The 94,024-nt window shown below is 74.7% G+C and carries 83 protein-coding genes (1 of these 83 running past the window's edge); 46 read left to right on the top strand and 37 right to left on the bottom strand.

The window, feature by feature from the left end:
* Window positions 1-588, bottom strand: the 5' portion of a protein-coding gene (locus AB0H75_RS20490) for a sulfotransferase family protein (protein WP_367798301.1). It extends 117 nt beyond the left edge of the window; 588 of the gene's 705 nt are visible here — the first part of the coding sequence; the start codon lies at window positions 586-588; the stop codon falls past the left edge of the window.
* 235 nt (window positions 589-823) lie between these two features.
* On the opposite strand from AB0H75_RS20490, the gene AB0H75_RS20495 reads away from it, so the two are divergent.
* The gene (locus AB0H75_RS20495; protein WP_367798303.1) at window positions 824-1,339 is read left to right on the top strand and encodes a sensor histidine kinase; all 516 of its coding nucleotides are present in this window, start codon (window positions 824-826) and stop codon (window positions 1,337-1,339) included.
* Here AB0H75_RS20495 and AB0H75_RS20500 read toward each other — a convergent pair.
* Window positions 1,251-2,534, bottom strand: a complete 1,284-nt coding sequence (locus AB0H75_RS20500) for an MFS transporter (RefSeq protein WP_367798304.1) — start codon at window positions 2,532-2,534, stop codon at window positions 1,251-1,253. The two genes, AB0H75_RS20495 and AB0H75_RS20500, sit on opposite strands and share 89 nt — an antisense overlap.
* A 63-nt stretch (window positions 2,535-2,597) precedes the next feature.
* Between AB0H75_RS20500 and AB0H75_RS20505 the strand changes: the two genes are divergently transcribed.
* Both AB0H75_RS20505 and AB0H75_RS20510 read left to right on the top strand, forming a co-directional pair.
* Window positions 2,598-3,605 carry a LysR family transcriptional regulator gene (locus AB0H75_RS20505; protein ID WP_367798305.1) on the top strand — a complete coding sequence of 336 codons (1,008 nt, stop codon included), beginning with the start codon at window positions 2,598-2,600 and terminating at the stop codon, window positions 3,603-3,605.
* Window positions 3,606-3,717: 112 nt separating this feature from the next.
* Window positions 3,718-4,131 carry a hypothetical protein gene (locus AB0H75_RS20510; protein ID WP_367798307.1) on the top strand — a complete coding sequence of 138 codons (414 nt, stop codon included), beginning with the start codon at window positions 3,718-3,720 and terminating at the stop codon, window positions 4,129-4,131.
* Here the strand turns inward: AB0H75_RS20510 and AB0H75_RS20515 are convergent.
* Both AB0H75_RS20515 and AB0H75_RS20520 read right to left on the bottom strand, forming a co-directional pair.
* Window positions 4,103-5,620, bottom strand: coding sequence for an acyl-CoA synthetase (locus tag AB0H75_RS20515; protein WP_367798309.1), 1,518 nt, complete (start codon window positions 5,618-5,620; stop codon window positions 4,103-4,105). The two genes, AB0H75_RS20510 and AB0H75_RS20515, sit on opposite strands and share 29 nt — an antisense overlap.
* Window positions 5,621-5,704: 84 nt before the next feature.
* Complete coding sequence (locus AB0H75_RS20520; RefSeq protein ID WP_367798311.1) at window positions 5,705-6,664, bottom strand: adenylate/guanylate cyclase domain-containing protein; 960 nt, start codon at window positions 6,662-6,664, stop codon at window positions 5,705-5,707.
* 186 nt (window positions 6,665-6,850) lie between these two features.
* Here AB0H75_RS20520 and AB0H75_RS20525 point away from each other — a divergent pair, with 186 nt between their 5' ends.
* The 6 genes from AB0H75_RS20525 to AB0H75_RS20550 are packed head-to-tail and all read left to right on the top strand — an operon-like array spanning window position 6,851 to window position 12,983.
* Window positions 6,851-8,359: an ABC transporter substrate-binding protein gene (locus tag AB0H75_RS20525; protein ID WP_367798313.1), complete on the top strand. Its 1,509-nt coding sequence runs from the start codon at window positions 6,851-6,853 to the stop codon at window positions 8,357-8,359.
* A gap of 7 nt (window positions 8,360-8,366) precedes the next feature.
* The gene (locus AB0H75_RS20530; RefSeq protein ID WP_367798315.1) at window positions 8,367-9,314 is read left to right on the top strand and encodes an ABC transporter permease; all 948 of its coding nucleotides are present in this window, start codon (window positions 8,367-8,369) and stop codon (window positions 9,312-9,314) included.
* Complete coding sequence (locus AB0H75_RS20535; protein ID WP_367798317.1) at window positions 9,311-10,144, top strand: ABC transporter permease; 834 nt, start codon at window positions 9,311-9,313, stop codon at window positions 10,142-10,144. Before AB0H75_RS20530 ends, AB0H75_RS20535 begins: the two co-directional genes overlap by 4 nt.
* Complete coding sequence (locus AB0H75_RS20540; protein WP_367798319.1) at window positions 10,131-11,045, top strand: ABC transporter ATP-binding protein; 915 nt, start codon at window positions 10,131-10,133, stop codon at window positions 11,043-11,045. Before AB0H75_RS20535 ends, AB0H75_RS20540 begins: the two co-directional genes overlap by 14 nt.
* Window positions 11,014-11,814: an ATP-binding cassette domain-containing protein gene (locus AB0H75_RS20545; RefSeq protein WP_367798321.1), complete on the top strand. Its 801-nt coding sequence runs from the start codon at window positions 11,014-11,016 to the stop codon at window positions 11,812-11,814. The genes AB0H75_RS20540 and AB0H75_RS20545 overlap by 32 nt, the downstream gene beginning before the upstream one ends.
* Window positions 11,811-12,983: a M20 family metallopeptidase gene (locus AB0H75_RS20550; protein WP_367798323.1), complete on the top strand. Its 1,173-nt coding sequence runs from the start codon at window positions 11,811-11,813 to the stop codon at window positions 12,981-12,983. Before AB0H75_RS20545 ends, AB0H75_RS20550 begins: the two co-directional genes overlap by 4 nt.
* Window positions 12,984-13,073: 90 nt before the next feature.
* Here AB0H75_RS20550 and AB0H75_RS20555 read toward each other — a convergent pair whose 3' ends face one another.
* Complete coding sequence (locus AB0H75_RS20555; protein ID WP_367798325.1) at window positions 13,074-13,835, bottom strand: SDR family NAD(P)-dependent oxidoreductase; 762 nt, start codon at window positions 13,833-13,835, stop codon at window positions 13,074-13,076.
* Between the two features lie 81 nt (window positions 13,836-13,916).
* Between AB0H75_RS20555 and AB0H75_RS20560 the strand changes: the two genes are divergently transcribed.
* Window positions 13,917-14,639, top strand: coding sequence for a class I SAM-dependent methyltransferase (locus AB0H75_RS20560; RefSeq protein WP_367798327.1), 723 nt, complete (start codon window positions 13,917-13,919; stop codon window positions 14,637-14,639).
* A gap of 105 nt (window positions 14,640-14,744) precedes the next feature.
* On the opposite strand, the gene AB0H75_RS20565 is transcribed toward AB0H75_RS20560, so the two are convergent.
* Window positions 14,745-15,464, bottom strand: a complete 720-nt coding sequence (locus tag AB0H75_RS20565) for a GNAT family N-acetyltransferase (RefSeq protein WP_367798329.1) — start codon at window positions 15,462-15,464, stop codon at window positions 14,745-14,747.
* Between the two features lie 155 nt (window positions 15,465-15,619).
* Here AB0H75_RS20565 and AB0H75_RS20570 point away from each other — a divergent pair, with 155 nt between their 5' ends.
* On the top strand, window positions 15,620-15,814 hold the full coding sequence (locus tag AB0H75_RS20570) for a DUF1918 domain-containing protein (protein WP_367798331.1): 195 nt from the start codon (window positions 15,620-15,622) through the stop codon (window positions 15,812-15,814).
* A 55-nt stretch (window positions 15,815-15,869) separates the two neighbouring features.
* On the opposite strand, the gene AB0H75_RS20575 is transcribed toward AB0H75_RS20570, so the two are convergent.
* Complete coding sequence (locus AB0H75_RS20575; protein ID WP_367798333.1) at window positions 15,870-16,409, bottom strand: type II toxin-antitoxin system prevent-host-death family antitoxin; 540 nt, start codon at window positions 16,407-16,409, stop codon at window positions 15,870-15,872.
* Between the two features lie 117 nt (window positions 16,410-16,526).
* Between AB0H75_RS20575 and AB0H75_RS20580 the strand changes: the two genes are divergently transcribed.
* Window positions 16,527-17,036, top strand: coding sequence for an isoprenylcysteine carboxylmethyltransferase family protein (locus AB0H75_RS20580; RefSeq protein ID WP_367798335.1), 510 nt, complete (start codon window positions 16,527-16,529; stop codon window positions 17,034-17,036).
* 47 nt (window positions 17,037-17,083) lie between these two features.
* On the opposite strand, the gene AB0H75_RS20585 is transcribed toward AB0H75_RS20580, so the two are convergent.
* Window positions 17,084-17,371 carry a hypothetical protein gene (locus AB0H75_RS20585; protein WP_367798337.1) on the bottom strand — a complete coding sequence of 96 codons (288 nt, stop codon included), beginning with the start codon at window positions 17,369-17,371 and terminating at the stop codon, window positions 17,084-17,086.
* Window positions 17,372-17,500: 129 nt separating this feature from the next.
* On the opposite strand from AB0H75_RS20585, the gene AB0H75_RS20590 reads away from it, so the two are divergent.
* Window positions 17,501-18,481, top strand: a complete 981-nt coding sequence (locus AB0H75_RS20590; protein ID WP_367798339.1) for an acetylxylan esterase — start codon at window positions 17,501-17,503, stop codon at window positions 18,479-18,481.
* Window positions 18,482-18,533: 52 nt separating this feature from the next.
* On the opposite strand, the gene AB0H75_RS20595 is transcribed toward AB0H75_RS20590, so the two are convergent.
* Window positions 18,534-18,821: a Fe-S cluster assembly protein HesB gene (locus AB0H75_RS20595; protein ID WP_367798341.1), complete on the bottom strand. Its 288-nt coding sequence runs from the start codon at window positions 18,819-18,821 to the stop codon at window positions 18,534-18,536.
* A 107-nt stretch (window positions 18,822-18,928) separates the two neighbouring features.
* On the opposite strand from AB0H75_RS20595, the gene AB0H75_RS20600 reads away from it, so the two are divergent.
* The 3 genes from AB0H75_RS20600 to AB0H75_RS20610 all read left to right on the top strand — a co-directional run bounded on the left by AB0H75_RS20600 (window position 18,929) and on the right by AB0H75_RS20610 (window position 21,387).
* Window positions 18,929-20,275: a methyltransferase domain-containing protein gene (locus AB0H75_RS20600; protein WP_367798343.1), complete on the top strand. Its 1,347-nt coding sequence runs from the start codon at window positions 18,929-18,931 to the stop codon at window positions 20,273-20,275.
* Window positions 20,276-20,401: 126 nt separating this feature from the next.
* The gene (locus tag AB0H75_RS20605) at window positions 20,402-20,932 is read left to right on the top strand and encodes a DUF4142 domain-containing protein (RefSeq protein WP_367798345.1); all 531 of its coding nucleotides are present in this window, start codon (window positions 20,402-20,404) and stop codon (window positions 20,930-20,932) included.
* A gap of 89 nt (window positions 20,933-21,021) precedes the next feature.
* Window positions 21,022-21,387 (top strand): PRC-barrel domain-containing protein, encoded by a 366-nt coding sequence (locus AB0H75_RS20610; RefSeq protein ID WP_367798347.1) that lies wholly within the window; start codon window positions 21,022-21,024, stop codon window positions 21,385-21,387.
* Between the two features lie 81 nt (window positions 21,388-21,468).
* Here AB0H75_RS20610 and AB0H75_RS20615 read toward each other — a convergent pair whose 3' ends face one another.
* Window positions 21,469-23,172 (bottom strand): exo-alpha-sialidase, encoded by a 1,704-nt coding sequence (locus tag AB0H75_RS20615; protein ID WP_367798349.1) that lies wholly within the window; start codon window positions 23,170-23,172, stop codon window positions 21,469-21,471.
* 255 nt (window positions 23,173-23,427) lie between these two features.
* Between AB0H75_RS20615 and AB0H75_RS20620 the strand changes: the two genes are divergently transcribed.
* The 5 genes from AB0H75_RS20620 to AB0H75_RS20640 all read left to right on the top strand — a co-directional run bounded on the left by AB0H75_RS20620 (window position 23,428) and on the right by AB0H75_RS20640 (window position 28,953).
* The gene (locus tag AB0H75_RS20620; protein WP_367798351.1) at window positions 23,428-24,369 is read left to right on the top strand and encodes a hypothetical protein; all 942 of its coding nucleotides are present in this window, start codon (window positions 23,428-23,430) and stop codon (window positions 24,367-24,369) included.
* A gap of 72 nt (window positions 24,370-24,441) precedes the next feature.
* Window positions 24,442-24,660, top strand: a complete 219-nt coding sequence (locus AB0H75_RS20625; RefSeq protein ID WP_367798353.1) for a hypothetical protein — start codon at window positions 24,442-24,444, stop codon at window positions 24,658-24,660.
* 18 nt (window positions 24,661-24,678) lie between these two features.
* A complete protein-coding gene (locus tag AB0H75_RS20630) occupies window positions 24,679-26,079 on the top strand; it encodes an FAD-binding oxidoreductase (RefSeq protein WP_367798355.1) in 1,401 nt (466 codons plus the stop codon).
* 82 nt (window positions 26,080-26,161) lie between these two features.
* Window positions 26,162-27,760, top strand: a complete 1,599-nt coding sequence (locus tag AB0H75_RS20635) for an MFS transporter (RefSeq protein WP_367798357.1) — start codon at window positions 26,162-26,164, stop codon at window positions 27,758-27,760.
* A gap of 29 nt (window positions 27,761-27,789) precedes the next feature.
* Window positions 27,790-28,953 (top strand): FAD-dependent oxidoreductase, encoded by a 1,164-nt coding sequence (locus AB0H75_RS20640; protein ID WP_367798359.1) that lies wholly within the window; start codon window positions 27,790-27,792, stop codon window positions 28,951-28,953.
* Between the two features lie 183 nt (window positions 28,954-29,136).
* On the opposite strand, the gene AB0H75_RS20645 is transcribed toward AB0H75_RS20640, so the two are convergent.
* The 3 genes from AB0H75_RS20645 to AB0H75_RS20655 all read right to left on the bottom strand — a co-directional run bounded on the left by AB0H75_RS20645 (window position 29,137) and on the right by AB0H75_RS20655 (window position 31,190).
* On the bottom strand, window positions 29,137-29,433 hold the full coding sequence (locus AB0H75_RS20645) for a hypothetical protein (protein ID WP_367798361.1): 297 nt from the start codon (window positions 29,431-29,433) through the stop codon (window positions 29,137-29,139).
* A 156-nt stretch (window positions 29,434-29,589) separates the two neighbouring features.
* Complete coding sequence (locus AB0H75_RS20650; protein ID WP_367799033.1) at window positions 29,590-30,576, bottom strand: aldo/keto reductase; 987 nt, start codon at window positions 30,574-30,576, stop codon at window positions 29,590-29,592.
* Between the two features lie 20 nt (window positions 30,577-30,596).
* A complete protein-coding gene (locus AB0H75_RS20655) occupies window positions 30,597-31,190 on the bottom strand; it encodes an NADPH-dependent FMN reductase (RefSeq protein ID WP_367798363.1) in 594 nt (197 codons plus the stop codon).
* 103 nt (window positions 31,191-31,293) lie between these two features.
* Between AB0H75_RS20655 and AB0H75_RS20660 the strand changes: the two genes are divergently transcribed.
* Complete coding sequence (locus AB0H75_RS20660) at window positions 31,294-32,154, top strand: helix-turn-helix domain-containing protein (protein ID WP_367798365.1); 861 nt, start codon at window positions 31,294-31,296, stop codon at window positions 32,152-32,154.
* 128 nt (window positions 32,155-32,282) lie between these two features.
* On the opposite strand, the gene AB0H75_RS20665 is transcribed toward AB0H75_RS20660, so the two are convergent.
* From AB0H75_RS20665 to AB0H75_RS20675, 3 genes are read right to left on the bottom strand one after another with little or no spacing between them, the layout of a single operon-like run.
* A complete protein-coding gene (locus AB0H75_RS20665) occupies window positions 32,283-32,891 on the bottom strand; it encodes a pentapeptide repeat-containing protein (RefSeq protein ID WP_367798367.1) in 609 nt (202 codons plus the stop codon).
* Window positions 32,892-32,908: 17 nt separating this feature from the next.
* Window positions 32,909-34,069, bottom strand: coding sequence for a cation:proton antiporter (locus tag AB0H75_RS20670; protein ID WP_367798369.1), 1,161 nt, complete (start codon window positions 34,067-34,069; stop codon window positions 32,909-32,911).
* Window positions 34,070-34,079: 10 nt separating this feature from the next.
* Entirely contained in the window at window positions 34,080-34,562 is a 483-nt protein-coding gene (locus AB0H75_RS20675; protein WP_367798371.1) for a cation:proton antiporter regulatory subunit, read from the bottom strand.
* 256 nt (window positions 34,563-34,818) lie between these two features.
* Here AB0H75_RS20675 and AB0H75_RS20680 point away from each other — a divergent pair, with 256 nt between their 5' ends.
* The 3 genes from AB0H75_RS20680 (at window position 34,819) to AB0H75_RS20690 (ending at window position 37,108) form a co-directional block, all read left to right on the top strand.
* Complete coding sequence (locus tag AB0H75_RS20680) at window positions 34,819-35,463, top strand: response regulator (protein WP_367798373.1); 645 nt, start codon at window positions 34,819-34,821, stop codon at window positions 35,461-35,463.
* A 93-nt stretch (window positions 35,464-35,556) separates the two neighbouring features.
* On the top strand, window positions 35,557-36,000 hold the full coding sequence (locus tag AB0H75_RS20685) for an ATP-binding protein (RefSeq protein ID WP_367798374.1): 444 nt from the start codon (window positions 35,557-35,559) through the stop codon (window positions 35,998-36,000).
* Between the two features lie 64 nt (window positions 36,001-36,064).
* Window positions 36,065-37,108 (top strand): PAS domain S-box protein, encoded by a 1,044-nt coding sequence (locus tag AB0H75_RS20690; RefSeq protein WP_367798376.1) that lies wholly within the window; start codon window positions 36,065-36,067, stop codon window positions 37,106-37,108.
* 84 nt (window positions 37,109-37,192) lie between these two features.
* Here the strand turns inward: AB0H75_RS20690 and AB0H75_RS20695 are convergent, their stop codons facing one another.
* Window positions 37,193-38,377 carry an acetate/propionate family kinase gene (locus tag AB0H75_RS20695; RefSeq protein ID WP_367798378.1) on the bottom strand — a complete coding sequence of 395 codons (1,185 nt, stop codon included), beginning with the start codon at window positions 38,375-38,377 and terminating at the stop codon, window positions 37,193-37,195.
* The gene (locus tag AB0H75_RS20700; protein ID WP_367798380.1) at window positions 38,353-40,656 is read right to left on the bottom strand and encodes a phosphoketolase; all 2,304 of its coding nucleotides are present in this window, start codon (window positions 40,654-40,656) and stop codon (window positions 38,353-38,355) included. Before AB0H75_RS20700 ends, AB0H75_RS20695 begins: the two co-directional genes overlap by 25 nt.
* A gap of 207 nt (window positions 40,657-40,863) precedes the next feature.
* On the opposite strand from AB0H75_RS20700, the gene pgi reads away from it, so the two are divergent.
* The 3 genes from pgi (at window position 40,864) to AB0H75_RS20715 (ending at window position 43,643) form a co-directional block, all read left to right on the top strand.
* Window positions 40,864-42,495 carry a glucose-6-phosphate isomerase gene (gene pgi, locus AB0H75_RS20705; RefSeq protein WP_367798382.1) on the top strand — a complete coding sequence of 544 codons (1,632 nt, stop codon included), beginning with the start codon at window positions 40,864-40,866 and terminating at the stop codon, window positions 42,493-42,495.
* 114 nt (window positions 42,496-42,609) lie between these two features.
* The gene (locus AB0H75_RS20710) at window positions 42,610-42,963 is read left to right on the top strand and encodes a spore germination protein GerW family protein (RefSeq protein ID WP_367798384.1); all 354 of its coding nucleotides are present in this window, start codon (window positions 42,610-42,612) and stop codon (window positions 42,961-42,963) included.
* 44 nt (window positions 42,964-43,007) lie between these two features.
* Window positions 43,008-43,643 carry a LysE family translocator gene (locus AB0H75_RS20715; protein WP_367798386.1) on the top strand — a complete coding sequence of 212 codons (636 nt, stop codon included), beginning with the start codon at window positions 43,008-43,010 and terminating at the stop codon, window positions 43,641-43,643.
* 515 nt (window positions 43,644-44,158) lie between these two features.
* On the opposite strand, the gene AB0H75_RS20720 is transcribed toward AB0H75_RS20715, so the two are convergent.
* From AB0H75_RS20720 to pulA, 3 genes are all read right to left on the bottom strand, one after another.
* A complete protein-coding gene (locus tag AB0H75_RS20720) occupies window positions 44,159-44,884 on the bottom strand; it encodes a VIT1/CCC1 transporter family protein (RefSeq protein ID WP_367798388.1) in 726 nt (241 codons plus the stop codon).
* A gap of 184 nt (window positions 44,885-45,068) precedes the next feature.
* Window positions 45,069-45,668, bottom strand: a complete 600-nt coding sequence (locus AB0H75_RS20725) for a hypothetical protein (protein ID WP_367798390.1) — start codon at window positions 45,666-45,668, stop codon at window positions 45,069-45,071.
* Between the two features lie 208 nt (window positions 45,669-45,876).
* Window positions 45,877-49,812 (bottom strand): pullulanase-type alpha-1,6-glucosidase, encoded by a 3,936-nt coding sequence (pulA, locus tag AB0H75_RS20730; RefSeq protein WP_367798391.1) that lies wholly within the window; start codon window positions 49,810-49,812, stop codon window positions 45,877-45,879.
* A 198-nt stretch (window positions 49,813-50,010) separates the two neighbouring features.
* On the opposite strand from pulA, the gene AB0H75_RS20735 reads away from it, so the two are divergent.
* The 6 genes from AB0H75_RS20735 to AB0H75_RS20760 all read left to right on the top strand — a co-directional run bounded on the left by AB0H75_RS20735 (window position 50,011) and on the right by AB0H75_RS20760 (window position 60,857).
* Complete coding sequence (locus AB0H75_RS20735; protein ID WP_367798393.1) at window positions 50,011-51,318, top strand: extracellular solute-binding protein; 1,308 nt, start codon at window positions 50,011-50,013, stop codon at window positions 51,316-51,318.
* A gap of 3 nt (window positions 51,319-51,321) precedes the next feature.
* Complete coding sequence (locus AB0H75_RS20740) at window positions 51,322-52,326, top strand: carbohydrate ABC transporter permease (RefSeq protein ID WP_367798395.1); 1,005 nt, start codon at window positions 51,322-51,324, stop codon at window positions 52,324-52,326.
* Entirely contained in the window at window positions 52,323-53,171 is an 849-nt protein-coding gene (locus AB0H75_RS20745; protein WP_367798397.1) for a sugar ABC transporter permease, read from the top strand. The genes AB0H75_RS20740 and AB0H75_RS20745 overlap by 4 nt, the downstream gene beginning before the upstream one ends.
* Window positions 53,172-53,265: 94 nt before the next feature.
* Window positions 53,266-55,005, top strand: a complete 1,740-nt coding sequence (locus tag AB0H75_RS20750) for an ABC transporter ATP-binding protein (protein WP_367798399.1) — start codon at window positions 53,266-53,268, stop codon at window positions 55,003-55,005.
* A gap of 98 nt (window positions 55,006-55,103) precedes the next feature.
* On the top strand, window positions 55,104-57,356 hold the full coding sequence (locus AB0H75_RS20755) for a hypothetical protein (protein ID WP_367798401.1): 2,253 nt from the start codon (window positions 55,104-55,106) through the stop codon (window positions 57,354-57,356).
* 90 nt (window positions 57,357-57,446) lie between these two features.
* Window positions 57,447-60,857 carry a phosphodiester glycosidase family protein gene (locus tag AB0H75_RS20760; protein ID WP_367798403.1) on the top strand — a complete coding sequence of 1,137 codons (3,411 nt, stop codon included), beginning with the start codon at window positions 57,447-57,449 and terminating at the stop codon, window positions 60,855-60,857.
* A 63-nt stretch (window positions 60,858-60,920) separates the two neighbouring features.
* On the opposite strand, the gene AB0H75_RS20765 is transcribed toward AB0H75_RS20760, so the two are convergent.
* Window positions 60,921-63,680 (bottom strand): CHAT domain-containing protein, encoded by a 2,760-nt coding sequence (locus tag AB0H75_RS20765; protein ID WP_367798405.1) that lies wholly within the window; start codon window positions 63,678-63,680, stop codon window positions 60,921-60,923.
* A gap of 85 nt (window positions 63,681-63,765) precedes the next feature.
* Here AB0H75_RS20765 and AB0H75_RS20770 point away from each other — a divergent pair, with 85 nt between their 5' ends.
* The gene (locus tag AB0H75_RS20770; protein ID WP_367798407.1) at window positions 63,766-64,989 is read left to right on the top strand and encodes a S8 family serine peptidase; all 1,224 of its coding nucleotides are present in this window, start codon (window positions 63,766-63,768) and stop codon (window positions 64,987-64,989) included.
* Window positions 64,990-65,193: 204 nt separating this feature from the next.
* Complete coding sequence (locus AB0H75_RS20775) at window positions 65,194-65,706, top strand: hypothetical protein (RefSeq protein ID WP_367798409.1); 513 nt, start codon at window positions 65,194-65,196, stop codon at window positions 65,704-65,706.
* Between the two features lie 17 nt (window positions 65,707-65,723).
* Here the strand turns inward: AB0H75_RS20775 and AB0H75_RS20780 are convergent, their stop codons facing one another.
* Window positions 65,724-66,290 (bottom strand): RNA polymerase sigma factor, encoded by a 567-nt coding sequence (locus AB0H75_RS20780; protein WP_367798411.1) that lies wholly within the window; start codon window positions 66,288-66,290, stop codon window positions 65,724-65,726.
* 132 nt (window positions 66,291-66,422) lie between these two features.
* Between AB0H75_RS20780 and AB0H75_RS20785 the strand changes: the two genes are divergently transcribed.
* Together AB0H75_RS20785 and AB0H75_RS20790 are read left to right on the top strand one after the other, a co-directional pair.
* On the top strand, window positions 66,423-67,607 hold the full coding sequence (locus AB0H75_RS20785; protein WP_367798414.1) for an amidohydrolase family protein: 1,185 nt from the start codon (window positions 66,423-66,425) through the stop codon (window positions 67,605-67,607).
* A gap of 116 nt (window positions 67,608-67,723) precedes the next feature.
* Window positions 67,724-70,738 (top strand): glycoside hydrolase family 2 TIM barrel-domain containing protein, encoded by a 3,015-nt coding sequence (locus tag AB0H75_RS20790; RefSeq protein ID WP_367798416.1) that lies wholly within the window; start codon window positions 67,724-67,726, stop codon window positions 70,736-70,738.
* Window positions 70,739-70,839: 101 nt separating this feature from the next.
* On the opposite strand, the gene tuf is transcribed toward AB0H75_RS20790, so the two are convergent.
* Window positions 70,840-72,000 carry an elongation factor Tu gene (gene tuf, locus AB0H75_RS20795; protein ID WP_367798418.1) on the bottom strand — a complete coding sequence of 387 codons (1,161 nt, stop codon included), beginning with the start codon at window positions 71,998-72,000 and terminating at the stop codon, window positions 70,840-70,842.
* Window positions 72,001-72,244: 244 nt separating this feature from the next.
* Between tuf and AB0H75_RS20800 the strand changes: the two genes are divergently transcribed.
* A complete protein-coding gene (locus tag AB0H75_RS20800) occupies window positions 72,245-73,561 on the top strand; it encodes a serine hydrolase domain-containing protein (RefSeq protein ID WP_367798420.1) in 1,317 nt (438 codons plus the stop codon).
* Between the two features lie 18 nt (window positions 73,562-73,579).
* On the opposite strand, the gene menC is transcribed toward AB0H75_RS20800, so the two are convergent.
* From menC to AB0H75_RS20850, 10 genes are all read right to left on the bottom strand, one after another.
* Window positions 73,580-74,680 carry an o-succinylbenzoate synthase gene (gene menC, locus AB0H75_RS20805; protein ID WP_367798422.1) on the bottom strand — a complete coding sequence of 367 codons (1,101 nt, stop codon included), beginning with the start codon at window positions 74,678-74,680 and terminating at the stop codon, window positions 73,580-73,582.
* Entirely contained in the window at window positions 74,677-75,432 is a 756-nt protein-coding gene (locus AB0H75_RS20810; RefSeq protein WP_367798424.1) for a GNAT family N-acetyltransferase, read from the bottom strand. The genes menC and AB0H75_RS20810 overlap by 4 nt, the downstream gene beginning before the upstream one ends.
* 106 nt (window positions 75,433-75,538) lie before the next feature.
* The gene (locus AB0H75_RS20815; RefSeq protein ID WP_367798426.1) at window positions 75,539-76,093 is read right to left on the bottom strand and encodes an acyclic terpene utilization AtuA family protein; all 555 of its coding nucleotides are present in this window, start codon (window positions 76,091-76,093) and stop codon (window positions 75,539-75,541) included.
* A gap of 46 nt (window positions 76,094-76,139) precedes the next feature.
* On the bottom strand, window positions 76,140-77,726 hold the full coding sequence (locus AB0H75_RS20820; protein ID WP_367798428.1) for a Na+/H+ antiporter: 1,587 nt from the start codon (window positions 77,724-77,726) through the stop codon (window positions 76,140-76,142).
* Window positions 77,727-77,888: 162 nt separating this feature from the next.
* Window positions 77,889-78,881: a M24 family metallopeptidase gene (locus AB0H75_RS20825; protein ID WP_367798430.1), complete on the bottom strand. Its 993-nt coding sequence runs from the start codon at window positions 78,879-78,881 to the stop codon at window positions 77,889-77,891.
* Window positions 78,878-79,819, bottom strand: a complete 942-nt coding sequence (locus AB0H75_RS20830; protein WP_367798432.1) for an ABC transporter ATP-binding protein — start codon at window positions 79,817-79,819, stop codon at window positions 78,878-78,880. The genes AB0H75_RS20825 and AB0H75_RS20830 overlap by 4 nt, the downstream gene beginning before the upstream one ends.
* Window positions 79,816-80,592, bottom strand: coding sequence for an ABC transporter ATP-binding protein (locus AB0H75_RS20835; protein ID WP_367798434.1), 777 nt, complete (start codon window positions 80,590-80,592; stop codon window positions 79,816-79,818). The genes AB0H75_RS20830 and AB0H75_RS20835 overlap by 4 nt, the downstream gene beginning before the upstream one ends.
* Window positions 80,589-81,446, bottom strand: a complete 858-nt coding sequence (locus tag AB0H75_RS20840) for an ABC transporter permease (protein WP_367798436.1) — start codon at window positions 81,444-81,446, stop codon at window positions 80,589-80,591. Before AB0H75_RS20840 ends, AB0H75_RS20835 begins: the two co-directional genes overlap by 4 nt.
* The gene (locus AB0H75_RS20845) at window positions 81,443-82,504 is read right to left on the bottom strand and encodes an ABC transporter permease (protein WP_367798438.1); all 1,062 of its coding nucleotides are present in this window, start codon (window positions 82,502-82,504) and stop codon (window positions 81,443-81,445) included. Before AB0H75_RS20845 ends, AB0H75_RS20840 begins: the two co-directional genes overlap by 4 nt.
* Entirely contained in the window at window positions 82,505-84,091 is a 1,587-nt protein-coding gene (locus AB0H75_RS20850) for an ABC transporter substrate-binding protein (RefSeq protein ID WP_367798440.1), read from the bottom strand.
* Window positions 84,092-84,199: 108 nt separating this feature from the next.
* Here AB0H75_RS20850 and AB0H75_RS20855 point away from each other — a divergent pair, with 108 nt between their 5' ends.
* The gene (locus AB0H75_RS20855; RefSeq protein WP_367798441.1) at window positions 84,200-84,841 is read left to right on the top strand and encodes an Lrp/AsnC family transcriptional regulator; all 642 of its coding nucleotides are present in this window, start codon (window positions 84,200-84,202) and stop codon (window positions 84,839-84,841) included.
* Between the two features lie 8 nt (window positions 84,842-84,849).
* Here the strand turns inward: AB0H75_RS20855 and AB0H75_RS20860 are convergent, their stop codons facing one another.
* Window positions 84,850-85,197, bottom strand: a complete 348-nt coding sequence (locus AB0H75_RS20860; RefSeq protein ID WP_367798443.1) for a hypothetical protein — start codon at window positions 85,195-85,197, stop codon at window positions 84,850-84,852.
* Between the two features lie 103 nt (window positions 85,198-85,300).
* Window positions 85,301-88,018: an AAA family ATPase gene (locus AB0H75_RS20865; RefSeq protein ID WP_367798445.1), complete on the bottom strand. Its 2,718-nt coding sequence runs from the start codon at window positions 88,016-88,018 to the stop codon at window positions 85,301-85,303.
* Window positions 88,019-88,192: 174 nt separating this feature from the next.
* On the opposite strand from AB0H75_RS20865, the gene AB0H75_RS20870 reads away from it, so the two are divergent.
* Window positions 88,193-88,351: a hypothetical protein gene (locus AB0H75_RS20870; protein WP_367798447.1), complete on the top strand. Its 159-nt coding sequence runs from the start codon at window positions 88,193-88,195 to the stop codon at window positions 88,349-88,351.
* Window positions 88,352-88,754: 403 nt separating this feature from the next.
* Window positions 88,755-89,522, top strand: coding sequence for a hypothetical protein (locus AB0H75_RS20875; RefSeq protein ID WP_367798449.1), 768 nt, complete (start codon window positions 88,755-88,757; stop codon window positions 89,520-89,522).
* 1,099 nt (window positions 89,523-90,621) lie between these two features.
* On the opposite strand, the gene AB0H75_RS20880 is transcribed toward AB0H75_RS20875, so the two are convergent.
* Window positions 90,622-90,837 (bottom strand): hypothetical protein, encoded by a 216-nt coding sequence (locus AB0H75_RS20880; protein ID WP_367798451.1) that lies wholly within the window; start codon window positions 90,835-90,837, stop codon window positions 90,622-90,624.
* Between the two features lie 68 nt (window positions 90,838-90,905).
* Here AB0H75_RS20880 and AB0H75_RS20885 point away from each other — a divergent pair, with 68 nt between their 5' ends.
* The 4 genes from AB0H75_RS20885 to AB0H75_RS20900 form a co-directional block, all read left to right on the top strand.
* Window positions 90,906-91,238 carry a PadR family transcriptional regulator gene (locus AB0H75_RS20885; RefSeq protein WP_367798453.1) on the top strand — a complete coding sequence of 111 codons (333 nt, stop codon included), beginning with the start codon at window positions 90,906-90,908 and terminating at the stop codon, window positions 91,236-91,238.
* A 131-nt stretch (window positions 91,239-91,369) separates the two neighbouring features.
* Entirely contained in the window at window positions 91,370-91,654 is a 285-nt protein-coding gene (locus AB0H75_RS20890; RefSeq protein ID WP_367798455.1) for a hypothetical protein, read from the top strand.
* Between the two features lie 112 nt (window positions 91,655-91,766).
* Window positions 91,767-92,576 carry a phosphotransferase enzyme family protein gene (locus tag AB0H75_RS20895; protein WP_367798457.1) on the top strand — a complete coding sequence of 270 codons (810 nt, stop codon included), beginning with the start codon at window positions 91,767-91,769 and terminating at the stop codon, window positions 92,574-92,576.
* A 162-nt stretch (window positions 92,577-92,738) separates the two neighbouring features.
* The coding region (locus AB0H75_RS20900; RefSeq protein WP_367798458.1) for a protein kinase at window positions 92,739-94,024 on the top strand (1,286 nt) is incomplete at its 3' end.

Genomic DNA, 94,024 nt, shown 5'->3' on the forward strand with positions numbered 1-94,024 from the left:
CACCTCCAGGAACCGGCACAGCGGCTCCCACCCCTCCCGGACGTCGAACACCAGCAGCCGCTCCGGCGGCAGGCCCTCGCGCACCTGCGCCACGTGCCGCTCGAACGCCGCCACGGCCGCCTCCTCGTCCGGCAGCCCCTCACGGAAGACCCGGGCGCTGCCGAACACGGCCGCGGTGATGTGGTCGAGCACCGGCCGCAGCCGCAGCATCCCGTGCAGCATGACGGCCTCCTCCGGCGGCTCCTCCGCCGACATCCGGGCCGGGCCGCCGGCGATGAGCGTCTGCATGCTGATGTACCAGTCGCGCGGGTCCCGCACGGTGAGGACGACCTTCGCCTCCGGGTACGCCCGCGCCTGCTCCCGCCACCAGAAGGAGGCGGGCCAGTCCTGGGTGGAGCGGAAACCCTCGAACACGTGCTCCCAGTCCGCGTCGCCGCCGCCCGCCAGGGGCAGCCAGCGGTCCACGCGGGCCGGGTTCGTCATGATGTCCACCATGTGGTGGCAGGGCCCGAAGCCGAGCCGCTCCAGGGCCGCCTTCATCGAGCTGGTGCCGGTGCGCGGAAACCCCGCGCCTATCACCGTCAGCACGTCACGCCTCCAGGGGGCGAAGATGTCGAGTCCGGCTGGTCGCCGTCCGTCTTTCCTGTGACGAGAGCTGTTCCTTCCGATCTTCGCCGAGACCGGCCGCTTCGCCAAGCCTCTCCGCTCTGCTCGGGTGGACGGCGGCTCAACGGGTCCTCAACATCCTCCTCCGCACACTGGTCCCTGTCCCGCCCGAGCGGGGAGGGGCGTCGAGGGGGTCACGATGGTCGAGGGGGTCACGATGAACGACACCGTGGGGATCGGACCGGCGGAGGCCGGGGCGGCCGCGGCCGGGCTCGCGGAGGAGCTGCGGGCATGCCTGGACCGGTGGTCGGCGCGCACCGGCATCCGCGCCGAGACGTGGGCCCTGCCGGCGGGCGAGGTGCCGCCGCGGGTCGCGCGGGCGGTGCTGACCGCGCTGCGCGAGGCGCTGGAGAACGTCGAGCGGCACAGCGGCGCCGCCACCGTGTCGGTCGCCGTGACCGCCGGCGACGGCGGCCTGCGCATGACCGTCAGCGACGACGGGCGCGGCCTGCCGTCCGGCTCCCGGTCCGGGTCCGGGTCCGATGGCTTCGCGGGCGGGCGGGGGACGGCCGCCATGCGGGCGGCGTTCGCCGAGACCGGCGGCACGCTCACGGTGCACGGGGTGCCCGACCAGGGCACGACCGTCACCGGCGTGGTGCGCTGGAGCGGCCCGCGCCGCCGGTCCGGCCGCCGGTCCGGCCGTCGGTTCGGCCGTCGGTCCGGCCGCTCGTGAGGACGGCGAGCGCGGCCAGCAGGAGCCAGGCCGTGGTCAGGGCGATCAGCCAGGGCCAGCCCGCGTGGCCGTACACGACGGCGCCCGCCGTGCCGCCCGCGCCGCTGCCCAGGTAGTAGCAGAGGGTGTAGAGGCCCGCGGCCCGGCCCCGGGTGCGGGGGGTGGCCTGCGCGGTGACCCAGGCGTTGGCGACGGCGTGCGCGGCGAAGAACCCGGCGGTCAGCACGGCGAACCCCGCCGCGACCACCGGCAGCGCCGGGTGCAGGGTCAGCGCGGAGCCGGCGACGGTGACCAGCAGCGCCGCCACCACGGCCGCCGTCCGCCCGAACCGCTCCGCCAGCCGCCCGGCCGCCGCCGACGACGCCGTCCCGGTGGCGTAGGACAGGAAGACGAGGGACGCGGCCGCCGGGGCCAGCGACAGCGGCGGCGCCGCCAGGCGGAACCCGGCCGCGTTGTACAGGGCCACGAACGCCCCCATGGCCAGCGCCCCCACGGCACACGGCACCCACACCCCGCCGCCGAGCCGCCCCCGGCCCGGGACCGCGGCCGGTCCAGCCGCGGCCCCGCCGCCGTGCCCGTCCTCGGGCGCGTCCTGGGTTCCGTCCTTCGGCAGCGTGCGGGCCGCGAACAGGGCGCACGCCAGCGCGACGGCGGCCACCACGGCCAGGGAGCCGTGCCAGCCCAGCGGTCCGGCGGCGAAGCCGGTGCCGAGGCGGCCGAGCATGCCGCCCACCGAGTTCCCGGCGATCATCGCGCCCACGGCCGCGGCCAGCCGCTTCGTCCCCAGCTCGTCCGCCAGGTACGCCGCCGCCACCCCCGCGAACCCGGCGATCGCCACCCCCTGCACGGCCCGCATGGCGAGCAGCACCGGGAAGGCCGGCGCGAGCGGCAGCAGCAGCCCGATGACCGCCGACACCAGCACCGACCACACGATCACCCGCCGCCGCCCGACCCGCTCGGCCAGCGCCGCGACCGGCAGCACGCCCACCGCGAGCGCCCCGGTGGCCACGCCGACGGCCAGCGACGCGCTACCGGGGTCCAGCCGGTACGCCTCGGCGAGCTGCGGGAGCACGGGCTGCGGCGCGTACAACAACGCGAAGGACGACAGCCCGCCCGCCGCGACGGCCGCGCTGACCCGCCGCGCACCGCCGCGCGCCACGACGCCGGGAGGAGCCTGCTGAGCTTGGAGAACCACGCCCTCAACGCTAAGCAAAGCTAATAAATGCGTCCAATACCGCTGTCTGCCATGATTCATACGGTGACGTATGAATCGCCCGAGCTGGACGACGACCGGCTGGCCGCCCGCCTCGCGCCCGCCCTCGCCCTGCTGGCCGCCGTCGGCGAGACCGGCCACGTGACGCGCGCCGCCGAGCTGCTGGGCGTCCCGCAGCCCACCGCCAGCCGCCGCCTGGCCGCGCTGTCGGAGCTGGTGGGCGCGCCGCTGGCGGTGCCGTCCGGCCGGGGCATCCGGCTGACCAGGGCGGGCCGCACGCTGGCCGCCGCCTCGGGACGCGCGCTGGCGGCCGTCGCCGCGGCCGCCCGCGAGGTGCGCGAGGAGATCGACCCGGCCAGCGGCCGCGTCGTCCTCGGCTTCCTGCACCTGCTCGGCCGCACGCTCGTCCCGTCGCTGATCCGCTCCTTCCGCGAGCGCAACCCGGGCGTGCGCTTCAGCCTGGCGCAGGGCTCGCGCCAGGACATGCTGCGCTCCCTGCGGGAGGGCGGGATCGACCTGGTCTTCGTCGCCCCCATGCCGCTCGGCGACCCGGACCTCGACAGCAGGCCGCTCGCCGACCAGGAGCTGGTGCTGTCCGTGCCGCCCGGCCACCGGCTGGCCGGGCGGGCGCGGGTGCGGGCGGCGGAGCTGGAGGGGGAGGAGCTGGTGACGCTGGAGCACGGGTACGGGCTGCGGCAGATCACCGACGACCTGTGCGCGGCGGCCGGGTTCGAGCCGCGCATCGCCTTCGAGGGGCAGGAGTCGGAGACCGTACGCGGGCTGGTGGCGGCGGGCCTGGGCGTGGCCATCCTGCCCCGCACCGACCCCGGCCCGGCCCCGTCCGGTGCCGGTGTCGTGGACATCCCCCTGTCGCCGCCGCTGTTCCGGACGATCGGGATGAGCTGGCCGGCCGGCGGGCGGCTGACCCCGGCCGCCCGCGCCTTCCGCGACCACGCCTGCACGGCCGCCGTGAGCCTCGGCCCCGGCTTCCGCCCGCCCGCCGGCGGTCCCGGCCACCTGGCGAGCACGTCAGACTGGGCCCATGACGCATGACGCCTCCACGACGCGCGCCCCCCTGACACCCGGCCCGGTGAAGCCCGCCCCCTCGACGTCCGCCCCCATGACACCTGACCCTGCGGCGGCCGTCCCTGTGGCGTCTGTCCCTGTGGCGTCCGTCCCTGCGGCGGCCACCCCCGTGGCGGCCGGTCCGGTGGTGGCCGATGGGGACGCGGGGATGCCGGGGTCGCTGGCGCGGGTGCTCGCCGAGGTGGCCGCCGAGCGGGTCGCGCAGGACGTGCGGTTCGGCGTCCAGGAGCTGCCCGACGGCACCGGCGGCGAGGACGCGGCGGCCCGGGCCGGCGCCGCGCGGGACGAGACCGACGCGGCGGACCGCGCCGGCGCGCTGACCTGGCGGCACATCCTGGCCGAGGAGGTGCTGGAGGCGTTCGCCGAGACCGGCGGCGAGCACCTGCGCACCGAGCTGGTCCAGGTCGCGGCGGTGGCCGTGAAGTGGATCCAGGCCCTCGACCGCCGCCCGGGGGCCGAGCCGGTCAGGACGACCCGCGCAGCTCCCGCTTGAGCACCTTGCCCGAGGCGTTCTTGGGCAGCGCGGCCACGAACGTCACCCGCTTGGGCGTCTTGAACGGCGCCAGCCGCGCCCGCAGGAACCCGATCAGCTCCTCCTCGGTCAGCGCGGCCCCCTCGCGCAGCACCACGGCGGCCGTCACCGCCTCGATCCACCGCTCGTCCGGCACCCCGAACACGGCCGCCTCGGCCACCGCCGGATGCTGGTAGATCGCCTCCTCCACCTCCCGGCTGGCCACGTTCTCGCCACCGGTCTTGATCATGTCCTTCTTGCGGTCCACCACCGACAGGTAGCCGTCGGCGTCCATGACGCCCAGGTCGCCGCTGTGGAACCAGCCGCCGCGGAACGCCTCGGCGGTCTTGTCCGGGTCGTTCCAGTAGCCGAGCATGGCGTGCGGGCTGCGGTGCACGATCTCGCCGACCACGCCGGGCGGCACCGGCCGGTCCTGGTCGTCGACGATGCGGGTCTCGACGTTGAGCGCGGGCCGGCCGGCCGAGCCGAGCCGGGTGAGCTGCTCGTCCGGTCCGAGGATCGTGGCGACCGGCGCCATCTCGGTCTGGCCGTAGAAGTTGAACAGCCGCACCTCGGGCAGCCGCGCCGCGATCTCCTTCAGCACCTCCACCGGCATGATCGAGGCGCCGTAGTAGCCCTTGCGCAGCGACGACAGGTCGCGCCGGTCGAAGTCGGGGTGGCGCAGCAGGCCGATCCAGACCGTCGGCGGGCAGAACAGCTTGGTGGCCCGCTCGGCCTCGACGGCGGCCAGGATCGCGCCCGGGTCGGCGCCGGGCAGCACGATGTTGGTGGCGCCCAGGTAGACGCCGGGCGTCAGGAAGCAGTGGAGCTGGGCGCAGTGGTAGAGCGGCAGCGCGTGCACCTCGACGTCGTCGTGGGTCATCTGGCCGTCGATCACGCACGTCACGTACTGGGCGATGAGGCTGCGGCTGGACAGCGTCGCGCCCTTGGGCCGCGACTCGGTGCCGCTGGTGTACATGAGCTGGATCGGGTCGTCGTCGGCGATCTCGGCGCGCGGCTCGGCGTCGTCGCCGTGCGCGGCCCACTCCACGAAGGGCTCCCATCCCTCGTACGCGCCGATCACCCCGCGCACCCGTACCCGGCCGGTCGCAGCCGCCGCGGCCACCGGCGCCAGCGCCTCCTCCACCAGCAGGCCGGTCGCGCCGGAGTGCTCCAGGATGTAGCCGACCTCGCCGGCCCCCAGCATGAAGTTGATCGGTACGGAGATCGCCCCCAGCCGGGCCAGGGCGAAGAACGCCACCACGAACGCGTCGTTGTTGTGGCTGAGGACGGCGAAGCGGTCGCCCTTGCCCACGCCGCGCGCCGCCAGGGCGTTGGCCACCCGGTTCACCGTACGGTCGAGGTCGGCGTAGCTCAGCCGCAGGTCGCCGTGGACGAGCGCGGTCTTGGCGGGGTAACGGGCGGCCGAGCGCCGCAGCAGGTCACCGATCGCATGCTGACGAGTGGTCAAGGGGCACCCCTCACTGCACAGAATGACGTTCGGTGATCCTAACCCGCCAGACCCGCCCTCCGCTGCCCTCGCGCGGCCTGCCGCTCAGCTCGTGCCGCGCAGCACCGTGAACGGTGCCAGCTCGCCCAGCCCCCGCACCGACAGCCGGTTGACCTCCCGCAGCAGGAAGGCCCGGTCGTCCTCCAGCTCCCCGGCCAGCTCGGGATCGGCGAGGATCGTTCCAGGCAGCGACAGCGCGGTCAGCCGGCTGGCCAGGTTGACCGTCGTGCCGAACACGTCGCCCATCCGCCAGATCACCGGCCCCGAGGCCAGCCCCACCCGCAGCTCGGGCATCCCCTTCGCCCGCGGCGTCTCCACCAGCCGCAACGCGATCTCGGCCGCCACGTGCGCCTTGTCGGCCACGAACAGCACCGAGTCGCCCAGCGTCTTGATCACCCGCCCGCCGGTGGAGGTGACGATGTCGGCCGAGCGGCCCTCGAACCTGTCGATCAGCCGGGCCAGCTCGCTGCCGGTGATCTGCCGGCTCAGCCGGGTGAACGCCACCAGGTCGGCGAAGCCCACCGACAGCCGCACCGCGCTCATGTCCTGCTCGGCGATGCGCCCGGCGGCCGCGGCGAGCTGTCGCCGCCAGGCGTAGACCAGCAGCCGCGCCAGGTCCGGCACCACCTTCTCGGCCCGCCGCCGCCAGGCCCGCGGCCGGTCGGCGAGCGGCACCCCGGCCTGGTCCAGCGCCTCCACGCCCAGCTCGGCCTGCGACTCGGCCAGCCGCGAGGTGGCCTGGCCCAGGGCGCGGGCCATCAGCAGCACGTGCTCCTCGTCGTAGACGCCGGAGCTGACCATGCCGATCATCGTCCGCAGCGCCTCGACGTCGGAGTCGGTGAACTCGACGGCGTCGTCGGCCACGTTCGCGAAGCCGAGGGCACGCCAGAAGCGCCGCGCGCGATAGACCGGGACCCCCGCCATCTCGGCGACCTGGTGGCTGGTGTATCGGCGCGGCTCGCGCAGAAACGCTTCCGTCAGCCCGTCCCCATCCACGCGCGTCACGGGGGAAACATAACACTATGTGGGGCAAATCACTCCAGAAGTTTCCGGAGGAGACCCGTCCACCGGCATGTCCACCGGCATGTCCACCGGCATGTCCCGCACGGGGTGGAGCGCCCGCTCCCGGCGATCGGCGGTGTGCGTAGGCTTGCTGCTCCGATCAGTACACTAGCCAGGAGGCTGGAGGACATGAGGCGCATCGGGATCTGGGTCGCCGCGGGCGCTCTCCTGCTGGGCGCGGCCGCCTGCGGCGGCGGCCCGGAAGGCGGGCCGGGCGGCACGGGGAGCACGGGAGGCGCGGCCAGGGCCGGGGCGTTGTCGGTCGGCGCCGTCGCCGAGCCGGCCAACCTCGACTTCACCTCCACCGAGGGCGCCGCCATTCCGCAGGCGCTGCTCGTCAACGTCTACGAGGGCCTGGTCAAGCTCGACCAGGACGGCCAGATCGTCCCGCTGCTGGCGGAGAAGTGGGACGTATCCGCCGACCGCAGGACCTACACCTTCACCCTGCGCAAGGGCGTGACGTTCAGCAGCGGCGCCCCGTTCACGGCCGACGACGTGGTCTTCTCCCTCGACCGGGTCAGGACCGACTGGAAGCTCAAGATCAAGAGCCAGCTCGACGTCGTGGACAAGGTCGAGAAGAAGGACGACGCCACCGCCGTCGTCACGCTCAAGCGCCCCAGCAACGGCTTCCTGTACGCGATGGCCACCAGGCTCGGCGCGATGTTCAGCCGCACCGGCGTCGCCGACCTGCCCAACAAGCCCGTCGGCACCGGCCCGTACGTGCTCGGCGCGTGGCGGCGCGGCGACTCGCTCCGGCTCGACGCCAACCCCTCCTACTGGGGGACGAAACCGGCGCTGTCCTCGATCACGCTCAAGTACTTCAAGGACGCCACGGCGATGAACAACGCGCTGCTGACCGGCGGCATCGACGTCATCTCCAGCGTCCAGGCGCCCGAGTCGCTGCGGCAGTTCGCCGACCCCGGCCGCTTCCAGGTCATCGAGGGCACCACCAACGGCGAGGTCGTGCTGTCGATGAACAACGCCCGCCCGCCCTTCGACGACAAGAGGGTCCGCCAGGCCGTCCGGCACGCCATCGACCACAAGGCGCTGCTGGAGACCGCCTGGGCCGGGCGCGGCCAGCTCATCGGCTCGATGGTGCCGCCCACCGACCCCTGGTACGAGGACCGCACCGGCGACTACCCCTACGACCCGGCCAAGGCCAAGGAGCTGCTCGGCGGCAGGACCTACACCGTCAAGATGCGCATCCCCAACCTGCCGTACGCGGTGGCGAGCGCCCAGGTCGTCAAGTCGCAGCTCGCGCAGGTGGGCATCACGGCCGACATCGAGCCGCTGGAGTTCCCCGCCCGCTGGCTGGACCAGGTGTTCACCAAGGGCGACTACGACCTGTCCATCATCAACCACGTCGAGCCCCGCGACATGGGCATCTTCGCCGACAAGTCGTACTACTTCCATTACGACAACCCGGAGTTCGGCAAGCTCCTCGCCGCCGCCGACGAGGGCACCGAGCAGCAGCAGACCGACGCCCTCAAACGGGCCGCCAAGCTGCTGTCCGACGACGCCGCCGCCGACTGGCTGTTCCTGTTCCCCAACCTGATCGTGGCGAAGAAGGGCGTCACCGGCCTGCCGAAGAACGGCATCGCGGAGTCCTTCGACTTCACCGCGCTCGCCAAGCAGTGACCCCGGCATGACGCTCTACCTGGTCAAGCGCCTGGCGGTGCTGGTGGCGAGCACCGCCGTGGCCGGGGTCGTGGTCTTCGCGTTCATGGCGCTGCTGCCCGGCGACCCGGCCGAGATCGCCCTCGGCGTCAACGCCACCCCGGAGGCCGTCGCCCGGCTGCGCGAGCAGTTCGGCACCGACCGGCCGCCGCTCGCGCAGTTCCTCGACTGGTTCGGCGGGCTGGCCCGCGGCGACTTCGGCACCTCCTACGTCACCAGCGCCCCCATCGGGCCGCAGATCTCCGACCGGCTCGGCGTCACCGCCGTGCTCGTGCTCGGCGGCATGGTCGTGGCGCTGCTCGTCGCGGTGCCGCTGGGCACGTTCGCCGCCGTCCACCACCGCGACCCGCTCGGTGCCGCCGTCAGCGCCGTCAGCCAGGCCGGCATCGCCGTCCCGGCGTTCCTGGCCGGCATCCTGCTGGTGTTCGTCTTCGCGGTGCGGGCCCAGGTGCTGCCCTCCGGCGGGTACGTGCCGCTCGCCGACGACCCGGGGGAGTGGCTGCGGAGCCTGCTGCTGCCCTGGCTGTCGCTCGGACTGGTCCAGGGCGCGGTGCTGACCCGCTACGTGCGCAGCGCCGTCCTCGACGTCATGCGCGAGGACTACCTGCGCACCGCCCGCGCCAAGGGCCGCGGCAGCACCGGCGCGCTGTGGCGGCACGGCCTGCGCAACGCCGCCGTCCCGGTCGTCACCGTGCTCGGGCTCCAGCTCGCCACGCTGCTGGTCGGGGCGGTCGTGGTCGAGCGGGTGTTCGTCATCCCCGGCCTCGGCGACCTGCTGCTCAACGGGGTGGCCGGACGGGACCTGCTGCTCGTGCAGGGCGTGGTGATGGTGCTGGTGACGGCCGTCCTGCTGATCAACTTCCTGGTGGACGTCGCCTACCACCTGCTCGACCCCCGCCTGCGGGGGCCGCGATGAGGGGGCGGCTCAACGCCGGGCTGGTCGCCGGCGGGGTGCTCGTCGGGCTGGTGGTGCTGGCCGCGCTGGTGTCGTTCGTGTGGACGCCGCACGACCCCACGCTCGTGGACGCCGCCCGCAAGCTGCGCGAGCCCGGCGGCGGCTACCTCCTCGGCGCCGACAAGTTCGGCCGCGACACGCTCAGCCAGCTCATGGTCGGCGCCCGCACCACCCTCTACGTCGGCATCGTGGCGGTCGGCATCGCCGCCCTGCTCGGCACCCCGCTCGGCGTGCTGGCCGGGATGACCCGGCAGGGCTGGCTGGCGGAGCTGGTCATGCGGGTCAACGACCTCGTCTTCGCCTTCCCCGCGCTGCTGCTGGCCGTCATGCTCGGCGCGGTCTACGGGGCCGGCACGCTCACCGCGATGATCGCGATCGGGGTGGCCACCGTGCCCGCCTTCGCCCGGGTGGCGCGCGCCGCCACGCTCCAGGTCATGGTCACCGACTACGTCCTGGCCGCCCGCGCGGCCGGCCGCCGGGGCGGTGCCATCGCGCTGCGGCACGTGTTGCCCAACATCGGCTCGGTGCTCATCGTCCAGGCGTCGGTGTCGTTCGCCATCGCCATCCTGGCCGAGGCGGCCCTGTCGTTCCTCGGCTTCGGCACCCGCCCGCCGACCCCCTCGTGGGGGCGGATGTTGCAGGAGTCGCAGGAGCTGCTGTTCTCCACCCCGCGCCTGGCGTTGTGGCCCGGCCTGGCCATCGCGCTGGCCGTGCTCGGCTTCAACCTGCTCGGCGACGGGCTGCGCGACTTCCTCGACCCCAAGCTCAGGAGGATCGGTGCTGAAGGTTGACGGGCTCAGCGTGCGGGCGGGCTCCGTCGAGCTGGTGCGCGAGGTGTCCTTCGCCGTCGGGCCCGGCGAGCGGGTCGGGCTCATCGGCGAGTCCGGCTCCGGCAAGTCGCTGACCGCGCTGTCGCTCATGGGCCTGCTGCCCGAGGGCGTCACCGCCGCCGGGCGCGCCACGCTCGGCGACCGCGACCTGGTGGGCGTGCCGGAAGGGCGGCTCAAGCGGCTGCGCGGCCGGGAGCTGTCGATGGTCTTCCAGGAGCCCATGACCGCGCTCAACCCGCTCATGCGGGTCGGCACCCAGGTCGCCGAGGCCATGACCCTGCACGGCCGGGGCCGCCGCGAGGCCCGCGCCCGCGCCGTCGAGCTGCTGGAACGGGTCCGGCTGCCCGAGCCCAGGCAGCTCGCCCGCGCCTTCCCCCACCAGCTCTCCGGCGGGCAGCGCCAGCGCGTCATGCTCGCCATCGCGCTGGCCAACGAGCCCGGCCTGCTCATCTGCGACGAGCCCACCACCGCGCTCGACGTCACCGTGCAGAAGCAGATGCTCGGCCTGATCGCCGAGGTCGCGCCCGCGCTGCTGTTCATCACCCATGACCTCGCCGTGGTCGCCTCCGTCTGCGAGCGGGTCCTGGTCATGTACGGCGGCCGGATCGTCGAGTCCGGCGCCGTCCGCGAGGTGTTCACCCGCCCCCGCCACCGCTACACCGAGGGCCTGCTGGCCGCCTCCCGCCTCACCCCGCGCGGCACCCGCCTGCCCACCATCCGGGGCGGCGTCCCGGCCGCCGGGCACTTCCCGGACGGCTGCGTGTTCCGCAACCGCTGCCCGCACGCCGACGACCGGTGCGAGAGCGCCCCGGAGCTGACAGGAGACGGCCATGCCCACGCGTGCTGGCACCCCGCTGATTGAGGTCCGCGACCTCGGCCGCGTCTACCGCCGTCCCCGCACCTCCCTGCTGCGGCCGGGCGCGGCCGTCCACGCGCTGCGCGGGGTCTCGCTCACCGTCCACCAGGGCGAGCGGTACGGCATCGTCGGCGAGTCCGGCTCCGGCAAGTCCACGCTGCTGCGCCTGCTGTGCGCCCTCGACCGGCCCACGACCGGCACCGTCACCTTCGACGGGCGGCCCGTCACCGGCCGCCCCGAGCGGGAGCTGCGCTTCCTGCGCGAGAACCTGCAGGTCGTCTTCCAGGACCCGATGAGCTCCCTCGACCCGCGCATGCGGGTGCGCGACCTGGTCGCCGAGCCGCTCGTCGCCCTCGGCCTGCCGGTCGGCGGGCGGGTCGCCGAGCTGCTGGACGCGGTCGGCCTGCCCGCCGGCGCCGCCGGCCGCTACTCGCACCAGTTCTCCGGCGGGCAGCGCCAGCGCATCGCCATCGCCCGCGCCCTCGCCCCCCGCCCGAAGGTGCTGGTCGCCGACGAGCCCGTCAGCGCCCTGGACGTCTCCGTGCGCGGGCAGATACTCAACCTGCTGGCCGATCTCGCCGACGAGCTCGGGCTGACGCTGGTGTTCGTCTCGCACGACCTGTCCGTCGTCCGGCACGTGTGCGAGACGGTCGCGGTCATGCACCAGGGCGAGATCGTCGAGACCGGGCCGGTGGACGACGTGTGGGCCGCGCCCGCGCACCCCTACACGCGGGCGCTGCTGGAGGCCGTACCGACGCTGGAGGGACTGCTGTGATCGACGTGGACGCCGACGGAGTGGTGGAGTTCACCCGGGAGCTGGTGCGCGTCCCCAGCACCAACGACCCCGGGCGGCGCGAGCGGGCCGCCGCCGAGCTGGTGGCGGCCAGGATGCGCGCGTGGGGCTGGGAGCCCGCCTGGTACGAGGTCGAGCCCGACCGGCCGAACGTGGTCGCCGTCGTGGAGGGCGGGGGCGGGGACGGGCCGACCCTGATGTTCGAGGGCCACACGGACGTCGTCACCGAGGGCGACCTGTCGGAGTGGAGCGTGGACCCGTTCGGCGGCGAGATCCGCGACGGCAGGTTATGGGGGCGGGGCAGCGCCGACATGAAGTCCGGCCTGGCCGCCACCCTGTACGCCACCCGCGCCCTCCAGCTCGCCGGGCCGTTCCCCGGCCGGATCAAGGTGTGCGCGCTGGCCGACGAGGAAGGGCTGATGATCGGCGCCCACCACTTCGTCGCCGAGGGGCTGGCCGCCGACGTGGACGGCGCCATCGTGGCCGAGCCCGAGGCCGGCGAGATCTGCGCCGTCGCCAAGGGCGCGCTGCGGCTGCGCGTGGACCTGACCGGCAGGATGGCCCACGGCGCGATGCCCGGGCACGGCCGCAACCCCGTCGCGGCCGTCGGCCCGCTGCTCGTCGGGCTCCGGGAACTCCAGGACGAGCTGCAACGGCGCCACCCCGCCCACGAGCACCTGGGCGAGGTGTACGTCACGCCGACCGTGCTGCGGGCCGGCGCGCCCGAGCAGGTCAACGTCATCCCGGCCACCGCCTCCGTCTTCGTGGACGTGCGCACGCTGCCCGGCGTCGAGCACAAGGACCTCACCGGCCGGGTGGCCGCGCTCGCCGCCCGCGACGGGATCACCGCCGAGGTGTCGGTACTGGTGGACCGGCCGCCCGTGGACGTGCCGCCGTCCGAGCCGGTGGTGGCCGCGCTGGCCGCCGCCCACCGGGCGGTCACCGGGGAGGAGCCGGTGTACGGCGGGGTGCCGGGCTCGACCGACGGCACCGTGCTCACGCACTGGGGCGGGGTCCCGTCGGTGGTGTACGGGCCGGGCGGCAAGTGGATCGCGCACCAGGCGGACGAGTACGTCGAGATCGAGGAGATCGTGCGCTGCACCCGCGTCTTCGCCGAGGCGGCGCGGCGCTTCCTGACGGGCGACTACTGACGCCGCGGCGCGCGCGGGCGGCAGGCTCAGGCCGGCGGGCTCGGGCTGCCGGGCTCGGGCTGCCGGGCTCGGGCTGCCGGGCTGCCGGGCTCAGGCCGGCGGGTCGAAGCGTCCGTCCACGGCGGTCCAGCCGCCGTCCACGTACAGCACCGAGCCCGTGACGAAGCTCGCCGCCTCGCCCGCCAGGTAGACCACCGCGCCCGCTGTCTCCCGCGCCGCCGCCCACCGGCCGAGCGCGCTCTTGGCGGCGTAGGCGGCGTACCAGCCGGGATGCTCCTTGATCTGCCGGGTCAGCGGGGTCTCGACGACGCCGGGGGCGACGGCGTTGACGCGCACGCCGTACGGGCCGAACTCGGCGGCGGCCGTGCGCAGGAGCTGCACCAGCCCGGCCTTCGTCGCCGCGTACGCGCTCTGCCCCGGCTCGGTCACCGACGCCCGGATCGACGCGAACCCGATGATCGACCCGCGCCGCCGCTCCACCATGCCCGCGCCGAACGCCCGCACCACGTCGAACGCCGCCCGCAGGTTGAGCCCCACCACCTGGTCGAACTCCTCGCCGGTGTAGTCGAGCAGCCGCTTGCGCACGTTCGTGGCGGGCGTGAACACCAGCACGTCGGCCGGCTCCCGCTCGGCGGCGGCGCGCACCGCCCCGGCGTCGAGCACGTCCAGCAGCCGCGCGGTGCCCCCGCACGCGGCGGCGGTCTCCTCGGCGGCGGGCAGGTTCCGGTCCGCGCACGCGACGGACGCGCCGTGCGCGGCCAGGGCCAGCGCCGCCTCCCTGCCGATGCCGCTCCCGGCCCCGATCACCACGGCGTGCCGGCCGTCCAGGCGGAACAGCGCGTCATATCCCATGACCGCACCCTACGATCGCCCCGACCAGGGCACCAGGCGGTGATCCGCGGAACTGTCGGTGGCCGCTGACAGGATGCCGCCATGCAGAACAGCGCCACGCCTGACAGCGCCACGCCTGACAGCGCCACGCCTGACAGCGCCGCCCCTGAGAACGACACTCCTGACAGCGTCACGCGCGCCGTCGCCGCCTATTGGGACGCCGCCGCCGACACCTTCGACGAGGAGGCCGACCACGGGTTGCGCGACCCGCGGGTGCGCGCCGCCTGGGCCGGTCGCCTGGCCGCCTGGCTGCCGTCCGGCGAGGGGCGGCTGGAGGTGCTGGACCTGGGGTGCGGCACAGGATCGCTGGCGTTGCTGCTGGCCGGTGACGGGCACGACGTGACGGGGGTGGACCTGGCGCCGCGGATGGTGGCGCGGGCCCGCGAGAAGCTGGCGGGCACGGACGCCCGCTTCCTGGTGGACGATGCCTCCAGGCCGCCGGTGGGGGATCGGCGCTTCGACGTGGTCCTGGCCCGCCACCTCCTGTGGGCCCTCCCCGAGCCGGAGGCGGCGCTGGCCCGCTGGTGCGCGCTGCTGCGGCCGGGCGGCCGGCTCGTCCTCGTCGAGGGCCGCTGGAGCGGCACGCCTGCGCGCGAGGGCCTGCCGTGGGACGGCGGAGTGCGCGCGGACGACCTGGTCGCGGCGTTGCGGGGGCTCGCCGTCGCGTTCGCGGAGCTGCGCGTGGACCCCCTCCCCGACCCGGCGCTGTGGGGCAGGGAGATCGACGACGAGCGCTACGCCGTGGTGGCGGCCCTGCCACGCTGACGGCACGGGACGACGCAGGACGGCACGGGACGGCGCAGGACGGCACGGGGTGACACGGGGTGACACCGTGAGGAACGGCGTGGAACGCCCGTCCCTGTGGAAGGTTCAGCAGGCAGAACGGGGCTCACCGTGCAATCTCCGCTCGTACCGGCCGTCCGTCCCGGCATCCGCGCCCGCTCGAAAGCGCTGGTCGTGGCCGCCCTGGCGGCGCTCCCCCTCCTTGCCCCGGCCGCCCGCGCCTCCCGGACGATCACCGTCCAGGACGTCCGCTGACCCCGGCGGCGGGGCGGAGCGCGGGTGCCAGTCGGCGCGGTTCAGCTCGTACTCCACCTCGCCCTGCTCCCACCCCTCCAGCGGCTCCGGCCAGTACGGGAAGAACGTCCGGGCGTACCGGAGCCCGCACTTCTCCATGACCCGCCGCGACCCCAGGTTGACCGCCATCGTCTGGGCGAACACCCGCCGCGCCCCCAGCTCGCCGAAGGCCAGGTCGATCAGCGCCAGCGAGCCCTCGGTCGCGTACCCGCGCCCCCAGGCCGCCCGGTGCAGCCGGTAGCCCAGCTCGGGCTCGTCCGCCGGGCCGCCCTGGGGCGGCCGCAGGTGGAACCAGCCGATGAAGTCCCCGGAGGACTTCTCGATCGCGGCGTAGAAGCCGGACCGGATGAACCACGGCAGGGTCTCCTCGACGATCGTGGCGAGGGGGACCGGCTTGCCGCCGTTGAGGTAGCGCATGACCTCGGGGTCGTTGTGCAGGGCGAACAGGTGGCCGGCGTCGGACTCGGCGAAGCGGCGCAGGATCAGCCGACGGGTTTCGAGCAGGATATCCATCCGGCACACGGTAACCACCGGCCTGCCCGCCTCTCGATGGATTTTCGCCGGGCGGCCCGCGCCGCGAACGTGGCTTCCCCGGGCGGCCCCGCTGGTGCAGTGTGGGAGGAGAGAGACACCCGCACTCGTCCGAGCCCATCCGGGAGGAGCCGCTCATGCAGGCGAACGTCGGTGACATCTTGCTCGTGCACGGCAACGTCGTCGGCCAGGCCGACCGCAAGGCCGTGATCGTGGAGGTCCGGGGAGCGGACGGAGCGCCGCCCTACGTCGTCCGCTTCGACGACGGGCACACGCAGTTCGTCTACCCGGGCCCTGACGCGGTGGTCCTGCCCGGCGAGCCGTCAGCTTGATCCGGCCCGCTTGATCCGGCCCGTTCGATCCGGTCCGGCGGTAGCCGGCGAGTGGTTACTGGACGGGCTGCTGGGCGAGGGAGCGCAGCGCCTGCGCGGCGCTGTGCCCCGATCCGGCCGCGACCTGGCCGCCGTCCGCGTCGCGGGCGATCGCGACGACCAGCCCGCCCACCGGGTCGCGGGCCAGCGTGATCGTGTGGCCTCCGGCCAGCAGCGCGTCGGCGTCCGGCAGGCGCGGCGAGGCGGGCGGCTCCAGCAGCAGGCGGGCCGCGATCAGCGCGGCGACCGGGGTGCGGTGGCGGGCGAGCAGCACGGGCTCGTCGTCGTACGGGCCGGCCACCTGGCGGACGAGGTCGCCGAGCTTGGCGCGGGCGGTGGACAGCGGCACCATCGGCAGGCCGGTCAGCACCCCGGCCACCCGGGACAGCGGCACCAGCGCCGCCCACTCCCAGCGCTCCCGGGTGATCAGGCTGACGTGGCCGTTCCTGGCGGCGTCCACGAGGGAGCCCCAGCGGGCGCGCGCGTCCTCGACGGCGACCGGCGTGCCGAGCCGTGCCACGAGTTCCTCGTACGAGGGCCGCTCCAGGTTGATCATCCACAAATCGTAAGGCCCCTTACGGAACTCCGGCAACCGGTCGGGCCGCCTGTTGACGATGACCGGTCGCGCTCCTTAAACTCATCATTCAGTGAATTAATGGTGAGGAGCGTCCCCATGCGCAGGACTCCCGCGGCACTCGTCAGCTCGCTCTTCTTCGCTGCCGCGCCCGGCACCGTAGCCGTCCTCGTCCCGTACTGGATCACCGGATGGCGGCTGCGCGACCCCTTCCCGCCGGCCGCCATGCTGCCGCTGCGGGTGGCCGGGGTGGTCCTGGTGGCCGCGGGGCTGGCGGTGCTGGTCAGCGCGTTCGTCAGGTTCGTGGTCGAGGGGCTGGGGACGCCGATGCCCACCGCGCCGCCCGAGCGGCTGGTCGTCGGCGGGCTCTACCGGTACGTCCGCAACCCCATGTACGTGGCCATCTTCGCGGCGGTGGCCGGGCAGGCCATGATCTTCGGGAGCCCCTGGCTGCTGCTCTACCTCGCGGTGATCGCCGTGCCCGTGTTCGGGTTCGTGCACTGGTACGAGGAGCCGCGGCTGCGCAGGCAGTTCGGGGCGGCGTACGAGGACTACCTGGCGCACGTGCCCGGCTGGTGGCCGCGGCCGCGCCCGTACCGGGTCTCGTGAGCCGGGGCGGCGGCCGGAGGGCGGGCGGGGCCGGGCGGGCGGGCGGGTCAGGCGATCGGCGGGCCGAGGCGGAGGCGGAGGCGGTCGCCGTGGCGGGCGGCCTCGCTGACGGTCCACAGCCGCTCCTTCACGACCGTCCCCTCGGCCGTCATGTAGCCGCCGACGCGCAGCACCGGCCGCCCGGCCTCGTCGCGCAGGAGCTGGGCCCGGGACTCGGTGTCGTCGCCGAAGGCGATGAGGAAGTCGTCGGTGCCGGCGGGGGCGTCCAGGATCAGGTCGGGCTCCAGGCGGGAGTGCTGAACCTGGATGATGTACTCGCTGACGTGTTCGCTCACGCGATCACTCCTACCCAGCCCGACCAGGACAAGGCGTGGCGGGTGCGGGGAAGTCGCGCTGGTGGGATAGCGCTTTCCGGCGCTATGAGGTGAAATATCATCATCGTTCCACCAGCTATGGGAGCATTCGTGCCACTGTTCGACCTGCCGCTCGAGGCCCTGCGCGCCTACCTCCCCGACCGCGACGAGCCGGCCGACTTCGACGACTTCTGGTCCCGCACCCTGGCCGAGGCCCGGCAGCACGACCTGGCCGCCACGTACACGCCGTACGACCTGCCGCTGACCACCGTCGAGGTGTACGAGGCGTCGTTCGCGGGCTGGGGCGGCCACCGCGTCAACGGCTGGTTCATCCTGCCGCGCGGCGCCGAGGGGCCGGTGCCCTGCGTCATGCACTACATCGGCTACAGCGGCGGGCGCGGCTTCCCCAAGGACCACCTGCTGTGGCCCTCGGCCGGGTACGCGGTGTTCGTCATGGAGACCCGCGGCCACGGCGGCGCCAACGTCGGCAGCCCCGGCACCACCCCCGACCCGCACGGCAGCGCCAACCCGCAGGCGCCCGGCATGATGACCCGCGGCATCCTCGACCCCGAGGACTACTACTACCGGCGCGTCTTCACCGACGCCGTGCGCGCCGTGGACGCCGCGCTGGAGCACCCGGCGGTGGACGGCGGCCGGATCGTGGTCTCCGGCGGCAGCCAGGGCGGCGCCATCGCGCAGGCCACGGCCGTGCTGCACCCGGCGGTCAGGGCCGCGCTGGTGGACGTGCCGTTCCTGACCCACTTCCGGCGGGCGGTGGAGATCACCGGGCGGGACCCGTACCAGGAGCTGGTCCGCTTCATGGCCACCCGCAGGGACAGCGCCGAGCAGGTCTTCCGCACCCTGGCCTACTTCGACGGCATGAACTTCGCCGCCCGGGGCCGGGTGCCCGCCCTGTACTCGGTGGCGCTGATGGACGACGTCTGCCCGCCGTCCACGGTGTTCGCCGCCTACAACCACTGGCAGGGGCCGAAGGAGATCACCGTCTGGCCCTGGAACAACCACGAGGGCGGCGGCGGGTACCAGAGCGAGGAGCAGGTGCGCTACCTGCACAAGCTGCTCGCCGAGGGCTGAGGCCCGGGAAGGGAGAGGGCCCCGCCGGGTCCGGCCCGGCGGGGCGGGTGCGTCAGGTCGGCTGCTCGGTGACCACGAACGACACGCCGCCCTGGTCGTCGGCGCCGGCGTCGAGGGACTTGTCGTCCAGCACGGTCGCGGCCACCGGGTCCAGGTAGACCCGCGCGCCCTCCGACTCCACGATCGCGTCCGCCGGTTCCGGCGCGATGGCCAGGGACAGGGTGAGCGCGTTCGGGCTCTCGCCCTCCGACGAGATGCGGATCCCGCTCTGGGCGGGCTCCGGCGCGGTCGAGGTCAGGTCGCGGATGGCCTGTGCCGCGTTGGCTGTCAGGGTGAGCACTACGGCTCCTCCTCACGGTCGACGTTCAGGAGTTGGCCACCCTTCCCCCTCAGATCGCGCTCAACCCTTCCGCCCCCGGATTCCCGTGGAGGGCGGACAATGAGGGCATGGATCTCACGGCGCGCAGGAAGGCCCTGGTGGCGCGGTTGCGGGAGCGCCAGGAGGTGAGCGAGCCGGTCGCCGCCGCGCTGCTGGCCGTGCCGCGCCACCTGTTCGTGCCGGGCGTCGATCCCCAGGACGCCTACCGCGACGAGCCCATCGTCACCAAGCTCGACGACGGCGGCCTGCCGATCAGCTCCTCGTCCCAGCCCGCCATCATGGCGACCATGCTCGACCAGCTCGACGTCCGGCCCGGGCACCGGGTGCTGGAGATCGGCGCGGGCACCGGCTACAACGCCGCCCTGCTGGCCCGCCTGGCCGGGCCCGCCGGGCGCGTGGTGAGCATGGACATCGACGAGGACCTGGTCGCCCACGCCCGCGAGCACCTGGCGGCCGCCGGCGTGACGGGGGTGGAGGTGGTGCGCGGCGACGGGAGCGAGGGGCACCCGCCGGGGGCGCCGTACGACCGGCTCGTGGCCACCGTCGGCGTGTGGGACCTCGCGCCCGCCTGGCTGCGGCAGCTCCGGCCGGACGGGCGGCTGGTCGTCCCGCTCGACCTGCGCGGCGTGCAGGTGGCGGTGGCGATGGAGCGCGAGGGCGAGTGCTGGGTGAGCCGGTCGGTGGCGCCGTGCGGGTTCATGCGGATGCGCGGGCCGGCCGCCGGGCCCGAGGTCGTCACCGTGCTGCGCGAGGACCCCGCCACGCTGCTGGGGCTGCCGGGGCCGCGCCCGCTCGGGGACGTCGCCGCCGCGCTCGCCGCCACGCCCGTCGAGGTCGCCACCGGGGTCACCCTCGGGCTCGCCCCCGGAGCATCCGGAGCCGCCGGAACCCCCGGAGCCCCCGGAGCCGCCGTGACCGGCCCGGCGACGCCGGTGCTCGGCACGGGCATCGGGCTGTGGCTGGCGCTGCACGAGCCGCGCTGGTGCGTCCTGAGCGGGGGGAGCGCCGGCTGGACCGCCGGCACCGCCGGCATCGTGGACGGCGACGCCATCGCGATACTCGCCGCGAGCGGCGCCCTGGACGACGGCGGGTACGGCGCGGGCGGCGTCTCGGGTGGCGGTGAGCGTGGCGCGGATGGCGTCTCGGGTGGCGGTGAGCGTGGCGCGGGCGGCGTCTCGGGTGGCGGTGAGCGTGGCGCGGGCGGTGGGCTGGTCGCTCGCGGGTACGGCGCGGGTGGCGGCCGGCTCGCCGCCGAGCTGGCCGGGCACGTCGCCGCCTGGGACGCGGCGGGCCGCCCCCACGCCGGCCGCCTGCGGATCACGGCCCACCCCGGCTCCGGCGCGCCCGCCGGGGCGCCCGCCGGGGGAGCGGTCATCCGCAAGCGCCACACCACCCTGACGCTCACCTTCGACTAGCTCGCGCGCGCGCCCGGCCCCCGGCAGGCGGGAGGGACGCGCCGAGCTGCCGGAATGCGGGGAAGCGCCCCCGGCGACGGTTACGCTGCGTAGTGGATCACTGCCGTCCTGGTAAGAGGAATGCCCATGCGTACTCGCCTGACCCTCCTGCTGGCCGCCGCCGCGCTGGCGGGCTGCGGAACCGCACCGACCAACACCGCGGCCGTGACGCCGCCGTCCGGAGCCCAGCCCTCCGAGCAGGACAGGACGTGGATGCGTACCATCCACGAGGGCAACCTGGCCGAGATCCAGTCCGGCCGCCTCGCCCAGGGCAAGGGCTCCGCCAAGGCGGTGAAGTCGGTCGGCAAGATGATGCTCGACGACCACACCGCGCTCGACCGCAAGGTCACCCAGGCCGCCACGCAGCTCGGCATCGACCTGCCCGGCTCGCCCAACGCCGAGCAGCGGGAGCTGGGCCAGAAGCTGCGCGAGGTCACCGGCGCCGACTTCGACCAGGACTTCCTGGCCGGCATGACGAAGTCGCACAACGCCGCGCTGGAGGCGACCCGGCAGGAGATCGCCAAGGGCACCTCCCCGCAGGTGGTGGCGCTGGCCAAGGAGGCCGAGCCGAAGCTCAAGGAGCACCTGGCCGCGCTGAGGAAGGCGCACGGCGGCTGATCCGGGCCCGCCCGCGGCGAGCGGGTGCCTTGACGGCGAAATGGGGTATTTGTCCATTTTGATGCCAGGCAGCCGCACCGGAGGAAGCCGTGACCACGCACACCGAGATCCGCACCCTGCTCGAATGCCACGTCGTCGGCTCCGACGGCGAGCCGCTCGGCAGGGTCGGACAGGTCTATCTCAACGACCGCACCGGCCGGCCGGAGTGGGTGACCGTCCGCTCGGGGCTCCTCGGCCTGCGCCAGACCTTCGTGCCGCTCGCCGGCAGCCGCCGCACCGCGGACGAGATCGCCGTGCCCTTCGACGCCGAGCAGGTCCGGACGGCCCCGGACGTCGCCGTGGACGGCCTGCTGACCGCGCCGGACGAGGTCGCGCTCTGCCGCCACTACGGCCTGGGCCCGGCCGTCCCCGCGCCGCGCCGCGGCGACCACGACCGGCTCGGCGCGGGGGACTGACGGCCGCCCGCCCGCCGGCTGTCCGCCCGCCCCGGCCTCGGAGGATCGCCGGCGCCCCCGGGTCAGCGGCGGCAGCGGGGGTCAGCGGCTGTAGAGCTCGACCTCGTTCAGCATCGCGCACGTGCGGCCGATCTCCGGGTCGCACCCGTCGGTGGGCTCGACGACGATCTTGACGTGCCGGCCGGTCACCGCGACGGGCTCGTAACGCAGCGCGTAGTCCGTCCGGTCGGCGACGGTGAGCACCGGCTCGCCCCATGAGCGCCCGTCGCGCGAGACGTACACGCGGGCTCCGGCCGGATGCCCCGGGCGCAGGCTGAGCCCCACGAGCGTGAGCGGGTAGTTCCGGTCCAGGTGCAGCACGTACCGGCCGCGGCGGTCGGCGGCGACCGCGCTCGACCAGTAGCCGGTGCTGCCGTCCAGGGCGGCCGCCGGGCGGGTGCGCGGCCGGTGGCCGCCGGTCCAGCGCATGGTGGTGGAGACGGTGAGGGCGCCGCGCCGGCGCAGCGCGGCCAGGTCCAGGCGGCCGGGGGCGGGCGGGGCGAGGTCGAACAGGCGGCGCTTGACGGCGTACCAGCCGCCGTGCTCGAAGCGGCCGTGCGCCGGGCAGGCCGTCTCGTCGAGCAGCCCGTCCTGCCGCACCCCGGGCAGCTTGCAGTTGTCGAAGACCTGGATCAGCCGGTGCGGGCCGACCGCCGCCACGCCGGTGTAGCCGGACGAGCCGTGCGTGTCCCAGACCCCGTCCCGGTTGTGGTAGGTCACCTGCGGTTGCAGCCACTCGTACCCGAGGCCGCGGGGCGAGAAGGCCAGCCAGTCGTCCGGCCGCCCGGCGCTCAGCACGAGCGTGCCGTCCGGCATGAGCAGCAGCCGCGGCGCCACGCCGCGCACCACGCAGTCCATGCCGGTGAAGCGCAGCTCGCTCACCGGGGTCCAGGTCCGGCCGCCGTCGGCCGAGCGGGCCTGGCGCAGCGTGGAGAACCGGCCGCCGTCGCGCCGCACCACCGCCAGCAGGGTGCCGTCCATGACCTGCGCCAGCGCCGCCTCGTTGTAGGCGAACCCGGGCTCGGGGCGCGCGATCACGCCGCGCCTGGCGAAGGTGCGGCCGCCGTCCTCGCTGGCGTACACCTCGGCCTGGTCCGCCCGGGTGTCCTGGTAGCGGACGTAGACCGTGATGAGGATGGTGCCGTCGGCGAGCTGCACGGGCAGGCCGTGCGTGGCCCCGCCGGGCATCAGCTCGCCCGGCGTGGTCAGGGTCGCCTCCGCGCGCACCCAGTCCTCGGAGCGCGCGGTGTCGGAGGTGAGCACGCCCAGCCGCGCCGTGTGCGGCCCGGTCCTCCGCAGGTAGTACTCGGTGGCGAAGTAGCGGCCGTCGAGCAGCTCGACCGGCGACTCGCGCAGCGGGGTGGCCCCGGACGGGCCGAAGGTGGCGCCGCCGTCCAGCGACACGGCGGCCTCGTTGGTGAGGGTGACGATCTTGTCGACGTTCGTGGTGAACGTCGTGACCACCCGGCGGGCCGGGCGCCCGCGCCGGTCGGTGACGTCAAGGACGGACACGTTGGGGAAGCCCGCGAAGTCCAGCCGCTCGGAGCGCGTCGGCTCGCGCTCGACCGGCGGGGGATTGGGATGGATCCAGGCCAGTGAGGAAGCACTGGCGATCAGGTTAGGCGGGGACGGCCGGGCGTGATCCGGTAGCACGCAGTAGCCGCTCTCCTCCGGCACCGGAGCGGCCGCCGTGAGGGCCGGAGAGGCGGCGAGAACGGCCGCGACCACGGCTCTGGTCACCGTCACGGGCCCCCTCCTCCCTCTGCGGTCCACGCGTGCGCGGTCGTATGGACTCTAGATCAATCACGGCCCGTAATCCGGCATTCACCGGCGAAAAGTCGTCGGGACATCGTGCGTACCGGTTTCTCGGCGGGGCAAACATACGCGATCCGTAAAGTGACAGTTGACAGAAACAGTCCACATGCCCACGATCAGAGCGTCACTATTAAGTGTGAATTTACAGAGATCTGATTCGGCCCGCGGGTCAGGAGGTGGCCTCACATGAGCGTCGAGCCAAGGGCGGAAGTGGCCCCCCAACGCACGCCACCGCCCCTCTGGGACGGCACGGCGTCCATGGCACCCGAGACGGCGGCGCAGCGGCGCGTCGTCCACCGCATCTGCACCAGGGTCGCGCCCGAGGGCACGGAGATCGGCGTCGGCGAGCTGCCGCCCGGCGGCCTGCAGGTGTGGATCGACAGCCCCGCCCCGCCCGCCGAGCGGGAGGCGTGGGTGCTGCACCACCGCATGGCCCGCGAGGTGTCGCTGGCCGGCTGGCACTGCGAGGCCGACCGGGACCGGCTGCTGGTGCTCGGCTGGAGCGCCGCCTGCCTGCACAACCGGGTACGCCTGCTGCAGAGCGGCCTGCGCCGCCTGTCCGGCTTCGAGCAGACCGCCCAGCGCGCCGTCCAGCTCGAAGGGCAGGACCCCGGCAGCGGCCCCGCCGCCGGGATCGTCGCCGCGACCTGCGCCTCGATCGAGCGCCGGCTGCGCTGGCCGGAACGGCTGGCCGAGCTCGCCGGCTACGAGCGCAGCTCCGCCCTGCCCCACCTGCAACTCCTGCTGGCCCAGGTCATCGGCCTGGAGACCAAGGTCGCCGCCGCCTGCGCGGAGCATCTCGTCATGGCGCGCGTGCTCGCCCGCGCGGTGTGCGAGCACCACGCCCGCCACGGCGACCTGCGCCGCGCCCAGCGCGAGGTGCTGGCCGAGACCCGCCGGTGGGTGCACGCCAGCTCCATGATCCGCGGCTCGGCCGCCCGGCCCGGCCCCGCCGGCACCCGTCCCCACATGGGGCTGACCGAGCGCCGCATCGCCGCCAGCGTCATCAACCACGGCACCTCCAGCAATCACGGCGTCTCCGACCACGGCGCCGCGCGGGCGATCCCCGCGCCCGCCGCCGCCGCTCCCCGGGCCGGGCACGCCGGCCACGAGGAGGGCGCGCACTGACCCAGACGCCGCTCAACGGCGAGCGGCCGCCCCGGAAGAACCCGCCCCGCATCCGGTAGGAAAGGCCCCGTCATGCGAACCCCCCCGCACCTGCCCGGCCGCGCCCGGCACGAGTCCCGTGACAACGACGCCCCCCGCCCCCGGCGTCACCCCTACGCCCTGCGCGAGTTCCCCGCGCAGGCCCCGCCCCCCGCGCCCGACGGGTTCACCGAGCAGCGCCTGCTCGGCATCAGGGAGATGTCCCACCAGGCCATCGGCTCCATCGACGACCTGCTCCAGCACACCGCCTGAAAGGAACAGAGGACGACCATGCAGGAGCTAACGCGAGTGGAGCTGATGCCGCGTGACGTCGGAGGTCACCAGCCACGCTCCATAGCAGGAACCGAGTCCCCGCGCACCCTCGACCAGGTCCGGGCCCTCGTCCGCGCGGCCGCCGCCGACAGGTGCCGCCTGTACCCGATCAGCACCGGCCGGAACTGGGGCATGGGCTCGGCCATGCCGGTCACCGACGACAACGTCGTCGTGGACCTCAGCGGCATGGACCGCATCCGCGGCATCGACCTGGAGGCCGGCTTCGCGGTCATCGAGCCCGGCGTGACCCAGCGCCGGCTCGCCGAGGCGCTGCGCGGCAGCCCGTGGATGCTCAACGTCACCAACTCCTGTGCCGACACCTCCGTCGTCGGCAACGCCCTCGACCGGGGCGACGGCACCTTCCGCTCCCGCGTCCACGACGTGGCCGGGCTGGAGGCCGTGCTGGCCGACGGCAGCGTGGTCACCACCGGCGGGCTCGACCCGGCCGGGCGCTACCACGGCCGGGTCGCCGGGCCCGACCTGACGCCCGCGTTCGTCCAGCACAACCTGGGCATCGTCACCGCCATGGCGATCGCCCTGGTGCCCCGCCCGGAGGCCATCGGCATGGTCTACGGGCGCATGCCGCGCCACCAGGCCGCCGTCGCGCTCGACGCGGTGGCCTCCTTCGTGCGCCGCGGCAACCCCGCCGACGGCATGCTGCGGGTGCGCGAGCTGGCGCTCACCCCGTCCCACGGCGACTGGACGCTGCCCGCCGGCGTCGACCTGGACAGCTTCGCCGTCATGGGGCCGCTGCTCGGCAGCGCCGCCGCCGTCGAGCTGGCCGAGGAGCTGCTGCGCAAGGCGCTGTCGGAGGTCGAGGGCTCCGAGGAGCTGCGCGTGATGGACCCCGCCGAGGTCAAGCCCGGCGACCCGCTCCACCCGCGGGCCCTCATGTCCCAGGGCATCCCCACCTGCCTGGGCGTGCGCAGGGCGCTCGGCGTCACCTCCTGCGACCGGATCGACGACGGCGGGCTCGGCTTCCTGGCCCTGATGCCGCTGATGCCGACCGACGCCCGCAGGACCGCCCGCATCCTGGACGCCCTGCAGACCGCCGTGGACGCCCACACCACCGCCCTCATGGCCGAGTGGAACGTGGTCGGCCGGCACCAGGCCAACGGCGTCGTCCAGATCTTCTTCGACCGCCGCTCGGCGGACGGCCCCCACCGGGCCCACCAGCTCCGCAACGACGGCAACTGCCTGCTGCGCGGCCACGGCTGCGCCATCTACCGCTCCGACATCGACCACGCCGCGGCCGACGTCTGGTCCGAGACCAGCACCGCCAGCCTCGGCATGCTGCACCGGCTCAAGACGGCGCTCGACCCGGAGGGCCTGCTCTCGCCCGGCCGCTACGGCGCCTGACCACCGCAAGTGCCTGCTCCGCCACCGCACCGCCGGAGGGTGCGGCCGGTGAAGCCACTCATCGTTAACTGGAGGTGACCACGTGCGTTCGTCACCGGTACGAGGGACGGGCACAGCCGTCCTGGACCGCCGCCAGGGCGTCATGCTGCGGCTGGTCGGCGCGGGTGTCATGCTGACCGTGATGGCCGACACCACGGCCACCACCCTGGCCGTCGGGGTGCTGCGCTACACCCCGGCGGGCGCCGCCATGCCTCTCGGCGACCTCATCTGGTTGACCAGCGCGGCGTTCATCCCGATCGCGGCGCTGCTGGCCACCGCCGGCCGCTGGGCCGACCTGTTCGGCCGCCGCCGGGTGCTGGCCGTCGGGCTCGTGGTGTTCGTGCTGGGCGGGATCGCCACGGTGGCCGTGGACTCCTGGCCGATGGTCCTGGGGGCGCGGGCCGTGCAGGGCGCGGGCGCCGCGGCGATGATCCCGGCCAGCCTCGGGCTGCTGCTCGGCGAGCTGCCGGAGGGCGAGCGGCGCGGCGCCATCGCGCTGTGGAGCTCCGCCTCCGGGCTGGGCTGCCTGCTCATGCAGGCGGGCGGCGGCTGGCTGGCCGCCGCCGTCGGCTGGCGGGCGCTGTTCATCCCCGACGTCGTCATCGGCGTCGCGCTGCTGGTCGCCTGCGCCGCGCTGCCGCCGGGCCGGCGGGCCGCCGCCAGGGGCCTGCCGGACGTGTTCGGCGCGTGGCTGCTGGCCGCCGGCATCGCGGTCGTCGTCCTGGCCATCTCCAAGGCCATGGCCTGGGGCACGGACGTGGTCTGGCTGGGGCTGGCCGCCCTGCTGCTGATCGGCGGCGCGCTCGCCCAGGCCCGCCACCACCGGCTGCCCGCCATCGACCTCGCGCTGTGGCGCCGGCCCAGGTTCGTCTGGGGCTGGCTGGCCACCTGGGGGTTCGGTGCGCTGTCGTACGGGCTGCTGACCGTGCAGCCGCTCTACCTGCTCCACCTCGGCTACCCCATGCTGGAGGTGGCCATGTGGCTGACGCCCACGTCCGTGGCGGTCGTCGTGACGAGCTTCCTGGCCGGAAAGCTCGTCCAGCGCATCGGCGCCTACGGGCTGATCTACGCCGGGTCGCTGCTGTGCGGCGGCGCGTGCGTGCTGGTGCTGACGCAGGCGGGACCCACCGTGTGGGGCCTGGTCGCCAGCGTGGTCGTGGGCATGGGCGTGGGCGCGCTGGCGCCGGGCACCTCGGTGGCCACCACCCTGGCCGCCCGCCCCCACCAGTACGCCTCCGCCGTCGGCGCGGCCACCATGGCGCGGATGGTCGGCGGGGCCGTCGGGGTCGCCGTCGTGTCGGTCGTCATCGACCACCCGGCGCTGATCGGCGGGTTCGGCGGCCTGGCCGGCGCCATCGCGATGTGCGTGGCCATCTCGGTGCTCATCGGCGCCCTGGCCCTCACCAAGATCACCAGGCTGCGGCCCGACCCCGGCGACGTCATGGTCAAGGTGCCGCGCCGGGTCCTGCTGGAGCTGCGCATGACCCTCGCCACCGTGGCGGCGGAGGCCGACGCGCTGCTGCCCGCCGAGACCCGCACGCCCCCCGCGAGCGACCGGGTGTCCGCCCCCATGAACGTCGTCCCGCGGCCGCGGGCGGCAGAATCCGGCCCGCTCGCCGGTACCCGCGGGAATCCGAACTAGGACCAGAACCACCGAAAGGGCTCCACGTCATGGCAACCACATCGTGCGACGTAGCCATAGTCGGCGCCGGTCTCGGCGGCTGCTTCCTCGCCCTGCTGCTCGCCCGCCGCGGGCGCAGCGTCGTCGTCATCGAGCAGGGACCGTCGATCCCCGCCGCGGGCGCGGACTTCCTCAAGCCTCCGGGACTGCGGGTGCTGGCCCGGCACGGGCTGGCCGGCCTCGTCGCTCGCCATGGCCTCCGGCGCGACCTCATCCGTTACTACCACGACGGCGACCCGATCCAGGACTGCCGCTTCCCCGAGGGCGGCTTCCTCATCCGTCCCTACCGCGAGCTGGTCGAGCTCATCCACGCCCGCTGCGTGGCGGAGGGCGTGGAGTTCCGGTTCGGCACCGCGATCGGCGACATCGCCGTGAGCGGGGACGGGGGCGGGATCGAGGAGCTGGCGCTCGCCGACGGCACCCGGCTGCGGGCCGGCGCCGTGGTCGGCGCCGACGGCACCCGGTCCGCCGTGCGCGAGGCGCTCGGCATCGGGCAGCTCACCCTGCCGTACGAGCGGCTGGTCATGCGCGTGACGACCGTGCCGCTGGCCGCCAGCGTCGCCCGGCTCAACCGGCTCTACTTCAGCTCCGACGGCTGGCTCGCCTACTTCTACCCGCTCGGCCCCGAGCAGGCCCGGGTCTTCGTCGGCCTGCCCCCCGAGTGCGACGAGGAGGTCTTCCAGGACGGCATCCCCACCCTCGCCGACGAGCTGAAGAAGTTCGTCACCGAGAGCTCCGACGCCTTCGACAGCCTGCAGCCCGCCACCTGGCAGCGGATCAAGATCTCGGCGATGCGGGTGCCGGCGTACCACCGCGGCAATGCCGCGCTGCTGGGCTCGGCCGCGTTCGCCTGCCACCCCATGACCGGGATGGGCATGAGCTACACCCTGCGCGACGCGGAGATCCTGGCCGACGTCATCGGCGCGGCCGACGGCGACCGCGAGCTGCTGGACCGGCTCATGCACCTCCGCTACGAGCCGCGCAGGCACGCCCACCGCAGGCTCATCGACTACGGCGACGCGCTGGCCGCGACCTTCCACGACCGCGACGCCTACCTGGCCGCCTTCCGCGAGGACCTGCACACCCAGGGGGAGAGCACCGAGCCGGTGGTGGCGGCCCGCGTGCCCGCCCCGCCACCCCTGCAACCCGTCTGATCACCTTGTACGCCCGGCCCGAGCTCCGTCCGAGCCCGGTCCTGGCCCGCCGAGCCACGCCCCCGCCGTCCGCCATTCCCACCACCGGCGAGCTCGTCCAGCGCCACGCTGAGGGTGCCGGGCAGCCCGATCACCCAGGCGGCGGGGGCGTCGGCGGGCGGGCACGGCCGCGCGGGGCCCTGGTCAGGCCGTGATGACCAGCTCCATCCCATTGCGGTCCTCCCGTACCTGATGACCGGCGCGGACCAGGACCGCGCGCAGCGCGAGCCGGACCGCCGAGCGCACCGTGGCGTACTTCACCAGGTTGTCGGCCGAGGTGCCCCATGTGACGATCACTCCGCGTGTGGGGTCGTGCCAGACGCCGAGCCCGCCGTCGGCCGACAGCAGGGACGGCTCGACGGTGAACCCCGCCTCCGTCAGCTCCCGGCGGACCAGCCGTTCCAGGTCCCGGCCCGCGTTCGAGGCGTAGTCCATGCTCATCCGCTGCCCTCGTGGCCCGGGGGCGAACGCGGGGAAAGGCAGGTCTGGCGGGCGCGGATGGCGATTGTGGCCCCCGCGCCACGCATACGGCCCCGTTCACGGTCGCGCCTCCTCTCAGCGGCTGTCTCTCAGCGCCTGTCTCTCAGCGCCTGTCTCTCAGCGGCCGTCGAGCCGGAGGGCCGCCTCGCCGTAGACGTCCGGGCTGCGGTCCGCCTGCTCCACGAACTCCCGGGGGAAGCCGAGCCGGAACTCCACCGCCGACTCCAGCCGCCGCACCGCCTCCTCCGGCAGCGCCAGCCCGCACGCCCCCAGGTTCTCCGCGAGCTGGGCCACGCCGCTCACCCCGGCGATCGGATGCGTGCCCCGCGCCATCGCCCAGGCCAGCGCCACCTGGGACGCGGTGGCGCCCAGCTCGGCGGCCACCTCGCCCACCGCGCGCGACGCGGCCCGCTCGCGCTCGGTCAGGGCGGCGGGCGAGACCCGCGAGGCGGGCGCGGCCGGGTCGTCGTAGCGGCCGGACAGGATGCCGCGCTCCAGCGTCCCCCACGCCGCCACGCTCATCCCGTACGCCCGCGCCATCGGCAGCAGCTCCCGCTCCACGTCCCGGCGCAGCAGGCTGTAGGGCACCTGGATCCCGGCGAGCGGCGTCCACCCGCGCCACTCGGCCAGCGTGGCGGCCCGGCTCACCACCCACGCAGGGGCGTCGGAGATCCCCACGTAGAGGACCTTGCCGGCGCGGACCACGTCGTCCAGCGCCCGCATCGTCTCCTCGATCGGGGTGTGCCGGTCCCACACGTGCACCCACAGCAGGTCCACGTAGTCGGTACGCAGCCGCCGCAGGCTCTGCTCCAGCGAGGCCACCAGGTTCTTGCGGTGGTTGCCGGCCGCGTTGGGGTCGGTGCGGTCGCGGGTGCCGGTGTACTTGGTGGCCAGGACGAAGCGGTCGCGGCGGCCGGACAGCAGCTCGCCGACGACCTCCTCGCTCTCGCCGTACATGGAGGCGGTGTCCACGACGTTGCCGCCCGCGCCGGCGTAGGCGTCCACCACGCGCCGCACCTCGGGCGTGGCCGCGCGGAACGTCATCGCGCCCAGGAACAGCTGCGACACCCGCAGCCCGGTGCGGCCCAGCAGCCGGTAGCGCATGCCCCCGCTCATGTCCCCCGTCATGCCACGTACGGGGTGGTCAGGCGGGCGTCGCGCAGCACCCGGCTCCACCAGCCGAGCTGGTCCAGCAGCACCTTGGCCGCGCCTTCCGGCCCCTCGGGCTCCAGCAGCCGGCCCTCGGCGTCGAAGCGCAGCCAGTGCTGGTCGAAGGTGATGGTCTGGCGGATCGTCACCGCGTGCAGCTCGGCGAAGACCTGCCGCAGGTGCTCGGCCGCGCGCACGCCGCCGCCCATGCCGCCGTAGGAGACCAGTGCCACGGGCTTGGCCTGCCACTCGGTGACGTGCCAGTCGATGAGGTGCTTGAGCGAGGCCGGGTAGCTGTGGTTGTACTCCGGGGTCACCACGGCGAACGCGTCGGCCCCCGCCAGCCGCGCCGACAGCTCCCGCAGCTCCGGCGGCCGGGATCCGGTGTCGAGCAGCGCGGCGGGCGCGGCGGGCAGCGCGGCAGGGAGCGCGTGCCCGGCCGCGTCGAGCACGTCCACCTCGAAGAGGCCGTGCCGCCGGGCCTGCTCCTCGAACCAGCGGGTGATCGTCGGGCCGTGGCGGCCCTCGCGGACGCTGCCGGTGATCACGGCGAGTCTCATGGTCGTCATGGCCGCCAATCTGCCGGTGACGGTGGCGGCGAGGGAGACCGGGACGAGACTGGCCCTGACGGGGCCACGATGACGCGGGGGCCGCCGCCGTAGACTCACCGGCGTGAGCGACAACGAGCTGGGGGCCTACCTGCGGGCCCGCCGCGAGGCGGTCAGGCCGGCCGACGTGGGGCTGCCCGAGGGGTCCCGGCGGCGCACGCCGGGGCTGCGCAGGTCGGAGCTGGCCACGCTGGCGGGGGTCAGCGTCGAATACCTGACCAGGCTGGAGCAGGGCCGTGACCGCCACCCGTCCATCCAGGTGCTCGGCGCGCTGGGCGATGCCCTGCGCATGACGCCGGAGGAGCGCGTCCACCTGCGCAACCTGTCCAAGATCAGCAGTGGCGCCTTCGCGCTGTGCCCCGGCGCCGAGCAGTTCCCGGCCCGCACCGTGCGCGCCACCGTGCGGGCGGTGCTCGACCGGCTGGAGCCCACGCCCGCCGCCGTGCTCAACCGCCTCGGCGAGGTGGTCGCCGGCACCGCCGGCTTCGAGCGCCTGTACGGCCCGCTCGGGCTGCCGGCCGCCGGCGACCCGCCCAGCCTGCTCCGGTACGTCTTCACCGACCCGCGCGCCAGGGTCGCCCACCCCGACTGGGACCACGTGGCCGACGAGCTCGCCGCCGCGCTGCGCCTGGAGGTCACGGCGGGCGACCGGTTCGCCGGCGAGCTGGCCGCCGAGCTGGAGTTCGCGGCGGGGGAGGCGTTCGCCGAGCGCATGGCCAGGCCGCCCGCGCCGCCGCTCGTGGCGCCCGTCCTGCGGCTGGCGCACCCGGAGGCGGGGGAGCTGCGGCTGGCCCGCGAGGTGCTGGAGGTGGACGGCGGCGACCAGCGGCTGGTCGTCCACCTGCCCGCCGACGCCGCCACCGCGGCCGCCCTCGACCGCCTCACCGGCCGCCACCCCGGCGCCCTGCGCGCCGTCACCGCCTGACGCGGGCGGCCGGGAGGCATTGGAGCGGGCGGCCGGGGGTCCGGGGGTCCGGGCGTCCGGCGGGCCCGGTGCGGCTTCCGGCCGAAGGCGCGGGCGCCCGGCGGGCCTCGGTGCGGGCGGCCGGTGGTTCAGGGGCGGACGACCAGGCCCAGGGCGGTCGCGACGGTCATCGCCTGCGCCGGGTCGATGATCGCGCCCTTGAGCGTGACCTCGGCCGGGTCGAGCGTGCCGAGGTCGCTGCCGCGCAGGTCGCACTTGGTGAGGTCGGCCCCGCGCAGCCACGCCCCCGACAGGTCCGAGCGCCGCAGCGTCGCCCCCTCCAGCCGGGCGCCGCTGAGGTCGGCCTCGCGCAGCCGCACCCCGTCGATGGTGCTGCCACGCAGGTCGGCCTGGGCGAGCCGGGTGTAGGACCAGTCGCCGCCCTCGGCCTTGAGCAGCCCGTACGTGCACGACTCGAACCCGCTGCCGGTCATCTTGCAGCCCGTGAACGTCGCGTCGAAGAACGAGCAGCGCACGAACAGGCAGTTGAGGAAACGCGCGTCGGTGTGCTCGGAGACGTTGAAGCGCACATTGCCGAACGTGCACTCCTCGAACGTCGAGCCGTGGTCGATCAGCTCCGTCATGTCCACGTCCTGGAACAGGACGCGCCGGAACTCCGCTCCCGAGATCTCCAGCGCGTCCCACTCCTCGGCGCCGATCGTCCGCTCGACGGGGAACCCGGGTCTGCCGTTGGTCATGCGAACAAACTAGCGGATCAGGCCCGCTTCGCGATGGCCGTGATGAACGGCTGCACCAGCTTGGCCGCCAGCGGCCCGAAGGCCGCCAGGATGAGCACGTAGGCCGCCGCCAGCGCCCCCAGGTCGGGGTGCGCGCCCGCGCCGACCGCCAGCCCGGCGATGACGATGTTGAACTCGCCGCGCGGGATGAGCGCGATGCCGGCCCGCGCCTGGCCGGCCTTGCCGATGCCCGCCCGGCGGGCCGCGTAGATGCCGGTCAGGAGCTTGGTCACCATGCTGACCAGCGCCAGCAGCGCGGCCAGCCCCGCCACGGGCAGGATCTTCGCCGGGTCGGTCTGGAAGCCGAAGAAGACGAAGAACACCGCCGCGAACAGGTCCCGCAGCGGCGCCAGCAGCGCCTGCGCGTCCTCGGCCAGCTCGCCCGACAGGGCGATGCCGACCAGGAACGCGCCCACCGCCGCCGACACCTGGAGCTGCTGGGCCAGCCCGGCCACCAGCAGCGCCAGCCCGACCACCTTCAGCAGCAGCACCTCGGAGTTCGGGCTGGAGACGAACGCCTCGATGAAGCGCCCGAACTTCAGCGCCACCACCAGCACCACGCTGACCGTCGCCAGCGCGATGCCCACCGCGACGGCCCCCTTCATCAGGCTGAGCCCCGCCAGCATGGTGGTCAGCACCGGCAGGTAGATCGCCATCGTCAGGTCCTCGAAGACCAGCAGCGACAGCACGGTCGGGGTCTCCCGGTTGCCGATCCACCCCAGGTCGGACAGCACCTTGGCGGTGATGCCCGAGGAGGTGGCGTAGGTGACGCCGGCCATCGCGACGGCGGCGACCGGCCCCCAGCCGAGCAGCAGCGCGCAGATCGCGCCGGGCGCGGCGTTGAGCACCAGGTCCACGATGCCGGCGCGGGCGTTGCCGGTCAGGCTGGTCACCAGCTCGTCGGCGTTGTACTCCAGCCCCAGCGTGAGCAGCAGCAGCACCACGCCCAGCTCCGCGCCGACGGAGATGAACTCCTCGCTGGTCGCCAGCGGCAGCACGCCGCCCGTCCCGAACGCCAGGCCGGCGATCAGGTAGAGGGGGATGGGGGAGATGCCGCCGCGCAGCGCCAGCGCGCCGAGCACGCCGAGACCGAGGAGGACGGCGCCGAATTCCAGGAAGAGGATCGCGGTTTCGTGCAAACCCGCGCCCCTACCCTCGTGCCAGGATGTCGGCCACTTCGGCGGTGCTCTCCTCGCTGCCCACGACCACCACGACGTCGCCCGCGCCGAACACGAAGTCGGGGCCGGGACTGGCGAACACCCGGCCGCCGCGCACGACGGCCACGATCGAGGCGCTGGTACGAGTGCGTACTCGCGCCTCGCCCATCTGCCGGCCCGCGTACGGGGAGCCGTCCGGGATCGGGAGCTGCACGCTGACCAGGCCCTCGACCTGCTCGTGGAGCTGGTTGAGCCGCTGCACGATGCGCGGGGCGCCGAGCAGCTCGGCCAGGGCGTCGGCCTCCTCGTCGTTCAGCTTGACCGTCTGGCAGGCGCGGTCCGGGTCGTCCTTGTCGTAGATCACCAGGTCCCGGCGTCCGGTGCGGTGGGAGACGACGCCCACCCGCTGTCCCGCGCGGGTGGTGAAATCGTGCCGCAGTCCGATCCCGGGCAGTGCTGTTTGCTCGACCTCCACCTATCCCACCTGTCCGAATCCGTTTATTTCCGGACAACCCTACCAATGGGCCGATACGCGATGGTCACTGTGCGTTTCCGCCTGTCCGCCCGCGCGATCGCCGCTGGCAGGAGGCGCGGGGACGTGGAAGGCTGAAGGCGGGCGTCCGGCGCAGCGGGCGGGCGCCCGGCGCTGTGAGCACGTCAGCAGGTCAGCAGGTCAGCACGTCAGCACATCAGCAGGACGCACGAGAGCGGAGCCGAGGATCATCACGTCAATGCCGCCCACCCCGCCCATCCGGCTGGTGCTGGTCGAGGATCACGCCATGGTCGCCGAAGCCATCGGCCTGGCGCTCGGCCGCGCTCCCGGCATCGACGTGGTCGCCCACGCCGGCACGATCGCCGCCGCCCTCGCCGAGACGGCCCGGGTCCAGCCCGACGTGGTGGTGCTCGACCGCCTGCTGCCCGACGGCGACGGCATCACGGTCATCGGGCGGCTCACCGCCGCCGCGCCGGCGGCGCGGGTGCTGGTGCTGGCGGGCGAGGCCACCGCGTCCATGGCCGCCAGGGTGGTGCAGTCCGGCGGCGCGGGCCTGCTGGTGAAGTCGTCGCGGCTGGACGAGCTGGAGTCGGCGGTGCGGGAGGTGGCGGCCGGCGGGGTGGTGTTCCCGCAGAGCCTGCTGCCCGGCGTGTTCGACCGGCTGACCGGGCGGGCCGGACGGCTGGGAGCCCACCTCACGGCCCGCGAGCGGGAGACGCTGCTGCTCCTGGCCGAGGGCGCGGGCACGGACGAGATCGGCGAGCGGCTCGGCATCGCCAGGAACACCGCCCGCAACCACGTCCAGCACGTCCTGGAGAAGCTGGGCGCGCGCTCGAAGCTGGAGGCCGTCGCCGTCGCCCGCAGGGAAGGGCTGCTCGACTGATGCAGATGCACCAGAGCGCTTCCCGCAGACGCGTCAGAGCGGCTGGCGCAACTGCCTCTCGTGGGTGCAGCCGCGCTACCCGAGAGTAGATGGGTGAGCAGCGAGGAGGCGGGGGCGTACCAGGTCGACACTCATCTGCCGCAGGAGATGGACAGCATCACGGCCGCCCGCCGGATCGCCGAGGACGCACTCGCCGCCAGCGGTTACCGCGGCCGCGCGGAGGACGTGCTGCTGGTGGTCTCGGAGCTGGTGACGAACGCGCTCATCCACGGCGACGGCCCGCCCGCCCTGCGGATCAGCGCAGGCACCGACCGGTTCCGCGTCGAGGTCGGCGACGACGGCCCCGACCGTCCCGAGCTGCGCGCGCCCGGTCCGTCCAGCGGCTGGGGCCTGCACGTGATCCGGCTCCTGGCCGCGAACTGGGGGGTCACCGGCGCGGACGACGGGAGCGGGGAGAGCGGCAAGGGAGGTAAGGTCGTGTGGTGCGAGCTGGCGGCAGGGGTCGTCCCGCTCCAGGCGCGCCCCACCGGCGCCTGATCGTCCCGTCACCGGCCACGCGCGATCGGTCCCGGTTCCCCGACCGGCCGTGAAAGGCTGCGTTATGCCCGAGCGCGACCGTCCCCCGGAGGACATGCGGCTGCTCGTCCAGAGCATCCGCGACTGCGCCATCTTCACGCTCGACCCCCTCGGCAGGATCGCCAGCTGGAACGCCGGCGCCCAGCGCATCGAGGGGTACGCCGCCGAGGAGATCGTCGGCCGGCACTTCTCCGTGCTCTACCCGGCCGAGGACGTCGCGGCCGGCAAGCCGGCCGCGGAGCTGGCGGTCGCCGCCGCCGACGGCCAGTGGGAGGAGGAGGGCTGGCGGCTGCGCGAGGACGGCACCCGGTTCTGGGCCGGCGTCGTCATCACCGCCCTGCACGACGAGCGCGGCGGCCTGCGCGGCTTCGGCAACGTCATCCGCGACCTGACCGAGCGGCGCGGCATGGCCCGCGCCCTCGACGAGCGCGGCATGCTGCTGGCCCGCCTCATCGAGGCCCAGGAACGCGAGCGCCGCCGTATCGCCAACGACGTGCACGGCGACACCATCCAGTCGATGGTCGCGGTCGGCATGCTGCTGCGGCTGCTGGAGCCGCGGCTGCCGCGCGAGCACGCCGACGCGGTGCGCGGCATCGACGAGGCGGTGGACGCCGCCGTGCAACGCCTGCGCGAGCTGGCCTTCCGGCTGCGCCCGCCGGTGGACGGGCTGGTGGAGAGCCTGGTCACGTACATGGAGACGGCCATGCAGGGCACCGGCGTGACGTACGAGCTGGCGCACGACCTCGACGCCGAGCCGCCGGCCGAGGCGGCGATCACGGTCTTCCGCATCTGCCAGGAGGCGCTGACCAACGTCACCCGGCACGCCGGCGCCGCCTCCGTCACCGTGTCGCTGGCCTCGCGCGCCAAGGGCGTGCACGTGCGGGTGCACGACGACGGCGTCGGGCTGGCCCGGCGGGGCGGGCGGGGCCGGCGGGGCGGGCACTTCGGGCTGATCGAGATGCGCGAGCGGGCCGAGACGGCGGGCGGCTGGTGGGACATCCGGGGCGATCGCGGCACGGGCACGACGGTGGAGTTCTGGGTCCCCGCCGTGCCGCACCACCGCCCCTGACCGGCCGCCCCTGACCGGCCGCCCCTGACCGGCCGTCCCCGACCCGTCGCCCTCTCGGCCCTGCCGTCCCCTACGCGCCGTCCCCTACGCGCCGTCGCCGATCAGGGCGAGCGCCTGGCGGGCGATCTCCCACTCCTCGTCGGTCGGGACGACCAGCACCGGCACCTCCGCGCCCGCGGGGGAGACGGCCCGCTCGCCGCCGCCCGCCGCCTCGTTGAGCGCCGGGTCCACGACGATGCCGAGCCGTTCGAGCCCGGCCGTGGACTCCGCGCGGGTGGCGGCGTCGTGCTCGCCGACCCCGCCGGTGAAGACGATCGCGTCCACCCGGCCCAGCAGCGCGTAGTAGGCGCCGACGTACTTGCGGATGCGCCGGGTGTAGATCCGCAGGGCCAGCCGGGCCTCGTCGTCGTCGCGGGCGCGCACCTCCCGCATGTCGTTGGTGCCCGCCAGCGCCAGCAGGCCGCCGCGGTGGCTGAGCTCGTGCTCGACCCGCTGCGGGTCGGCGTCGGCCACCCGGGCGAGGTAGCCGGCCAGCGCCGGGTCCACGTCGCCGGAGCGGGTGCCCATGACCAGCCCCTCCAGCGGGGTCAGGCCCATCGAGGTGTCCACGCTGCGCCCGCCGGAGATCGCGGTGGCGCTGGCGCCGTTGCCCAGGTGCAGCACGATGAGGTTGAGCTCGGCCAGGTCGCGGCCGAGCAGCGCGGCGGCGCGGCGGGAGACGTAGGCGCAGGAGGTGCCGTGGAAGCCGAAACGGCGCACGCCCAGGTGCTCGCGCCACTCGCGCGGCACCGCGTACGTGTACGCCTCCGGCGGCAGCGCGAGCTGGAACGCCGTGTCGAACACCGCCACCTGCGGCACCCCGGGGAACGCCTCGCGCGCCACCCGGATGCCGGCCAGGTTGACCGGGTTGTGCAGGGGAGCGAGCGGGGCCAGCTCCTCGATGGTGGCGATCACCCCGTCGTCCACCAGCACCGGCCCGTCGAAGCGGGTGCCGCCGTGCACGACCCGGTGCCCCACCGCGACGGGGTCCAGCGCGGGGCCGGCCGCGGCGAACGCCTCCAGCATCGCCTCCAGCCCCTCGCCGTGGCCGGGGAAGGGCCGCTCCCGCACGTACGGCGGCCCGTCCCCGGCGCGGTGGGTGAGCCGTCCGGACTCCTCGCCGATGCGCTCGACCAGCCCTTTGGCCGGGCGCTCGTGGGTCCGGACGTCCACCAGTTCGTACTTGATCGAGGATGATCCCGTGTTCAGGACGAGAATGTGGCCGGCCATGTCCAGGAGCTTATTTCCGCCGGGTCCTCGCCGTGCTCGCGGGTGTACGCGCGGGCGTGCAGCCGCGCGTCGCTCATGCGCTGCCGCAGGTGGGCCGCCTTCGAGCCGAGCCCGGGGACGCGGTCCACGACGTCCATGACCAGGTGGAAGCGGTCGATGTCGTTGAGCATCGCCATGTCGAACGGCGTGGTGGTGGTGCCCTCCTCCTTGTAGCCGCGCACGTGGATGTTGGCGTGCCCGTGGCGGCGGTAGGTGAGCTGGTGGATCAGCGACGGGTAGCCGTGGAAGTTGAAGATGACCGGCCGGTCCACCGTGAACAGCGTGTTGAACTCCGCGTCCGGCATGCCGTGCGGGTGCTCGGTGGACGGCTGCAGTCGCATGAGGTCCACCACGTTGACCACGCGCACCTTCAGCTCGGGCAGCTGCTCGCGCAGGATGGCGGCGGCGGCCAGCGTCTCCAGGGTCGGCACGTCGCCGGCGCAGGCCAGCACCACGTCCGGCTCGCTGCCCTCGTCGCTGGAGGCCCAGGGCAGGATGCCGAGGCCGCGCGTGTTGTGCGCGATCGCCTCGTCCATGGTGAACAGGTCGAGCACCGGCTGCTTGCCGGCCACGATCACGTTGACGTAGTCGCGCGAGCGCAGGCAGTGGTCGGCCACCGAGAGCAGGGTGTTGGCGTCCGGCGGCAGGTAGACCCGCACGACGGAGGCCTTCTTGTTGACGACCACGTCGAGGAAGCCGGGGTCCTGGTGGCTGAAGCCGTTGTGGTCCTGCCGCCACACGTGCGACGACAGCAGGTACGTCAGCGACGCCACCGGCCGCCGCCACGAGATCTTCTGCGACGACTCCAGCCACTTGGCGTGCTGGTTGAACATCGAGTCGACGATGTGGATGAACGCCTCGTAGCAGTTGAACAGCCCGTGCCGGCCGGTCAGCAGGTAGCCCTCCAGCCAGCCCTGGCACAGGTGCTCCGACAGCACCTCCATCACCCGGCCGCCGGTGCCCAGGTTCTCGTCGGTGGGCAGCAGCTCGGCGTCCCAGGCGCGGTCGGTGGTCTCGAACACCGCCTGCAGCCGGTTGGAGGCGGTCTCGTCCGGGCCCATCAGCCGGAACGTGCTCGGGTTGGCGGCGATCACGTCGCGCAGCAGCCCGCCCAGCACGCGGGTCGGCTCGCTCTGCTGCTCGGCGGGGGCCTTGACCTCGACGGCGTGCCGGCGGAAGTCGGGCAGCCGCAGCGGCTCCAGCAGCTCGCCGCCGTTGGCGTGCGGGTTGGCGCTCATCCGCAGCGGGCCCTCGGGCACCGACTCGCGGATGAGCCCGACCGGCCGGCCGTCCGAGCCGAACAGCTCCTCGGGCCGGTAGGAGCGCATCCACTCCTCCAGCATGGCCAGGTGGGACGGGTTCTCCCGGACGGTGGCCAGCGGCACCTGGTGGGCACGCCAGGTGCCCTCGACCGGCTTGCCGTCCACCTCCTTCGGACCGGTCCAGCCCTTGGGCGTGCGCAGGACGATCATCGGCAGCCGGTCGGCGTCGCCGCTCTTGTAGGCGGCCATCTGCTCCCAGCACAGGTCCAGGGTGGCGGCCATCTCCTCGTGGTCGGGGCCGACGACGTGCGGGCGGTAGCCGTAGCCCTCCATGAGCTTGAGCAGCTCGCCCTCGGGGATGCGGGCCAGCACCGTCGGGTTGGCGATCTTGTATCCGTTGAGGTGCAGGATCGGCAGGACGATGCCGTCCCGGCCGCGGTCGAGGAACTTGTTGGAGTGCCAGCTCGCGGCGAGCGGGCCGGTCTCGGCCTCGCCGTCCCCGATGATGCAGGCCACCACGAGGTCCGGGTTGTCGAACGCCGCGCCGTAGGCGTGCGCGAGGGAGTAGCCCAGCTCGCCGCCCTCGTGGATCGAGCCGGGCGTCTCCGGCGCCGCGTGGCTCGGGATGCCGCCGGGGAAGGAGAACTGCCGGAACAGCGCCCGCATGCCCTGGACGTCCTGGGTGATGTCGGGATAGCGCTCCGTGTAGGTGCCCTCCAGCCAGGCGTGCGCCACCGTCGCCGGGCCGCCGTGCCCGGGGCCGGCGATGTAGATCATGTCCTGGTCCCGCTCCTTGATCACCCGGTTCAGGTGCGCGAAGCAGAAGTTCAGCCCCGGGGTGGTGCCCCAGTGGCCGAGCAGGCGGGGCTTGATGTGCTCCGGCCGCAGCGGCTCGGCCAGCAGCGGGTTGTCCAGCAGGTAGATCTGTCCGACAGACAGGTAGTTGGCGGCACGCCAGTACGCGTCTATGTGCTCCATGCCAGTGCCCCTTCCTCCACAGAACCCCCTGAACCCCCTGCGAGGGGACAGATATCCCGGCGATCCCGCGAATGCCACATGGCTCGCAAAGACACGGCTCCGCCGTGCGCGGAATCGGCCGCGGTGGGTACGGGGTTACGGAACGATGGACCCGAGGCTTGATCGGTTCGATCGGTTTGCACGGTTGGCGATGCGAGGAGGAGACACGTGAGCGGCGACATCACCCAGAGCCAGGAGTGGGCGGCGCTGGGCAAGCACCAGGAAGAGCTGGCCGGCCGGCACCTGCGCGAGCTGTTCGCGGAGGACCCCGGCCGGGCCGAGCGCATGACGGTGACCGCCGGCGACCTCTACCTCGACTACGCCAAGCACCGCGCCACCCAGGAGACCGTCGGCCTGCTGCTGGCCCTGGCCGAGCGGGCCGGTCTGCGCGAGCGCATCGAGGCGATGTTCGGCGGCGAGCACATCAACGTCAGCGAGGACCGCGCCGTCCTGCACGTGGCGCTGCGCATGCCGCGCGAGGCGGAGCTGACGGTCGACGGCCAGGACGTGCCGGCCGACGTGCACGCTGTGCTCGACAAGATGAGCGAGTTCGCCGGCCGGGTGCGCTCCAAGGAGTGGAAGGGCGCCACCGGCAGGCCCATCGAGACCGTGGTCAACATCGGCATCGGCGGCTCCGACCTCGGCCCCGCCATGGCCTACGAAGCGCTGCGCGACTACGCCGACGCCGGCATCTCCGCCCGCTTCGTCTCCAACATCGACCCGGCCGACATCGTGGGCAACCTGCGCGACCTCGACCCGGCCACCACCCTGTTCGTGGTCAGCTCCAAGACCTTCACCACCCTGGAGACGCTCACCAACGCCCGCGTCGCCCGCCGCTGGCTGGTCGAGGCGCTCGGCGACGAGGCCGTCTCCCGGCACTTCGTGGCCGTGTCCACCAACGCCGAGAAGGTCGCCGAGTTCGGCATCGACACCGCCAACATGTTCGGCTTCTGGGACTGGGTGGGCGGCCGCTACTCCTACGACGGCGCCATCGGGCTGTCGCTGATGATCGCCGTCGGGCCGGAGCGCTTCCGCGAGATGCTCGACGGGTTCCACACCATGGACGAGCACTTCCGCACCGCGCCGTTCGAGGCCAACATGCCGGTGATCATGGCCATGCTCGGCATCTGGTACACCGACTTCTTCGGCGCCGAGACGCGTGCCGTCCTGCCCTACAGCCAGCGGCTGCACCGCTTCCCCGCCTACCTGCAGCAGCTCACGATGGAGTCCAACGGCAAGTCGGTGCGCGCCGACGGCAGCCCGGTCACCGTTCCCACCGGCGAGATCTTCTGGGGCGAGCCGGGCACCAACGGCCAGCACGCCTTCTACCAGCTCCTCCACCAGGGCACTCGGCTGGTCCCCGCCGACTTCATCGGTTTCGCCGAGCCGTACGAAGACCGCGAGGGCATGCACGACCAGCTCACCGCCAACCTGCTGGCGCAGACGTCGGCGCTGGCGTTCGGCAAGACCGCCGAGGAGATCGCCGCCGAGGGCACCGCGCCCGGCATCGTCCCGCACAAGGTCATGCCCGGCAACCGGCCCACGTCCACCATCCTCGCGCCGAAGCTGACGCCGTCCACGCTGGGGCAGCTCGTCGCCCTCTACGAGCACATCGTGTTCGTCGAGGGCACGATCTGGGGCGTCGACTCCTTCGACCAGTGGGGCGTCGAGCTGGGCAAGAAGATGGCCCTCGACCTCGCCCCCGCCCTCACCTCGGACGAGCCGCCGGCGAGCTTCCCCGACCCCTCGACCGAGCGCCTGGTCCGCCGCTACCGCGAGCTGCGCGGCCGCCGCGCCTGACCCCGGAGCCTGACCCCGCACCTGGCCTCCCGTACCTGGCCTCCCGCACCCGACCCTGGCGTCCGGCCTCCGCTTCGAGTGGAGGCCGGGCCGCTCCTGGGCGAGGATGGGGCCATGGACATCATGGAGCTGGTCGAACGGTCGAAGGACTCGGCCACCGTCAAGCACGTCTTCGGCGAGCCGATTCACCACGGCGACGTCGTGGTCGTCCCCGTCGCGCGCATCGCCCAGGGCGGCGGCGCGGGTCAGGGGCAGGGCAGGAACGACAAGGAGGAGGGCGGCGGCAGCGGCCTCGGCTTCGGCTACGGGGCCACGCCCGCCGGGGTGTTCGTGATCAAGAACGGCGAGGTGAAGTGGCAGCCCGCCGTGGACGTCAACCGCATCGTCCTCGGCGGCCAGTTCGTCGCCGTCGTGCTGCTCCTGACGCTGCGCGCGATCTTCAAGAAGTGGCGCCCCAAGCGGCGCTGACCTCCACCTCCTGCCGCCCCGGGCGGGGCCCGTAAGGTGACGCCATGACCTCTCTGACGCAGATCATGACGTTCGGCGGTGTTGTCCTGCTCGGGGCCATGTCCCCAGGCCCCGACTTCGCGGTCGTCGTCCGCCGCTCGGCCCTCTCGGGCCGCCGGTACGGCATGGCGGCCGCGCTCGGCATCGCGGTGGGCGTGTCCGCCTGGGTGGTGGCCGCGGCCACCGGCGTGGCGGCGCTGCTGGCCGCCTCGGCGACGGCGTTCACCGTGGTGAAGGTGGCCGGCGCGGCCTACCTGCTCTACCTCGGGGCGAAGGCCTTGCGCGCGGCGCTGCGCGGCGGCGGCGAGCTGCGGCTGGACCTGCCCGGCCCCGCCCGGCGCGGCGCCTGGGCCGCCTTCCGCGAGGGCCTGCTCACCAACGCCCTCAACCCCAAGGCGGCGCTGTTCTTCGTGGCGCTGGTGCCGCAGTTCGCCGGCGCGGACGCGGCGCTGCCCGGGGCGCTCCTGCTGTCGCTGGTGGCGCTGGCCGGGACGGTCGCCTGGTTCCTGACGGTGGCCACGGTCGTCGGCACCCTGCGCAGGCTCTTCGCCCGCCCGGGCGTGCGCCGCGCGGTGGACGCCGTGACCGGCACCAGCCTGATCGCCCTCGGCCTCAGACTCGCCACCGCCTCCCGCCCGTAGCCCGGCGTCGGCCCGATCGGCTCCTCGATCCGGCCGGCCCGGAAGGCCCGCAGGTCGTCCTTGACCACGTCCCGCGCCATCAGGTGCCGGCGGCGCGAGGTGCGCACCAGCCGGCGCGTCCCGACTTCGCGCGTTGACGCCGCCGAGCCCCCGGTAGCGCAGCCGCACCCGGTGCCGATCCCGTGTCCCACGGCGGGCGGCCAGGCCGCCGACACCTTCCACCTGGTGATCCCGTCGCTGCCGGGGCACGGCTTCTCCGGCCCGCAGCCTGGCACCGGCTGGACGGACGGCCGTGGCGCCGGCGGCGCGCACCTGCCACGAGCGGTTCAACGACTTCACGATGGAGGCGCCGAAGGAGCGCGGACGGTGCCGACGCGGGGGCGGTGCCGACGCGGGGGCGGTGCCGACGCGGGGGCGGTGCCGACGCGGGGGCGGTGCCGATCGCGGGGACGGTGCCGATCGCGGGGGCGGTGCCGATCGCGGGGACGGTGCCGATCGCGGGGACGGCTTCGCTCCTAGGCCACGGTGACGCCGAGGAGGTGGCCCAGGCCGAAGGTCACGGTGGCCGCGCCGGCGCCGAGGGCGAGCTGGCGCAGGCCGCCGAGCCACCAGGGCCGCGCCGTCATGGCGGCCACCGCCGCGCCGAACCCGAACAGCCCCAGCACGCTCAGCACCACGGCGACCGCCAGCCCGCCGGCCCCGAAGAGGAACGGCGCCAGCGGCACCAGCGCGCCGGCGGCGAAGGCGAGGAACGACGAGGCCGCCGCCACGTACGGCGAGGGCAGGTCGTCCGGATCGACCCCCAGCTCCTCGCGCACGTGCACGCGCAACGCCTGCTCGGGGTCGGCCGACAGCCCCTCGGCCACCCGCCGCGCCAGCTCGGGGTCGAGGCCGCGCGACTCGTAGAGCGCGGCCAGCTCGGCCCGCTCGCCCTCGGGGTTGCGGGCCAGCTCGCGCCGCTCCACGGCGATCTCGGCGCGCATCAGCTCGGTCTGCGACTTCACGGAGGTGTACTCGCCGGCCGCCATCGAGAACGCCCCGGCGGCCAGCCCGGCGAACCCGGCCAGCACGGCGGCCTTCCCGCCGGTGCCCGCCGCGCCCACCACGCCGGCGATCAGCGCGAAGTTGGAGACCAGCCCGTCCATCGCCCCGAACACCGCCGGACGCAGCCAGCCGCCGGTCACGTCCCGGTGGGTGTGGTGCTGCTCGGGGGAGTACGGCTGGGCGAGCTCGATAGTCATGGAAATTCCTCCACTTACGGGTCTCTCGTCCAGAATGTATGGTTCTGCGAGAAGATCCGCAACGAAGGAAAGGCTTGCCTGACCTGCGGAAAGGCCGCTCCGCCAAGTGATCGTCACGTTCCGTGGCGGGGCGGGTGCGAGAAGATCCCCGCGGTGCGTGGCCGCGGGGATCTCGACCCGGAGGTCAGACGCGCGCCGGCGCCGACACCGGCACCCGGGACGCGGGTCCGGCGGTCGTGGGCTGGATCATCGCGGCGCAGTCGGCGATCGTCTCCTCCAGCAGCCGCCGCAGCAGCGCGTCGGGGTCGGCGACGCACGCCTGGACGATGCCGACCACCGCGAGCTGCACGGCGTTCGGCGCGGCGTATCGGCGGAAGCCCTTCTCGCTGATCTTCGCTGCCCGGCTGAAGCGCCTGGCCTGCTCGGCCGCGTGCGGCACCTCCTCCAGGGCGCGCCTGCTCTCCTCGCTCAGCCGGCCCGGCGGCGCTCCGTCCAGCCTGGCGAGCATCTCCTCGGCCGCCAGCACCGACACCGCCAGCGCGAGCTGGCGCTCGGCCGCGGCCACCGGCAGCGCCGTCGTGGCGCAGCGCAGCGCGATGCGCGCGTCCACGCGCAGGTCGTCGCCGGCCAGCCCGATGATCGACGGGACGAGCGGGACCAGTGCGGCCCGGGTCTCGTCACCGACGTTGTCGTTGACCAGGCGGGCCAGCGCGGCCAGCAGCGGGTGCGTGCAGGCCGGATGGTCGCTCCATCGTTCCCCGGCAAGGTAGGAGGCCAGTTCCATGAAACAGGCACCGCGCTTCGGGTTGCGGTGTCTGCCGCGGGACAGGACCGGCATGTGATCAAGGTGATTGTCCACGGGTGCTCCATGCTCCACGCGATCGCCGTCTATCCAGTCTGCGCCGTTGTTCCCGGCATTTCCAGCGATTTGTCTTGGACATAAACCTTTCGTCCGTCCTGCGCCCGCTGCCCGGAGCCGGGAGATCGAAACGTCACGTCGCGACGAACACCGCGACCGTCCGGCCCGGCACGGTGAGCGTGCCGCTCGCCCGGTCGGCCGCCGACGCCCGCACCACCGGGTCCGCCGAGGCGGCCAGCACCGGGTGCAGCGCCACCTCCCGCCCCGCCAGCGCCGGGATCCGCTGCGCGCGCTCCAGCGGGGTGGCGTTGAACACAACGGCGACCGAGCGCCAGCGCGGATCGAGGCCGGCCGTGTCCACGTGCATGGCGACCACGCCCTCGGCCGAGGCCGGGAACGTCAGCCGCCGCCGCACCTCCTCCCCGGAGCCCAGCGCGAACGCCGGCGTCGAGGAGCGGACGCGCAGCAGCTCCCCGAACCGCTCGCGGGCCGCGCCGATCGCCTCGCAGCCGGGCCGCAGCGCCGGATCGGCCAGCAGCGGCCGGGCGTACGGCCAGCGGGCCTCGTTGTCGGCCCGGGGCGGCAGGCCGCCGCCGAACCCGTTGCCCGCCGAGCAGTCCCACAGCAGCCGGTTGAACCAGTCGCCGGAGTCGTAGGAGTTACGGTCGAAGGACTTCGAGCGCAGCCGCTCGCTGCCCGCGTGCACGAACGCCACTCCCTGCGACAGCAGCACCACCGCCAGCGACAGCACCTGCATGCGTACGCGGTCGGCCATCGGGGTGCGCGGCGGCAGCTTGTACGCCAGCGCGTCGAACAACGTCTCGTTGTCGTGCGCGTCCACGTACAGGACGCACTCGCCCGGCTCGGCGGCGTACCCGGCGGGGGAGCCGTTGTGGCGGACCTCTGACGCCTTCCGGCCGGAGGGCAGCACGTAGTCGCGCAGGCTGCCCGTCAGGCCGATCCTGACAAGGTCGCTGTAGTGGGCCAGCCGGGCCCGCCGCTGCTCGGGACCGCCGTCGGCGGGGCCATCGTCGGCAGGGCCACCGTCGGCGGGGCCACCGTCGGCGGGATCGTCGCCTGCGGAATCACCGTCGTTGGGATCACCGCCGGGCGGGCCGGCCAGGCCGGAGCCGAAACCCCGCACGCGCGGGTCGGCGTCGAACGGGCCGCCGCCGCGCACCGCGTCCCGGGGCCCGTCGGCGAACGTCGCGATGCCGGTGCCCGCCAGGCCGGCCTGCGTGGCCTGCTCGAAACGGGCGCCGTCGGCGACCTCGCCGAAGTTCCAGCCCTCGCCGTACAGGATGATCGAGCGGCCGTCCACGCCGTCGTCCGCCACCGTGAGCGCGTCGAGCGCGCGGCGCACGGCCAGGATGTTCTCCTTGGGATGGTGGCCCATCAGGTCGAAGCGGAACCCGTCCACCTTGTACTGGCGGGCCCAGGTGACGACCGAGTCCACCACGAGCCGGCCCATCATCAGGTGCTCGGGGGCGGTGTTGGCGCAGCAGGTGGAGGTGGCCACGGAGCCGTCCTCCAGGAGGCGGTGGTAGTAGCCGGGGACGATCGGGTCCAGGACGTCCTCGGAGTGGGTGTGGTTGTAGACGACGTCCATGACCACGCGCAGCCCGGCCCGGTTGAGCGCGGCCACCATGCCGCGGAACTGCCGGATCCGGTCGTCGGGGTCGGTGGCGTACGAGCCTTCCGGCACCGTGTAGTGCAGCGGGTCGTAGCCCCAGTTGAAGGAGTCCGTGGCGGCGGTGCGGGCGACGATCTCCTGCTGGCGCTCGGAGTCGGGCGGCAGCGCGGCCAGGTCGTCGCCGGGCTCGGTGCGGTCGGCGCGGCGCTCGGGAACGGTGGCCAGGTCGAAGACCGGCAGCAGGTGCACGTGGGTGATGCCGTCGGCGGCCAGGGCGCGCAGCTCCCGCGTTCCGGCCGAGTCGAGCCCGAAGGCGGCGTACGTGCCGCGCAGCTCCTCGGGGACCGTGGTGTCGGAGGCGGAGAAGTCGCGCACGTGCAGCTCGTAGATCGCCGCCCGGTGCGGTGGCACGGGGGGCGGCTTGACCAGGCGGTCCCAGCCGGGGGGCTTGGTCGCGGCGGCGTCCAGGCGGACCAGGCGGCTGCGGACGCCGTCCGGGGCCGTGGCCAGGCTGTAGGGGTCGGTGACCTCGCTGGTGACCATCCGGCCCGCGGCGGGGGAGTAGACGGTGACGAGGAAGGTGTAGTCGCGGCCCATCCAGGACGGCGAGCCGTGGACGGACCACACGCCGGTGCTGTCGTCGCGCCGCATGGGGTACACGGTGCGGGCACCGCCGCGCCGCGCGGCCGGGCGAGCTGTGGGGGTGCCGGTGGGAGTGCTGGTGGGGGCGCTAGTGGCGGTGTCGAGGAGAGCGCCGGCCGGGTGGGCGCGGGCGTAGAGCGCGAGTTCCACCCGCCGCGCGGTCGGGGCCCACAGCGCCAGGCGGGGCCGCAGGCGGCCGGTGGGGCCGAGCGGGGCCGTGGCGGCCGCGGCGTACAGGTCGTCCAGGACGCCGGGGAGCTGCACGCCCGTGGCCGCGACCAGCGCGCCGGTGGCGTCCCGGGCCACGGCCACCACCTGGCCGCGCAGCGCCGTACGGGCGAGCGGGGCGTCGTGCGGGTGCACCTTCAGCACGGTGTACCCGGCCAGGTGCGGCCACCGGCGCCGCTGCTCGGCGGTCAGCTCACCGGGAACCAGGCGGATGACCCCGGCTCCCCCCTCACCACCGCCCCCGGCCGCTCCGTCCCCCTGGGTGCCGTCCTTGGGGGAGGGGGTGGTGTTTCCGGAGTGGCCGTCCTCGGGGGTGCCGTCCTTGGGGGAGGGGGTGGTGTTTCCGGGGTGGCCGTCCTCGGGGGTGCCGTCCTTGGGGGAGGGGGTGGTGTCCCCGGAGTGCCCGTCCTCAGGGGCGCTGCCCTTCGGGGAGGGGGCGGGGAGGGCTGCGTTCCTGGAGTTCCCGTCCTCGGAGGTGCCGGCCTCCTGGGAGAAGGGGGAACCGGAGGGGACGGGGGCGGGGGTGTTGTCCTTCAGGGTGAGGTCGTGGCCGGTGAAGGTGAGGGTGGCGTCCGGGGTGAAGGTCAGGGTGTGGTGCAGCGAGCGGGGGATCCGCCAGACGACCGTGTCGCGGTCGATCCAGTGCGCGCGGCACCGCCGCAGGTCGGCGTCCGGCGGCGCGGGGCGGGGCAGGACGGGGCCCGCCGCCCCCGCCACCCACCACACCTCGTGCCCGGACAGCGCGGTCTCCAGCGTCCGCTCCCCGCCCGGGCCGGGGTCGCCGTCCCTGCGCAGATCGTAGCCGAGGCTGCGCGCCCCCTCCGGCAGCGGCACCTCGAACACGGCCCCGAAGGCGTCCCGGCCCGCCGGCCGCACCCGGACGCCGTCCGCCAGGTGCAGCGCCAGGCCGTCGTAGTCGCCGTCCGGGCGGTGGTGGTGCAGGACGATCACGCCGTCGGCGGCGGCCCGGGTCGGGTGGACGGCGGCCGAGCCCGAGTTCACGTACGCCTCCGGCTGCGCCGCCGGGACGATCCGCTGGTCCGGCCCGGGGTCCTTGGCCGATCCCGCGTGCACGACGAAGCTCAGGACCCCGGCGGGGTCGCGCAGCGGCACCCGCCAGTACGCGCCGAAGGAGTCCACGCCGTCCGGCTCCCGCGGGCGTGCCCACTCCGTGACCGCCTCGGGGGCCACCGCGTCGCCCCACAGGTGCAGGCTCCACCCGCCGTACGCGCCGTCCGGCCGCCGGTAGCGGACGACCGCGTACCCGTCGGCCGCCGCCCGCGAGGGGAAGAAGCCGTCGCGGCCCTCGTCCAGCCAGATCTCGGGCGTGCGTGCCGGGTCCACCAGGCGGTCGCCGCCGTCGGTGGTCCCGCCGCGGTGCGGGAGCACGCCGACCTCGCGGGCGCCCGGTAGCAGCGGGATCCAGGCGAAGCGCCCGTAGGCGTCCTCGCCCGCGAGCGGCAGCGGCGCGTGCCACTCGGTCGGGTCCGCCACGTCGCCCCACACGTGCAGACCCCACCCGTCGGGGTCCGCGCGCCGGTCGTGCACCACCAGCAGGTCCTTCATCTCTGCCTGCTTACGCGATTTCCGCCCCGGGGGCCAGGTCTCCCACGCCTTCTGCAAGTCTTTCGGGAAATTTCTGAAATGAGGGGCCGAAGGAATGTAACAACTTGCAGAATCCTTACGCACCCCTCTACCCGACCGCGTCACGTCGGCGTAACCTCCGGCTTGCTCCACCTCATAAAGCGCTGTGAGGAGAAGGACATGCGACGACTCTTTCCTGCCGTCTTACCTGCCGCGACCGTCCTTGCGAGCCTGACGCTGGCGGTCGCCGCCTGCGGCGGAGGCGGAGGCGGGGGCGAGCCGGCCGCGCCCGCCGCATCGGTCTCCGACCCCACGAAGATCACCGGCGAGGTGACGTGGTGGGACACCACCCGGCCCGACAGCGAGGGCCCGACGTTCCAGGCCCTGATCAAGGAGTTCGAGGCCGCCTACCCCGGCATCAAGGTCACATATGTGAACGTGCCGTCGGACCAGGCGCAGAACCAGTTCCAGACCGCCGCCCAGGCCGGCAGCGGCGCGCCCGACGTGATCCGCTCGGAGGTGGCCTGGACCTCCCAGTTCGCCTCCCTGGGCTACCTGCAGCCGCTGGACGGCACCCGGGCGGTGGACCGGCCCGACGACTTCCTGCCCGGCCCGCTGAGCAGCACCAAGTACAACGGCAAGACCTACGCCGTGCCCCAGGTGACCGACACCCTCGCGCTCATCTACAACAAGCGGCTGCTGAAGGAGGCCGGCCACGAGGAGCCGCCGAAGACCGTGGCCGAGCTGAAGCAGACCGCGCTCGACGTCAAGGCCAAGACCGGCGCCGAGGGGCTGGCGCTCAACGTGGACTCCTACTTCCTGCTGCCGTTCATCTACGGCGAGGGCGGCGACCTGCTCGACGTCCAGAGCAAGAAGATCGTGATCGACTCCCCGGCCAACGTGAAGGCCATGCAGACCGTCTCCGACCTCATCAGCTCCGGCGCCGCGCCCAAGCCCGCGACCACGGAGAGCTACGCCAACGCCATGACCGCCCTCAAGGAGGGCAAGGCCGCGATGATCTACAACGGCCCCTGGGCGCTGTCGGAGATCTACCAGGGCAAGGAGTTCAAGGACAAGCAGAACCTGGGCATCGCGCCCGTCCCGGCCGGCTCGGTCAAGGCCGCCGCCCCCACGGGCGGCTGGAACCTGGCCATCTACGCCGGCTCGAAGAACATCCCGGCGGCCTACGAGTTCGTCCGCTTCATGACCACCCAGAAGGCCCAGGCGAAGATCGCCAAGGAGATCAGCCTGCTGCCGACCCGCACCTCGGCCTACGCCGACCCGGACGTGCAGGGCAACCGGGACGTCGCGGTGTTCAAGCCGATCATGGACACGGCGGTGCCGCGGCCGTGGATCCCGGAGGGCGGCCAGCTCTTCCAGCCGCTGCTGGAGGGCTACCAGGACCTCGTCGGCGGCAAGTCGGCCCCCGCGGACATGCTCAAGAAGGTCAGCGAGCAGTACCACGGGATCATGAAGGACTGGAGCTGACCGGTGACGGTCTCCACCAGGAGCGCGGCGGCCGCGGGCCAGGGAGCCGGCGGCTCCCGCGGGCCGGGCCGCCGCCGCGAGCGGCCAGGCCGGCTGCGCCGCTCGTTCGCCGCCCACTGGTACGCCTGGGCGATGGTCGCGCCGGTGCTGGTCGTGATGCTGGTGCTGATCGGCTGGCCGCTGGCGCGCGGGGTGTACCTGTCGCTGACCGACGCCAACGAGGCCAACATCGGCCGCACCATCGGCGTGAACGTCATCCCGTCCACCTACGAGTTCGTCGGCCTGGACAACTACCTGCGGATCCTGACCAGCGGCCTGTTCTGGGACAAGCTCACCTGGACGGTGATCTGGACGGTGGTCTGCGTGGCCGCCCACTACGGCATCGGCCTGGCCCTCGCCGTCATGCTCAACAGGAGGCTGCGCTTCCGCTCGGTCTACCGGGTGCTGCTGATCCTGCCGTGGGCGGTGCCGGCGTTCGTGGCCGCCTTCATCTGGCGCTACCTCTACAACAGCGACTACGGCGTGATCAACGGCATGCTCGAGCTGGCCGGGCTGGGCCCGGTCGGCTGGCTGGACGAGCCCGCGACCGCGCGGATCGCGGTCATCGCGGTGAACGTGTGGATCGGCGTGCCGTTCATGATGGTGGCCCTGCTGGGCGGCCTGCAGTCGATCCCGGCCGAGCTGTACGAGGCGGCCGAGGTGGACGGGGCCGGGCCCTGGCAGCGCTTCCGCGCGATCACCCTGCCGGGGCTGCGCCAGGTGTCGTCCACGGTGATCCTGCTGGGCACCATCTGGACGTTCAACATGTTCCCCATCATCTTCCTGGTCACCCGCGGCGGCCCGGGCAGCGAGACCGAGATCCTGGTCACCTACGCCTTCCGCGAGGCGTTCACCGGCGTGCGCGACTACTCCGGCTCGGCGGCCTGGGGTGTGATCATCCTGCTCATGCTGGTCGTGCTGGCCGTCGGCTACCGCAGGACCCTGCGTTCGCAAGGAGACCCCTGGTGAGCACGTACCGCCCGCGCGGCGAGCGCGGGCCCCTCGCCTCCTTCGGCCTGCACGCGGGCCTGCTGATCGCGGTGGCGATCAGCCTGTTCCCGGTGGTGTGGCTGGTGCTGACCTCGCTCAAGCCGCGCGACGGCTGGCTGTCGAGCGAGCTGCGCCTGTTCGACGGCTCCTCGCTGGACAACTACGCGCGGGTGCTGACCGCCACCGAGTTCCCGCGCTGGCTGCTCAACAGCGTGCTGACCGCCGGGCTCACCATGGTCGCCGGGGTGTTCCTGGCGGCCACCACCGGGTACGCGGTCAGCCGCTTCCGCTTCCCCGGCCACCGGGGCGTGATGTGGCTGCTGCTGGTCACGCAGATGTTCCCGGTGGCGATCCTCATCGTCCCGCTGTACAACCTGATGGCCGGGCTCGGGCTGCTCAACCAGATCCCGGGGCTGGTCATCGCGTACATGACGATCGCGGTGCCGTTCTGCGCCTGGATGATGAAGAGCTACTTCGACACCGTGCCGATCGAGATCGACCAGGCGGGGCTGGTGGACGGGCTGACCCCGTTCGGGGTGTTCCGGCGGGTGGTGCTGCCGCTGGCCCGGCCGGGCATCGCGGTGACCGCGTTCTACTGCTTCATGACCGCCTGGGGCGAGGTCGGCTACGCCACGGTGTTCATGTCGCAGGAGGACAAGCGCACGCTGGGCGTCGGCCTGCAGCAGTTCATCGGCCAGCACTGGTCGGACTGGGGGCTGATGACGGCCTCGGCGGTGCTCATCGCGATCCCGGCCGGGGCCGTGTTCCTGCTGGTCCAGCGGCATCTCGTCACCGGGCTCACAGCGGGGGCCACGAAGGCGTAGCCGGCGGTGCCCTGATCCGGAGATGCCCCGACATGCGGCAGAAATCTTCCACAAGAGATGATGTTGAGCGGTTTTCGGCCGTATTGGGGGATAAGTGATCACCGCTCTGGATCATCAATATCGCGGCGAGCATCCCGTCCGCACCCTCGCCTACCTCTTCCGCCAGGACCGCGGGCGGCTCGCCGTGGCCGTCCTCGCCTTCATGATCAAGCACAGCCCCACCTGGCTCCTGCCGCTCATCACCGCCAACGTCATCGACGTCGTGGTCGGCCACGGCCCGGTCGGGCAGCTCTGGCTCAACGCCGCCGTCCTGTTCACCCTGCTCCTGCTCAACCTCCCCTTCCACCTGCTGTACGTGCGCTGCCTGCACGGCGCCATCCGCCGCGTCGGCACCGGCCTGCGCTCGGCCCTGTGCCGCCGCATGCAGCAGTTGTCCATCGGCTACCACTCCCGGGTCAGCGCCGCCGTGCTCCAGACCAAGGTCATCCGCGACGTCGAGAGCGTCGAGCAGAGCACCCAGCAGGCGAGCGACATGGGCCTGAGCGCGCTGGCCCAGCTCGCCGGCGGCCTGGTGGTGATCGCCTTCCGGGTGCCGTGGGCGATCCCGGTGTTCCTGGTCGTCGTGCCGGCCGCCGCGCTGCTCGTCGTACGGCTGCGCCACCGCCTGCGCGAGGACAACGAGAGCTTCCGCCGCGAGGTCGAGCACCTGTCCAGCCGGGTCAGCGAGATGACCACGCTCATCCCCATCACCCGCGCCCACGGCCTGGAGCAGGACGCCCTGCACCGCGTGGACGGGACCCTCACCCGCGTGCTGCGCAAGGGCCTGCGCCTGGACCTGCTCAACGGCCGCTTCGGCGCGACGGCCTGGATCGTGCTCAACTCGCTCGGCGTGACCTTCCTGGCCGGCTCCGCGCTGGTCGCCTACTACCAGGTGCTGCCGATCACCGCGGGCGACGTGGTCATGCTGACGACGTTCTTCACCACCCTGACCTCCGCCGTGACCGCGCTGCTCGGCCTCACCCCCGTCATCAGCAAGGGGCTGGCGTCGGTGCGCTCCATCGGCGAGGTCCTGCAGGCGCCCGACCTGGAGCAGAACGCGGGCAAGGCCGAGGTGACCGCCGTGCGCGGCGAGGTCGACTTCCAGGACGTGACCTTCTCCTACGGGCCGGACGGCGCGGCGGTGCGCGACTTCAGCCTGAAGGTCCGGCCCGGCGAGACGATCGCGCTGGTCGGCGCCTCCGGCGCGGGCAAGTCCACGATCCTCAACCTCGTCATCGGCTTCCTGCGCCCCACCGCCGGCCGCATCCTGCTCGACGGCCGCGACATGGAGGAGCTGGACCTGCGCGGCTACCGCCGCTTCCTGTCGGTGGTGCCGCAGGAGTCGATCCTGTTCGAGGGCAGCATCCGGGAGAACGTCACCTACGGCATGAGCGAGGTCACCGACGAGCGGGTGCGGCAGGCGCTGCGCGACGCCAACGCCCTGGAGTTCGTCGACCGGCTGCCCGGCGGCCTCGACACGGTCGTGGGGGAGCGCGGCGCGCGGCTGTCCGGCGGCCAGCGCCAGCGCCTGGCGATCGCCCGCGCCCTCATCCGCGACCCGCGCGTGCTCGTCCTGGACGAGGCCACCTCCGCCCTGGACACCCGCTCGGAACGGCTCATCCAGCAGGCCCTGGCCCGCCTGGTGCGCGGCCGCACCGTCTTCGTCGTCGCCCACCGCCTGTCCACGATCAGGAACGCCGACCGCATCGTGGTCATGCACGAGGGCCGCATCGCCGAGGTCGGCACCCACGAGGAGCTGATGGAGCGCGAGGGCGCCTACGCGGCACTCGCCTGAGCCGGACGCAAGGCCGGGGCGGCGGGCGCGCACCTCGATTGCATAACGTCATGAAGAAGTCACTGTACGTAATAGTAGCAGTACAGGATGCTGACCTCATGGACGGCTTCCTTGACGAGACCTATGGCGGCCTGACCGAGCTACGCGTGCACGGTGTGTCCGGCACGCCTCCGCACTTCACCCTGAACCACCCCTGCCCGCGACGGGTCGCCGGCGACGACACGACCGGTTTCTACCGCCGCTGGTGGCCCGAGGGCCGGCCGGCCGGACGCGACGCGGACGTGCCGGGCGTGCGCCGCCGGGAGGCGTACGCGTGGGGCGGGCTCACCTCCGGCGCCCGGGCCCTCGCGCTGTGGCTGCCGCTGCTGCCGTTCACGCTGGTCAACCTGACCTACTACATGCTGCCCCGGCCGCCGCGCGGCCGGTGGCTGCGGCGCCTGGCCGAGGCCGCCCTGCGGCTGTTCGCGCTGCTGCTGACCGGCTCGCTGGTCGGCGCGGTCACCCGGGCCGGCGTCGACCTGCTCGGCTGGCAGTGCACCGCCCCCGGCCGGGCCTGCACCCTGGGCGGCGCGCCGGCCTGGGCGCGCTGGCTGGCCGGGACGTGGGGCGGCGAGCCGTCCCGCCGGCTGGCCGTCACCGCGCTCGCGCCGCTGCTGGTCGTCGGGCTGCTGGGATGGCTGGGACGGCGCACCTGGCGGCGCGACGAGCGCACCCCCGTCCCGCCCGAGGCCGGGCATTCCGGCGGCCCCTACGGCGGGCTGCCGCTGGCCCGGCCGCGGCTGTGGCGCGGCGGCGCGCCCGTGTGGCGGCTGCGCGTCGTGCACGTGTCCTTCGCGGCCGCCTCGATCGGGCTGGCGGTGGCCGGGCCGTTCACCGGCGCCCGGACCGGGCTCGTGCTGACCGTCGCCAACGCCGCCGTCCAGGTCGCCGCCGCCGTGCTCGTCCTGCTGCCGTGGATCGCCCGGCGGCTGGACCCGCACGCCGGGCCCGACTGCCCGGCGTGGCTCGCCTGGTCGTGCCGGCTCCTGTGGGTGGCGGCGATGCTGACGGTGGCCGCCACCGGCTGGGCCGCCCTGAGAGGGCTGGGGCCGGGCGCCCCTGGGCGGCAGCTTCCCGGCGTCGGCGCCGGGAACCTCCAATACCTGCTCACGAGCGGCGTCGGGCTGTTCCTCCTGCTCGCCATCGGCGTGCTCGCCGCGATGGACCGCCCGCGCGACCCGGCGTGGCGGCCGGCGCTGGGCGGGCTGGCCGGCTGGGCCGCGCTCATGATCGCCATGGGCACGGCGAACGTCCTCGCGCTCGGCCTGCTGTTCTGGACCGCCGGCTACCTCGGCGAGCCGGCCGCGCTCGCCGAGCCCGAGCCGTCGGCCGCCACGCTCTACCTCGGCGACGCCGTCTGGTGGACGGCCGTCCTGGTGCCCGTGACGGTGTTCGGCGCGCTCGGCGCGGCCGTCGTCCTCTGGTGCGTCCGCCGGGCCGAGGCCGCCCGGCTCGAACCCCGCCTGGCCCACTACTACGGCCGGCGCCACGCCCCGGAGGTCGCCCGCGCCTGGAGCCTGGCCGCGCTCACCGACCGCATCGGGCTCGTGATCGGCCTGCTCACCGGCGTCGGGGTGGCCGGGTTCGCGGCGGTGAGCGCGATCCGCCTGCTCGGGCTCTTCACCCCGGTCGGCGGGGTCACCGGGCTGCTCGCCGCGATCGGGAGCTGGGCGCTGGCCGTCGTCGGGGCCGCGCTGGTGCTGCTCGGGCGGCGCACGTACGGGGACTCCCGGCTGCGCAGGACGGTCGGCATCCTGTGGGACATCTCCACCTTCTGGCCGCGCGCCGTCCACCCCCTCGGCCCGCCCTGCTACGCCGAGCGGGTCGTCCCCGAGCTGGTCGCCCGGATCGGCCGGCTCGCCCGCACCGACCGGGACCAGGTGATCGTGTCGGGGCACAGCCAGGGCTGCGTCATCGCCGCCGCGCTGGTGCTGCAGCTCCGGCCGGAGCTGCGGCGGCGGGTCGCGCTGCTCACCCACGGCTCGCCGCTGCGCCGCCTGTACACGGCCTTCTTCCCCGCCTGGTTCGGCAGGGAAGGGCTGGCGGCCGTGCGGACCGCGGTTCCCTGGTACAACCTGTACCGGCTGAGCGACCCCATCGGCGGCCCGATCTTCCGCCGCGAGGACCCGTTCGCCGCCGGGGGCGCGCACAGGCCCGCCGGCGGCGATCCGCTGGACCGCTTCTGCTGGGACCCGCGCCGGCCCGCGCCGGGCGAGCCGCTGCCGGAGATCCGCTGGCACTCCGACTACTGGCTCGAACCCTCCTACGACGCCGCCTTCAACCGCCTGGTGCGGATCAAGATGGTGGTGTGAGCGCCCGCCGGACCGTCGAAGGCCCTGAAATTTTCTTTTAGTTCACCCCTCAGTCTTGAAAGTTATATCCGTGAGCGATTGAGTTCGGTCGTGCAGACCCTCCGAATGCTGGCCGCCGCCGCGCTCGCGTTAGCCCCTCTGGGCCTGACCGCCGCGCCCGCGCAGGCCGACCCGGCACCACCCGCAGAGGACGCGCTCCAGGCGTCGTCCTACCCGCCGCCGTCCACGCTGCTGGCCCCGGCCGCCGCCGCCGGGCGGCAGCGGCTGGAGACCGCCAAGCGCACCCGGCCGGTCGCGCCCGGGATCTCGCTGACCTCGTTCGACACCTACGACGCGCTCGGCTGGCTGCGCGCCGACGCCCTGACCGCCGAACTCGGCGGCTCCGGCGGCGCCCGGGCCGACTACGTCTACTCCGGCGAGGTGACGAAGACCGAGCCGCTGTCCGGCCCCGCCAACCGCTCGCGGGCCGTCGCCGCCGTCAACGGTGACTTCTTCGACATCAACAACTCCGGCGCCGCCCAGGGCATCGGCGTGCAGGACGGCGCGCTCGTCCAGTCGCCCGTCGCCGGGCACGAGAACGCGGTCGCGATCACCGGCGACGGCGTCGGCCGGGTGCTCAAGATGTACTTCGAGGGCAAGGCCACCCCCGCCGGCGGCACGCCGATCGCGCTCACCCAGTTCAACCAGATCGTGCAGCGCGACGGGGTCGGCCTGTTCACCCCGCTGTGGGGCTCCTACACCCGGGCCCGGGCCGTCGAGGGCGCCACGGCCGTCGCCGAGGCCGTCCTCGTGGACGGCGCCGTCACCGAGGTGCGCGCCGCCGCCGGCACCGGCCCCATCCCGGCCGGAACCACGATCCTGCTCGGCCGCGACGCCGGGGCCGCCGCCGTGGCCGCGCTCAAGCCCGGCGACCGCGTGGACGTCGCCTACCAGCCCAAGCCCTCCGACGGCGGCGCCGTCAAGGCCGCCGTGGGCGGCAACTGGGTGCTGCTCAAGGACGGCGTGGTGCAGAACTCCACCGACCCGGCCGCCCACCCGCGCACCGCGGTCGGCTTCTCCGCCGACGGCAGGAAGATGTACCTGCTGACCGTGGACGGCCGCCAGGCCGACAGCCGCGGCGTCACGCTCAACGAGCTGGCCGCCATGATGGCCGACCTCGGCGCCGCCAACGCGCTCAACCTCGACGGCGGCGGCTCCTCCACCCTGCTCGCCCGCGAGCCCGGCTCCGCCGAGGTGCAGGTCGAGAACAGTCCCTCCGACGGCGGCGAGCGGCACGTCCCCAACGGCCTGGCCCTGTACGCCCCCAAGGGCAGCGGCACGCTCAAGGGCTTCTGGCTGGAGACCGCGAGCGACCCGGCCAGGGCGCCCGGCGTCGGCCCCGTCGCCGGCGGCCGCCCCGACCGCGTCTTCCCCGGCCTCACCCGCAGGCTGACCGCCGCCGGCTACGACGAGACCTACGGCCCCGCCGCCGGCACGCCGTCCTGGCGCTCCAGCCCGGCCGTGCACGGCGTCGTCCGCGACGGCAGGTTCCACGCCCTCGTGCCCGGCCAGACCACCGTCACCGCCTCGCGCGGCGCCGCCAAGGGCAGCATCGAGCTGACCGTGCTCCAGCCGCTGCGGCGGCTCGGCACCACGGCCGACCGGCTCGGCATCCCCGGCGCGGACGGCACCGCCACCTTCGGCGTCGTCGGCTACGACCGCAACGGCAACTCCGCGCCCGTCGAGCCCGCCGACCTCACCCTCGACTACGACCGCGACCTGCTGGAGGTCACCTCGGCCGAGCACGGTTACTTCACCGTCAAGGCCAAGCGGGCCACCGGCTCGGGGCTCGTCACCGCCAAGGTCGGCACGATCAGCACCGCGGTGCCGGTGACCGTCGGGTTCGAGGAGAAACCGGTCGCCGACTTCGAGAACGCCGCCCAGTGGACGTTCGCCGCCGCCCGCGCCACCGGCTCCCTGTCGGCCGCCCCCGGCCAGAGCGGCGGCGGGCTCAAGCTGTCCTACGACTTCACCACCTCCACCGCCACCCGCGCCGCCTACGCCAGCCCGCCCCAGCAGATCGTGATCGACGGGCAGCCGCAGGCGTTCGGCCTGTGGATCAACTCCACCGGCAAGGGCGAGTGGCCGAGCCTGGAGTTCTACGACGCGCTCGGCCAGTCGCAGATCCTGCGCGGGCCGTACCTGACGTGGACCGGCTGGAAGTACGTCGAGTTCACCGTGCCCCCGGGCGTCAACTACCCGCTCAAGCTGCGGCGCTTCTACGTCGCCGAGACCAGGGCCGACGCCAGGTACACCAACGAGATCCTCGTCGACGGCCTGGCGGCCAAGGTACCGCCGTCGGTGTCCGCGCCCGCCGCGCCCAGGGTCGCCGACCCGGTGGTCAGGGCGTCGGTGGCGGAGATGCCCTGGCGCTTCGCGGTCATGTCGGACGCCCAGTTCGTGGCCCGCGACCCGGACAGTGACATCGTCGCCAACGCCCGCCGCACGCTGCGCGAGATCAAGGCGGCCCGCCCCGACTTCCTCGTCATCAACGGCGACCTGGTGGACGAGGCGTCGCCGGCGGACTTCGCGCTGGCCAAACGGGTGCTCGACGAGGAGCTGGGCGGTACGCTGCCCTACTTCTACGTGCCCGGCAACCACGAGGTGATGGGCGGCGACATCGCCAACTTCACCAGCGCCTTCGGCGACACCCACCGGACCTTCGACCACAAGGGCACCCGCTTCGTCACCCTGGACACCTCCAGGCTGACCCTGCGGGGCGGCGGCTACGACCAGGTCGCGATGCTCCGCTCCGAGCTGGACAAGGCGGCGAAGGACGGCTCCGTCGGCTCGGTCGCGGTGCTGTTCCACGTGCCGCCGCGCGACCCCACGCCCGGCAAGGGCAGCCAGCTCGGCGACCGCAAGGAGGCCGCGCTGGTCGAGGGCTGGCTGGCCGACTTCCAGCGCGAGACCGGAAAGGGCGCCGCCTACATCGGGGCGCACGTGGGCACCTTCCACGCCGAGCACGTGGACGCGGTGCCGTACTTCATCAACGGCAACTCCGGCAAGAACCCGGCCACCTCCGCCGACGACGGCGGGTTCACCGGCTGGTCCCTGTGGGGGGTGGACCCGGTCACCCGGGCCGAGGCCGAGCAGGTGCGGCGCAACTGGTTCGTCGACGCGCCGGCCTGGATCGGCACCCAGGTCCGGCCGCACGTGGACGAGCTCGCCCTCACCGCTCCCGCGTTCGTCGCGGTCGGCGCACCCGCCCGGGTGACGGCCGCGGTCAGGCAGGGCACGCGGACGGTGCCGGTCGCCTACCCGGTCTCGGCGTCCTGGTCCGGCTCGCCGAACCTGCACGTCGGGACGCGCGGCACCGCCAAGCCGTGGCACGTGGCCGTCCTCGACCCCGGCACCGGGACGCTGACCGCCCTGCGCGCGGGCCAGGTGACCGTCGCCGTCACGGTCAGCGGCGTCACCCGCCAGGCCACGGTCGCCCTCACCGCCAGGGCCGCCGCCTGAGCACCGGCCCGGCGGGGACCCCACGTCCCCGCCGGGCCCGGCGTGAGCCCGTCGGAGCCGGCGTCAGCCCGCGCCCAGGCAGAGGAAGGACAGCCCGGTGGCCGTCGCGACGGGATCCCCGCCGGCGGCCCGCCGGGCGTCGCGCAGCGCGGCCGGCAGGCTCGCCCCGGCCCGCAGCCCGCGGTGCAGGGCGAGCATCAGCGGCACGACCGCGGCGTCGTTGACCGGGACCACGCTCGCCACGATGCCGGTCGTGCCGAGCTGCATGAGGGAGACGGCCAGGCCCAGCAGCTCGTCACCGCCGGCCGCGCAGGTCCGGCCGGAGTCGCAGCTCGACAGCACCACCTGCCGGGGCGCCCGGCGCAGGCGTTCGAGGTCGTAGACGGTCAGCGGGCCGTCGTCCACGCGCAGCGAGGACAGCAGCGGGCTGTCGGCGCGGAAGACGCCGTGGGCGGCGATGTGCGCCAGCCGCGCCCCGTCCATCGCCGCCAGCACCCGCGCGACGGTCGCGGTCCCCCCACCGAGCACCACCGGCCCACCGCTTCCGCTCCCGCTTTCCGCGCCGCCTCCGCTCTCCGCGCCGCCTCCGCTTTCCGCGCCGCCTCCGCTTTCCGCGCCGTTCCCGCTTTCCGCGCCGTTCCCGCTCTTCCCGCCGCCTCCGCTCTCCGCGCCGAGTTCCGCGGCGAGCCGGGTCACCTCGGCGCCGCAGGAGGACAGGCCGGGGCCGCGGACGAGCGCCACGCCCGTCCCCTCGCCGGCCGCCCGGCGCGCCCGCAGCCAGAACGCCGCCGACGGCGCCACGCTCACCACCCGCTCCCGCAGGCACGGCAGCAGCGCCCAGGGCACGGCGTGCAGGCGGCCCGGCGGCACGATCACCACCTCGCGGTCGCCGAGCAGCGTGGCCGCCTTCCCGAGCAGCAGCCGCTCCAGCGTCCGGCCGGCGGCGTCGAGATGGCCGAGAAGCTGCGCGGGCGTCAGCGTCGAGCGCCCGTGCGCCAGCCTGGCCAGGGCGAAGCGCACGACGTCCACCTGCCGGTCCGCCTCCTCGACGCGGCCCGCCTCGATCCTGCGTACCGGGCCGGTGCCGCCGCACAGCAGGACGTGCAGCCGCCCGTCCACCTCGGCCGGCTCCACCAGGAGCCGCCCGCCCAGCTCCGCGCGCAGCTCCCGCAGGTCCAGGGAGGACGGCGCCGCCCGGTCGCCGCCGTGCGCGTGCCGCGTGCGCGCCCTGGCCGCCCGCTCCAGCCGTAGCTGCTCGCGCCGCAGCGCGGCGGCCGGCAGCCCCCGGGTCTGCGCCTCGGCCAGCCGGCTGGTCACCATCCGCATGGCGGCCAGGTCGGCCTGCAGGTCCTCGTCGTCGGGCGGGCGCACCGGCGGGACGGCCAGCGCGCCGGCCCGCCACCGCTCGCTCCAGGCCAGCAGCAGCCGCGGCCGGCCGGCCCGCAGCGCGTACCGCTGGGCCAGCCTGGCCAGGTCCGCGCCGTGCGCGGCGGCCCGCGCCCGCAGCTCCGACGAGCCCAGCGAGGCCCGGTGCTCGTCGATGAGGAGCAGCCCGCGCCGGCAGGCGCGCAGGAGCCGGCGCGGGTCGCCGGCCGCCTCGGCCCGCAGCGCCTCGGCCAGCCAGCCGGTGATGCGCGACAGCGCCGGGCCCCTGCGCCGCGCCTCGGCCGCCCCGCCGAGGTGCTCCTCCGCCTCCCCGGCCCGGCCCAGCGCCAGGGCGATCCGCCCGGCGACCAGCCGGCTCAGCGGCAGGGCGGGCGAGGACAGCGCGGCCAGCTCGCGCACGCACCCGGCGGCGTCCGCGAGCAGGGCCTCGCCCGGCGGGCCCGCGGCGAAGCGGGCCTGCGCCATCACCAGCCGGGCGTGCGCGCGCCACCAGGGCCGCCGCTGCCGCTCGAAGAGCCGGGCGGCGGCGCGGGCCCGGTCGAGGGCGACCTCGGGGGAGGAGGCGGCCAGCGCGCACTCGGCGGCGCGCAGAAGCAGCTCGGCCCGCTTCAGCGGGGAGCCCCGCACCAGCTCCAGCCGCTGGATGGCGGCGTCGGCCTCCTCCAGCGCCTCCTCGCTCAGCCCGCCCGCCAGCAGCGCCGCGCAGCGGTGCAGGCTCAGCGCCGGGTCCGTGGCGCCGAGCCCGGCGAACCGCTCGGCGGCGGCGTCGAAGCAGGACAGCGCCGCGGGCAGGTCGCCGATGCGCTGCGCGAGCACGCCGCGGTGCACGACGGCGTCCACGGACTCCAGCTCCTGCCCGGTGCGACGGAACAACTCCTCGGCCCTGCGCAGGTCGCCGGCCGCCGACCGGACGGAGCCGAGCGCGAGGGCGCAGAACGCCCGCTCGGTGCGCGCCCGCGCCTCCCACAGCAGGTCGCCCTCCAGCCGGAGCACGGTGATCGCGGCGTTCAGGTCGGCCAGCGCCGCGCGGTGCTCGCCCAGCGCGAGCAGCACGCCGCCGCGCCGCAGCAGGATCCGGCCGCGCAGCAGGCCCGCCGCGCTCCGGGCGGCGGCGTTGAGCGCACCGCGGCCGGCGGCCGTGCGCCCGGCGAAGACCAGCGCCACGCCGAGCGTGGCCAGCACGTCGGCCTCCCGCTCCGGCGAGCCCGCGGCCCGCGCCAGGTCCCTGGCCGCGCGCAGCTCCGCCACGGCCGCCGCGGCGTCGCCGAACTCGCGCAGCACGATGCCGGCGGCCTGCCGCGCGACCGACGCCTCCGCGGGCGGCAGGCCGTCGCTCAGCAGGTCGCGGGCCCGCCCCAGCGCCTCGTACGGGCGCGACAGCGCGAGGGAGAGCAGCCCGTCGGTCACGCTCCCGGTCCCCGCCGGCTCGGCAGCCATGCCCACGACTTTCGACGACCTCCGTACCGGGCGCAAGGCTCCGGCCGATGAAGGGACGTAGGGACGGACGAGGAAAGGGCGACTCATGGACGAGGTCTTCGCCGCTCAGTTCCAGCTCGTGCAACGGGCGTTCGCCGAGGACGGCATCCAGGTCGAGGCGGCACTGGCGCCCGGCGGCCGGGTGGACTACGTCTACCGGGCGGGCCGGCTGCTCACCAGGAACCGCGGCCGCAACATGGAGCAGATCTCCCGGCTGCTGCCCGGCGTCGTACGCGAGGACCGGCCCGCCCTCGGCGACCTGGCCGTGCTGTCGATCGAGCGCGTCGAGGGCGGCTCGCTCACCGTGCCGGAGGCGCTGGACCTGCTGGAGGAGCGCCTCGGCGACGACGACCCGGCCCGCCGGGGCGAGCCCCCGCTGGCCACCCCCGACCACATCGTGTCCATCGCCCGGCTGTGCCCGGCCACCGAGCCCGAGCGGCCCGGCACGGACCCGGCCGGGCCGTGGCCCGCCCCGCGGCCGCCCGCGGAGGGGGCGCACCCGGTCCTGCTCGGGGTGGCCGACACCGGCCTGCTGGAAGGCCCCCTGCCCGGCTGGCTCGACGGGGTGCGCGGCGACCCCGACGCGCTGGGACCGCTCCTGCCGGACGGCAAGCGCCACCGCATCCCGCCCTTCACCGGGCACGGGACGTTCGCCGCCGGGGTCGCGCGCTGCATGGCGCCCCAGGCCGAGGTGTACGTGGCCGACCACTTCAGCCGCTCCGGCGGCGAGATCGAGAGCGAGATCGTCGCCCGGCTGGACGCGCTGGCGCGGATGAGCCCGGCCCTGGTGAACCTGTCCGCGGGCCTGTACACGCGCGGCGACTCCACCTCGCTCGGCTTCGAGGCGTTCCACGACGCGCACCCCGGCCTCGTCATGGTCGCCGCCGCCGGCAACGACTCCACCGACCGCCCCTTCTACCCCGCCGCCTACCCGTGGACCGTCTCGGTCGGCGCGCTCGGGCCCGACGGCGCCCACCGGGCCTGGTTCAGCAACTACGGCGACTGGGTGAACGTGTACGCCCTGGGCGAGGGCATGGTCAACGCCTACGCCCACGGCCAGTACACCTACCAGGAGCCGCCGAAGGCGCCCGCCGTCCAGGACTTCACCGGCATGTGCAGGTGGGACGGCACCTCGTTCGCCGCCCCGCTGGTGGCCGGCCTGATCGCCGAGCACCTGGCCAGGCACGGGGGCAGCCCGCAGGACGCCAGGGACGCCGTGCTGGCCGGGGCGGTCCCGGTGGCGGGCGTGGGCCCGGTCCTCACCCCGTAGCGGGTATCAGCGGCGCGGCGGCCGGCTCCGGGGTGGGTGAGGGCGCGGGCGATCCCGGGCGCGCCCTCCGGGCCTCCGGCGGGAGCCGGCGGACCCGCTTCCCGCGCGGGTCCCCGCCGTAGGAGGATGGCGGGGCGCGGACGGGGGCGCGGGCGGGGCGCGCGCCGTCGGCGTGCCGGGCGATCGCGGAAGGAGGCGAGCGGCATGGACGTCTCGCCGTGGGCCGACGACGAGCGGCTGCTGGCCGCGCTGCGCGAGGCCGCGCGGGCCGCCTCGGCGGTGCCGGACGAGCTCGTCGAGGCGGGCAGGGCCGCCTTCGCCTGGCGCGAGACCGACGCCGAGCTGGCCGCGCTGGTCTACGACTCCGCCTACGAATCCGCCTACGAATCCGCTTACGATGCCGCCTACGACGCCGCGGGCGACGGCGGGCTCGTGGCGGTCACCCGGGGAGCGGCGCGCGTCCTGATCTTCGACGCGGGCGGCGAGCGCACGATCGAGGCCGAGGTCGCCCCCGACGCGCTGGTCGGGCAGCTGCTGCCGCCGGTCGCCGGCACGGTCGAGCGGCAGACGCCCGGCGGCGCGTCGGTCAGCGCGCCGATCGGCGCCGACGGCGGCTTCGCGCTGCGCCCCGCCCCGGCCGGCACCTTCCGGCTGCGCTGCACGTGCGGGGAGCTGGTCCTCACGACGGCCTGGGTCCCACCCGCTCATCCCGCGTGATGGTCCCGTCCCCGAGCTCAGCCCTGGCCGGTGAAGCCGCTCAGGTGCGGGCTGCTGCGGAGCCGGGCCAGGCAGCGGGCGCGCGTCGGGCCGATGCCGCCGATCGGCATCCCCAGCCGCTCGCTGATCTGCGGGTAGCTCAGCGGGCTGTCGCCGAGGAAGCACGCCAGCAGCCTGCGGCAGCGCTCGGGCAGGTGGGACAGGGCGGCCCGGAGCGCGAGGTCCCGCTCGGCGCGCTCCACCTCCTCCTCCACCGCGCGCGCCTCGTCCTTGAGATCGCCGTCCAGCACCTGCTCGGCGCTCTGCCTGCGGCGCGCCGAGCGGCTCTGGCGCAGGCACTCGCGCTGCGCGACCATCGCGATCCAGCCGGGCAGCGCCGCCGGGTCGCGCAGCTCGTCCAGGTGCTCGACCAGGCGCAGCCAGACGGTCTGCGCCGCGTCGAGGGCGTCGGCGCGGCTGAGCCGGTAGCGCAGGCAGATGGACCACAGCAGGGGCGAGTACCGTTCGACGATGGCGTCCCAGGCGGCCTGCTCACCCTTGCGCGCCTGGACGACCAGTGTCACGACGTGCGGATCGTCTCGCATGCCGCCTCCCGGGCGCCACGCCCCGTGGTGGCGGTCCGGTGACGGTCGCCTGACCTCCGGGGGCGTTACGGTTCATGGTAAGCGTGCCGCCCGCCGCAGGCACGGGTCACCGCGCACCGGGAGGAGCCGCCGATGTCCGCCGAAACCGGCCCCGTGCCCGACCCCGTGCCCGATCTCGTGCCCGGTCTGGTGCCCGGCGGGCTCGCCCGGGCCGTCGCGGAGCTGCCGCTCGTCGATCACCACGTGCACGGCGCCACCGCCCGCGACCTGCCGCGCCGCGCGTTCGAGCAGCTGATCACCGAGTCCGACCGGCCGGTGCCCGACTGGATGACGCAGTTCGACTCGCAGGCCGGTTACGCCATCCTGCGCCACTGCGCGCCCGTCCTCGGCCTCGGCCCGCACTGCGCGCCCGAGGAATACCTGGCCCGCCGCGCCCGGCTCGGCGCGGAGGAGGTCAACCGCCGCCTGCTCGGCGCCTCCGGGATCGGCCACTTCCTCGTCGAGACCGGTTACCGGGGCGATGAGGTGCTGGGCCCGTCCGGAATGGCGGAGGCGAGCGGCGTGCCCGCCGACGAGGTCGTCCGGCTGGAGGCGGTGGCCGAGCAGGTGGCCGCCGGGGGGTGCGAGGCGGCGGCGTTCGCGGGCCGGTTCGAGGAGGCGCTGTGGGAGCGCGCCCGAGGCGCGCGCGGCCTGAAGACGATCGCCGCCTACCGCTGCGGCCTCGGCTTCGACCCGGCCAGGCCCGCTCCCGGGGAGGTGGCCGAGGCGGCCGGGCGCTGGTTCGCCTCGGGCGGGCGGCTGAACGATCCCGTGCTGGCGCGGCACCTCATCTGGGCGGGGCTCGACCGGGGGCTGCCGCTGCAGTTCCACATCGGCTACGGCGACCCCGACGTCGATCTGCGCCGCGCCGACCCGCTGCTGCTGCGCGGGCTGATCGAGCTGGCCGAGCCGACCGGGGTGCCGTTGCTGCTGCTGCACTGCTACCCGTTCCAGCGGCACGCCGGGTTCCTGGCGCAGGCGTACCCGAACGTCTTCTTCGACGTGGGGCTCGGCGTCACCTTCACCGGGGCGCGGGCCGCCGCGCTGGTGGCCGAGAGCCTGGAGGTGGCGCCGTTCGCGAAGATCCTGTTCTCCACCGACGCCTGGGGGCCGGCCGAGCTGCACCACCTCGGCGCGGAGCTGTGGCGGCGGGCCGTGGCGCGGGTGCTGGGCGCCTTCGTGGCCGACGGGGAGTGGTCGCTGGAGCAGGCCGTGCGCGTGGCGACCATGATCGGCGCCGGGAACGCCCGCCGCGTCTACGGCCTGCCGCCCGCCTGAGACCAGCCCGCCCGAGACCAGCCCGCCCGAGACCAGCCCGCCCGGGACCCGCCCGCGCCGCGGACAGAGGACTCACGCCTGCCCAAAACGGTCGCGACGTTCTAGGCTCGACGACGATGGATCTCGCGACCTTCGCCTCCGGCGCCGGACTGCTCCCGCCCCGGGCGGCCCTCCGTTCCGACGCACCCGCCCTCGACCTCAACGGGACATGGCGCTTCCGCCTGTCACCGGCCGCCGCCGTTCCCGAGGACTTCGCCGACCCCGGCTACGACGACACCGGCTGGGACGAGCTGCCGGTGCCCTCCCACTGGAACCTGCGGGGCCACGGCGCCCCCGCCTACACCAACGTCTCCTACCCCTTCCCCCTCGACCCGCCGCACGTCCCCGACGAGAACCCGACCGGCGACCACCGCCGCGTCTTCGACCTGCCCGAGGGGTGGAGCGGCGGCCGGCTGCGGTTCGAGGGGGCCGACTCCCTCGCCCGGGTCTGGCTCAACGGGCACGAGCTGGGCTTCTGGACGGGCAGCCGGCTGCCCGCCGAGTTCGACGCCGGCCCGTGGCTGCGGCCCGGCCGCAACGTGCTGGCGGTGCGGGTGCACCAGTGGTCGGCCGCCAGCTACCTGGAGGACCAGGACATGTGGTGGCTGCCCGGCATCTTCCGGGACGTCACGCTCACCCGCTCGGCGGCCGACGTCTTCGTCCGCGCCACCCACGACGGCCGGCTGTGCTTCGACGGCCCCGGCGGCCTGCTCGACCTTCCCGAGCTGGGCGTCGCCGGGCTGGAGCCGGGCACCGAGATCCGGGTGGACGCCGAGCCGTGGACGGCCGAGACACCCCGCCTGTACGACGCCGTCGTCCGCTTCCCCGAGGAGACGGTACGGCTGCGCGTCGGCTTCCGCACCGTCTCCATCGAGGACGGCGTGCTGCTCGCCAACGGCCGCCCGCTGCTGCTCAAGGGCGTCAACCGGCACGAGTTCCACCCCGAGCGGGGGCGCGCGGTCACCTACGACACCATGCGCGAGGACGTGCTGCTGATGAAGCGGCACAACGTCAACGCCGTCCGGACCAGCCACTACCCGCCCCACCCCGCCTTCCTCGACCTGTGCGACGAGCTGGGCCTGTGGGTGATCGACGAGTGCGACCTGGAGACGCACGGCTTCGGCCAGGTCGGCTGGCGCGGCAACCCCACCGACGACCCCCGCTACGAGGACGCCCTGCTCGACCGCATGCGCCGCATGGTCGAGCGCGACAAGAACCACCCGAGCGTCATCATGTGGTCCCTCGGCAACGAGGCCGGCGTCGGCCGCAACCTGGCCGTCATGGCCGGCTGGGCCCGCGACCGGGATCCGTCCAGGCCCCTGCACTACGAGGGCGACCGCTCGTGCGCCCACACGGACGTGTACTCGCGCATGTACGCCTCCCACGCCGAGGTCGAGGCCATCGGCCGGCGCGCTGAGGACCCCCTGGACGACCCGGAGCTGGACGCGCGGCGGCGCGCGATGCCGTTCCTGCAGTGCGAGTACGCCCACGCGATGGGCAACGGGCCCGGCGGGCTCGCCGAGTACCAGGAGCTGTTCGAGCGGTATCCGCGGCTGGCGGGCGGGTTCGTCTGGGAGTGGATCGACCACGGGATCGCGCACCCGTCCTACGGGTACGCCTACGGCGGCGACTTCGGCGAGCCGCTGCACGACGCGAACTTCGTCATCGACGGGCTCGTCTTCCCCGACCGAGTGCCCTCGCCCGGGCTGCTCGACCTGAAGAAGGTGTTCGAGCCGGTCAGGTTCGCCTTCGGGGACGGCGTGGTGCGGATCACCAACGGGTACGGCTTCCGCGACCTGTCCCACCTGGGCTTCGTGGCCACCGTGGAGGTGGAGGGGGAGACGGTCGCCGAGCACCGGCTGGAGGTGCCGCCGGGCGGCGGCGAGCTCGAACTCCCCGACCTCCGGACGCCCCCGGCCCCGGCGGGGGCCGCCTCGGCCGGGGCCGCCGCCGGGGCTGCTGCCGCCGGGGCCGCCCCGGCGGGGGAGCGCTGGCTGACGGTGCGGGCCCTGCTCGCCGCCGACCAGCCGTGGGCGGCGGCGGGCCACGAGGTCGCCTGGGCGCAAACCCTCCTGCCCCCGGCCCCCGTCCTCGACACCCCGGCCCTTGACGCCCCGGCCCCGGAGACCTCCGCCACCGACGCCCCGGCGGCCAACCCCCCAGCCCTCGACGCCCCTGTCACCGACACCCCCGTCATCGACGGCGCCGACGCCACCGGTGCCGACCTCGCCGGGGCCGGGATCGGTGGGACGGGGGTCGGTGGGGCCGGGCGGACCGTCGTGCTCGGCGCCGGCGCGGACGGCCGGATCGAGGCCCCCGGCGGGTCGGCGTTCGACGCGCGGACCGGCCGTCTCGTCCGCCTGGCCGGCCTGGAGGTGGACGGCCCGCGCCTCGACCTGTGGCGCGCGCCCACCGACAACGACCGCTACGGCGGCCTCGAAGGCCGGTGGCGTGCCCTGGGCCTGCACCGCCTCACCCACCGCACGGACGCCGTCGAGCCGGACGGCGGCACGCTGACCGTCCGCACCCGCGTCGCTCCCGCCGCCACGGACCTCGGGATGCGGGCGACGTACCGGTGGACGGCCGCGCCGGACGGCGGCCTGCTCCTGCGCGTGGACATCGAGCCCGAGGGCGACTGGAGCGACCCCCTCCCGCGCCTCGGCCTGGCCATGACCCTCCCCGGCGCCGCCGTGGACCGGGTCACCTGGTTCGGGCGCGGCCCCGGCGAGGCGTACCCGGACACCGGCCTGGCCGCCCGCGTCGGCCGCTGGAGCGCCACAGTCGACGAGTTGCAGACCCCGTACGTGCACCCGCAGGAGAACGGGCACCGCGCCGACGTCCGCTGGGCCGACCTCGGCCCGTTCCGGATCACCGGCGACCCGGTCTTCGGGCTGACCGCCCGCCGCTGGGGCACCGAGGAGCTGGACGCCGCCCGCCACCGCCCCGACCTGGTGCCGGGGGACCGCGTCCACCTGTACCTGGACCTGGCCCACCAGGGCATCGGCACGGCCACCTGCGGCCCGGGCCCGCTGCCCCGGTACGACCTGCACGCCCGCCCCGCGACGCTCACCCTCCGCTTCACCCCGTCCTGAACGTTCACCCCGTCCTGAACGGCCCTCCAGCACGGGAACGGGCCGGGCCCCGCACAGCGGCGGGACCCGGCCCCGGACCCGGCCCAGGGCCCGGACGGGCCTCACACGGCGAGGACCGTGCCCGCGCCGACCGTCAGCCCGCCCTCGCGGATCGCGAACCCGAGCCCCGGCTCCAGCGCGACCGGCCGCCCCAGCGCGACCGCCGCCTCGACGGTGTCCCCGGGCCGGGCGGGCCCGTCCAGGAGCAGCTCGCCGGGCACGTCGGTGGTCCGCAGGTAGAACTGCGGCCGGTACCCGGACCCGACCGGCCGCCGCCGCCCGCCCTCCTCGGGCGTCAGGAGGTAGAGGCGGGCGGTGAACGACGCGTGCTCGCGCACGCTGCCCGGCTCGGCCAGCACCATGCCGCGCCGCACCTGCTCGCGGCGGACCCCGCGCAGCAGCACGGCCGCGTTGTCGCCGGCCTCGCCCCGCTCCATCGTCTTGCCGAACGTCTCCACGCCGGTCACGACGGCGCCGAACCCGCGGCCGAACCCGACCGCCTCGACCGCGTCGCCGACCCGTACCGAGCCGCGCTCGACGGCGCCGGTGACGACCGTGCCGCGGCCGGTGACCGTCAGCACGTTCTCGACCGGCATGAGGAACGGCGCGTCCACGTACCGCACCGGGACGGGGACGTGCTCGTCCACCGCCCGCAGCAGCGCCTCCACCGACGCCGTCCAGACCGGGTCGCCCTCCAGCGCCCGCAGCCCGGACACCCGGATCATGGGCACGTCCCGGTAGCCGTGCCCGGCCAGCAGCTCCCGCAGCTCCAGCTCGATCAGGTCGGCCAGCTCCGGGTCGGCGCCGTCGGCCTTGTTGACGGCCACGACCAGGTGCTCGACGCCGACCCGCCGGGCCAGCAGCACGTGCTCGCGGGTCTGCGGCATGATGCCCTCGTGCGCGGACACGACGAGGATCGCGCCGTCGAGCTGCGCCGCGCCCGTGATCATGTTCTTCACGTAGTCGGCGTGGCCCGGCATGTCCACGTGGGCGTAGTGGCGGGTGGCGGTCTCGTACTCGACGTGCGAGATGGTGATCGTGATGCCCCTGGAGGTCTCCTCCGGGGTGCGGTCGATCCGCTCGAACGGCGTGTACGTGGCCTGGCCGCGCTCGGCCAGCACCTTCGTGATGGCGGCGGTCAGCGTGGTCTTGCCGTGGTCGACGTGACCCATCGTGCCGATGTTGAGATGCGGCTTGTTCCGTACGTAGGCCTGCTTGGCCATGGTTCCTTCCTCGAACCCGGTGTCCGTGTGACCCGTCCTCAGGGGCTGACCACCTCTCCCCGCCGGGTCACCTCGGACTCACGGGAAGAGGTCAGCGCTCCAGGCCGCCGCGGGCACGCCCGGACGCGCCGGCCGGTGCGGCGGGCGTCATGGGACGGGCGTGCAGGAACATGAGGACCATGGTGCGATCATCGGCATCACCCCCGCAACCGGATATTCCGCCCCCGAACGGAAGGAGCCCCGCGTGGCTGAAGCGATGGAGCGGCGCCGGCTCGCCGAGCTGATCGCCGAGTACGAGGTGCCCGGCGCGGCGCTGGCGTACCTGCACCGGGGCGCGCCGGGCGAGCTGGCCGCCGGCACGCTCAACACCGCTACCGGCGTCGAGGCGACCCCGGACGCCCTCTACCAGATCGGCTCGATCACCAAGCTGTGGACCACCGCCCTCATCGTGCTCCAGGTCGAGCGCGGCCGGCTCACCCTGGACACGCCGGTCCGCGAGGTGCTGCCGGAGTTCCGGGTGGCCGACCCGGAGGTGAGCGCGGCGGTCACCGTCCGGCACCTGCTCACCCACACCAGCGGCATCGACGGCGACCTGTTCCTCGACACCGGCCGCGGCGACGACTGCGTGGAGAAGTACGTCGCCGCCTGCGCCGGCCTGGCCCAGAACCACCCGCTCGGCGCCACCCAGTCCTACTGCAACTCCGGGTTCGTGGTCGCCGGCCGGATGCTGGAGCGGCTGGCCGGCAAGCGGTGGGACGACGTGCTCAGGGAGGACGTCGTCGAACCGCTCGGCCTCACCCACACCTGGACGCTGCCCGAGGACGTGCTCCGCTTCCGCGCCGCGACGGGCCACCTGGCGGGCGGCGTGCCCGCCCCGCGATGGGGGCTCATGCGGGCGATGGGCCCGGCCGGGCTGATCTGCGCCCGCCCCGCCGACGTGGTGGCCTTCGCCCGCGCCCACCTGGAGGGCGGCCTGCTCGCCGACCCCGCCGCGCTGTGGGAGCCGCAGGTGGACATCCCGAACCCGCACACGCTGGGCCGCCAGTGGGGCCTCGGCTGGATCCTCGACGAGTGGGACGGCCACCGGGTGGTCTCGCACGGCGGCAACACGATCGGCCAGCACGCCATGTTGTGGGCCGTACCGGACACCGGCACCCTCGTGTGCGTCACCGCCAACGGCGGCCACGCGGGCGCCTTCACCCGGGCCGTGGCGGCGGAGCTGTTCGCCGAGCTCGACGGCATCACCGTGCCGCCCGCGCCGGCCCCGCCCGCCACCCCGCCCGACGTGGACGCCGCCCGCCACGCCGGCGTGTACGAGCGCGCCGGCGCCTGCCTGACGGTCACGGCCCGCCCGGGCGGCCTGCGCCTGCGCATGGAGACCACCGGCGAGCTGGCCGCCCTCCAGCAGCCCGAGGAGTTCGACCTGGTGCCGATGGACGAGGTGACGTTCGCCGGCCGCCCGGACGGCGCGCCCGGCTGGGTCACCGCCGTGTTCTACGAGCTGCCCGACGGCTCCCCGTACGTCCACCTGGGCGCCCGCGCCACCCCCAGGACCGGCTGAGCGGCCCGCCCGCCCCGCTCAGAGGGCGATCCACTCCGTGGCGGTGGTCACCTCGTCCAGCACCTCCGGGATCGGCTCGACGCCGAGGCCCGGGCCGGTGGGCACCCGCAGGTGGCCGTCGGCCAGCTCGAACGGCTCGGTCACGTCCGTCGCGTAGTAGCGCCGCGACCCGGAGGTGTCGCCCGGCAGCGTGAAGCCCGGCAGCGCGGCGAGCGCCACGTTCGCCGCGCGGCCGAGGCCGGTCTCCAGCATGCCGCCGCACCACACCGCCACCCCGTGCGCCCGGCACAGGTCGTGGACCCGCCGCGCCTCCAGGTAGCCGCCGAGCCGGCCCGGCTTGATGTTGACGATCGAGCAGGAGCCCAGCTCGATCGCGGCGGCGGCGTGCTCGGCCGACTCGATCGACTCGTCCAGGCAGATCGGCGTGCGCAGCCGCCGGGCCAGCCGGGCGTGCTGCACCAGGTCGTCGTTGGCCAGCGGCTGCTCGATGAGCAGCAGGTCGAAGGCGTCCAGGCGGGCCAGGCGGGGCGCGTCGGCCAGGGTGTAGGCGGCGTTGGCGTCGACCTGGAGCAGCAGGTCGTCGCCGAAGCGCTCGCGCACCGCCCGCACCGGCTCGACGTCCCAGCCGGGCTCGATCTTCAGCTTGATCCGGACGTACCCCTCGTCCAGGTAACCCTCGACGGCGTCGAGGAGCTGCGGGACCGAGTCCATGATGCCCACCGACACCCCGCACGGCACTCGGGAGCGGGAGGCGCCCAGGAACCGGGCGAACGACTCGCCCGACGCCCTGAGCTGCGCGTCCAGCACGGCGGTCTCCAGGGCCGCCTTGGCCATGCGGTGCCCCTTGACCGGCGCCAGGGCGCGGCCGACGGCGTGGGCGTCCAGGGCGGGCGGCAGGGCGGGCAGCAGGAAGCGGCGGATCACGTCGGCGGCGCCGTCCACGTACTCGGAGGAGTAGAGCGGCTCGGCCATCGCCACGCACTCGCCCCAGCCCTCGGCGTCGGGCGTCACGACCCGGACGAGCAGGACGTCCCGGGAGGTCTCGGTACCGAACGAGGTACGGAACGGCGCCACCAGCGGCATCGCGACGCGCCGCAGCTCGACTCCAGTGATCTTCACGTTCTCTCCACGATGGTTCGCTCCACGATGTAGGCGGACTTGCCGGAGAAGCCTGTCACGGCGCGGCCCTGCGCCATCAGCCCGCCGAGCACGTCCCGGACGGCGTGCCGCCACGCCCTGGCCGCGCCGGGATCGGTCCTGCGCAGCCGCCCGACGTCGGCCGGCACCGCCACCAGCACCGTGTCGGCGTCGGCCGGGCCGGGCACGGGCCGCCCGCCCACGTCCGCCAGCGCCACCACCGCCGCCACGTCCCCAGAGGGGGGTGGCGGGGGAGGGGGCGCGGTGAGCCGCCACTCGGTCAGCAGCCGGTCGGACTCGTCGCCCCGGTTGACGGCGTCCTCCATGACGCCGTAGAAGCACGGCAGATAGGCGACCGGCCGCGCCCCCAGCTTGGCCAGGTTGAAGTGGGCGTTGCGGCGGACGAGGGGGTCGTAGGTCCACGTGACGCGCTCCAGCCCGCGCTCCAGCGCCCACTGCCGCTGGTGCAGCTTGAGCGCGTACCCGGCGCCGGGCTCGGCCGCGCCGGTGACGTGCGAGTGCAGCGCGCCCCCGGCCGCCAGGAACCCGACCGAGGCGCCCACCAGCCGGTCGCCGTCGAACGCGCCGGCCGCGTACCCGCCGGCGTGCGTCAGCGCCCGCATCAGCTCCACGGTGACGGGCGGCGTGGCGGCCCCGAAGTGCCAGATGGCGTCGAACAGCGCGAAGGCCCGCTCGAACTCCGCGATCCCCCGCAGCTCCCTGACCTCGAACACCCCGCCGCCCTCCCGCGCCCGCGCCTCTCGGAGCGACGTTATGCCATGCCGCGCCCGGCCCCCTACCGTCCGGCCCCCTACTGCCCCGCCCTCTACCGCCCGCCCCCTACAGGACGCCGGCGCAGGTCGCGATCAGGACGCGGCACGGGGCCTCCTGGCTGAGGCAGACCGACTCCAGCGGCACCGTCACCTGCGGCGTGCGGTAGCGGCCGCCGGGGAAGCGGCAGGCCAGGCCCGCGCGGACCGCCGCGGCCGTCAGGTGGCCGTCGAGCGAGCTGCGCCCGTCGCGGCAGATCTCCGCCGCGCACGGCCCCGGCTGCGCGGCGAGCGCGAGCCCCGTCACCGCCGCCCCCGCCAGCGCGCCGAGGTCGCCGCCGGTCCAGCCGTAGTGCCACATGCCCGCCGCCATCACCGGTGCCGCAGGGCAGGAGCCGGGCTCGACGAGCACGATGTCCATGCCGCGCGAGAACTGCGCGGCGATCTCCTCCGCGCCTCGCGCCACCCGGGTGCCGGTGCGCAGCCCGGGGAACTCCGGCAGCCGGCCACCGGCCGAGAAGACGAGCTTGATGCCCGGCTCCGACAGGCCCGGGTCGCGGTCGCGCCATCCGCAGGCGACGAAGTCGGCGGAACCGGCGGACCCCCATGTGCCGATGCGCAGCATGATGGATGATTACCCTTCGCGGCCTGCGGTGACACGCCGTCACGCCTCACCTCAGGCTGCGGGCGTCCAGGCGGCGCAGCACCCGCGACACGACGGCGGGATCGACGTACGGGTCGCGGCGGGCGTCCAGCACCACCTGGCGGGCGGCCGACAACATCTCGCCCTGCACCCGCCGTACCAGCCGGACGCGCCGCGCCCGCGCCTCGTACGCCTCCTGCCGCTCCTCCTCGCCCGCCTCCGGGCTGATCCGCAGCCCGAACCCCAGCATGCGCCGGGTGAGCTGCTCGACCACGTCCTCGGGCAGATCCTCGGCCGCGTCGATCTCGCGCAGCCGCCGCTTGGCCGCCTTGGCGGCCGCGACGGCCAGGCGTTTCTCCAGCTCCCGCTCGGCCGCGGTGTCCGCCTTGACGCCGAGCCGGGTCACCAGCCACGGCAGCGTCAGCCCCTGCGCGACCAGCGTCACCAGGATCACGGCGAACGCGACGAAGACGATCGCCGACCGCTCCGGGAACGACGAGCCGTCGGCCAGCGTCAGCGGGATGGCCAGCGCGAGCGCCACCGACGCCACCCCGCGCATGCCCGCCCACCACATCACGACGGTCTCGCGCCAGGTCAGCGGGATCTCGCTGTCGTCGCACGCCTTGCCGCCCGCCTTCTTCGCCAGCCACGCCGCCGGCAGCAGCCACAGCAGCCGGACCAGCACCACGGCCGCCACCACGGCGGCGCTCCAGCCCAGCAGCGGCCCGAGCCGGCCGTGCATGGTGCCGATCACCACGTGCAGCTCCAGGCCGATCAGCCCGAACGCCACCCCGGTCACCAGCGTCTCGACGACCTGCCAGAACGTCCCGGCGGCGAACCTGCCGAGCACGTCGTCGGCGTCGGCCATCCGGTCGCCCAGGTAGAAGGAGCTGGTCAGCACGGCCAGCACGCCCGAGCCGTGCAGCTCGTCGGCCAGGGCGTAGCTGACGAACGGCACCAGCAGCGACAATCCCACCTGGAGGGTGGCGTCGCCGAGCAGGTCCATCAGCCGCCCGCTCAGCCAGCCCAGGCCGAGCCCCACCAGCACGGCCACCACGGCCGACAGCGCGAACTCCGCCAGCGCGCCCGGCCAGGAGAACACGCCGGTCACCGTGGCCATGATCGCCACGTGGTAGAGCACGATGGCCGTCACGTCGTTGAACAGCCCCTCGCCCTCCAGCAGCGCCACCATGCGCCGCGGCAGGCCGAGCCGCCCGGCCACCGCCGTGGCGGCGACCGGGTCGGGCGGTGCCACCAGCGCGCCCAGCGCCACGGCGGCGGCCAGCGGCAGCCCGGACACCAGCGCGTGCGCCACCGCGGCCACGGCCGCCGTCGTCACGAACACCAGCGCCACGGCCAGCAGGAAGATCGGCCGCCAGTTGGCCGCGAACTGCCGCCAGGACACGCGCCGCGCCGCGGCGTACAGCAGCGGCGGCAGCAGCAGGGGCAGGACGATGCCGGGCGGCACGTCCACGTTCGGCACGAAGGGCAGGACGGCCAACACGATGCCGAGCAGGGTCATCAGCACGGGCGAGGGCAGCCCGAGCCGCTCGCCGAGCGGCACGGTGATCAGCGCGCCCAGCAGCACCAGCACGAGCAGCACGAACTGGCCCACGTCACCCCCCGATGATCGGCCGCGATCCAGCGTATCGAGCCCGCCCGCCCGGCCCGGCGACGCCCCCGCCCCCCGTGCCCCCGCCTCCCACGCTCCCGGCCGCACAACCTCCGCCCGCACGGCCTCCGTCCGCGCGGGCGCCGTCCGCGCGGGCGCCGGCCGTCACCGGTCCAGGACGCGCAGCGGCGGCGGCCCCCCGCTCAGGACCAGCGGCTCGGACCCGGTGCAGACCACCACGTCCGCCACCCGCGCCCCGAACAGGTCCGGCACGTAGATGGCCGGCTCCAGGCAGAACGTCATGCCGGGCGCGAGCGGCGCCTCCTCGCCCAGCCACGGCCCCTCCTCGGGCCCCAGGCCGACGCCCCGCCCGGCGTGCCCGGCGGCGAAGCGGCCGTAGCCGCTGGCGTCGATGACCTCGCCGACCGCGCGGGCGACGGCGCGGGCGGGGGCGGGCGGCCGGGCCGCCGCCAGGGCCGCGCGGTGGGCGGACAGCACCACCGTGTACATGGCCTCGTAGTCCTCCGGCGGCTCGGCGACCGCGAACACCCGCCCCACCTCGGCGCAGTAGCCGTCCCAGCGCCCGCACAGCGACACCAGCAGCGCGTCCCCCGGGTTGATCACCCGGCCGCCGGGCCGGTGCCGCGGCCGGGCCGTGTGCTCGCCGGCCGCCACCCGCAGCGCCAGCACCTCCTCGCACCCCGACTCCAGCGCCAGCAGCCGCAGCCGCCGCGCCATCGCCTGCTCGGTCGCGCCGAACCAGGCCAGCTCGCCGGCCTGCCGCAGCACCTCCTCGGCCCGCAGCGCCGCCCGCTCGACGGCGGCCACCTCCTCCGGCTCCTTGCGCAGCCGCAGCGGCGCCAGCACCGCCGAGGCGGGCACCAGCTCGGCCCCGATCGTCATCGCGAACAGCTCGCGCACCCGCATCTCCGGGTCCACCGCGACGCGCCGCGCGCCCGCCGGGACCAGCGCGGCCGGGTCGCCGGTCTCGACGGCCGCGTCCGCGGTGACGACGAGGAAGCCGTCCCCGTCCCGGCCGCCGAGCAGCCGGTAGTCCGGCGAGGGCCGCAGCACCAGGGCGTCCACGCCGGCCGCCGTCATGGCGGCCCGCGCGGCGGCCAGCCGGGGCGCCCGCCCGGCCTCCGGCGGCGGCCTCACCTGGGCTCGTGCAGCCAGCAGGCGACCGGCCCGAACGCCGGGTCCTCCTCCCGGCACCGGTCCATCACCAGCGGGCAGCGCGGGTGGAAGCGGCAGCCGGCGGGCGGCTCGGCCGGGTCCGGCACGTCGCCGGGCAGCTCCGCGGGCAGCACGCCCGCGCCGTCCGGGTGGGGGATCGCCCGCAGCAGCGCCCGCGTGTACGGGTGCCGCGGCTCGGCCCACACCTCTTCCGTGCGGCCGACCTCGACGATCCTGCCCAGGTACATGACGGCCACCCGGTCGGCGATCAGCCGCACCACCGACAGGTCGTGGCTGATGAACAGCAGCCCGGCCCCCGACTCCACGGCCAGGTCCCGCATGAGCCGCGCCACCTGCGCCTGCGCGGAGGCGTCCAGCGCCGAGATCGGCTCGTCGCCGATCAGCAGCCGCGGCCGGGCGGCCAGGGCCCGCGCGATGGCCACGCGCTGCCGCTGCCCGCCGGAGAACTCGTGCGGGTGCCGCCCGGCGAAGTCACGCGGCAGGCCGACGCGCTCCAGCAGGTCGGCGGGGGAGGTGGTGGTGTCGCGCGCGGTACGCAGCCCGTCGGCGATCTGGTCGCCGATCCGGCGGCGCGGGTTCAGCGACGTGTACGGGTCCTGGAACACCATCTGGATGCCGGTCAGCCGCCTGCGCCGCAGGCCGAGCGGCGTGACCGACTCCCCCTCGAAGGTGACCGACCCGGCGGTGACCGGGTTGAGCCCGCACACCGCCCGGGCGAGCGTCGACTTGCCGCACCCGGACTCGCCCACCAGCCCGACGACCTCGCCGGGGCCGACCCGCAGGCTGGCGCCGGCCACCGCCCGCACCGGCGGCCGGCCGGGGGAGCGGTGCTCGACGACCAGGTCCTCCACGCTCAGCAGGGCCTCGGCCGGCAGGGGATCCGTCTCCAGGGCAGTCATCGCACCTCCGCGTCGGGCAGGGACTCCAGCAGGGATCGGGTGTAGGGGTGCTCCGGCTCGCGCAGCACCCGGCCGCGCGGCCCGGACTCCACGACCAGGCCGTCCTTCATCACGCTGACCTCGTCGGCGACCGCCGACATCACGCCGAGGTCGTGGGTGACCAGCAGCACCGCCAGGCCCAGCTCGTCGCACAGGCCGCGCAGCAGCCGCAGCACGCCGGCCTGCACGGTCACGTCGAGCGCGGTCGTGGGCTCGTCGGCGATGAGCACCTTGGGCGAGCAGGCCAGCGCGACGGCGATGGCGATGCGCTGCCGCATGCCGCCGGAGAACTGGTGGGGGTAGCGCTCGTACGCCTGCGCGGCGCCCGGGATGCGCACCTTGCCCAGCAGCTCCACGGCCCGCGCCCGCGCCTCGGCCCTGCCCAGCCGCAGGTGGTGGCGCATGTGCTCGGTGAGCTGCCGGCCGACGGTCAGCATGGGGTGCAGGCTGGTGGCCGGGTCCTGGAAGACCATGGCGACCTCGCCGCCGCGCACCTTGTTGAGCTCCTTGGGCGGCAGCGTCAGCAGGTCGCGCCCGCCGAGCCGGATCGTGCCCCGCGCCCGCGCGCCGTGCGGCAGCAGCCCCAGCACCGCCAGGCCGGTCATGGTCTTGCCGGACCCGCTCTCGCCGGCCAGGCCGTGCACCCTGCCGGGCTCCAGCCGCAGGTCCACGCCGCGCAGCACCTCCCGGCCGCCGATCGAGACCTCCAGCCCGGCGATGTCCAGTGCCGTCACAGCGCACGCTCCTTGATCGCGCGGGCGGTCCGCGGGTCGAGGGCGTCCCGCAGGGTGTCGCCGAGGAAGTTGAACGCCAGCACCACCGTGAGGATCGCCAGGCCGGGGAAGGTCGCCACCCACCAGCTGTCGAACACCTCGACGCCGGAGGCCACCATCGCCCCCCACTCCGGGGACGGCGGCTTGGCGCCCAGCCCGAGGAACGACAGGCCGGACAGCAGCAGCAGCGCGGTGCCGATGTCCAGGGTGGCCAGCACCAGCACCGGGCCGGTGATGTTGGGCAGCACGTCCACCCGCAGCGAGCGCCACACCGAGAAGCCCAGCAGCCGCCCGCTCAGCACGAACTCCCGCTCGCGCACCCCCAGCACCAGGCCGCGGGTGACGCGGGCGTAGGCGGGCCAGGCCACCACCAGCACCGCCAGCACGGCGTTGGCCAGGCTCGCGCCCAGCGCCGCGGCCACCACCATGGCCAGGATGACCGTCGGGAAGGCGAACACCAGGTCCGCCACCCGCATGATCGTCTCATCCACCCAGCGGCCGAAGTATCCGGCGCACGCGCCCAGCAGGCCGCCGATCACCACCGACAGCGCGACCAGCAGCAGCGTCAGCGGGATCGACACCCGCGCCCCGTACAGGACGCGGCTGAGGATGTCGCGGCCGAGCTGGTCGGTGCCGAACCAGTGCCCGGGGCCGGGCGGGGCCAGCCGCGGCAGGTCCTGGGCGAGCGGGTCGTGCGGCGCCAGCAGCGGCGCGGCCAGCACGACCACCAGCCAGAGCGCGGCCAGCACCGCGCCGCTGACGGCGAGCGGCTGCCGCCACGCCTCGGGGAGCCTCCGCAGGAGACCGCCTCTCATTGCAACCTCACTCGGGGGTCGATGACGCCGTACAGGACGTCCACGACCAGGTTGATGACCAGGTAGACGATGCCCACGACCAGGCCGACGCCCATGACGGCGGGCAGGTCGAGGGTGGTGGCGCTCTTGTACGCGTACTGCCCGATCCCGGGCCAGGCGAAGATCGCCTCCACCAGCACGGTGCCCGACAGCAGGCTGCCGAAGGCCAGGCCGGCCACGGTGATGACCGGCACCAGGGCCGAGCGCAGCACGTACCGGAACAGGATGACCCGGCCGGGCAGGCCCTTGGCGCGGGCCGCCCGCACGTAGTCCTGCCCCAGCACCTCCAGCACCGCCGAGCGGGTGAAGCGGGTCAGCAGGCCGATCGTGTAGAGCGCCAGCACCAGGGCGGGCGTGACCAGGTGCCCGGCGGCGGAGACGAAGATGTCCCACCGGCCCGCCAGCAGCGCGTCCACCGTCTGCAGCCCGGTCACCGGCGGGGCCGTGCCGAGCGCCACGTCCACCCGGCCGCTGCCCGGGGTGAGCTGCAGCCGGTAGAAGAACACGTAGAACGCCATCAGCGCCAGCCAGAACGTCGGCACCGAGATGCCGACGAGGCTGAGCAGCCGCAGCGCGTGGTCGGAGAGCCGGTCCCTGCGCAGCGCGGCGATCACGCCGAAGGCCACGCCCAGCACCAGCGACACCAGGATCGCCGCGCCGGCCAGCTCCAGCGTCGCCGGCACGAACTCGGCCAGGTCCTGGGCGACCGGCCGGTGGCTCTGCTGGCTGAGGCCCAGGTCGCCGTGGAGCAGCCCCTGCAGGTGCAGGAGGTACTGCTGCCACAGCGGCTTGTCCAGGCCGTGCTCGGCCCGCCACTGCGCCACGATGGCCGGGTCGCCCAGCGCCCGCTGCCCCAGGTTGGCCGCCACCGGGTCGCCGGGGACCAGGTTCGTCAGCACGAACGTGACGAGCGTGATCCCCCAGGCCATGAGCACGGCGAGCAGCACCCGCCGTACGAGGAAGCGGGCCAGCGGGGGCACCCGCCGGCCGGCTCCCTCGCGTCCCGCCTTCGGCTTCACTTACTTCACACCGAGGTCGGCGACGTCCACCGTCCACACCGGGTGGTACTCCAGCCCGGTCACGGAGGCGGCCGTCACGATGTTCTGGGACGGCTGGACCAGCGGGACGAACGGGCCGGAGGCGTTGAGCCTGGTCTGCACGTCGGCGTAGGCGGCCTTGCGGGCCTCGTCGCCGATCGCCGTGGCGGCCTTGTCACCGGCGGCCTCGATCTCCTTGGCCGCGCCCGCCTTCCAGCCGGCCCGCAGACCCACCGTCTTGCCGGGCAGGAAGGCCAGGTAGTCGCTCGGGTCCGGGTAGTCCGGGCCCCAGTACCACAGGCCCATCTCCTCCTTGCCGTTGCGGTAGTTGTCCAGCGCGGTCGTCACCGGCGCGGGCTGGAGGTCCACCGTGATGCCGACCTCCTTGAGGTTGGCCTGGATGCGCTCGGCCAGCGGCTGGAACGACAGGCCGTTCACGGTCAGCTCGCTCGGGTACTCCAGCTTGACCGTCGGGTTGGACAGGCCGCTGGCGGCCAGCGCCGCCTTGGCGCCCTCGACGTCGCGCTTGGCGGCCTGGTCGGCCGGCAGCGCGCCGAGCAGCTGCGACGGGATCACGCCCGGCGCCTGGGTGGAGCCCTCGCCGGCCAGCTCCAGCAGGCCCGCGTAGTCCACGCCCTTGCGCACGGCCTCGACGAACTTGGCGTTCGTCGTCGTCTTGCTCACCGCGGAGTCCTGGTTGGCCAGCAGGAAGATGACGTTGGCCGAGGCGGTCTTCTTGACCTGCAGCGTCGCGGGCATGCCGGTCACCTGGTCGCCGGACAGGTTGAGCGCCACCTGGCTGTCGCCGCGCTGGACGTTCAGCTTCTGCGTGGCCGCCTCGACGTTGCGCAGCACGACCCTGTCGTAGGTGGGCTTGGTCCCGTAGTACTTGGGGTTGGCCTTGAGCGTGACCTGGCTGCTGACGTTGAACGACTCGATCGTGTACGGGCCTGACCCGGCGGAGCTGGAGTTCAGCCACTGCTCGGCCTTGTCCTGCGGGTCGGCGGTCGCGCCGTGCTCCTTGGCGAGCTTGCTGTTGATGACGCCGAGCGCCGGGTTCGGCAGGATGTACGGCAGCGCCGGGTTGGGCGCCTTCGAGGTCAGGGTGATCGTGGTGTCGTCGGTCCTGGCCACCTCGACGCCGTCCAGCAGGAACGACGGGGTGCCCTTCATGTCGCGCACCCGGGTCAGCGAGAACACCACGTCGTCGGCGGTCACCGGCGAGCCGTCGGAGAAGGTCGCGCCCTTCTTGAGCTTCAGGGTCAGCGTCTTGCCGTCCTTGCTCAGCTCGTACGACTCGGCGAGGGCGGGCACCGGCTTGGTCACGTCGGAGCCGTCAAAGGTGAGCAGCGTCTCGTAGAGCGCCTTGCCGACGATGAGGCCGGTCGGCTCGTAGGTGCGGCCGGGGTCGGCCGTCTTCAGGTCGAAGGACGTGTCGATGACGAGCGTCTTCGCGCCGCCGCCACCGCCGCCCGCGGGGGCCTGCGACGACGTGCCGCCGCTGCCGCAGGCGGCGAGGGTGAGCGCACCGGCGAGCAGCACAGCCGCCGTCTGGGAGCGGGTCGCCATGGAGGTCCTCCAAGATCTGGACGTTCAGCAGAGAGATGCCGAGGATTGTGCGGCAGAACGTCCAGGTACTGTGCGCTCCGTAAGACGTATATAAAGGTCACTGAGGTAATGATGAGTGATATTTCCAGAAATGGTGTCGGCGGTGGCGGTCAGCCTGGACGGATCGGCATCGGTCTCGAACTGGACGAGACCCACCTGAAGATCCTTGAGGTCCTGCGCGAGAACGGCAGGATCTCGGTCGCCGCGCTCGCCGAGCGGGTCGGCATCTCCCGCGCCAACGCCTACACCCGCTTCGAGGCGCTGCGCGCGGACGGCGCCATCAAGCGCTTCACCGCCGAGATCGACCACGGGCGCGCCGGGCTCGGCATCACCGCCCTGATCTTCGTGACCGTGCGCCAGCAGATGTGGAAGCAGTTCCGGGCCGAGCTGGCCAGGATGCCCGAGGTCGAGTACTGCGCGATCACCACCGGCCAGCACGACGCCATGATCCAGGTACGGGTGGCCGACGTCGCGGCCGTGCACACCATGGTCACCGACCGGCTGGCCAACATCCCCGCCGTCAAGGCCACCGAGACCGTCTTCATCCTGGACGAGGTGCTGCGGCGGCCGTACGTGCTGCCCGGCGACGGCCGGCAGGCGTCCCGGCAGGCCCGCCGCCCGGCCCCGGAGGAGCGCGGCGAGGTGCCGCTCGGCAAGATGCGCTTCGTCGGCGCCGCCGAGGGCCGGGCGGCCCTGCGCAAGGACGACTGAGCGCGGCCCTAGTCCACGACCTCCCTGCACACGCTGACGTGCGGCGTGTCGTCGCCGTCGAAGCTGAACTCCTCCACCAGGCGCAGCAGCCCGTCCTCGCCGGTCTCCAGGCGGCTGCTGCTCCGGCCGGCCGCCGTGCCGCCGGCCTTCAGCGCGTGCACGTAGGAGATCTGGACCCGCTCGTCCTCGCGGGTGCCGACGAAGCGGCCCTGGGTCACCGTGTCGCCCGTGTAACTGCCCCACACCACCCCGTCGGACTCCCAGTACAGGAACTCCGTCGGGCTGTCGGGATCCACCACGCTCGCCGTCGAGCTCACCATCACGAATTTGCGGCCGTTGAGATTCACGGTGGTCATGGTGCACAACATCCCGCGAACACCACAGCGCCGCTGGACGAATGGTCAGCCCGCCCCGTCATGCCCGGAAATCCGTCCAGCGGCGGCCGCCGCGTACGGGCCGTCAGTGCATGAGCTTGGCCGTCAGCCCCACCCGCGAGCTCACCCCGAGCTTGGCGTAGGCGTTGCCCAGGTGGTACTCGATGGTCTTCACGCTCAGCACCAGCTCCCTGGCCACCTGCCGGTTCGTCATGCCGGTCGCCACCAGCCGCGCCACCGCCCGCTCCTGCGGCGTCAGCCGCAGCAGCGGCGCCGCGCCCGGCTCCGGCCGCGGCGCGCCGCACGCGCCCAGCTCCCGCTCGCACCGCTGCGCGTACGGGGCCGCGCCCAGCCGGGCGAACAGCGCCAGCGCGAGCTCCAGCTCGGCCTGCGCCTGCCTGCGCCGGCCCAGCCTGCGCAGCAGACGGCCGCGGGCCAGCCGCAGCCGCGCCTCCTCGAACGGCAGCCCCACCGCGGCGGCGTGCTCCAGGCCGTCCGCGTACGCCGCCTCCGCCCGCTCGTTCTCGTGCCGGGACGCGTGCAGGACGCCCCGGCAGCGGGCCGCCGCGGCCAGCGCCGAGCGCCGCCCGCGCGCCGCCGCCAGCCGCTCCGCGCGCGCCAGGTGCGCCTCGGCCCGCGCCGGCTCGCCCAGCGCCACCAGCGCCTCCACCAGCAGGTCCAGCCACTGGACGACGCCCGGCTCGTACACGACGTCGTGCACCCGCACCGCCAGCAGCGGCTCCAGCGCCTCCACCGTCCCCGCGTGGTCGCCCCGCGCCGCCGCCAGGTGCGCCGCCGCGGCGCAGGCGTGCGCGAGCGCCGCCACCGCGCCCGCCTCGTTGCCCGCCAGCGCCGCCTCCACGTGCGCCCGCGCCGCCGCCCAGTCGCCGCGCGCCGCCGGGACCAGCGCGGCCAGCCCGTGGCAGACCGGCGACAACCACCGCTGGTCGGCGTCGTCGGCCACCGAGGCGGCCGTCTCGGTGTGCAGGGACGCGTCGTCCCAGCGGCCCGCCCGGTACTCCGCCTGCCCCAGCATCGCCGTGGCCAGCATCCGGAACGGCACCGACCGCTCCCCGCACGCCGCCACCGTGCCCGCCAGGTCCGCCATCGCCCCCGGCAGGTCGTCGCCGACGGTGCGCAGCAGGCCGCGGCCGAGCAGCGCGTCCAGCTCGGCGATCGACGCCGATGCCGGGGCGGGCAGGTCCCGCGCCAGGTCCAGCGCCGCCTCCGCCGCGCCGGACACGGCCAGGCCGGTGAGCTGGGTGTAACGGTTGTAGTCGACGCTGGAGCGGTAGCCGGGCGAGCTCCTGGCCCGCTCCGCCCACCGGGCCGCCTGCCGGCCCTCCGCCCTGACCAGGCAGAGCATCGCGAGCTGCTGCGCCGCCCGCGCCGCCAGCCCCGACTCCGGCGGCCCGGCCCGCTCCCACGCCGCGATCAGGTGCGCGCGGGCCTCCTCGACCCGGCCGCGCACCATCGCCAGATGGCCGAGCGCGTAGCCGCGCACCGCCGGGTGCGCCCGCTCCGGCAGCGCCGCGGCCAGCGCCGCCGCCTCCTCCACCCGCCCGTCCAGCAGCAGCGCCTCCACCGCCTCCGCGGCCAGCGGAGCGGGATCGGCGGACAGCTCGGCCGCGGCCTTCAGCTGCCCCGCCGCGCTGCCGAACGCGCCCAGCCGCACCTGCGCCCGGCCCAGCTCCGCCAGCTCGGCCGCCAGCTCCGGGCTCGGGCCCGCCACCGCCTCGACCCGGTGCCGCAGCCGCGCCTGCCCGCTCTCGGCCACCAGCGCCGCGCGCGCGTGCAGCGCCGCCCGGCGCGCCGGGCCCAGGTCCTGGTAGACGGCCGCGCGGGTCAGCGGGTGCGCGAAGGCCGCCACAGGACCGCGCGCGGAGGACCGTTCCACCAGCACGCCCGCCCGCACGGCCTCCTCCAGCGCCTCCAGCGGCTCGCCGACGCCGGCCACGCGGGCGGCCAGGTGCAGCGGGCACGCCTGGCCCAGCACGCTGACCGCGCCGGCCAGCTCCCGCGCCGGCGGCGCGCACCCGGCCACCTTCGCCAGCACCAGCAGCGCGTACGAGCGGGGCGCCGGCAGCGGCCTGGCCACGTCGTCCAGCGCCTCCGGCGGCACCTCCTCCAGCAGCGCCCGCAGGTGCAGCGGCACGCCCTCGGTGTGCGCCACCAGCCGCGCGGCCGCCCGCCGCGACAGCCCGCGCCCTCCCGCTCCGGCGGCCAGGGACTCCACCTCGGGGACGCCCAGCCCCGGCAGCCGCAGCCGGCGGGTGCCGTCGGCGCCGATGAGCCGCAGCAGCCCCTCGGGGCCGGGCAGCGCGGCGGCCTCGCGCATCAGCAGCACCGCCAGCACCCGGTCGGCACGCAGCCGGCGCAGGCAGAACGTCAGCGCGCGCAGCGTCGGCCCGTCCGCCCAGTGCACGTCGTCCACGACCAGGCACAGCGGCGGCTCGCGCTGCTGCCGCTCGCTCACCACCTCCAGCAGCGCCGCGCCCACGGCCAGCGGGTCGGCCTCGCCGAGCGGGCCGAGCGCGGCCGGCGGCGCGGGCGGCTCGCCGCCGAACAGCCGGGTCAGCGTCCCGTACGGGAGCAGCGTCTCGCTCTCGTCGCCGTCGCTGAACAGCACGTTCCCGGTGCCGCAGCCGGCCAGGAACCGGTGGATCAGGGTCGTCTTGCCCATGCCCGCCGGGCCCTCGACCACCACGAGCCTGGGCAGCCCGGCCCGCGCCCGCGCGAACTCCTCGCCCAGGAGGCTCAGCTCGCGTTCGCGCCCGACGAAGCTCCCACCACGCTCAGCCACGACGGCCTCCGCACGCTCAGGACTCCAACGTGACGCGACCCCAGATCCGGCTCAAGTGACAGTTGTCTGTCCTCGTGTCCAGAGCCGGCGGCGAAACCAGGGGTTATCCCCAGGTGCGACCCCAAGGCGGTAGGGGGGCCGTCTCCATACGCTCACGGTGACGCTGGAGGCGTGATGCGCTTCGTCGTGGAGCTGGAGCACGGCCCGGACGGTGTCCACGGCCGGGTCACCCGGGAGGGCTCGGACCGCCCGGAGCCCTTCCACGGCTGGCTGGAGCTCCTGCGCCTGCTCGAACCCCCCGATGTCTGGGGAAATCCCTGGGACGACCCCTGACGCGCCGGGCCGGCACAGGGGCGATCATGTGAGGCGTCCCCCGTGGGAAGGGCGCAGACGGAGAACCCCCGGGTCGTTCGCGGAGGGACGGCCCGGATCTCTTCGGTGACGGGCGGACGTGCCGCGGGCCCTCGTGGCCGCATGCCACGGCAGTCGCCGGTCCGCCATGCCGGCGCCGGATCCCGCGGTGACCCGGGGCGGCTGAGCGTACCCATCCGCCGGCCGCCCCGGCTCCACCGCCGGTTCCGGCTCCACCGCCCGCCCCGGCTCCACCACCCCCCTCCTCGCCGCCCTGGTCCCGGCCTCGCCATTACCGCGGCTTTACCTTTCCGGGCCTCACGCCATCATTGCGCAGTGTGATAGTAATATGACACTGCGTATCCGAAGTGTTTCGGGAGATCATATGGTGGCGTACGCGCTCTCGATCCTCGCGGCGGGCGGTGTGGTGCTGCTCGCCGCCCTGCTGTTCCGGCTGGTCCGCCGGGCCGAGGACGACCGTGATCCCGGCGGCCCCAGCGCCGGCCACGCCGGAGCCATGCTGTCGGCCCTGTTCCTGCTGGTGTTCGCCATCGCGATCATCGTGCCGTGGACCACCGCCGACGCCGCCCGGCAGAACACCCACGTCGAGAGCCAGGCCGCGATCGACGCCTACTGGGCCGCCGAAGCCCTGCCCGCCGAGGACGCCCGCCAGGTCCGCTCCGCGCTGCGCGACTACGTCACCTTCGTCGTCCGCGACGAATGGCCCCTGATGGCCCAGGGCCGCATGGACCCTGTCGGCGCCGCCCGCATGGACACCCTGCGCAACCGCGTCGGCGACTTCAAGGTCAGCGGCACCGACCAGGAGGACGCCAAGTCCGGCCTGCTCGACCACCTGGCCTCCATCTCCGCCGCACGTGCCCAGCGCGCCGCCGACGCCGCCGCCACCCCGCCCGACGGCCTGCTGCTCCTGACCATCCTCACCGGCGTGATGGTCGTCGTCTTCCCCTTCCTCGCCGGCGCCCGGCCGCGTGGCCTCACCCTGATGCCGATGCTCGCCATGGCCGGCCTGCTCGGCTTCGGTGTCTACCTGACCTGGGACATCTCCCGCGCCTTCGACGGGCCCCTGGCCGTGGGGCCGGATGCGTTCCGGGGCGCGCTGCAGGAGTTCGCCCGGATCGGCGGGGGCATGTGAGCACCCCCGACGAAGGCCCCGCCCCCCGCGCGGAACGCCCGGCAGCGGAGGGCCCCGCCGGGGCAGGGCGAGTGACGGACGCGGGGCGCGCCGCGCGGGCGGGATACCGCGCCGCGTCACTGCTGCTGCTCGGCGGCACCCTACTCACCGTAGTGATCACCGGCCCCACAACCACGAGCCCTACGGCGGCCGGGCCTGCGGCGGCCGGGCCTGCGGCGGCCGGGCCTGCGGCGGCCGGGCCTGCGGCGGCCGGGCCTGCGGCGGCCGGGCCTGCGGTGACCGGCTCCTCAGCCGCTGGCTCTGCGGTGACCGGTCCCGCGGCCGGGCCTGCGGTCGCCGGCTCTGTGGTCGCCGGGTCCGCAGTGCCTGGCTCCGCGGCGGCCGGGTCCGCGGTCGCGGACCGGGAGCCGCGTTCGGGTGTGTCGTCCCGGGTGCCGGTGCGGCGGTCCGCGCCTTCCGGCGGCGAGGTCTCCGGAGGCGGCTCGGCCGCGGGAAGGGGCGTCCCCCTCGCCGTGGTCGTGCAGGGACGGAAGAACGGATCCGTCCCGGGCGCCGTCCGTGTGCGGGGTCGCACGTTCAGGCCCGTGTCGGTCCTGCGGGCGAAGGCCCCCGAGCGCCGGTCCATGCGGTCCGTGCGGGGCGTGCGGGCGGGTGGCCCCCCTCCCTGGCCGATTCCGGGCATACCGGTCGGGAAGGGTCCCAAACGCGGCTCCATCACAGACATATGGCCGAACAAGGCGCCCAAGGGCGGAGCCGTCCCGGGCGCGGGCGCGAGGAAAGTGCCCAAGGGCGGGGCCGTCCCCGGGGCCGGGGCCAGGAAGGTCCCCAGGGGCGGGGCCGTCCCCGGAGCCGGGGCGAGAAAGGTGTCGAAGGACGGGTCAGTACCGGGGGTGCGGGTGCGGCGGTTGCCGATCCCGCAGGTCTCGATCGCCGTGCGGCTGGGCGCGCGGCGGCCCGTGCCCCAGGTCACGGTGCCGGGGATGACGATCTATCCCGGTGCGGTGTGCGGTGTCCACGTCCAGGTGGGAGATTGCTCGCGCCCTCCCGCGCCCCCGCCCCCCACTCCCCGTCCGCCCGCGCCGCGCCCGGCCGTCCCGACTCACGCGGCGGTCCCCGTGCCGGTCCCGGCCCCCGCCCCGCCTCCGGCGCCGTCTCCGGCCCCGACTCCCGCTCCCACCCCGCGGCCCAGCCCGCCGGCCCGCGTCCAGCAGGTGGCCGCGCCGCCGGCCCACCACAGGAACCCCCTGGGCTCCGTCCTGGTCATGGTCGTCCTGGTGAGCACGATCGCCTCGACCACCGCCGTCGCCTTCAGCACCCGCCGCTGACCCCCTCGGCGGGCGGCCGGCGCTTCCTATAGGCAGATGGTCGTTATATATTGATCACATGAGGAAGATGCAGGAGCCGACCTTCCTGATCCTGACCGCGCTGGCCGCCGGTCCACAACACGGGTACGGCGTCATCACCGACGTGGAACGCATCTCGGACGGCCAGGTGCGCCTGCGCGCCGGCACCTTGTACGCCGCTTTCGACCGGCTCCAGGAAGAGGGCCTGATCACCGAGGACCGGGAGGAGATCGTCGACGGCCGCGTCCGCCGCTACTACCGGCTGACCGGCGCCGGCGCGGCCCGGCTGGCGGCGGAGGCCGAGCGGATGCGCAGGCACGCCAGGGCGGCCACCGCGCGCCTGCGCGTGATGGGCGCGGGAGGCACGGCGTGAGCCGGCGGTACGGCGCGAGCCGGCTCGAAACCCGCTACCGGCGCTGAGCCGGCTCGAAACCCGCTACTGGCGGCTGCTGGCCTGCTACCCCCGCGACCACCGGGCGCGGCACGAAGCGGAGATGCCGGGGAGTGCTCCTGGCGGGGGCGCGGCCCGGACAGGTCCGCCCCGGCCTGGCCGACGTGGCCGACCTGCTGGGGCGCGGCGCGGACGCACGCGCGGCGGGCCGGCGGGCGGCGCTGCTGCTGTTCCCGCCCGCGGCGGCCCTGGGTGACCTGGGGGATCTGCCCTGGGTGCCCACCTCCACGGCCCTCGCCCAGGGCAGGTGCGCGGTCCTGGCCTTCGCCGTCGCGGCCCCCCTGACCCGGCGCCGGTGCGCGGCCCTCCCCGAACCCGAAGCCCGCCCCGCTCATTGAGGCAGAGTGGTGCGACGGTCCCTGGGGCCGGGGAGAGGGATCGGTGCGCGGGGGTTCGCGGGGGAGTGGCAGACTGGCCGGTGGCGGTGATCGTCGAGGGCGGGAGGCGCGAGTGGAGGAGCCGCTCGGGGAGCGGGTCAACCAGGTCGTACGGATCGGCGCCACCGTGCGCCGGCTCACCGGCCCCTGGACGCCCGCCGTGCACGCCCTCCTCGCCCACCTGGCGGACCGCGGCTTCACCGGCGCACCGCGGGCCCACGGCATCGACACCGAGGGGCGGGAGGTGCTCGACCACCTGCCCGGGGAGGTGCCCGACTACCCGCTGCCCGGATGGGCACGCGCGGACGGCGTCCTGGAGGACGTGGCGCGGCTGCTGCGCGCGTTCCACGACGCCACCGCCGGCTTCCTGGAGCGGCCGGGGCGCGGAGGGGGGCCGGACGGGGCGCGGGGCTCCGGCCTGACGTGGTACTTCCCGCCGAGGGCCCCGGCGGAGGTGGTCTGCCACGGTGACGTGGCCCCGTACAACTGCGTGTTCCGCGACGGCCGCCCGGTGGCGTTCATCGACTTCGACACCGCCCACCCCGGCCCGCGCGTCTGGGACGTCGCCTACGCGGCCTACCGTTTCGTCCCGCTCTCCGACCCCCGGCAGCTGGCCGGCGAGCCGGTGGGCGGCCAGGCCCGCAGGCTGCGGCTGTTCGCCGACGCCTACGGGCTCGACCCGGCCGGCCGCGAGGCCCTGATCGACACCGCGCTGGCCCGGCTCGACCACCTGGTACGCCACATGCGCGAGCAGGCCGCCGCCGGTCACCCGGGCTTCACCCGCCACCTCGAACGCGGCGACGACCGCTTCTACCTGGCCGACGCCGACTACCTCACCCGGCACCGGGAGACCTTCGGCGACGCCCTCCGCCCGCCCGCCTGACCCGCGCCACGCAGCCACGCGACGGCACCCGGACCGGCCGGCCCATCCGGGCGCCCTCCGGGGTCGTTCGCGATGGTTACTCGGAAGAAGGGTCTCGACACCGGGAGTGACATCACGTTACCGTCCTGGCATCAGGTGCATATCCGGTCAGGAGGTCTTCCTATGGGCGTTCCCGGCTACACCGAGATCCGGGAACTCGGCCGCGGCGGGACGGGTCGCGTGATGCTCGCCGTGCGCGACTCCGACGGCCTGGAAGTGGCGATCAAGTATCTGGCCAGGTCGCTGCGGGACGACCCCGAGTTCGCCGGGCGGTTCCGGGACGAGGCCGACCTCCTCGCGGAGATCGACAGCCCGCACGTCGCCCGCCTGATCGACTACACCGAACTGCCCGGCGACGCGGTCATCGTGATGGAGCTGGTGAACGGCGTCCCGCTGCGGCGGTTGCTGGAGCGCGAGGGCCGTACCGGTGCCGAGGTCGCGCTCGTGGTGCTCAAAGGCGCCCTGCTCGGCCTCGCCGAGGCTCACCGGCACGGTGTGGCGCACCGCGACCTCAAGCCGGAGAACGTGCTCGTCACCCAGGACGGCGACAGCAAGCTGGTCGACTTCGGCGTCGTGGCCCGCCCGGGGGAGGAGGGCGGGCACGCCGGCACGCCGGCGTACACGGCGCCTGAGCAGCGGGACGGCGTCCCGGCCGGGCCCGCCACCGACGTGTACGCCGCCACGGCGGTGTTCTTCGAGTGCCTGACCGGCCACCGCCCCTTTCCCGGGGACGACGCCACCGCCCCCGCCCTCCAGCACCGGCGGGCCGCGCCCGCCCTGGAGGAGGTCGAGGAGGCGCTGCGCCCGCTCGTCGCGCGCGGCCTGGCCGAGGACCCCGCCGACCGGCCCGCCTCCGCCGAGGAGCTGCTGGCCGAGCTGGAGGACGTCGCGCCGGTCGCGTACGGGGACGACTGGGAGGAGCGCGGGCGCGCCGGGCTCGGCCTGCTCCTCGTGCCGCTGGTCGCGCTGCTGCCCCGCTCCCGGCCGGCCGCCGGCTCGGCCGCCGCCGCCTGCCTGGCCGCCGGCACGCTCACCCCCGCGCGCCGGTTCGTCGTGACCGGCGGGCTGGTGCTGGCCACGACGGCGGCGGTGGCGTCGGCGTTCGTGTTGTTACGCGAGTCGTCCGCCACCGACAGCGGCCTCGCCCTCCCCCCGGTCACCGCCGTCCCCGCTCTGACCTCGCCCCCCGGCTCGCCCGCCACCGACCCCGGCGCCATCCTGCCCGGCACGGCCCCGTCCGGCACGGCCCCGTCCGGCACGGCCCCGTCCGGCACGGCTCCGTCCGGCGCCCTGCCCGGTACGGCCCTGCCTGGTACGGCTCCGTCCGGCGCCCTGCCCGGTACGGCCCTGCCTGGTACGGCTCCGTCCGGCGCCCTGCCCGGTACGGCCCTGCCCGGCACGGCTCCGTC

It is taken from the genome of Nonomuraea sp. NPDC050783 (assembly GCF_040802095.1).
In the GTDB taxonomy this organism is placed as follows: Bacteria; Actinomycetota; Actinomycetes; order Streptosporangiales; family Streptosporangiaceae; genus Nonomuraea.

Bases quoted from the DNA above. Each gene is read 5' to 3' on its own strand.
- AB0H75_RS20775 (WP_367798409.1), top strand. From the start codon at position 65,194: ATGGACGTCTCGCCGTGGGCCGACGACGAGCGGCTGCTGGCCGCGCTG.
- AB0H75_RS20690 (WP_367798376.1), top strand. From the start codon at position 36,065: ATGCCCGAGCGCGACCGTCCCCCGGAGGACATGCGGCTGCTCGTCCAG.
- AB0H75_RS20495 (WP_367798303.1), top strand. From the start codon at position 824: ATGAACGACACCGTGGGGATCGGACCGGCGGAGGCCGGGGCGGCCGCG.
- AB0H75_RS20725 (WP_367798390.1), bottom strand. From the start codon at position 45,668: ATGGAACTGGCCTCCTACCTTGCCGGGGAACGATGGAGCGACCATCCG.
- AB0H75_RS20545 (WP_367798321.1), top strand. From the start codon at position 11,014: ATGCCCACGCGTGCTGGCACCCCGCTGATTGAGGTCCGCGACCTCGGC.
- AB0H75_RS20735 (WP_367798393.1), top strand. From the start codon at position 50,011: ATGCGACGACTCTTTCCTGCCGTCTTACCTGCCGCGACCGTCCTTGCG.
- AB0H75_RS20535 (WP_367798317.1), top strand. From the start codon at position 9,311: ATGAGGGGGCGGCTCAACGCCGGGCTGGTCGCCGGCGGGGTGCTCGTC.
- AB0H75_RS20570 (WP_367798331.1), top strand. From the start codon at position 15,620: ATGCAGGCGAACGTCGGTGACATCTTGCTCGTGCACGGCAACGTCGTC.
- AB0H75_RS20640 (WP_367798359.1), top strand. From the start codon at position 27,790: ATGGCAACCACATCGTGCGACGTAGCCATAGTCGGCGCCGGTCTCGGC.
- AB0H75_RS20840 (WP_367798436.1), bottom strand. From the start codon at position 81,446: ATGAGAGGCGGTCTCCTGCGGAGGCTCCCCGAGGCGTGGCGGCAGCCG.
- AB0H75_RS20525 (WP_367798313.1), top strand. From the start codon at position 6,851: ATGAGGCGCATCGGGATCTGGGTCGCCGCGGGCGCTCTCCTGCTGGGC.
- AB0H75_RS20755 (WP_367798401.1), top strand. From the start codon at position 55,104: ATGGACGGCTTCCTTGACGAGACCTATGGCGGCCTGACCGAGCTACGC.
- AB0H75_RS20605 (WP_367798345.1), top strand. From the start codon at position 20,402: ATGCGTACTCGCCTGACCCTCCTGCTGGCCGCCGCCGCGCTGGCGGGC.
- AB0H75_RS20790 (WP_367798416.1), top strand. From the start codon at position 67,724: ATGGATCTCGCGACCTTCGCCTCCGGCGCCGGACTGCTCCCGCCCCGG.
- AB0H75_RS20695 (WP_367798378.1), bottom strand. From the start codon at position 38,377: ATGGCCGGCCACATTCTCGTCCTGAACACGGGATCATCCTCGATCAAG.
- AB0H75_RS20715 (WP_367798386.1), top strand. From the start codon at position 43,008: ATGACCTCTCTGACGCAGATCATGACGTTCGGCGGTGTTGTCCTGCTC.
- AB0H75_RS20850 (WP_367798440.1), bottom strand. From the start codon at position 84,091: ATGGCGACCCGCTCCCAGACGGCGGCTGTGCTGCTCGCCGGTGCGCTC.
- AB0H75_RS20555 (WP_367798325.1), bottom strand. From the start codon at position 13,835: ATGGGATATGACGCGCTGTTCCGCCTGGACGGCCGGCACGCCGTGGTG.
- pulA (WP_367798391.1), bottom strand. From the start codon at position 49,812: ATGAAGGACCTGCTGGTGGTGCACGACCGGCGCGCGGACCCCGACGGG.
- AB0H75_RS20765 (WP_367798405.1), bottom strand. From the start codon at position 63,680: ATGGCTGCCGAGCCGGCGGGGACCGGGAGCGTGACCGACGGGCTGCTC.
- AB0H75_RS20575 (WP_367798333.1), bottom strand. From the start codon at position 16,409: ATGATCAACCTGGAGCGGCCCTCGTACGAGGAACTCGTGGCACGGCTC.
- AB0H75_RS20630 (WP_367798355.1), top strand. From the start codon at position 24,679: ATGCAGGAGCTAACGCGAGTGGAGCTGATGCCGCGTGACGTCGGAGGT.
- AB0H75_RS20620 (WP_367798351.1), top strand. From the start codon at position 23,428: ATGAGCGTCGAGCCAAGGGCGGAAGTGGCCCCCCAACGCACGCCACCG.
- AB0H75_RS20720 (WP_367798388.1), bottom strand. From the start codon at position 44,884: ATGACTATCGAGCTCGCCCAGCCGTACTCCCCCGAGCAGCACCACACC.
- AB0H75_RS20530 (WP_367798315.1), top strand. From the start codon at position 8,367: ATGACGCTCTACCTGGTCAAGCGCCTGGCGGTGCTGGTGGCGAGCACC.
- AB0H75_RS20645 (WP_367798361.1), bottom strand. From the start codon at position 29,433: ATGAGCATGGACTACGCCTCGAACGCGGGCCGGGACCTGGAACGGCTG.
- AB0H75_RS20625 (WP_367798353.1), top strand. From the start codon at position 24,442: ATGCGAACCCCCCCGCACCTGCCCGGCCGCGCCCGGCACGAGTCCCGT.
- AB0H75_RS20785 (WP_367798414.1), top strand. From the start codon at position 66,423: ATGTCCGCCGAAACCGGCCCCGTGCCCGACCCCGTGCCCGATCTCGTG.
- AB0H75_RS20875 (WP_367798449.1), top strand. From the start codon at position 88,755: ATGGTGGCGTACGCGCTCTCGATCCTCGCGGCGGGCGGTGTGGTGCTG.
- AB0H75_RS20860 (WP_367798443.1), bottom strand. From the start codon at position 85,197: ATGACCACCGTGAATCTCAACGGCCGCAAATTCGTGATGGTGAGCTCG.
- AB0H75_RS20780 (WP_367798411.1), bottom strand. From the start codon at position 66,290: ATGCGAGACGATCCGCACGTCGTGACACTGGTCGTCCAGGCGCGCAAG.
- AB0H75_RS20665 (WP_367798367.1), bottom strand. From the start codon at position 32,891: ATGACCAACGGCAGACCCGGGTTCCCCGTCGAGCGGACGATCGGCGCC.
- AB0H75_RS20815 (WP_367798426.1), bottom strand. From the start codon at position 76,093: ATGCTGCGCATCGGCACATGGGGGTCCGCCGGTTCCGCCGACTTCGTC.
- AB0H75_RS20655 (WP_367798363.1), bottom strand. From the start codon at position 31,190: ATGACGACCATGAGACTCGCCGTGATCACCGGCAGCGTCCGCGAGGGC.
- AB0H75_RS20560 (WP_367798327.1), top strand. From the start codon at position 13,917: ATGCAGAACAGCGCCACGCCTGACAGCGCCACGCCTGACAGCGCCACG.
- AB0H75_RS20565 (WP_367798329.1), bottom strand. From the start codon at position 15,464: ATGGATATCCTGCTCGAAACCCGTCGGCTGATCCTGCGCCGCTTCGCC.
- AB0H75_RS20650 (WP_367799033.1), bottom strand. From the start codon at position 30,576: ATGCGCTACCGGCTGCTGGGCCGCACCGGGCTGCGGGTGTCGCAGCTG.
- AB0H75_RS20680 (WP_367798373.1), top strand. From the start codon at position 34,819: ATGCCGCCCACCCCGCCCATCCGGCTGGTGCTGGTCGAGGATCACGCC.
- AB0H75_RS20710 (WP_367798384.1), top strand. From the start codon at position 42,610: ATGGACATCATGGAGCTGGTCGAACGGTCGAAGGACTCGGCCACCGTC.
- AB0H75_RS20855 (WP_367798441.1), top strand. From the start codon at position 84,200: ATGATGAGTGATATTTCCAGAAATGGTGTCGGCGGTGGCGGTCAGCCT.
- AB0H75_RS20885 (WP_367798453.1), top strand. From the start codon at position 90,906: ATGAGGAAGATGCAGGAGCCGACCTTCCTGATCCTGACCGCGCTGGCC.
- AB0H75_RS20830 (WP_367798432.1), bottom strand. From the start codon at position 79,819: ATGACTGCCCTGGAGACGGATCCCCTGCCGGCCGAGGCCCTGCTGAGC.
- tuf (WP_367798418.1), bottom strand. From the start codon at position 72,000: ATGGCCAAGCAGGCCTACGTACGGAACAAGCCGCATCTCAACATCGGC.
- AB0H75_RS20700 (WP_367798380.1), bottom strand. From the start codon at position 40,656: ATGGAGCACATAGACGCGTACTGGCGTGCCGCCAACTACCTGTCTGTC.
- AB0H75_RS20870 (WP_367798447.1), top strand. From the start codon at position 88,193: ATGCGCTTCGTCGTGGAGCTGGAGCACGGCCCGGACGGTGTCCACGGC.
- AB0H75_RS20600 (WP_367798343.1), top strand. From the start codon at position 18,929: ATGGATCTCACGGCGCGCAGGAAGGCCCTGGTGGCGCGGTTGCGGGAG.
- AB0H75_RS20580 (WP_367798335.1), top strand. From the start codon at position 16,527: ATGCGCAGGACTCCCGCGGCACTCGTCAGCTCGCTCTTCTTCGCTGCC.
- AB0H75_RS20770 (WP_367798407.1), top strand. From the start codon at position 63,766: ATGGACGAGGTCTTCGCCGCTCAGTTCCAGCTCGTGCAACGGGCGTTC.